The organism is Paenibacillus tritici, from assembly GCF_018207515.1.
GTDB lineage: Bacteria > Bacillota > Bacilli > Paenibacillales > Paenibacillaceae > Paenibacillus_AQ > Paenibacillus_AQ tritici.
Genome location: NZ_CP073365.1, coordinates 6568077 through 6683419 on the forward strand (window position 1 = coordinate 6568077; position 115343 = coordinate 6683419).

The 115343-nt window shown below is 52.3% G+C and carries 96 protein-coding genes, 16 tRNA genes and 2 rRNA genes (2 of these 114 cut by a window edge); 21 read left to right on the forward strand and 93 right to left on the reverse strand.

What is annotated here, in order from left to right; translation table 11 throughout:
• The 4 genes from KDC22_RS28165 to KDC22_RS28180 all read left to right on the forward strand — a co-directional run.
• Window positions 1-562 carry the 3' portion of a carbohydrate ABC transporter permease gene (locus tag KDC22_RS28165; RefSeq protein ID WP_211724218.1) on the forward strand. It extends 275 nt beyond the left edge of the window, so the window shows 562 of its 837 coding nt (coding positions 276-837); its start codon lies off the left edge, out of view; its stop codon occupies window positions 560-562.
• Between the two features lie 31 nt (window positions 563-593).
• Complete coding sequence (locus tag KDC22_RS28170; protein ID WP_211724219.1) at window positions 594-1940, forward strand: ABC transporter substrate-binding protein; 1347 nt, start codon at window positions 594-596, stop codon at window positions 1938-1940.
• A 35-nt stretch (window positions 1941-1975) separates the two neighbouring features.
• Window positions 1976-2836 carry an HAD family hydrolase gene (locus KDC22_RS28175; RefSeq protein ID WP_211721112.1) on the forward strand — a complete coding sequence of 287 codons (861 nt, stop codon included), beginning with the start codon at window positions 1976-1978 and terminating at the stop codon, window positions 2834-2836.
• 81 nt (window positions 2837-2917) lie between these two features.
• Window positions 2918-3844, forward strand: a complete 927-nt coding sequence (locus KDC22_RS28180; protein WP_211721113.1) for a metallophosphoesterase family protein — start codon at window positions 2918-2920, stop codon at window positions 3842-3844.
• A 114-nt stretch (window positions 3845-3958) separates the two neighbouring features.
• Here the strand turns inward: KDC22_RS28180 and KDC22_RS28185 are convergent, their stop codons facing one another.
• The 16 genes from KDC22_RS28185 to KDC22_RS28260 form a co-directional block, all read right to left on the reverse strand.
• Window positions 3959-4786: a MetQ/NlpA family ABC transporter substrate-binding protein gene (locus tag KDC22_RS28185; protein ID WP_173140660.1), complete on the reverse strand. Its 828-nt coding sequence runs from the start codon at window positions 4784-4786 to the stop codon at window positions 3959-3961.
• A gap of 89 nt (window positions 4787-4875) precedes the next feature.
• Window positions 4876-5538 (reverse strand): methionine ABC transporter permease, encoded by a 663-nt coding sequence (locus KDC22_RS28190; protein ID WP_173140600.1) that lies wholly within the window; start codon window positions 5536-5538, stop codon window positions 4876-4878.
• Complete coding sequence (locus KDC22_RS28195; RefSeq protein WP_211724220.1) at window positions 5531-6292, reverse strand: methionine ABC transporter ATP-binding protein; 762 nt, start codon at window positions 6290-6292, stop codon at window positions 5531-5533. The genes KDC22_RS28190 and KDC22_RS28195 overlap by 8 nt, the downstream gene beginning before the upstream one ends.
• A 350-nt stretch (window positions 6293-6642) precedes the next feature.
• Window positions 6643-7605 (reverse strand): carbohydrate ABC transporter permease, encoded by a 963-nt coding sequence (locus KDC22_RS28200; protein ID WP_173140598.1) that lies wholly within the window; start codon window positions 7603-7605, stop codon window positions 6643-6645.
• On the reverse strand, window positions 7605-8582 hold the full coding sequence (locus tag KDC22_RS28205; protein ID WP_173140595.1) for an ABC transporter permease: 978 nt from the start codon (window positions 8580-8582) through the stop codon (window positions 7605-7607). Before KDC22_RS28205 ends, KDC22_RS28200 begins: the two co-directional genes overlap by 1 nt.
• Before the next feature lie 84 nt (window positions 8583-8666).
• Window positions 8667-10358: a type 2 periplasmic-binding domain-containing protein gene (locus KDC22_RS28210; protein ID WP_211721114.1), complete on the reverse strand. Its 1692-nt coding sequence runs from the start codon at window positions 10356-10358 to the stop codon at window positions 8667-8669.
• Window positions 10359-10470: 112 nt separating this feature from the next.
• A complete protein-coding gene (locus KDC22_RS28215; protein ID WP_211721115.1) occupies window positions 10471-12018 on the reverse strand; it encodes a response regulator in 1548 nt (515 codons plus the stop codon).
• Window positions 12019-12021: 3 nt separating this feature from the next.
• On the reverse strand, window positions 12022-13845 hold the full coding sequence (locus KDC22_RS28220; RefSeq protein WP_211721116.1) for a sensor histidine kinase: 1824 nt from the start codon (window positions 13843-13845) through the stop codon (window positions 12022-12024).
• 79 nt (window positions 13846-13924) lie between these two features.
• Window positions 13925-15466 carry a response regulator transcription factor gene (locus KDC22_RS28225; protein ID WP_211721117.1) on the reverse strand — a complete coding sequence of 514 codons (1542 nt, stop codon included), beginning with the start codon at window positions 15464-15466 and terminating at the stop codon, window positions 13925-13927.
• A gap of 432 nt (window positions 15467-15898) precedes the next feature.
• On the reverse strand, window positions 15899-17131 hold the full coding sequence (locus KDC22_RS28230) for an IS110 family RNA-guided transposase (protein ID WP_211721118.1): 1233 nt from the start codon (window positions 17129-17131) through the stop codon (window positions 15899-15901).
• Window positions 17132-17949: 818 nt separating this feature from the next.
• A complete protein-coding gene (locus KDC22_RS28235) occupies window positions 17950-19353 on the reverse strand; it encodes an ADP-ribosylglycohydrolase family protein (RefSeq protein ID WP_211721119.1) in 1404 nt (467 codons plus the stop codon).
• 3 nt (window positions 19354-19356) lie between these two features.
• Window positions 19357-20313, reverse strand: a complete 957-nt coding sequence (locus tag KDC22_RS28240) for a nucleoside hydrolase (RefSeq protein WP_211721120.1) — start codon at window positions 20311-20313, stop codon at window positions 19357-19359.
• A 118-nt stretch (window positions 20314-20431) separates the two neighbouring features.
• Window positions 20432-21367 (reverse strand): ABC transporter permease, encoded by a 936-nt coding sequence (locus tag KDC22_RS28245; protein WP_173140582.1) that lies wholly within the window; start codon window positions 21365-21367, stop codon window positions 20432-20434.
• Window positions 21364-22410, reverse strand: coding sequence for an ABC transporter permease (locus tag KDC22_RS28250; RefSeq protein ID WP_173140580.1), 1047 nt, complete (start codon window positions 22408-22410; stop codon window positions 21364-21366). The genes KDC22_RS28245 and KDC22_RS28250 overlap by 4 nt, the downstream gene beginning before the upstream one ends.
• Window positions 22403-23965: an ABC transporter ATP-binding protein gene (locus KDC22_RS28255; protein ID WP_211721121.1), complete on the reverse strand. Its 1563-nt coding sequence runs from the start codon at window positions 23963-23965 to the stop codon at window positions 22403-22405. The genes KDC22_RS28250 and KDC22_RS28255 overlap by 8 nt, the downstream gene beginning before the upstream one ends.
• A 123-nt stretch (window positions 23966-24088) precedes the next feature.
• Window positions 24089-25225, reverse strand: coding sequence for a BMP family ABC transporter substrate-binding protein (locus KDC22_RS28260; protein ID WP_211721122.1), 1137 nt, complete (start codon window positions 25223-25225; stop codon window positions 24089-24091).
• A 326-nt stretch (window positions 25226-25551) separates the two neighbouring features.
• On the opposite strand from KDC22_RS28260, the gene KDC22_RS28265 reads away from it, so the two are divergent.
• Window positions 25552-26307 (forward strand): AraC family transcriptional regulator, encoded by a 756-nt coding sequence (locus KDC22_RS28265; protein WP_173140574.1) that lies wholly within the window; start codon window positions 25552-25554, stop codon window positions 26305-26307.
• 201 nt (window positions 26308-26508) lie between these two features.
• The gene (locus tag KDC22_RS28270) at window positions 26509-28749 is read left to right on the forward strand and encodes an AraC family transcriptional regulator (protein WP_211721123.1); all 2241 of its coding nucleotides are present in this window, start codon (window positions 26509-26511) and stop codon (window positions 28747-28749) included.
• 470 nt (window positions 28750-29219) lie between these two features.
• Here KDC22_RS28270 and KDC22_RS28275 read toward each other — a convergent pair whose 3' ends face one another.
• The 3 genes from KDC22_RS28275 to KDC22_RS28285 form a co-directional block, all read right to left on the reverse strand.
• A complete protein-coding gene (locus tag KDC22_RS28275; RefSeq protein ID WP_211721124.1) occupies window positions 29220-30818 on the reverse strand; it encodes an extracellular solute-binding protein in 1599 nt (532 codons plus the stop codon).
• Between the two features lie 179 nt (window positions 30819-30997).
• Complete coding sequence (locus tag KDC22_RS28280; protein WP_211721125.1) at window positions 30998-31891, reverse strand: carbohydrate ABC transporter permease; 894 nt, start codon at window positions 31889-31891, stop codon at window positions 30998-31000.
• 36 nt (window positions 31892-31927) lie between these two features.
• Window positions 31928-32794: an ABC transporter permease gene (locus tag KDC22_RS28285; RefSeq protein WP_246553795.1), complete on the reverse strand. Its 867-nt coding sequence runs from the start codon at window positions 32792-32794 to the stop codon at window positions 31928-31930.
• A gap of 559 nt (window positions 32795-33353) precedes the next feature.
• Between KDC22_RS28285 and KDC22_RS28290 the strand changes: the two genes are divergently transcribed.
• A complete protein-coding gene (locus tag KDC22_RS28290; RefSeq protein WP_211721127.1) occupies window positions 33354-34235 on the forward strand; it encodes an AraC family transcriptional regulator in 882 nt (293 codons plus the stop codon).
• 13 nt (window positions 34236-34248) lie between these two features.
• On the opposite strand, the gene KDC22_RS28295 is transcribed toward KDC22_RS28290, so the two are convergent.
• On the reverse strand, window positions 34249-34629 hold the full coding sequence (locus tag KDC22_RS28295; protein ID WP_216857504.1) for a MerR family transcriptional regulator: 381 nt from the start codon (window positions 34627-34629) through the stop codon (window positions 34249-34251).
• 156 nt (window positions 34630-34785) lie between these two features.
• On the opposite strand from KDC22_RS28295, the gene KDC22_RS28300 reads away from it, so the two are divergent.
• A complete protein-coding gene (locus tag KDC22_RS28300; protein WP_173140563.1) occupies window positions 34786-35706 on the forward strand; it encodes an aldo/keto reductase in 921 nt (306 codons plus the stop codon).
• Window positions 35707-35814: 108 nt separating this feature from the next.
• On the opposite strand, the gene KDC22_RS28305 is transcribed toward KDC22_RS28300, so the two are convergent.
• Window positions 35815-36774, reverse strand: coding sequence for a carotenoid biosynthesis protein (locus KDC22_RS28305; RefSeq protein ID WP_211721128.1), 960 nt, complete (start codon window positions 36772-36774; stop codon window positions 35815-35817).
• A gap of 164 nt (window positions 36775-36938) precedes the next feature.
• Here KDC22_RS28305 and KDC22_RS28310 point away from each other — a divergent pair, with 164 nt between their 5' ends.
• Together KDC22_RS28310 and KDC22_RS28315 are read left to right on the forward strand one after the other, a co-directional pair.
• Complete coding sequence (locus tag KDC22_RS28310) at window positions 36939-37508, forward strand: TetR/AcrR family transcriptional regulator (RefSeq protein WP_211721129.1); 570 nt, start codon at window positions 36939-36941, stop codon at window positions 37506-37508.
• Between the two features lie 218 nt (window positions 37509-37726).
• On the forward strand, window positions 37727-38704 hold the full coding sequence (locus KDC22_RS28315; RefSeq protein WP_246553060.1) for a serine hydrolase domain-containing protein: 978 nt from the start codon (window positions 37727-37729) through the stop codon (window positions 38702-38704).
• 94 nt (window positions 38705-38798) lie between these two features.
• Here KDC22_RS28315 and KDC22_RS28320 read toward each other — a convergent pair whose 3' ends face one another.
• The 23 genes from KDC22_RS28320 to KDC22_RS28430 all read right to left on the reverse strand — a co-directional run bounded on the left by KDC22_RS28320 (window position 38799) and on the right by KDC22_RS28430 (window position 51694).
• Window positions 38799-39593 carry an ABC transporter ATP-binding protein gene (locus KDC22_RS28320; protein WP_211721130.1) on the reverse strand — a complete coding sequence of 265 codons (795 nt, stop codon included), beginning with the start codon at window positions 39591-39593 and terminating at the stop codon, window positions 38799-38801.
• 9 nt (window positions 39594-39602) lie between these two features.
• Window positions 39603-40616: a FecCD family ABC transporter permease gene (locus KDC22_RS28325; protein ID WP_211721131.1), complete on the reverse strand. Its 1014-nt coding sequence runs from the start codon at window positions 40614-40616 to the stop codon at window positions 39603-39605.
• Window positions 40613-41638, reverse strand: coding sequence for a FecCD family ABC transporter permease (locus KDC22_RS28330; protein ID WP_211721132.1), 1026 nt, complete (start codon window positions 41636-41638; stop codon window positions 40613-40615). The genes KDC22_RS28325 and KDC22_RS28330 overlap by 4 nt, the downstream gene beginning before the upstream one ends.
• 17 nt (window positions 41639-41655) lie before the next feature.
• Complete coding sequence (locus tag KDC22_RS28335; RefSeq protein WP_211721133.1) at window positions 41656-43623, reverse strand: AraC family transcriptional regulator; 1968 nt, start codon at window positions 43621-43623, stop codon at window positions 41656-41658.
• Between the two features lie 258 nt (window positions 43624-43881).
• Window positions 43882-43960: transfer RNA gene (locus KDC22_RS28340), tRNA-Leu, on the reverse strand.
• A 29-nt stretch (window positions 43961-43989) separates the two neighbouring features.
• Window positions 43990-44063: transfer RNA gene (locus KDC22_RS28345), tRNA-Cys, on the reverse strand.
• A 7-nt stretch (window positions 44064-44070) separates the two neighbouring features.
• Window positions 44071-44145 (reverse strand) — tRNA-Gly (locus tag KDC22_RS28350).
• 6 nt (window positions 44146-44151) lie between these two features.
• Window positions 44152-44226 (reverse strand) — tRNA-Gln (locus KDC22_RS28355).
• Between the two features lie 19 nt (window positions 44227-44245).
• A tRNA-His gene (locus KDC22_RS28360) sits at window positions 44246-44321 on the reverse strand.
• Window positions 44322-44369: 48 nt separating this feature from the next.
• Window positions 44370-44445, reverse strand: a tRNA-His gene (locus tag KDC22_RS28365).
• Window positions 44446-44472: 27 nt separating this feature from the next.
• A tRNA-Trp gene (locus tag KDC22_RS28370) sits at window positions 44473-44546 on the reverse strand.
• Between the two features lie 5 nt (window positions 44547-44551).
• A tRNA-Tyr gene (locus tag KDC22_RS28375) sits at window positions 44552-44637 on the reverse strand.
• Window positions 44638-44643: 6 nt separating this feature from the next.
• Window positions 44644-44719 (reverse strand) — tRNA-Thr (locus KDC22_RS28380).
• 15 nt (window positions 44720-44734) lie between these two features.
• Window positions 44735-44810, reverse strand: a tRNA-Phe gene (locus KDC22_RS28385).
• A gap of 137 nt (window positions 44811-44947) precedes the next feature.
• Window positions 44948-45025, reverse strand: a tRNA-Asp gene (locus KDC22_RS28390).
• A gap of 7 nt (window positions 45026-45032) precedes the next feature.
• Window positions 45033-45106 (reverse strand) — tRNA-Met (locus KDC22_RS28395).
• Window positions 45107-45140: 34 nt separating this feature from the next.
• Window positions 45141-45216: transfer RNA gene (locus KDC22_RS28400), tRNA-Val, on the reverse strand.
• Window positions 45217-45236: 20 nt separating this feature from the next.
• Window positions 45237-45311 (reverse strand) — tRNA-Glu (locus tag KDC22_RS28405).
• 23 nt (window positions 45312-45334) lie between these two features.
• Window positions 45335-45424, reverse strand: a tRNA-Ser gene (locus tag KDC22_RS28410).
• Window positions 45425-45427: 3 nt separating this feature from the next.
• Window positions 45428-45503 (reverse strand) — tRNA-Asn (locus KDC22_RS28415).
• 63 nt (window positions 45504-45566) lie between these two features.
• Window positions 45567-48496: ribosomal RNA gene (locus tag KDC22_RS28420) — 23S ribosomal RNA — on the reverse strand.
• Between the two features lie 334 nt (window positions 48497-48830).
• A 16S ribosomal RNA gene (locus KDC22_RS28425) occupies window positions 48831-50386 on the reverse strand.
• Together the 16S and 23S rRNA genes with 16 tRNA genes alongside form the textbook arrangement of a ribosomal RNA operon.
• Before the next feature lie 432 nt (window positions 50387-50818).
• Entirely contained in the window at window positions 50819-51694 is an 876-nt protein-coding gene (locus KDC22_RS28430) for a nucleotidyltransferase-like protein (RefSeq protein ID WP_211721134.1), read from the reverse strand.
• 129 nt (window positions 51695-51823) lie between these two features.
• On the opposite strand from KDC22_RS28430, the gene KDC22_RS28435 reads away from it, so the two are divergent.
• Complete coding sequence (locus KDC22_RS28435) at window positions 51824-52189, forward strand: DUF2614 family zinc ribbon-containing protein (protein WP_173141367.1); 366 nt, start codon at window positions 51824-51826, stop codon at window positions 52187-52189.
• A 108-nt stretch (window positions 52190-52297) separates the two neighbouring features.
• On the opposite strand, the gene KDC22_RS28440 is transcribed toward KDC22_RS28435, so the two are convergent.
• The 21 genes from KDC22_RS28440 to KDC22_RS28540 form a co-directional block, all read right to left on the reverse strand.
• A complete protein-coding gene (locus tag KDC22_RS28440; RefSeq protein WP_211721135.1) occupies window positions 52298-54019 on the reverse strand; it encodes a glycosyl hydrolase family 18 protein in 1722 nt (573 codons plus the stop codon).
• Window positions 54020-54194: 175 nt separating this feature from the next.
• Window positions 54195-54626, reverse strand: a complete 432-nt coding sequence (locus KDC22_RS28445; protein ID WP_173139638.1) for a Fur family transcriptional regulator — start codon at window positions 54624-54626, stop codon at window positions 54195-54197.
• Between the two features lie 125 nt (window positions 54627-54751).
• Complete coding sequence (locus tag KDC22_RS28450; protein WP_246553063.1) at window positions 54752-56674, reverse strand: DUF4097 family beta strand repeat-containing protein; 1923 nt, start codon at window positions 56672-56674, stop codon at window positions 54752-54754.
• A gap of 36 nt (window positions 56675-56710) precedes the next feature.
• A complete protein-coding gene (locus KDC22_RS28455) occupies window positions 56711-57184 on the reverse strand; it encodes a GNAT family N-acetyltransferase (protein ID WP_173139640.1) in 474 nt (157 codons plus the stop codon).
• An 84-nt stretch (window positions 57185-57268) separates the two neighbouring features.
• Window positions 57269-58714, reverse strand: a complete 1446-nt coding sequence (gene gatB, locus KDC22_RS28460; protein ID WP_173139642.1) for an Asp-tRNA(Asn)/Glu-tRNA(Gln) amidotransferase subunit GatB — start codon at window positions 58712-58714, stop codon at window positions 57269-57271.
• Between the two features lie 252 nt (window positions 58715-58966).
• On the reverse strand, window positions 58967-60424 hold the full coding sequence (gene gatA, locus KDC22_RS28465; protein ID WP_211721136.1) for an Asp-tRNA(Asn)/Glu-tRNA(Gln) amidotransferase subunit GatA: 1458 nt from the start codon (window positions 60422-60424) through the stop codon (window positions 58967-58969).
• Between the two features lie 25 nt (window positions 60425-60449).
• Window positions 60450-60737: an Asp-tRNA(Asn)/Glu-tRNA(Gln) amidotransferase subunit GatC gene (gene gatC, locus KDC22_RS28470; RefSeq protein ID WP_036726209.1), complete on the reverse strand. Its 288-nt coding sequence runs from the start codon at window positions 60735-60737 to the stop codon at window positions 60450-60452.
• A gap of 174 nt (window positions 60738-60911) precedes the next feature.
• Window positions 60912-62405 (reverse strand): L-arabinose isomerase, encoded by a 1494-nt coding sequence (araA, locus tag KDC22_RS28475; RefSeq protein ID WP_211721137.1) that lies wholly within the window; start codon window positions 62403-62405, stop codon window positions 60912-60914.
• A 19-nt stretch (window positions 62406-62424) separates the two neighbouring features.
• Window positions 62425-63474: an aldose 1-epimerase family protein gene (locus KDC22_RS28480; protein ID WP_211721138.1), complete on the reverse strand. Its 1050-nt coding sequence runs from the start codon at window positions 63472-63474 to the stop codon at window positions 62425-62427.
• 34 nt (window positions 63475-63508) lie between these two features.
• Window positions 63509-64387: a class II fructose-bisphosphate aldolase gene (locus tag KDC22_RS28485; RefSeq protein ID WP_211721139.1), complete on the reverse strand. Its 879-nt coding sequence runs from the start codon at window positions 64385-64387 to the stop codon at window positions 63509-63511.
• 13 nt (window positions 64388-64400) lie between these two features.
• Entirely contained in the window at window positions 64401-65918 is a 1518-nt protein-coding gene (locus KDC22_RS28490; RefSeq protein ID WP_211721140.1) for an FGGY-family carbohydrate kinase, read from the reverse strand.
• Window positions 65919-65927: 9 nt separating this feature from the next.
• Window positions 65928-67997 carry a TIM-barrel domain-containing protein gene (locus tag KDC22_RS28495; protein ID WP_211721141.1) on the reverse strand — a complete coding sequence of 690 codons (2070 nt, stop codon included), beginning with the start codon at window positions 67995-67997 and terminating at the stop codon, window positions 65928-65930.
• Between the two features lie 34 nt (window positions 67998-68031).
• A complete protein-coding gene (locus KDC22_RS28500; protein WP_042139988.1) occupies window positions 68032-68913 on the reverse strand; it encodes a carbohydrate ABC transporter permease in 882 nt (293 codons plus the stop codon).
• 14 nt (window positions 68914-68927) lie between these two features.
• Window positions 68928-69836, reverse strand: a complete 909-nt coding sequence (locus tag KDC22_RS28505; RefSeq protein ID WP_246553069.1) for an ABC transporter permease — start codon at window positions 69834-69836, stop codon at window positions 68928-68930.
• 18 nt (window positions 69837-69854) lie between these two features.
• The gene (locus KDC22_RS28510) at window positions 69855-71477 is read right to left on the reverse strand and encodes an extracellular solute-binding protein (RefSeq protein WP_042139989.1); all 1623 of its coding nucleotides are present in this window, start codon (window positions 71475-71477) and stop codon (window positions 69855-69857) included.
• Between the two features lie 41 nt (window positions 71478-71518).
• A complete protein-coding gene (locus tag KDC22_RS28515; RefSeq protein ID WP_211721142.1) occupies window positions 71519-74761 on the reverse strand; it encodes a DUF6259 domain-containing protein in 3243 nt (1080 codons plus the stop codon).
• Window positions 74762-74797: 36 nt separating this feature from the next.
• Window positions 74798-76216 (reverse strand): family 43 glycosylhydrolase, encoded by a 1419-nt coding sequence (locus KDC22_RS28520; protein WP_211721143.1) that lies wholly within the window; start codon window positions 76214-76216, stop codon window positions 74798-74800.
• Window positions 76217-76225: 9 nt separating this feature from the next.
• Window positions 76226-77869, reverse strand: coding sequence for an extracellular solute-binding protein (locus KDC22_RS28525; protein ID WP_211721144.1), 1644 nt, complete (start codon window positions 77867-77869; stop codon window positions 76226-76228).
• Between the two features lie 98 nt (window positions 77870-77967).
• Window positions 77968-79638, reverse strand: coding sequence for a response regulator (locus KDC22_RS28530; protein ID WP_211721145.1), 1671 nt, complete (start codon window positions 79636-79638; stop codon window positions 77968-77970).
• Complete coding sequence (locus KDC22_RS28535; protein WP_211721146.1) at window positions 79635-81344, reverse strand: sensor histidine kinase; 1710 nt, start codon at window positions 81342-81344, stop codon at window positions 79635-79637. Before KDC22_RS28535 ends, KDC22_RS28530 begins: the two co-directional genes overlap by 4 nt.
• Before the next feature lie 138 nt (window positions 81345-81482).
• Entirely contained in the window at window positions 81483-82442 is a 960-nt protein-coding gene (locus KDC22_RS28540) for an acetylxylan esterase (protein WP_211721147.1), read from the reverse strand.
• A 103-nt stretch (window positions 82443-82545) separates the two neighbouring features.
• Between KDC22_RS28540 and KDC22_RS28545 the strand changes: the two genes are divergently transcribed.
• Window positions 82546-83409, forward strand: coding sequence for a PocR ligand-binding domain-containing protein (locus KDC22_RS28545; RefSeq protein WP_211721148.1), 864 nt, complete (start codon window positions 82546-82548; stop codon window positions 83407-83409).
• Window positions 83410-83649: 240 nt separating this feature from the next.
• Here KDC22_RS28545 and KDC22_RS28550 read toward each other — a convergent pair whose 3' ends face one another.
• The 8 genes from KDC22_RS28550 to uptA form a co-directional block, all read right to left on the reverse strand.
• On the reverse strand, window positions 83650-84033 hold the full coding sequence (locus KDC22_RS28550; RefSeq protein WP_211721149.1) for an ATPase: 384 nt from the start codon (window positions 84031-84033) through the stop codon (window positions 83650-83652).
• Window positions 84034-84207: 174 nt separating this feature from the next.
• Window positions 84208-84447 carry a hypothetical protein gene (locus KDC22_RS28555; RefSeq protein ID WP_281424943.1) on the reverse strand — a complete coding sequence of 80 codons (240 nt, stop codon included), beginning with the start codon at window positions 84445-84447 and terminating at the stop codon, window positions 84208-84210.
• Window positions 84448-84449: 2 nt separating this feature from the next.
• Complete coding sequence (locus KDC22_RS28560; protein WP_211721150.1) at window positions 84450-84764, reverse strand: DUF5345 family protein; 315 nt, start codon at window positions 84762-84764, stop codon at window positions 84450-84452.
• Entirely contained in the window at window positions 84754-85296 is a 543-nt protein-coding gene (sigY, locus tag KDC22_RS28565; protein WP_211721151.1) for an RNA polymerase sigma factor SigY, read from the reverse strand. Before sigY ends, KDC22_RS28560 begins: the two co-directional genes overlap by 11 nt.
• A 58-nt stretch (window positions 85297-85354) precedes the next feature.
• A complete protein-coding gene (locus KDC22_RS28570) occupies window positions 85355-85561 on the reverse strand; it encodes a hypothetical protein (protein ID WP_211721152.1) in 207 nt (68 codons plus the stop codon).
• 454 nt (window positions 85562-86015) lie between these two features.
• Window positions 86016-86645, reverse strand: coding sequence for an MBL fold metallo-hydrolase (locus KDC22_RS28575; protein WP_211721153.1), 630 nt, complete (start codon window positions 86643-86645; stop codon window positions 86016-86018).
• Between the two features lie 5 nt (window positions 86646-86650).
• Window positions 86651-87217, reverse strand: a complete 567-nt coding sequence (locus KDC22_RS28580) for a thioredoxin family protein (protein ID WP_211721154.1) — start codon at window positions 87215-87217, stop codon at window positions 86651-86653.
• On the reverse strand, window positions 87214-87828 hold the full coding sequence (gene uptA / locus KDC22_RS28585; protein ID WP_211721155.1) for an undecaprenyl phosphate transporter UptA: 615 nt from the start codon (window positions 87826-87828) through the stop codon (window positions 87214-87216). The genes KDC22_RS28580 and uptA overlap by 4 nt, the downstream gene beginning before the upstream one ends.
• Window positions 87829-88066: 238 nt before the next feature.
• Here uptA and KDC22_RS28590 point away from each other — a divergent pair, with 238 nt between their 5' ends.
• A complete protein-coding gene (locus KDC22_RS28590) occupies window positions 88067-88213 on the forward strand; it encodes a hypothetical protein (protein WP_173139691.1) in 147 nt (48 codons plus the stop codon).
• A gap of 8 nt (window positions 88214-88221) precedes the next feature.
• Here the strand turns inward: KDC22_RS28590 and KDC22_RS28595 are convergent, their stop codons facing one another.
• The 4 genes from KDC22_RS28595 to KDC22_RS28610 form a co-directional block, all read right to left on the reverse strand.
• Window positions 88222-90843 carry an O-antigen ligase family protein gene (locus tag KDC22_RS28595; RefSeq protein ID WP_246553073.1) on the reverse strand — a complete coding sequence of 874 codons (2622 nt, stop codon included), beginning with the start codon at window positions 90841-90843 and terminating at the stop codon, window positions 88222-88224.
• Window positions 90844-91132: 289 nt separating this feature from the next.
• Window positions 91133-91318: a hypothetical protein gene (locus tag KDC22_RS28600; protein WP_211721156.1), complete on the reverse strand. Its 186-nt coding sequence runs from the start codon at window positions 91316-91318 to the stop codon at window positions 91133-91135.
• Window positions 91319-91385: 67 nt separating this feature from the next.
• Window positions 91386-92579 (reverse strand): class I SAM-dependent methyltransferase, encoded by a 1194-nt coding sequence (locus tag KDC22_RS28605; RefSeq protein WP_211721157.1) that lies wholly within the window; start codon window positions 92577-92579, stop codon window positions 91386-91388.
• 47 nt (window positions 92580-92626) lie between these two features.
• Window positions 92627-93289 carry a DUF6483 family protein gene (locus KDC22_RS28610; RefSeq protein WP_211721158.1) on the reverse strand — a complete coding sequence of 221 codons (663 nt, stop codon included), beginning with the start codon at window positions 93287-93289 and terminating at the stop codon, window positions 92627-92629.
• Between the two features lie 207 nt (window positions 93290-93496).
• Between KDC22_RS28610 and KDC22_RS28615 the strand changes: the two genes are divergently transcribed.
• Together KDC22_RS28615 and KDC22_RS28620 are read left to right on the forward strand one after the other, a co-directional pair.
• The gene (locus KDC22_RS28615) at window positions 93497-94063 is read left to right on the forward strand and encodes a winged helix-turn-helix domain-containing protein (protein ID WP_211721159.1); all 567 of its coding nucleotides are present in this window, start codon (window positions 93497-93499) and stop codon (window positions 94061-94063) included.
• Window positions 94064-95371 (forward strand): MFS transporter, encoded by a 1308-nt coding sequence (locus KDC22_RS28620; protein WP_211721160.1) that lies wholly within the window; start codon window positions 94064-94066, stop codon window positions 95369-95371.
• A gap of 83 nt (window positions 95372-95454) precedes the next feature.
• On the opposite strand, the gene KDC22_RS28625 is transcribed toward KDC22_RS28620, so the two are convergent.
• Window positions 95455-96240 carry an alpha/beta fold hydrolase gene (locus tag KDC22_RS28625; protein ID WP_211721161.1) on the reverse strand — a complete coding sequence of 262 codons (786 nt, stop codon included), beginning with the start codon at window positions 96238-96240 and terminating at the stop codon, window positions 95455-95457.
• Window positions 96241-96310: 70 nt separating this feature from the next.
• Window positions 96311-96838, reverse strand: coding sequence for a spore protease YyaC (yyaC, locus tag KDC22_RS28630; protein WP_246553075.1), 528 nt, complete (start codon window positions 96836-96838; stop codon window positions 96311-96313).
• Window positions 96839-96979: 141 nt separating this feature from the next.
• On the opposite strand from yyaC, the gene KDC22_RS28635 reads away from it, so the two are divergent.
• Window positions 96980-97204, forward strand: coding sequence for a DUF1128 domain-containing protein (locus KDC22_RS28635; RefSeq protein ID WP_173139705.1), 225 nt, complete (start codon window positions 96980-96982; stop codon window positions 97202-97204).
• Between the two features lie 189 nt (window positions 97205-97393).
• Here KDC22_RS28635 and KDC22_RS28640 read toward each other — a convergent pair whose 3' ends face one another.
• A complete protein-coding gene (locus KDC22_RS28640) occupies window positions 97394-98113 on the reverse strand; it encodes a pirin family protein (protein ID WP_173139707.1) in 720 nt (239 codons plus the stop codon).
• A 322-nt stretch (window positions 98114-98435) separates the two neighbouring features.
• On the opposite strand from KDC22_RS28640, the gene KDC22_RS28645 reads away from it, so the two are divergent.
• Window positions 98436-98972 carry a YtxH domain-containing protein gene (locus tag KDC22_RS28645; protein ID WP_173139709.1) on the forward strand — a complete coding sequence of 179 codons (537 nt, stop codon included), beginning with the start codon at window positions 98436-98438 and terminating at the stop codon, window positions 98970-98972.
• Between the two features lie 144 nt (window positions 98973-99116).
• Complete coding sequence (locus KDC22_RS28650; protein ID WP_173139711.1) at window positions 99117-99449, forward strand: DUF5665 domain-containing protein; 333 nt, start codon at window positions 99117-99119, stop codon at window positions 99447-99449.
• A gap of 151 nt (window positions 99450-99600) precedes the next feature.
• Here KDC22_RS28650 and KDC22_RS28655 read toward each other — a convergent pair whose 3' ends face one another.
• The 10 genes from KDC22_RS28655 to KDC22_RS28700 all read right to left on the reverse strand — a co-directional run bounded on the left by KDC22_RS28655 (window position 99601) and on the right by KDC22_RS28700 (window position 110491).
• Window positions 99601-100371, reverse strand: a complete 771-nt coding sequence (locus tag KDC22_RS28655; RefSeq protein ID WP_173139713.1) for a sigma-70 family RNA polymerase sigma factor — start codon at window positions 100369-100371, stop codon at window positions 99601-99603.
• Window positions 100368-100820 (reverse strand): anti-sigma B factor RsbW, encoded by a 453-nt coding sequence (rsbW, locus tag KDC22_RS28660; protein ID WP_173139715.1) that lies wholly within the window; start codon window positions 100818-100820, stop codon window positions 100368-100370. Before rsbW ends, KDC22_RS28655 begins: the two co-directional genes overlap by 4 nt.
• 18 nt (window positions 100821-100838) lie before the next feature.
• Entirely contained in the window at window positions 100839-101177 is a 339-nt protein-coding gene (locus KDC22_RS28665) for an STAS domain-containing protein (protein ID WP_173139717.1), read from the reverse strand.
• A 96-nt stretch (window positions 101178-101273) separates the two neighbouring features.
• Window positions 101274-102944, reverse strand: a complete 1671-nt coding sequence (locus tag KDC22_RS28670) for a response regulator (RefSeq protein ID WP_211721162.1) — start codon at window positions 102942-102944, stop codon at window positions 101274-101276.
• Between the two features lie 17 nt (window positions 102945-102961).
• On the reverse strand, window positions 102962-103831 hold the full coding sequence (locus KDC22_RS28675; RefSeq protein WP_173139721.1) for a CheR family methyltransferase: 870 nt from the start codon (window positions 103829-103831) through the stop codon (window positions 102962-102964).
• 82 nt (window positions 103832-103913) lie between these two features.
• Window positions 103914-107582, reverse strand: coding sequence for a response regulator (locus KDC22_RS28680; protein WP_211721163.1), 3669 nt, complete (start codon window positions 107580-107582; stop codon window positions 103914-103916).
• Entirely contained in the window at window positions 107579-108751 is a 1173-nt protein-coding gene (locus KDC22_RS28685) for a SpoIIE family protein phosphatase (RefSeq protein ID WP_211721164.1), read from the reverse strand. The genes KDC22_RS28680 and KDC22_RS28685 overlap by 4 nt, the downstream gene beginning before the upstream one ends.
• 185 nt (window positions 108752-108936) lie before the next feature.
• On the reverse strand, window positions 108937-109284 hold the full coding sequence (locus tag KDC22_RS28690) for a YflT domain-containing protein (RefSeq protein WP_211721165.1): 348 nt from the start codon (window positions 109282-109284) through the stop codon (window positions 108937-108939).
• Between the two features lie 94 nt (window positions 109285-109378).
• Window positions 109379-109915 (reverse strand): hypothetical protein, encoded by a 537-nt coding sequence (locus tag KDC22_RS28695; RefSeq protein WP_211721166.1) that lies wholly within the window; start codon window positions 109913-109915, stop codon window positions 109379-109381.
• A gap of 69 nt (window positions 109916-109984) precedes the next feature.
• Window positions 109985-110491, reverse strand: a complete 507-nt coding sequence (locus tag KDC22_RS28700; protein ID WP_173139731.1) for a DUF948 domain-containing protein — start codon at window positions 110489-110491, stop codon at window positions 109985-109987.
• A gap of 188 nt (window positions 110492-110679) precedes the next feature.
• Between KDC22_RS28700 and KDC22_RS28705 the strand changes: the two genes are divergently transcribed.
• Both KDC22_RS28705 and KDC22_RS28710 read left to right on the forward strand, forming a co-directional pair.
• A complete protein-coding gene (locus tag KDC22_RS28705; RefSeq protein WP_036694965.1) occupies window positions 110680-110847 on the forward strand; it encodes a DUF1328 domain-containing protein in 168 nt (55 codons plus the stop codon).
• 274 nt (window positions 110848-111121) lie between these two features.
• A complete protein-coding gene (locus KDC22_RS28710; RefSeq protein WP_211721167.1) occupies window positions 111122-111529 on the forward strand; it encodes a hypothetical protein in 408 nt (135 codons plus the stop codon).
• A gap of 243 nt (window positions 111530-111772) precedes the next feature.
• Here the strand turns inward: KDC22_RS28710 and KDC22_RS28715 are convergent, their stop codons facing one another.
• A complete protein-coding gene (locus KDC22_RS28715) occupies window positions 111773-112873 on the reverse strand; it encodes a C40 family peptidase (RefSeq protein ID WP_211721168.1) in 1101 nt (366 codons plus the stop codon).
• A 214-nt stretch (window positions 112874-113087) separates the two neighbouring features.
• Entirely contained in the window at window positions 113088-113957 is an 870-nt protein-coding gene (locus KDC22_RS28720) for a cation diffusion facilitator family transporter (RefSeq protein WP_173139737.1), read from the reverse strand.
• Window positions 113958-114092: 135 nt separating this feature from the next.
• Here KDC22_RS28720 and KDC22_RS28725 point away from each other — a divergent pair, with 135 nt between their 5' ends.
• The gene (locus KDC22_RS28725; protein ID WP_036694961.1) at window positions 114093-114278 is read left to right on the forward strand and encodes a hypothetical protein; all 186 of its coding nucleotides are present in this window, start codon (window positions 114093-114095) and stop codon (window positions 114276-114278) included.
• 101 nt (window positions 114279-114379) lie between these two features.
• On the opposite strand, the gene KDC22_RS28730 is transcribed toward KDC22_RS28725, so the two are convergent.
• Window positions 114380-115343 carry the 3' portion of an ABC-F family ATP-binding cassette domain-containing protein gene (locus KDC22_RS28730; protein WP_211721169.1) on the reverse strand. 662 nt of this gene lie beyond the right edge of the window, so the window shows 964 of its 1626 coding nt (coding positions 663-1626); the start codon falls outside the window, past its right edge; its stop codon occupies window positions 114380-114382.

The following is a 115343-nucleotide window of genomic DNA, read 5'->3' on the forward strand; positions in this document are numbered from 1 at the left end:
TGCGCTGACGCATATGAAATTCCGCCTGAAGGGCGTTTTTGCCGGAGTGATTCTGTTCGGTTATATGGTTCCCGCTACGGCAGTCTACCTGCCGGGCTACCTGATCCTGTCCGAGCTTCATCTGCTGAACTCTTATGCAGGCCTGATTCTCTCCAACTCTGTGAGTATCTTCGCCATCTTTCTGATCCGGCAAGCCTTCCTCCAGGTCTCGCATGAGCTGGTGGAGGCCGGTGAAGTGGACGGTGCCTCGCATATGCGGATTCTATGGACCGTACTGGTGCCCGTCACCAGATCATCGTTCGCCGTGCTGGCGCTGATTACCTTCATTGACCAGTACAATAATTATTTCTGGCCGATGCTCATTACGAAGGACCCCAGCCTGCAGCTGGTCTCGGCCGGTCTGCGCAGCTTCTTCGTGGAAGGAGGTGCATACGGACTGAAATGGCCGCTCATCATGGCCGCCAGCGCCTTCACCATCGCCCCGTTGCTCCTGGTCTTCCTGCTGGCCCAAAGGACGATTATGCAAAGTGTCAACATGACCGCAGGCTCAAGCAAAGGCTGAAACCTAACTTAAACCCCAGAGGAGAATGATGATGAACGTATTCAAAAGGTTGTCTGCAGTATCCATGATCGCCGGTCTCTCCGTACTCACCGCTTGCGGCGGGAATGCTGCTTCGGGTGAGGTTACAGCAGCAGACGGCGCAGCAGCAGTCCCTGCTGCCAATGCCGCTCCGGCAGGAGGCGCACCGGTCACGATTGAATTCTGGTATGGGCTCGGCGGCAAGCTGGGTGAAAATATGGAAACGCTCATTCAGAAATTCAACGCCTCCCAGCAGGAGGTTATTGTCAAGGGGATCGTGCAGGGGGATTATACAGAGACCGAACAGAAGCTTCAGGCAGCGATTGCTGCCGGGCAGGTCCCGGCGGTGGTCCTCTCCTCCAATATCGCTTGGGCGCGTAAGGGTTATTACGCCCCGATGGATGAGCTGATTGCCGGGCAGCCGGACTTCAATAAAGAGGATTTCGTCCAGACCTTCCTGAACCAGGGCAAGGTGGACGGCAAGCAGTATTTCCTCCCGATGTATGGATCGACCCAGGTGATGTACTACCGTAAGGATGCTTTTGCGAAAAGCGGTATAGACGCCAGCCAGATTAAGACCTGGGAAGACCTCGCTGCGGCCGCGAAAAAGATGACCGTCTCCGAAGGCGGCAAAACCAGCTTCTACGGCTGGGAACCGATGTGGGGCCCCGGCAATATGACTGATGCCGCTCTCAGCAAAGGAGGCAGTATTCTTAGTGAGGACGGCACCAAGGTCACGATTGATTCCCCGGAGTGGATCGACACCTGGGAGTTCTTCCGCAAGTCGATTCATGACGACAAGATCATGCGTATCCACTCCGGCGGGCAAGGCTGGGAGTACTGGTACAAGACGATTGACGATGTGATGAAAGGCCAGGCGGCCGGATACACCGGCTCCAGCGGCGACCAGGGCGACCTTGATTTCAGCGTCGTCTCCGCTATGGAGCAACCGGGCTGGGCCGGAGCCGGCGAAGCCAAACCTGTCGCCGGGGCGAGTATGGCCGGTATTCCTGCCCAAGCCGGAGACGCCGAGAAGCAGGCAGCGATGAAATGGCTGGCCTACTTCACAAGCTCCGAGAATACCGCGTTCTGGTCCATCCACACCGGATATATTAGCGTCCGCCAGTCTGCGCTGGAAGATCCGGCATTCGTCACCTTCAGTGAGAGCAATCCGCAGATCAAAATTCCGCTGCAGCAGGCAGCTCACGCCTCGGCCCCCTTCCAGGACCCGACCGGCGGCAAAATTAATGATGCCCTGACCATCGCAGCGGATAAGGTGCAGATCGAGAATATCCCGGCAGCCGAGGCGCTGAAGGAAGCGCAGCAAACGGCGCAGGCGGCTCTGGATAAGCTGAAATAAACGAAAAAATCGTGAAAGGTAAAGGGGAATGCAGCATGACTGAGCTTATCACTCCGCAAGGGAACTATCCCGTATCCGCCATTCTGTTCGACAAGGACGGAACGCTGCTGCAGTTCATCTCCCTCTGGGGAAGCTGGGGCGAATGCTTCCTCACCCAGTTCAACCGTCAGCTTGAGCAGCGCGGCCTGAGGTTCCCCATGCAGCATCTGGCCTCCCTGCTGGGAACGGTTCATGATGCTGAGGGGAGGATTACAGATTATGACCGTAACGGCCCCCTCGCTATGGGTACGATGAGCGATCTGTATGCCATTCTGTCCTGGCAGGGTTATCTGCTCGGCCTATCCTGGGCGGAAGCGGTGGTGCTGGTGGATTCCTGCCGCCAGGCGGCAGATGCCATGCTGGAGCGGAGCCGTCCGGTCCGCCCTCTTTCCGGTCTGGTGCCTTTTCTGGAAGAGTGCGCTGCGCAGGGTATTCCGCTGGCTGTAGTGACTGCCGATGAAACGGCTGCGGCCGAGAGTCACCTCCGCTGGATGGGCATCCGTCAGTATTTCACCGCCGTGATCGGCACGGATCAGGTGGAGCGGGGCAAGCCCTTCCCCGACATGGCGCTGCTGGCCTGCCAGCGGCTCGGGGCATCTCCGGCTGAAGCCGCCGTCATCGGCGATACGAACGGAGATATGCGGATGGCTAAAGCGGCTGGTGCTGCTGTAGCCATTGGAATTGCCGGCGGGATGACCGCCGGACAGGCGGCTGGCGAAAACGGGCTGACTGATGCCGGTGGACCTGCTGACACTGCAGGAAACGTGCAGACGGCTAATGCACAGTCTGTCCGCAGTCTTTTGCCGGATGCAGATTGTGTGGTGTCGTCTTATGCGGAGCTTGGCGTTATGATTTGAAGAGCGGCTGACTCTCTTCCCTCTCCTATGGGGACCATCATTGTGGCCGGAATCATTACATTAAGGAGGAGTTTCTTACAGATGAAGACATCAGGCACACTAGGCGGACAAGATCCGCTGCTGACGTTCCAGATTATCACCGATACCCATGTCACCGCCGATCCGGAACACGAGTACAACCAGAACTTCGGGCAGGCATTGCAGGATTTGGCCTTACACGCACAGGGCAGCAGCGGCATCATGCATATTGGAGATATTACGAACAATGGCTTCCCGGAGGAGTATGAGGAGGTCCAGCGTATTCTTGAACAGCATCAGGCCTCACTGCCGCAGATTCGTTACACCCTGGGCAACCATGACGTCGGCCTCGGCCATTGGGATTCCCGTCTTGCGATGTATACTTCCCGCATGGGGATGCCAGGTCCTTATCATGATCACTGGATCTCAGGGTATCATTTCATCTTCCTGGGTACTGAGGAAGGGCTGCAGACGTTCTGCCATTTATCCGGCGGGCAGCTCCAGTGGCTGGACCGGAAGCTTGGGGAGAGCGCCCCGGACAACCCGGAGCTTGGCGGGCCAATGGAGCTGGATCTTGGTACAGTACCACTGCAGGATCGGCCTGTCTTCGTCTTCCTGCACCAGCCGCTGAAGGATACCGTAGCCGGTTCGCTGGAGTCTCAGGAGTGGTACGGAGTGACTCAGGATCAGGAACTGCGCTCTATTCTGTCGCGTTACCCGCAGGCCATGCTGTTCACCGGGCATACCCACTGGGAGCTAGAAGTCAGCAATACCATGTATCCCGGCAACGGACAGACAGCCACGATGTTCAATGCTGCTTCTGTAGCTTACCTCTGGACGGATAAGGATGAACATAAGAGCGGCAGCCAGGGCTTCTATGTAGAAGTTTATACCGATAAGGTGCTTGTCCGGGGACGGGATTTCACTACGGGCACCTGGATCGAATCCGCCCAGTATGAGGTGGCCTATCCCGTCAGCGCTTTCCTGTAATTTATGGCATCGCTGATCTGTCAGGCACTTCCTCCGCACCGAAAAGACGGCCTCTCTCATAGGAGAAGGCCGTCTTTCGGTTTACTTTTGTATAAGATTTAATTCGTGTATCTACTATTTAAAAGCAGGCAGCGCTATGTCCGCATAATTGTCCTCAAGGAACTTCTTCACTTCCGGGCCGCTGATCGCCTTGGCCAGCTTCTGGATCACTTCGGAATCCTTGTTGTCCTCACGGGCAACGAGTGTAATGGTGAATGCCGAATCCTCACGCTCGGTGATCAGCGCATCCTTCTTGGGAGTCAGACCCAGCGGACTGGCATAGGCCGGAGTCATGGCGACCAGATCGGCATCATCCAGCATCCGGGCCAGCATCAGCAGATCGACTTCCTCGAACTTATAGTTCTTGGGATTGCCGGTAATATCGGCCTGGGTAGCCTGAATCCCTACCCCTTCCTTCAGCGTAATCAAGCCGGCATCTGCGAACATTTGCAGGGAGCGCCCAATGTTGGAGGGATCATTCGCCATCACGAGGGTAGCCCCCTCAGGCAGATCAGCGATGGCCTTGAACTTTTTGGAGTATCCACCGTAGATGGCATCGTATACAGGCTGAACAGGCACCAGCTTTGCCCCTTTGCTGGCATTGAATTGCTCCATGTACGGGACATGCTGGAAGAAGTTCGCGTCCACCTCTTTGTTCGCCAGCGCCTCGTTCGGCTGCACATTATCGGACAGCACCACGATCTCCATATCCACGCCTTCTTCCTTCAGAACCGGCTTCACAAGTTCGAGGATATCCGTCATTGGCGGAATCAGCGAGGCTACTTTGATCTTCACAGGTCCGGTGCTGGTAGCTGCAGGTGTCTCCTCAGCTTCTTTGCTGTTACCGCAGCCCGCAAGCGCCAGTGTTAATACAAGCAGTGTTAGCGCAAAGGTGGTTACCATACTTTTTCCTGTTCTCTTCCCCGTTGCGGTCCTTACAGTCATCGCCTTCTTCATGATTTATCCCAAGCCCCCATTATTATATAGTTTGTTTAGCGCTTATCCAGCAGTCTGGCCACCGTGCTTCCTGTGAATTGGATGAGCTGCACCAGCACAATCATCACGAGTATGGCGTAGACCATCACTTCTGTCTCGAAGCGCTGGTATCCGTAACGGATGGCGAAATCGCCAACCCCGCCGCCGCCGACAACCCCCATGACGGTTGAAAAAGAAATGAAGCTGATCGTAGACGCAGTCAATCCCAGCACCAGTCCCGACCGGGCTTCTACATACAGAAACTTGAAGATAATCCCCGGCTTCGAGGCGCCCATCGACAATGCCGCCTCAATCGTTCCTCTGGGCACCTCCAGCAGAGACTGCTCCACCAGCCGTGAATAATAGGCAATGGCGACGATCGACAGCGGCACGGTTGCCGCCAGGGTGCCAATCGCAGTACCCACCACCAGCCGGGTGAACGGAATCAGTGCAACCACCAGCAGCAGGAACGGAAATGAACGGATTACATTGACCATGCTGTTCAGCACGAGAGACAGATTTCTGTTCTCATATAACTGGCCTTTGCGGCAAAAATACAGCAGGGTCCCCAGTGGAAGCCCCAGCAGCAGCGCAGCACCTATGGAGATTCCGACCATGACAAAGGTCTCTCCGATCGACTGCCACATCTGATCCTGGTATTTCAGCATGCTCTCAAACATAGGGTTCCCCCGTTCTGCCCGTAATCCGCTCCCGGAAGGAACCTGAATGCGTTCCAGGCGGAAGAAATCCGCCCTCCTCCCGGGAAAAGGAATCCACGATCCGTCCGCCCTCCATGACAGATACCTCTGAGCAGATGCTCCGCACTACGTCCAGCTCATGGGTAACGATGACTATGGTTACACCGAGCGAAGCATTGATATGGCGGAGCACGCCCAGAATATCCGCCGTGGTCCCCGGATCAAGCGCAGAGGTCGGCTCGTCGCACAGCAGCAGCTTCGGACTGTTCGCCAGCGCCCGGGCAATAGCCACCCGCTGGCGTTGCCCGCCGCTGAGCTGGGCCGGATATTGCCCGGCTTTGTCCGCAAGCCCGACAAATTGCAGACACTCCATAACCCGCTTCATCCGCCCGGCACGCGGCACTCCGGCAAGCTCCAGCGGAATGGCTACATTCCGGCTGACGGTGGCATTGCCTACCAGATTGAAATGCTGGAAGATCATGCCGATTCTCTGCCGCTGCTCGCGCAGCGTCTTGTCCGGCAGCTCCGTAAGCCGCTTGCCGTCTACAGTAACAGTCCCGGTGTCGGGCCGCTCCAGCAGATTTATCAGGCGCAGGAGCGTGGACTTGCCCGCGCCGCTTGCCCCGATAATACCGTGGATGGCACCGGCCTTCACTGCAAGCGATACCTGATCGACAGCCGTATAAGGACCGTCCTTCAGCATGAAGCTTTTACTAACCTGACTCAGCGAAAGAATACGAAGCCCTCCTCTACCCACTGCCAGACTTCCCGCTTATCCTCGGGGCCTATTGTACTATAATTATTTAAAATCTGTTTCATTAAAAATCTCTTTAAATAATAAGGTATTTCTTGTGCTGTGTCATTACTTTTTTCAAAAAGTTCTATAAAGACTGTTAAAAGCAGAAGGCATTATAAGGATGCTCGGAGCCGATTGGGATTATTCTACAGTCCAGGAGGAAACCAAACAGCGTTGTGCCTATGAAGCTTTCATCCAACCAAAAAGGGCGCCGCCCCTGATAGGACAGCACCCTTTTTAGTTAAAATATAAGCAATTCCCGGCCAAAACCCGGCTATAAGGCAAGCGTCTTATTCTTTGACACTGCCGACATTCAGGCCCACTACAAAGTACTTCTGCATGAACGGGTACACCAGCAGTATAGGTACGGAAGCCACAACCGTAATCGCTGCGCGGATCGACAGCGGCGTCACCATCGCCCTGGCTGAATCCTGATCCATCCCCACCCCGTTGGACACGTTAGGGTTACCGTTGGAGTTCATCGTTGAAGACAGCAGCTTCATCAGCTCATACTGCAGAGTACTCAGATGCTGCTTGGAAGAGGTGTAGATAAAAGCGTCAAACCAGGCATTCCAGGCTCCGACAGCCACGAACAGTGCAATGGTCGCCAGCACCGGCTTACAGAGCGGGAAGACTACCCGCATGAATATTTTGAAATCCCCGGCGCCGTCAATTCTGGCTGATTCCATCAGGCTCTCCGGTATAGTCCCGATATAAGTGCGGATAACGATCATATTGAAGGCGCTGATCATCGAAGGAATGATATAGACCCAGAAGCTGTTCAACAGATTAAGGTCCTTAATCAGGAAATAGTTCGGGATCAGACCGGCGCTGAAATACATCGTAAGCACGAAGACTACAGTAATAAACTTACGGAATACATACTCCCTGCGGCTTAAGGTATACGCCAGCATGGTGGTCAGAAAAATATTAAGTAACGTAGAAATCACTGTACGGGCTACTGAAACCAGGAATGCATCAAATATGGTTCCGGTAGCAAAGATCGCTTTGTAATTCTGAACGGTCCATTGTCTCGGCCATAAGTAGATGCCGCCGCGGATCGTATCATTTCCTTCGTTGAAAGATACAGCTATCGTATTGATGAATGGATATAAAGTCACAATCACCAGACAGACCATGAAGACCGTATTGAAGGAAGTGAACAGGAACGGTTCAAGTCTGCCGGTGCCCAGGTTCTTTTTCGCTGTAAAGCCTGCTCTATGCCCGGGGCTAATCTGCCGGTTATCCGCCATTATAACAACCTCTCTTCCCCAAGCCGCTTGGAAATCCCGTTAGCCATAAGCAGCAATGTTACGCTGACAACCGTTTTGAATATACCTCCAGCTGTTGCGAGTGAATAATTCCCTTGGGCAAGCCCGTATTTAAGCACGAAAATATCTATCGTTTCGGCCCAGTCTACTACAAGTCCGTTGCCAAGCAGGTACTGCACTTCAAAGCCTGCTTCCAGGACATGTCCTATGGACATAATCATCAGAATTACAATGGTTGCCTTGATGCCGGGCAGGGTTACATACATCATCTTCTTGTAACGGTTCGCACCGTCAATCTCAGCAGCTTCATACAGGGCAGGATCAATGGAAGCGATGGCCGCCAGATAAATAATGGTGTTCCAGCCCACTTCCTTCCACACATGCGAAGCCCCTACGATTCCCCAGAAATACTTGCCTTCACTGAGCCAAAGAATCGGCTCTTTAATCAGATGCAGCTTCATCAGTACGATATTTACAATCCCGTCATTGATGGACAGCGAAGTGGCCACGATGCCAGTAACAATAATCCACGATAAGAAATGGGGCAGATAGGAGATCGTCTGCACGGTTCTTTTCCAGAATACTTTCTTGATTTCATTGAGCAGCAGCGCCAGCACGATGGCGGTAACAAAGCCGAGAATCAGATTGATAACCCCCATGGCCAGCGTGTTGCGCAGTACACGAATGAAGTTATCATCGGTGAACAAAAACTTGAACTGCTTCAGTCCTACCCATTCCTGCTCGCCGAAGGACTTGGCCGGCTTGTAGTTCTGGAACGCCATGGTCCAGCCCCAAACGGGAACATAGGCAAAGAGAATAATGTAGAGCATCAAAGGCACAGACATCCAGATAAGCTGCCTCTGATTCTTAATCAAGCGCCAGGTAATCGGCTGCTTTTTTTTCTTCCTGTTCTTCTTCGGACGCCGGACGACAGTATCTATTTCTAGGGTCTCATCCATATTCGTTGTCTCCTACTCCATCATATTAAGGTAAGTGGAAGGCCAGTCTGGCCCTCCACCTTATGCCCTGTACCAGACCTTCCGTTATTTACTCCAGTTCTCAATTCTCCACTTAATCTGCTCATTGATCTTGTCTTCGTAAGCCTTCACATTGGCCTTCTCGATCTGTCCGGTATAATCGGCCCAGACGGAATCGAATTCAGCCGGCTTGGCAAGGATGGCTTTTGGCAGGAACTTGGTCTGGAGCTCATTCAGCTTGGTGCTGGCGATTTTGGCATCCGAGCCTTCAATCAGGTCGATGGACCAGGCAGGATAATAGACCGGGTTAGCAGGCGGTTCGCTGAAGAAGTCTACATAGGAGTTGAAGCCATAGGCATCAAGGACTTCCTTATCGAACGGCTTCAGACCCGCTTTGTATTCTTCAGGCTGTGCAGCAGCATCCGTTGAGTTGCCGTCGCTATAGCTTCCTTCTGTTTTGGGCAGATATTCAAACAGCGATTTGGCTTTATTGCCAAGCTGCCATGTAGCATCGGCTGCATTGTCACGCTGTTCCTGGGTTCTCATGAATCTGCCGTTCTCAACGATATAATCCTCGCCTTCCACACCCCATGAGAACAGCTTCTGCCAGTCTTCCTGGATCAGCGTGTCCAGCAGCTTGATAATCTTCACCGGATCTTTGGCATTAATGCTGATACCGAAGCCGTTGTTAAGGTTAAGCACCGCAAGATCACGGTAGTGGTCCTTGGTCGACTCTTCGTATACAAGCGGAAGACCTACATAAGTGCGTTCAATTTTATTTTGGGTCGTCAGTGAATCTTCAGCCGCGTTGAAGTTCCAGTGCTGGTCGAACATCCCCAGGACAGTGCCGCTGGACAGCTTTGCCATATACTGGTCGTAATTCTGTACGAAGGTTTCTTTGTCGATAATCCCTTTTTCATTCATCTCATTCAGCTTCTGATAGTACTTCTTGGCATAATCCTTGTTCGCAAAAACCTCTGCCACGCCGTCCTTCACGACTACGCCGCCATCATTCGGATGTCCGATCAGATGCTGCGGAGCGTTGAACAGACCCCAGTTCTTCCAGTCATAGTTCAGAATTTCAAACCCGATGGTCGGGCTGCCGTCAATTTTCGGATATTTGGCTTTATATTGCTCGATCAGGTCAAAGTATTGATCCAGAGTCTTCACCTTCGGATAATTGAATTCCTTAAGGACTGCTTTTTGAATCCAGAAGGCAGGTCCTGAATACCATGAACTGTTGACCTTACCGTTGTATACGCCGTAGTTAGGCAGGATATAGATATGCCCGTCGTTCGGGTCCTTCATCATGTTCCAGTAGTCTGCATAATGCGCTTTCAAATTCGGCGCATGCTCTTCAATCAGGTCTTCGAGCGGGATATAAGCTCCTGCTGCGGTAAGTTTGGTGCTCCCGGTCATAAGATCCGGATAATCCTGGCCGGCAATCATGACGCCCAGCTTCTGGTTAATGTCACCTGCTAAGAATTCCATATCGAAGCTGGCTCCGGTTTCTTCCTTGATCTTCTTGTAAATCTTGTTATCCGGTGTCGGCTGTTGCCCGGCTACACCGATAAATGCACTTACTTTAAATGGTTCAATCTTTCCTCCCGTGTTAGCTGAAGCAGATTCTGTGGATGCTGGCTCCTTAGCTTTGCCTGTAGTAGCAGCATTGTTGCCCCCGCAGCCTGACAGTGTGAAGCTAAGAGATAACAGAGCAATCAGGGAATACTTGTACGTAACTTTCAACTTGCCCCCCATAAAGCACCTCCATAGTGTATTTTCTTTAATTTGTAAGCACTTACACAAATGAATTATAGAGGTGAACCGTCTCTTAAAATACGACCGAACTAAAGGTATACCCCCGAAAAGTTTAGAACTTGGCATGGCGGTACTCATTCGGACCCATGTGCATCTCCTTCTCAAAGCGTTTCAGAAATTGCCCGTAGTTGGCATAACCCACACGTTCGGCAATCTCTGAGAGCTTCAGCTTGCTCTCGCGCAGCAGCACGGCCGCAGCCTGAATCCGCAGATGATGCAGCTGCTCATTGAAGGTCATCCCGTTCTTCTTAATCAGTAATTGCCCCAGGTATACCGGATGCAGGAAGAAGATCTCGGCCAGCTTCTGGATGCTCAGGCTCTCCTGGTAATGCTCCCCGATGTACTGGTTAATCTCCCGGACAATCCCATGCGACTTATAATTCTGCTCGCGCACCAACAGATCTATCGCCTTCTCCCCGCAGGACAATAAGCGGCTGAGCAGCCCGCTCAGCGGGGTCATCGTCTGCTGAATCTCTGAGACTTCAAGGCTGGAGGCTGGCCCGTGTCCTTCGCCTGCGGATTCCGCTCCGGGCGCGACTCCGAGTATCCGGTACATGAGATGGATAACGAATTTGCGCACCACCTCCGGCGCCACCAGCTGTTCCCGGAAGCTTCGCGCCGCCGCTTCGAGTGCCTTGCGGTAGCCGTCCGCGTCCAGGAGATTCACGCAATCCAGCAGGGCATCCATCAGTCCGATATGGTCATAATTATAGCTGAAGGAATTGCCCTGCACCCCGTTGTAAGCCAGAATACCCGCCCCTTCCGGTTCATAGAAGAAATGCAGCAAGGTCTCTTTGGCTCTATGATAGCTGTCCTCTATGCACAGCAAGGAGTTCTCTTGTGTTCCCACGGCGATATGAATGTTCGCTCTGCCATATTCCTGCAGCAGGATATCCAGCGCCTCCGTGATTCCGCCGTCCTCCCCCCTGCCTGTAGTCATTCCGTATACGATTCCGAGCAGCCCCGCCTCCAGATCCATGGTCACTGCTGCCTTACATCCGGCCAGCAGAGAGACTGCCTTGCAGCGCACCTCTGGATACAGCTCCGGGACCGTCTGGATCAGGCAGATATTCCAGGCCTCGCTCTCCCGGAAGCCGGGCAGCGTCTCCAGCAGATCCATAAGCTCCGGGTCTCCCTTCCTCCCGTACAATAGCCCTTTGATTAAGGCGGCCGCCTCTTCCCCGGAGGCTGTCTCATGAATCCTTCTGCGGTTCGCCTCCTGCTCCAGCTCCAGGCGGATCTCCCGCAGCTCCTCGGTCGCTTCCTCCGGGAAGACCGGCTTCAGAAGGTAGTGGTTAATCCCGTAGCTGATTGCTGTGCGGGCATATTCAAATTCACTGTAGCCGCTCAGAATGACGAACTTAATGGAATCCGTCTCCTCCTGACGCCATTCCCCAATCATCTCCAGGCCATTCATCAGCGGCATATGGATATCGGTAATGACCAGATCCGGCTGCAGCTGCTTCATCAGTTGCAGCCCCTCCCGGCCATTGCCGCAGGTTCCGCACAGCTCGAAGCCCAGCTCCTGCCAGTCAATCCACATCTCCATACCTTCAAGAGCGCTCGGCTCGTCATCAATCAATAATACTTTGTATTTCATGGTCTATACCTCTCTTTCCGGGGAATGAGTCGTCTCAAGCAGCCTCAGGGGAATGCCGAAGGTCACCACCGTTCCCTGACCCGGCGTGCTAGAGATCTCGAAGCGCACCTGATCCGCGTAATTCAGCTCCAGTCTGCGGTATACATTGCGTATACCGATGTTCGCTCCGGAGTAATCCTCCTTGCGCACGGCAAACATTAATTCCTTCAGCTTCTCGGGTTCCATGCCTTTACCGTTGTCAGATACCGTAATCTGCAGCCGATTGTCCAGAACGGCTGCAGCAACCTTGATTACCCCCAGCCCCTCAATGGTCTGCAGGCCGTGCTTGCAAGAATTCTCAACCAGCGGCTGCATACTCAGCTTCGGGATTTTATAATTCAGGGATTGCTCATCAATCTCGAACGTATAATCGAATTTATCCCGGAACCTGAATTTCTCAATCTTGAGATACATGTCGATGAATGCGATCTCCTCGCGCACCGACACCAGGTCTTCCTTCCAGCTCAGCAGTCTGCGCAGCAGCCTCGACAGGCTTTTCACAATATCGGTGACATCGTTATATTTGTTCTTGGTGCATACCACCAGAATCGCATTCAGCGTATTGAACAGAAAATGAGGGTTCATCTGGCTCTGCAGGAAGTTCAGCTCCGCCCTGACACGCTCCATCTCCAGGTTCTTGCTCTGGATCTCCAGCTTGTACACATCGTTGATCAGCGAATGGATTCTGGAGGTCATCCGGTTGAAGTTGCGGATCAGCCCGCCGATCTCATCCCGGCCCTCATCAATGGCGATCAGCTCGAACTTCTCATTCGTCACCTTCTGCATATGCCGGGACAGGCGCTTCACCCGGTAGTTGTAGGAGCGCAGCATCATGTATATGAATCCGCTGGTCAGCAGGGTAAGCGTTGTAGCCAGTCCCGCCGCATACAGCCGGATATCCAGGATCGCCTGGGAGATCCGCTCCCCCTGCGTAATCCCGACGATCCGCCAGCCCTTGAGATAGTTCGCCGTGCCTACGGCCATTACCCGCACATTCTCGCTATCATCCCGGCTGTCGCCCCATTGATCGAATACAGGATAGGGATCATTAGTAATATGCTGATAGCCACTGTCCGCTGACATCACAATCTTGTCCTCCCCATTGATCAGATAGAGGCTTAAGTAATCTCTTTCCCGGACAATAATGTCATAGATTTCGTTAAGGTCCAGATCAATCCGCAGCACCTTCTCATAGGTATTCAGACTTCGGTAATTATCCATCGTCTCGATCACACTCAGCGTAGGGGTGGAGGAGGCCAGATTCTTATTCTCCGTGGTGCGGTAAGCGGTAACATAGACCTGGGTGCTGGCCTTCTTCGCCTGCCGGTACCAGTCACTGAACCATACCTTATCGTTCATAACCTGATAATTCCCTCCAGACACAACCGTCTGGTTATTGGTGTATATGCTGATCCGTTCGAGCTGGTTGTTCACCGGCATATAACTGTTCATCCGGTCTCTCAGCTGTTCGTTGAACATGCTATAGAATTCGATAGAGTCCGTATACGTCCGGTCCAGCATCTCGTACAGGTTCTTATCCGCAGCCAGCGTGTAGCCGACAGACACCCCGCCTTCAATAAAATCATGAATATCCTTGCGCGCCCGCTCCATGGAGATCTCCAGATTCTGCTGCTCTCTCGATTTGATGAGATCCGTGATCCGGTCCAGGAACACCAGATTCAGCACCATGATCGGCAGGAGCACTCCCACAATGTAGATGAGATAGAACTTGTAGCTAAGCGGAATATCATTGATGATGGTGCCGAATTTCACCCTTCTTGTAGCCATCCCTCACACCCGGCTTTCTTAAGATTTCGGGGTCCCCGCACAGTATCTGAGTAACCTTCGACGGCAAAGCCGTTTCCACTTAGAGCTGCTTATTCTTATGGGCATTCTTGTACACCGAAGGGGATGAGCCCACTTTACCCTTGAACTTGTCGATGAAATAATCCGTATTGGAAAAGCCCACCTGCACCGCAATATCCGATATTTTGAGCTGGGTGCGCTTCAGCAGGCCCTTCGCCGCTTCGATCCGCTTCTCATTCAGATAATCGCTGAAGCTGCGCCCGGTCTCCTTGCGGAACAGCTGGCCCAGGTAAGCCGAATTCATATGAAACTGTCTGGCGAGATCCTGAAGCTGCAGCTTGCTGCGGAATTCAAGGTCCACATACTGGATCACGTTATAGATGGTGTTCCCTTCGTTGCCTGCCCGCAGCTCAGCCAGATAGAGCGCTGTCTCCTGGCAGAGCTTATCCACATACAGGCTTAGCTTGTAATAATCCGCAAGGCTGCCCAGATTGCCGTATTCCAGACGCATGGCGCTCATAATCGTATCGGGATCTCCCTGCATTTCAGCGATGCTCCGGCACAAGGTAATCTCCATATGGGCGACCTCTGCCCGGGCGGCGTCTATAGTCACCCGCTTCGCAGTCATGGCAGCAAAAGCATCCCTGACAGCAGCCCGGATCTGCTCAGGCCCCCCCTCCTTCACCTCATCCAGCACACGCGTAAAGTGTCCGCCTGCGAATTCGGGAGACAGGCGGGCGGTTCTCAAATCGTTGTAATAGAAAATCCCGCCCTGCTCCTTCCGGTATTTGAGGCCCCAGACCTCCAGGGTCTGGGCGTACAGCTCCTGGATGGAGCGCAGACCTGTCCTTCGGCCGCTGATCATTACAGCTACCGGCACCCCCAGCTTCTCCGACTGCACCCTCTGCACTTGGACGGCTGCCGCCTCAAGCGCCTCAGAGGATAGTCCGTCAGACCTTACAAGGAGTCCGGCCCTTCCCGCCGGGTCTTGAAATACATACCCGAGATCCTCAGGGAATCCTTCGGTATCTCCTTCGTTCAGGCCCACCGTGCCTGAAATGGCAGCAGCAAGAATGCACTGCAGCTCCGTATCAGGCTGAAGCCCAAGCAGACTGTAGGCGGCGCGCTCCAGTTCCTCATTCCATTCCCCCTGGAGGCAGCGGCTGATCAGATTATGCACCAGGAGGTTATGCTTCTTGCGCCCCTCTAATCTGGAAGCGGTTTCATTTTGAATAATAGCTCTGATCTTCCCCAGGAGCTCCTCAATCTCCTCCTCATCGACCGGCTTCAGCAGGTAGCCGTCCACCTTATGGCGCAGCGCAGTCCGGGCATAGTTGAAATCATCATACCCGCTCAGAATAACGAACCGGGGCGGCGGGTCCAGCACTTCCTTCACCGCTGCGATCAGCTCCAGGCCGCTCATCACCGGAAGATTAATATCCGTAAGCAGCATATCCGGCCTGTGCTCCCGGATCAGCCGGAGAGCATCCCCGGCGTTAAGCGCTTCGGCACATACCTCGAACCCGGATTTCTCCCAGTCCACCATCGTTCTAAGTCCTTCCAGAACCCAGGGTTCATCATCCACAATCATGACTTTTAGCATGAGCTCCGCTCCTATCTCCATAATCAAAATTTGGTAAGTTAATAATTACAAGTAATGCTAACATACAAGTTCAATCATGTGAATGTTAACTTAAAACTCAAGCTTGGTCGTCACTGCGGCGAACACTTGGACTTCCGGCCGCTGTTATATTTGGATTTCATGATGGGAACCACTCCTCCCGGGAGAAATCCAAATATACAGGCGGCCGCTACCGCTCCTACAATTCCAAATCTCCCCTCCGCTTCTTTTTGCTTTTTGACATTTCTAGTTGTGACATTGGTCTATATACAACCCACTTACCTTAACAACAGCACATTGTGTTCGGTTTAATACGAAAATAAAAGTATCGGAAAATGCGCCGCAGACTGGATTTTGACAAAAAAAGACCCACCGCCCCAAAATTACGTTTCGTTTTTTTTGAAAAAGGGGAGACTATTGGATAGGATTTAATTGCACGCTATATCCTAACTGCTGGATATATTGCACGTACCGATCCAACGGGTTTTTCTTGGACGTCTCATCGCCTAGTGAGACGTCTATTTCTTGGTATAACCTTTTCTCCCGCATCAGGGCATGGAGGATTCGAATCAACAAATGTGCGGTGGCGACGTTTGCTTTTTTATCTCCTCGTCTCTTACGTATTCGTCGAAAGAATTGGCCGATCCGGTTCGAGGAGCGAGAGTTCGCCCAAGCCGCCTGACACAAGGCCCCTTTCAGATGCTTGTTCCCTTGCATCGTTTTTGACTTTTTTCGCTTTCCAGCGCTTTCGTTGTTCCCTGGACACACCCCCGCCCATGATGCAAACTGCGCATCACTCGGGAACATTTCCGCGACATGCGGCCCCACTTCTGCAAAGATGGTCACGGCAGATGTCCGCTCAATTCCTGGAATGGAGTCAATTTGTTCAATCCTCTCCAGGTAGGGTTCTGCCTTCGCCTCGATTCGAGCTTCCAGTTCCGTGATCCGTTTCTCCAAATAGACCAAGTGGTCCCAGTGGTCTCGAATCATCTCCCGATGATGACGGCGCAACTTGCCATTGAGCGCGTCTAGCAACTGCGGAACTTTCTTTTTTAAACGGGTTTTGACCAGGTTTTTAACGGTCACTTCGTCTACGACCTCGCCGTCCATGATCTTCTGGAGCAGGCCCCGTCCTGAAACCCCATATAGATCGGACATAAAGGTGGTTAGCTTGATGTTGGCATCCTGCAGGATTTTGTGGATGCGGTTCTTCTCCGCCGTCACCGCCTGCACCATCTTACTCCGGTAACGGGTCAAATCTCGCAAATCCCGGATGTCCTGTTCTGGCACCATACTGCCTTCAATGAGCCCGCAACGGTGCAATTGCGCTAACCAGCGCGCATCTTGCATGTCACTTTTTCGACCCGGCATATTCTTTACCCGCTGGGCGTTGGCCAAGACAAGATCACAACTGCCCTCTAAGATGTTCCATACCGGTTTCCAAAACACGCCGGTACTCTCCATCACCACCTCAAGGCAGCCGTGTTCATTCAGCCAATCTTGCAGTCCTAACAATTCTCTGGTTGTCGTCCCAAAGGTTTTCATGTGACATTGCGGTTTTTGTTCGATCGGTCCTTTTAACACGCAGGCCACAACGGTTTCCTGGTGCACGTCCAGACCGGCGCAACACATACGTACAGCATCCATTCCAATCATCCTCCATCGTCAGCTTACAAATCATGCGCTCGAGTGAGTGTAATTTAATACACGTACTTTTTGGGGGTTACAATAGGCGATGCTCGAAAAGCGCAATAGAACGGTTTTTCGCACGGGGTGTATCCCAGTAACCGCGTCCGCCCTTTGATTTGTATATGTAGTGTTGACGACTACAGCATCTTTTAGAATGGATGCGACGGATGCCACCCACTTATTTTCATTCCTGGGGGTGACAAGGCCTCTGTCTTGTCATGCCTGTTTTTCGATTACATTTGGCTTACGTGGCGTACCCAGTCAATTGTGTTCGGTTTTTCGATTACATTTGGCTTACGCGGTGCACCCAGTCCAATTGTGTTCGGTTTTCGATTGCATTTGGCTTACGTGGCGTACCCAGTCCCATTGTGTTCGGTTTTCGATTACATTTGGCTTACGCGGTGCACCCAGTCCAATTGTGTTGGGTTTTTCGATTACATTTGGCTTACGTGGCGTACCCAGTCCAATTGTGTTCGGTTTTTCGATTACATTTGGCTTACGTGGCGTACCCCGTCCAATTGTGTTCGGTTTTTCGATTACATTTGGCTTACGTGGCGTACCCAATCCAATTGTGTTCGGTTTTTCGCATACCTTTTAGGCTCCTCACTCTAAATGCGTCTGAGCACTTATCCCCCAACTGTATATCATCCAGAACAAGTGAAGGTAATAACTTCCCAGACGACAAAAAAGCCGCCCAATCGCACCAGATGTTTTCTCCTGAAAACATCTGGTGCGAGGCGACTTAAAAAAGCGCTCAAATATAATTAATATCTGTATTAACCCTGTTGCTCTTTCCCATGCTCGGCCCGCAGCTTCAGGAACACCTGATAGCTCCGCTCCGCGACCTCAGAGATGGGAATCGGGTGGAAGCCCGGCAGATCCGCATACAGCAGGTCGTTCAGCGGTGCGGTCCAGCTGGCGGGAAGCCGGGCAGCGCCCAGCTTCGCTCCCATGATGGAGCCGACCGTGGCCCCGTTGCAGTCGGTATCCATCCCGGCTGATACCGAGGTGACCACCGCTTTCTCGAAGTCTTCGCCGCCGTATATCAGTGAAGCTGCCACGATCGCTGCGTTGTTGTTCGTATGCACCGGGTCATAATGGCTGAACTCGTTCCATAGTGTGCTGACCAGCTCCCGTTCACTGCGAGCCTGCTGTGCGATCTCCATGCCCCGCCGCACATCCCGGGTCAGCCTGCTGGTCTGCGGGATCTCGCTCAGCCCGATCTCCACAATCTCCTCATTGCCGAGGCCCGCGAACGCAGCAGAGATCATCGCGGCATTGAACATTTCGCCGTAGATTCCGTTCTTCACATGCGAGAAGGACGCATCCCGCCAGCCTAGCTCTGCCGCAAGCTCGGGGTGGCCGGCCACACCATAAGCCAGGCCGTCCGCACGGATGGCCGCACCGATCCATTCCCGGTACGGATTCAGATGCATCCGCACCCGCTCCTGCCGCAACGGCCAATCCTCCGGCTTCTCCCCATGCAGATGGGAGGTCTCCTGAGCAAAGTTCATATAAGCCTGGGTCTCCGCCGTACAGACCTGGGCGTAGGTCAGATGACCGTGCCACAGCTTGCCGATATCCCAGGAATCCCAGTCCAGCCCTTTTTGCTCCAGCAGCATCAGGCCAAGAACCGTATAACGGATATCGTCGTCACTCTCCATGTAGCTGATCTTCTCGCGTGTACTGGTGAAGGACCAGTCGCTTAAGCCCAGACCGTATTCCTCCCGGGCGGTGGAGAACTCGGGTGTATACCCTGTAATCGGCCAGGCATCCGCACCGCGGAACCACAGCTCGATGTTCTCCCAGCCGGTCCGGCCGTCCTTCCCGTACAGGTAGTCCCAATATTCCAGCGGCTTGCCCAGCGCACAGCCGACACTCCGGCCAAGCCAGGCTCCATAGAACCTGTCTCTCCACTGGTCCGGCGTCCAGTCCACCGCAAGCTTACGCGGACCTCCGGGGCGCAGCCGTCTGATCGACGCCAGATCTGAAGGCTCCTCGTAGGGAAAGTCCTCCGCCACGGGAAGGGCCATCAGCTCCCGGTAGACCTCCATCAGCTTCTGCTCATCATCGCCGGCAGCGGCCAGCTTCTCAACCAGATTGCCAGGCTGGCAGCCTTCCTCTATCCGCTGCTGCAGCTCGAACCGTACCGTCTCCTGCAGACGTTCCCAGCCTGCCATCTCCTACAATGCTCCCGCTGAAGATTCAAGCTCCCGGTCTAACCGGTCAAGTGAATCATACAGCAGCTTGATGAAGGCTTCACGGTCTACGCCGAGCAGCACCTCCGTATTGGCAGGCTGCTCAGGCTTCTTGCGCCGGTCGGCAACGGTCATTCCCCGGGTCAGCTTGCCCTCGGTCTCCACGGTAACATGCAGGTGCTCGGATTCAAACAGCTCCGGATGCAGCAGCCAGGCAATCGCGCACGGGTCATGCAGCGCATTGCCGACAAAGCCCATCTTTTTGCCATAGATCGAATAGAAATCCAGCAGCTCTCCGACCATTACGGATACGGGTCCACGCGTCTTCAGCTCCTGGATCTCCTCTTCGAATATAGCCGCTTTATCCGTCACATCCAGTCCGCTCATCACAATGGGAATCCCCGATTCAAAAACAATCCGCGCCGCCTCCGGGTCCACATAAATGTTGAATTCCGCCGTCCGGGTCACATTGCCGTAAGCCAGCCCGCCGCCCATCAGGGAGATCTTCTCGATTCTGTCCTTCACCTCAGGATAAGCGGTGATCAAGAGGGCGATATTTGTCAGCGGAGCTGTAGGCACCAGGGTAATCTTCTCTTCAGAAGACCGGATAATATCCAGCATGAATTCCACCGCTCCCTGTTCCACCGGCTTGAACTTGCTCGCCGGAAGCGCCGGGCCGTCCATGCCGGACTCCCCGTGGGCTTCCTCTCCAGTAACCAGCTTGCCGAGCAGCGGCTCTGCCGCTCCCTTGGCCACGGGAATATCAGCATTTACAAAGCTGAGGATCTTCAGTGCATTATCGGTGATTTTGTCCAGAATCTGGTTGCCGCCAACCGTGGTAATGCCCCGGATCTCCAGCTCTTCTGGATGGGCCAGCGCAAGCAGAATGGCAATCGCGTCATCATGCCCCGGATCGCAGTCAATTATGATAGGTGTTGGCATCGTCGTCGCTCCCTTAGATTAGTCATGTGAAAAGCTATATATAAGACGCACTTAAGTGTTGAACTTGAAGCTTCATCGTCACTGCGGTGAACATTTGGACTTCCTTAAAATATTTCGTTTATTTAGCCGTCGTCTTCAGCTTCCTGTTCTTCTTCCGCGTCTCTGAGACCGCGTAGATGATCAGACCGATCACCGTTGCCACATAAGGAAGCGTAGCAATCAGCTCAGCCGGAATCTTCAGCACCTGCAGAGCATTGGAGAGCGCATCAGCTGCCCCGAACAGCAAGGAGGTCAGCGCTGTACCTACAGTTGTACTCCGGCCCATGGACTCTGCAGCAATCGCGATCCAGCCCCGGCCGGCAATCATATCACGGGTGAACAGTGACAAATACCCCATCGACATATAAGCTCCGCCCAGACTGGCAAAGAAGCCGCTGAGCAGCAGCGCACTGTACTGGATACGCACCACACTGACTCCGACGGACTGGGCCGCATGGGGATTCTCACCCACCGAGCGGATACGCAGCCCCAGCGGCGTACGGTTCAGCAGATAATAGACCACAAGTACAGACAGGATAGAGAAATACGTCAGAATATGGTGTCCCGACAGAATCGGCCCCAGCACCGGAATATCCCTCAGGAGCGGAATCTCTATACTCGGCAGCACTTTACTCGCCAGGGAGGTGGATGAACCCTTGTCCCCGCTGAGCAGATACAGAATAAACACCGTTCCCCCTGAAGCGAACATATTGATCGCCACACCGCCGAGAATGATGTGGGTCTTGAATTTCAAGGTAAAGAAAGCCAGAATCCCGGCAATAAGCGTCCCCGATAATACTGCGCCCAGCAGCCCGACCCAGGCACTTTGCGTATACGCGCTCACAATGACCCCGGCCAGCGCCGAGACCAGCATAATCCCTTCCATCCCGATATTGATGATTCCTGCACGGTTCGAGATGAGCGCCCCCAGCGCTGCGAACAGAATCGGCGTAGTCACACGCAGTACAGAGAAGGCAAAATCCGTCGTCAGAATGACATTCAGCAGACTGTTCATGCTTCCTTCGCCTCCTTCAGCAGCATGCGGTTCTTCCAGAACTTAAGGAACTGCTCCGCAGAGATCAGCAGGATAATTACAGCCTGAATGATCGAGATCATCTCGGACGGCACATCGGACAGGCGCGCCATCATGTCGGCGCCTATACGGATATAGGCCAGGAAGAGCGCCGAGACAATGACAGAGAGCGGATTATTCTTGGCCAGCATGGCCACCAGCGCACCATCCATACCGTAGCCCGGCAAGGAGGTCCATTGAAACCGGCTGTACATCCCAAGCACTTCCACCGAGCCGCCCATACCGGCAATGAACCCGGCAATCAGATGGACCATAATGATGACCTTGGCGGTCTTCATGCCTGAATAACGGGCGAATTCCCGGTTGACCCCGGTCATACGCAGCTCATACCCCCACTTGGTCCGGTAGAGGAACAGGTGGGCTAGCACAATAAGCACCAGTACGATAATAAGTCCGGTATGAATCCGTGTACCTGTGAACAGTTTGCTCAGCTGTGCCGTCTTTTCGAATTTAAAAGATACATTGGCGAAGGCCTTGGCATCCCGCAGATGATAGTTCAGCAGGTACAGCCCCACCCCAAACAGAATATTATTGAACATCAGCGAAGTCACCAGTTCGTTGGCATTCCACTTCGCCTTGAGAATGCCGGGAATGGCTGAGAGCAGCGCTCCCACAATCGAGCCGGCGAGGATCGCCACCAGCGGATGCAGCCAGCTGTTCAGGCTAAGATGAATCGCCAGTACCGTGGTTACAACACCGGAGAAGTAGAAGATCCCTTCCGCCCCCAGGTTGAACATATTGGCCCGGAACAGCAGGGAGACGGCAAGACCGGTGAACATCAGCGGAATAGCCATCTCAATGACATTCCCGATATGCCCCTTCGTGGACAACGGCTCCCAGAGGAAGATGCCTATCGTCTTCACCGGGTGGTCACTGACCAGCGAGATGACCAGGAACGCGATAACCAGTGCAATGATAATGACTGCTGCCGTCCGGATTGCCTCGAAATATTTTACTCTAAACATGATTTACGGCCCTCCCGGTCTGCTCTTTGTCCTGCCGGTTGATCCCCAGCATATAGAGCCCCAGCTCTTCCTCACTGACAGCCGAAGGATGATCGAAATATGCCACGATCTGACCCTCATACATGACAAGAAGACTGTCGCTCAGCTCCAGAATTTCATTCAAATCCGCCGATACCAGCAGGGTGGCACAATTCCCCGAACGCAGCTCCAGCAGCTTCTGATGGATGAACTGGGCAGCCCCGATATCGACGCCCCGGGTCGGCTGCTCCGCGATCAGCAGCTGCGGATTCGTTGAGCATTCCCTGGCCACGACCACCTTCTGCATGTTGCCGCCGGACAGCATCCCAATCGGCTGCTGCGGGCCGGAGCAGCGCACTTTGAATTCCTCCACCAGGGCTGAGGCCAGCGCGGCGATTTTGGACCCGTGCAGAAAAGGCCCCTTATTCATATCCTTCCGGCGGTACCGCGTAGAGATCAGGTTATCAGCAATGCTGGCCTCTCCGGCCGAGCCTTGACGCATCCGGTCCTCAGGGATATAAGAGACTCCCAGGTTACGGATATCCAGAATATCCAGCTCGCGGATCTCCTCCCCCTTCACCCGTACCGATCCGCTGCCGGTAACACCGCGGAGACCGCCGGTCAGCGCTTCAATAAGCTGAGTCTGTCCGTTCCCCTCCACGCCGGCAATGCCGACGATCTGTCCTTCGCGGACCGAGAAGCTGATCTCCGAGAGCAGCGCTTTGCCCTGACTGTCGGATACATTCAGCCTGTCTACCGTAAGCACCGGCTTGCCATGAGGTATAGTGCTCTTGTCGTACTTCAGCACAACATCCCGGCCGACCATCAGCCGTGAGATTTCCTGCTCGGTCACTTCACGGGTCTCGAAGACCCCTTCGCTTCTGCCGCCGCGCATGATGGTGATCCGGTCACAGATCGCCTTGACCTCCTTCAGCTTGTGCGAGATGAACACAATCGTGTGCCCTTGCTCCTTCAGCTGCTGAAGCTCGCGGAACAGCTCCTCCGTCTCCTGCGGAGTCAGCACGGCTGTAGGCTCGTCAAGAATGAGGATTTTAGCCCCGCGCACCAGTGCCTTCAGAATCTCCACCTTCTGCTTCATGCCGACGCTTAAGTCCTCCACCTTGGCCTTGGCATTCACCGCGAGGTTATATTTACGCGCCGTGGCCTCCGTCAGACGTACAGCTTCACCAACATTGAAGCCCACCCCTTTGCGCGGCTCCATGCCCAGCACCATATTCTCGGCCACTGTAAAAGAAGGCACCAGCATGAAATGCTGATGGACCATACCGATGCCGCGGTCAATCGCGTCCTGCGGGGACTGCAGCTTCACCTGTTCCCCCCGGATGTAGAGCTCGCCTTCACTGGGCGACTCCATGCCGAACATAATCTTCATCAGAGTCGATTTACCGGCTCCGTTCTCACCCGCAATCGCATGGATCTCACCCTCACGCAGGGAGAATTCAACGTCCTTGTTGGCTACTACGCCGTTCGGATATACTTTGGTGATTCCCCGCATTTCCAGCAGAGCATTTGCCATGGGTCATCATCGCCTTTCAACTTGGGTGATCTGCAAAAATAGGCAGCGGAAGCCCTTCCTAAGAGAAGAGCCTCCATCTGCAGACTGCCTGTTTCCATTCAAGCCAAAATTCTATTCATGTCCTTAAGGTTTAACAGCATTACGGATCGCTTCGACTTCAGAGGTTTCCATGCCCATCGCATTATCCACCTTAATCTCCTTATTGATCAGCTTCTGCTTCACTTCTTCAATCTTGGTCTGCAGCTCTGCCGGGAACGCTTCCTTATAGATCTCATTCTCGGCAATGCCCACGCCGTCTTCGACGAAGCCAAGCACATCACGTTTGCCCATCTCCAGGGTCCCGTCCTGCAGCTTCTTCACTGCGCCAAGGATGGCGGAGTCGATTTTTTTGATCGCAGAGGTAACGATCAGGTTTGCTTTCACACTATCTGTATCCTTCAGCAGCATGGCCTGGTCAGAATCGACGCCAATCGCATATTTACTTTTTTCCTTCGCAGCATCGAAGATGCCCAGTCCCGTACCCCCGGCTACGTTGAAAATAATATCCACCCCGGAGTTGTACTGGATCAGCGACAATTCCTTGCCCTTGGCCGGGTTCACGAAATCTCCGGCATAGGATACCGCTACCTTCACCTCAGGATCAACATATTGTGCTCCCTGGATGTACCCCACCAGGAAAGCATTGATGCCGGGGATGTCCATTCCGCCCAGGAATCCGATTACGTTGTCCTTGTTGGCATTAGCCATATCGGACTGGGTAGCCAATGCCGCTGCCGCTCCGGCCAGGAACGATACCTCATTGGTCGAATAGGACATGTTGTACATATTTTCAGGTGCTTCTTCAATGTCAGTGTCGTAGTTGATGAATTTTTTATCCGGATTGGCTTCTGCGGTCGCATTGAACATTTCCGTAATTTCCGAGCCGCCCGAGATGACAACATCCCAATCCTCGGCAGCGATATCATTGAACGTCGGCTCCCATTTCGTCTTGTCCGCGCCCATTTCCACCACTTTGGTTTCCGCGCCAAGCTCGCTTTTCACTTTTTGCAGACCATTGTTCGCCGCATCAAAAAACGACTTGTCCCCCAGAGTCCCCGGAATCAGCAGCACAACCTTAAGCTTGTCCCCCGCAGCCGCGCCTCCGCCTTCCGCATTCGTACCTGGAGTGGCTGTATTTCCATTACCGGACTTGCTGTTTCCGCATGCAGTGACCAGTACCATAACCGCCAGCAGCAATAAAGTGAGCATTTTCTTGTTCATCTCTTAAGTTCACACCCCTGTTTGTAATGGATCAACCCTGTGAAGTAGCATAAAATCCCAGTTACACGTTTTGTTGGTCCCATCCAATCGGACACCATGAATAACTGAATGTTGAAATTCTGAAAATTAGCATTTTACTCTGAAAACCAAACATTTCATGTTACATTTCGTCAAAAAACCGTGAAATATCCGAACAAGATGGCCAGTCCAGTTGAGAATCTTCGGTTTTATTGATAAGATCATATCAAATGAAAACATAAATATTTATATATTTTCGGTCAACTTTTTGTACGATTCGGCTAAATGACCAGGAATGGAGGCTCATCATGGATCGTGTCCTATATATTGTAAATGCAGAGCACGAGGCAGGTACGTATATCCCCCCGCATCAGCATGAATGCTTTGAGCTTGTGTATTACATTCAGGGTCAGGGAACCTGCAGCATCGGTCAGCGCAGCTATCATTTCCGGCCCTCTACCTTTGCCCTGATTCCGGCGGGCTTCAAGCATGACGAGAATCACCAGCCCAGCCCGGAGGTGCTGTTCGTCGGTTTTCACTGCGGGAATCCGGTGATCAACTCGCTGTCCGGTGTTTTTGACGATGATAAGGAGCATACCGTCCTTCAGACCCTGCAGCGGATGAATGCAGAATTCAAGCGCAAGCGCGACGGGTTCACCGAGCTGCTGAATCTGCAGATGAGCGAAATTACCGTCTATCTGCAGCGGCTGCTGAGCGCCTCGGACTTCCATTCCCCGGCAGAGGATCAGATGCAGTATGTGCTGAATTATATGAACGAGCATTACCGTCACAAGCTTTCGGTAGCCTCCCTGGCAGAGATGTCCGGTTACAGCTACGATCGCTTCAGGCATCTGTTCAAGGAGAGATTTCAGCATTCGCCACACCGTTATCTTTTACTAAAACGCCTGGATTATGCCAAGTCCCTCCTGCTCCACAGCCAAATGCACATATCCGAGGTCTCTGCGGCGGCCGGATTCGTCAATGATGCCCAGTTCTGCAATATGTTCAAAAGAGAGATCGGCCTCTCCCCGCGCACCTTCCGTATTCAAAGCAGAGTCATGTAGCATAGATAGAGCCATCCCCCGCTCTGGTAGCTTTTGTACACCAATCTTGCATTTGTTCACTGCCCGGATGCCCGGTCTGTTCACTGATGTTATCTTGTTCCACTGTCCTGTTCATAGCTTGAAGCTTATAATCGTACTATGAACAATTCGGACGAAGACGGTACCTGCATGAACAGACAGTAAGTCAGGGGGCTACTTGAGATGAGACTGAACAAGATCGGCAACCAACGGGCACTATACAGCAGATTATTAATTAGCATTACGCTTTGCGTCTCCTTAACCTTCCTTGTCTCCACCATCATCTATTACAACTACTATATCGGCGTCGAGAAGAAGCAGACCTTCCAGTCGGATCTTGGCAACCTCACACAGACCAGCAGGGAAGTCGTCAACATGACCGATGCTGCGCAATCGCTTTCTTTTCAAATTTACCGTAACAGCACCATCTCCAAAATTGTGTTCTATGACAAGCCCGATATCTATGATGTCACAGCGGCCATGTCCGAGCTGGGCAACTACCTGAGCTCCATGCCATATATCGAATCTATTTATGTATATAATCCCAAGGGCGGGCAGCTGTATATCGCTTCCTCCCATGGCCAGAACGGTGTATTTACCGAGCAGGAGCTGGTGGACACCTCCATTCTGGATATCCTGAGCCATTATCAGAACTACAGAGCGTTCACTCCGATTCCCAGAGTATATTCCAATGGGGCACAGGAGAATGACCAGGTGCGTGCTTACACCTTCCTGTGTCTGGATGCCATCGGCTGGGACCGGGCCATTAATTCGGCGGTTATCGTCAATATTTCCGCCCCATGGATCAACAAAGAAATCGCCAGTCCCGCAGATTCAACCAGCTCCACTTACATTTTGGACGATCAGGGCGCCTTCCTGTCCAGCAACAGCCTGAAGCAGCAGGAACTCACTCCAGAAGAGGCCGGATTCATTGAACAGCGGATCAAAGGCAAAGAAGCCGGTTATTTCATCGCTCCCTTCGGAGGCGTGAACTCGCTGATCTCGTATACGGCACCGGATGACCTAAGCTGGCAATATGTACGGATTACACCCTATGAGATCATTACGCAGCAGACCAACACTATACGCAACACCACCCTGCTCATTGCAGCCCTTGTTCTGGTGGCCGGTATCGGTCTCTCCTGGATTATGTCCAGAAGCCTCTATCTGCCGATTGACCGGATTGTCAGCGAGATGAATATTCTCGAAACAGAGAAACGCGACAGCATGTTCATGATCCGGCAAAATACGCTGCGCGACCTGATTCTTGGCCTGAAGCCCCTGCAGTCCATGCAGCAGGTGGAGAAGCTGCGCCAGCTCGGGATTCACTTCACCTTCAATAATGATTACCGCCTGATTCTGCTCCGGATTGATCATTACCAGGCGTTCAGGGAAGCCCGTTCCTCCTATCTGCTGGCCTCGAAGTTTGCCATTATGAACATCGCTTCGGAGATTTGCGGCCAGACCTACCGCGTCGAGACTGTGGATATGAACGATGACGGCATCCTGGTGCTGCTGAATATAGTCGATCCCGTGGAATACACAGATACCGGCCTGATTGAGGCGCTGCTCCGGCAGATTCAGCAGGCCTGCTCCGATTATCTGAAGCTGAGCCTTACACTAACCTACAGTCATATTGAACGTAACGCCGCTCAGCTTCACCAGCTCTATAAGCAGGTCCGGGAAGCATCGAATCACCGCCTGTTCTATGGACATGGCTGTATTATTAAGGCCCAGGACATCTGTGCGCTGGAGTCCAGCACTTATCATTATCCCGCCGATAAAGAAAAGAAGCTGGCCGACGCGCTGCTGAGCGGTAAGCTGGATGACGCCGCCGAGCAGTTCAGCAGCATCATCCGGGAGACGGAAGCCTTCCCCTTCCAGACCGTACAGTTAACCGTATCCAGACTCAGCGTGACCGTCCGGGAGCTTGTGAATACCGTACAGACACGTAACCGCTTACAATACAATGGACTTCACGAGCTGCCCTGTTTGGAATCCGTTGAGACCCTTGCCGAGCTGGAGGAGGCCTTCTCTGCCCTCTTCCATACCTTGCAGGAGCAGCTCGCCGGTAAAAAAAACGCCAAGCAGCATGATCTGATCTGCCAGATTAACGCCAAGATCAACGAGGATTACATGAAGCCTCACCTTAGTCTCAACCAGATCGCCGATGAGCTGAATATGTCTCCCATATACGTCAGCCGCCTCTACAAGCAGCAGACCCTGAACAGCATCGTCGATGTCATTCTGGAGGTGCGGATGCGGGAGGTCTGCGTCCTGCTGGAGAACACCGACCTGCCCGTAACCGCGATTGCCGAGCGCTGCGGCTTCACCAGCAGCTCTTACCTGTACCGGATGTTCAAGCGCAGCTTCGGCACGACGCCTACGGATTACCGGCGGTTAAAGAGTGCGCGGATGAACTAAGGTTGCTTTGGTGGAACACCAAGCCACGCTTTTCCGCTTTGCCTTGCAGTTTGCGCTTTGGTGGAACACCAAGCCTGCTCTTCGCTTTGCCTTGCAGTTGCTGTGTGTGGAACACTAGCCCGTCTCCAGATACATGGAGACGGGCTTCTGCTCTCCCCTCCTGCCCCGGAGGCCTTAGGGCTGACGCGGCCTCCGCGGCTGTGGTCTCGTTGCGCCGAGCGCTTAAACAGCGGAGAAAACGGAATGAATGTGGAGAAGCGGAGCGTTCGCCTTTGTGTCCGGATTTTCACCGCTAAGGTAAAAATAATAAAAATCTGGACACAACAGCGATTGGAACATCATTCCGTTTTCGGAGCGTCCCCCCAAGCGCCAGCGCCAGCTCCCGCTCCAGCGCCACCACCTCCACCGCCCCCCAGCCAACCGCGCACACCAAAAAGCCCCGTAAGCTATTAGGCCTCCGGGGCACTCCTCTACTTGATATCCTTCTCCGCAACATAAGCTTCCCACTGCTTCGTCCACTCCGTCTGGATCTTCTCCAGGCCAGCCTGCTTGGCCTTCTGCATGAAGGTCTCCAGGCCCTTATCCACATCATCCACGAGTCCGGCCTCCAGAGGGAACAGGTACTGCTTCTCAACCTGCTCCAGCGCGGCCTTCTCCGCCTGATAGGAGGTGTAGTCTTCGGCGAAGCCCAGGAACAAATCCGGCTTCTGGATTTTGTCCAGCTCGTCGAAGATGGCCTTCACCCCGTCGAAGCCCTTATCGAACAGCATGAATTCCGGGTTTCTCCACGCCCAGCCGTTCATGCCCTCACGAGTGAAGCCATTCGATGTACTGGTGCCGACCAGCTTGTAATACCCATCCTCTACAGTGTAGTTCTTGCCTTCAATGCCGTATTGCGTCAGCTGGTTATACCGTTTGTCCAGAACCATCTTCTGATAGAAGGCCAGCGCTCTTTCCGGGTTTTTGCTGCTCTTGGGAATAGCGAACCCGTTATGAATCGGATGTACAGGTGTAGCATAACCGGTCGTTAAGCCGAAGGGAGAGTACGCCAGCTCCCAATCCGGATGGGTGGTGCTGATCTTCATCTTCATATCATTGAAGCGGTTAGGGTTATCGCCGAACATACTTGCCGCTTTACCTGAAGTAACAGGGTCCTGCATCGTATCCTTGATGTTCAGCACGTTCTTCGGAATGAAGCCTTTGTCTGCCCAGCGCTTCATCATTTTGAGCTCTTCTTTTTGCTCATCAGAACCCCAGTAGGAATATACCGTAGTTGGCGAATCATACTTCACACCCATGCCGTATGGCAGAGCGCCGACCATTTTATGCAGCTCCGTATAGATATAGTGCAGGTTATTGCCCACATCACTGTTCAGGGACATCGTCATCATATCCGGCTCATTTTTGGCGATGCCGTCCATATAGGCCTCATAGCTGGCCAAGTCCTTGGGCTCCGGAAGATTATATTTTTTGCGCAGATCTTCGCGGTAGACGAAGCCGTTCGTTACATATTCTTTGAAGGTGGCAGGAACCGTGTAGATTTTACCGTCCACCTTGACATCCTCCCACATCGGCGCAGGAACGAATTGTTGCAGCTCGGGAGCCGCCTTAGGGAGCAAATCATCCAGTGCCAGGAAGGCACCGCGCTTCGCATAGGATTGATATTGAGTCCAGTCCGCGGTAAAAATCAGATCAATCGCCTGACCGGAGGACAGCAGCAGCTTATATTTCTGATCCCAATCTGTCCAGCTGGTGTAGTTGAACTTCACGGTAGCATTCAGCTCTTCCTGGGCCATCTTGTTGATCTCAGCCTGAATCGCCGGAAGATCCTTAGGAGCATCGCCGAGCATGTAGAATTGCAGCTCCACCTTCTTCGAGGTGTCGATACCGGTATCCGCTCCTGTGGCTTCAGCCCCCTGTGTTACGGCCGCAGTGCCGGGGTTGCCGTCCGTCCCGGCGCTGCCGGTGCTTCCATTACTGTTGCCCCCGCCGCATCCCGCCAGAAGCGATAGAGCGAGCACGCCTGTTGTAAGCGTTACCATTGTTTTTCTGCCTGCTTTCCTTCTCATGAATGAACCCTCCTAAAAGTTTTGTGAGCCTATGCTTCCCCTGGAATTCTCTCCGTGCAAAACTCTCTTCGGAAGCATCCGCTTTTGTTTTGTGAGCCTATACTTCCCCGCCCTGGCATGTAACTCTATGTTAGCCGAAATAACAGATATACGGTAAGGGTACATTCTGTCAGACGGTTCTAACCTTTTACAGCTCCGATCGTCAGCCCCTTCACGAAATAACGCTGTATGAACGGATACAGGAACAGAATCGGACCCGTAACTACAATAGCCATCGCCATCTTGGTAGATTCCGTAGGCAGATCACTGCCCAGGCTGACCCCGGTACCCGCGCCCATATTGGCGATGAAGGATGCCGAGTTAATTACATTGTACAAGTGGAATTGCAGCTGATACTTATGCGGATCATTGATGAACAGTGAGGAGGAGAACCAGTCATTCCAGTAAGCCAGAGCCAGGAACAGACCAACAGTAGCGATGCCGGGCATCGAGAGCTGCAGCACAATGCGCCAGTATATTTTGAAATCCCCCGCCCCGTCCATCTTGGCCGATTCGAACAGTTCCTCCGGAACAGCCGAACGGATGAAATTCTTCATCAGAATAATGAGGAACGGCGTCATCAGCCCCGGAAAGATCAGCGCCCCGTAAGAGTCCGTCAGATGCAGGTATTTGGTGATCATAATATACCAGGGCACCAGCCCCCCACCGAACAGGGTCGTGAAGTAAATATAGAAGGAGAAGGTATTGCGGTATTTGAAATCCTTACGGGCCAGCACATAACCAGCCATAGTCATAAAAAACAGCCCCAGCGTCGTCCCTATCACCGTAGTAAACAGCGTCACCCCATACGCCCGCAGAACTTCGTCGGGGAATGTGAATACCGTCTTGTAGCCCTCCAGCGAGAACTGCGCCGGTATGAAATGATAACCGTCCTTGATAATGGAATCATTGGCCGTCAGGGAGGCGGAAATAATCAGCAGGAACGGAATCAGACAGGCCAGCGAGCCCAGGATAATAACCGTGTAGGCCACTCCCTGCAACAGCCGGGTATAAAGATCGTCTTTGATAGTCATGCTCTTCTTCTCCTTCCGCGTCAGGTTCAGCACCTTCTAGAACAACGCGTAATCGTCATTTATTTTACGGATAATATAGTTGACCGTCATGATCAGGAAGAAGCCGAACAGCGATTGATACAGACCGGCCGCAGTAGCCATCCCGACATCGAAGGTCACCTTCAGCGAGCGAAACACATACGTATCCAGAATATCTGTTGTATTGTACAGCACCCCGTTATTGCCGATCAGCTGGTAAAAGAGGTCAAATTGACCCTTCATAATACTTCCCAGCGAGAACAGCAGCAGCATAACAAAGGTCGATTTCAGCATCGGCACCGTGATATACCAGATCCGCTGAAAGATATGCGCTCCGTCGATTTTGGCCGCTTCATAATATTCCTCGCTGATGCCCGTGATGGATGCCAGGTAGATCACCATGCTGTAGCCGAGATTTTTCCACAGATAAAAGAGAATAATCAGCAAAATCCAGATGACCGGATTATTGTATACATCTACAGGATTCGCCCCGAATTGCGACAGCAGCGTATTCAAGAAACCGTTATCATAATTGAACACGTTGTAGACAATAACACTCAGTATAACGAACGAAACGAAATACGGCAGGAACATCACCGATTGGGTCAGCTTCTTGAACCATTTCACCCGCAGTTCACTGAGCAGAATAGCACAGACAATCGCCAGCACGTTCCCCAGCAGGATGAAGGCCAGGTTGTAGCCGATCGTATTGAGCGTCAGCTTCACCAGCGTCCCGGATCTCCAGAGAAATTCAAAGTTCTTCAGCCCCACAAAGGGAGCGTTGAACAGCCCGGAATTGAAGTCAAATTGCGTGAACGCATAATACACCCCGACCATCGGAAAATACGAATTAACCAGGAAAAACAGCAGTGTGGGCAGCAGCATCAGGAACAGCACCCGGTTATGGACCAATTCATGCCAAAAGCCCTTCTTCCTTCCCTTACGGGTGCCGGACCCGATCTGCGGTGATAGCCCGCCCGTTCCCTTCAATGGAAGCTGGGTGACAAGCAGTATACCGGTCTTGCGTTTGCGGTGTCTCAAAGCCTTCACTCTCCTCCTATGCCTATATAAGTTGCCGCGGTACCGGTCCGAAGCCTCCGCCCTTGATGGCCCTTATGGCTTCGTCCAATGGATGACCCCAGTATAGAAGCTGCGGCCTGCGGCTGAATAGTGAAGCTTCCGGCTATTCCTGTATTTTATTGCCAACCGGGCTGTGCACATATCATACTTTTGTGCAGTAACTGCAGCTGAACGCAAATAAGCCCCGGAATGCGCTCTTGATCAGAGCAGCATCCGGGGGTAAAGATCTGTATAGGCCACAGAGAGGGCAGATTTGCGATTTAAACTTGCTTGAATTAAATTATAGGTGATATACTCGGGAAAATGTACTAATTCTCCAACCTAAACTTTCATTATCTAAACCATGCTTCAGGAGGCCATCCTAATGAATCCGCTTCTATTCCGTATCCCTCCCCTGCCGCATTACATTGCCAGCGGCTTCAATCACTGCCAGCCCGGCTATCAGCACCGGAGCCGCCAGCATATCAAGGTATTTGATCTGCTGGTAGTCCGGCAAGGCAGCTTATATATCGGCGAAGAGGATCAGCGGTTCGTCGTGAAGGAAGGCGATGCCTTAATTCTGCGCCCGGACTGCCACCACTTTGGAACCGGAGGCTGCAAGGAGGAGACCTCCTACTATTGGCTTCACTTCCAGACCTTCCATGACTCACCTCCATTATCCGTAGCCGGACCGGATTCCGGTAATCCCAACGAATCTGCAGGAGAGCTTCCTGCCTCATTCTTCAATATCAGCTCATTTCATCTGCTGTTATCGCAGTTTGTCACCCTGCTTCAGCCGGACAAGGTATATGAGGTATTGACCCGGCTGGAGCAACTGCAGGACACCGCTCACCTCGAAGCCGTCCGTTTCAGCCAGCAGATTCTCTTCCAGGATATTCTGCAGCACCTGGCCGCCTCTGTGAACCCGGAGCACCGCAGCTCCCAGTCTACTGTATGTGCCGAGCAGGCTGCTTCTTATCTCCGTGCCCACTACCGTGAAGAGATCACTACAGCCATGCTGGGAGACAGCCTTAACTTTCATCCGGTCTATATCGCCCGCTGTATGAACAAGGAATATGGCTGTTCGCCCATGGAGTATCTGCTCCGCTACCGGATCGGCCAGAGCAAGCTGCTGCTTATGCAGACCAGCTTCCCTATCGCCGGGATTGCCGAGGAGGTCGGCTTCAACCAGGCCTCTTATTTCAGCTCCAGCTTCATGAAGCTGGAAGGGTTATCGCCGCGGGAATACCGCCAGCGTTTCTCATGAGACAGGCCAGGAATCAGGAATTTGCTGCTTTTGCCTCATTCGCCAAGGAGGAGAAATAAGCGATTTTATGATCTATTTTCTGGGCAAAGCTCTGAAAGAACTGAATCTTCTCCTCTATATGCTGTTTATGCTCCTGCAGTAACCTGCATTGGTCGGACAACGCATCGCTGCCTTCCTTCGAAAGAGCAATGAATTGCTTAATATCGGCAATCGCCATTCCGGTATCCTTGAGACAGCAAATTAACGAAATCAGCTCCAGATCCTCATCATCGAAACACCGGTTGCCGTTAACATCCCTTGCCACAACCGGCAATACGCCCTCCCGTTCGTAGTAACGCAGCGTATATTGGCTCAGTCCACTTTTTTGTGCTATGGTTTTGATGCTGTATCCCATCAGTATAACTCCTTTCCGGGTAAAGCTTTGCTGGCTTCACTTATAAAATACCACTGATCCGTTTCTATGAAAAGGCTCTCTATAATTCTATTGACTTACACCTAACTCTAAGGTCTAAGCTGAAGACAGTACTTTCATTGAAGGAGTGAATAATTAATGGTAAAAAGAATTAACGTGGCTAATGGTGCACTTGAAGTGGCTGAGATTTCACTAGGCTGTATGCGGATTGCAGATTTATCGCCAAAAGAGGCCGAAGTACACATTCATAGCGCTCTTGAAGTTGGCATAGACTTTTTTGACCATGCTGACATTTATGCCGGCGGTAAAGCTGAAGAAGTGTTCGGCAACGTTCTGGCTGCCAATCCCGGCATGCGGGACCGGATGATGATTCAGGCCAAATGCGGTATCCGCAACGGCTTTTTCGACTTCTCCAAAGAGCATATTGTAACTTCGGTTGAGAACAGCCTGAAGCGGTTACAGACCGATTATGTCGATGTACTTCTCCTTCACCGCCCTGACACGCTGATGGAGCCGGAGGAAGTAGCGGAAGCCTTCGATGATCTGGAGCGCAGAGGTCTGGTCAAGCACTTTGGGGTGAGCAACCAGAACCCGCTGCAGATTGAATTGCTGAAGAAGAACGTTAAGCAGCCCCTGCTCTTCAATCAGCTTCAGCTCAGCATTATGGTTACCGGCATGATTGACTCCGGCTTCAATGTCAATATGACCAACGCCGGTTCTGTAGTCCATGACGGAGGCATCCTGGAATACAGCCGTCTGCATGACATGACCATCCAGCCTTGGTCCCCGTTCCAGCATGGATTCTTTGAAGGTGTATTCCTCGGCAACGAGAGATTCCCCAAGGTCAATGAAGTAATTGACCGTCTCGCTGCGGACAAGGGTGTAGCCGATACGGCTATCGCCATCGCCTGGCTGCTTCGTCATCCGGCCCGTATGCAGCCGATTGTCGGCACTACCAACACGGCCCGTCTGCTCGATATCGCCAAAGCCTCTGACATTACCCTCAGCCGCCAGGAATGGTACGAGATTTACCGCGCTGCCGGAAATGTGCTGCCATAACGAAGAAGCAAGGTTAGATTGGTTATACGCATTTAGGACTGGAGCTTCCAAGAAAACACCGCTGGCTTTAGACGAAAGAGGTCTAAAGTCTGGCGGTGTTTTCTTTAACTACTTCGCGATCGGACTTGCTTTTTTACCCATCTTATAAATTCCAATCCAGGCTAACATTAATAAGATCTGAGCCAGAACGACCAGCCACAATACTTCCGTGAAACCTCCTATCAGGCAAAATATTGTATTAACCAGTGGGAACCCCAAGAAAGTAAACATGATCGGAAAATCTTTTTTGGGAGTGATTGAATAAATAACCTTCCGGTCCCAGAACTTTAGGAAAGCTAATGCTAAAACTCCGATTGTAATTACAGAAAGTGCAATCAAATTCACCCATTGCATATTAGAGGTTCTTTCGAAGAACGGCCCCATATAGTTAAAAAAGTTAGATAAAGGTGAGAACATACAAGCCAATGACGCAATGGCCGCCAGAAACGGATAGATGTAACCAACGGATTTACTGTAGCCTTTCTTTTTATGCCACCATTCCCCAATTAGAATAAAGACTGTCCAATACCCCGCTATATAAATCCATCCTGTAAAATTCATCACAGGTTCCCCATAGATTTGAGGTTCACCGGCCAGCGGATAATAAGTCCATCTTGCAATGCTTCCTTCCATGGTCTGAAATACCTGTTTAACGGCCACCGGGTCCAATGAAAAGTCAAAGACCATAGCGCTTAATCCCGTAATAAATGGTTTCGTCCATGATGGTATATTTATAGACTTTAGAACACGCAAAGTGGAATAAATGATCAGGAACTCAATAATAGGGACAGTAATCGGTATATTAAATAACATTAAAATACTCCGCCCATATGCATAGAAACCTTCCCCAAGCGATGACGCAGTAATTTCAAAAACGGCTGCGTAAAAAAACACAAAACCTATAAATTGCAGTAGAACCGTTTTGGGATGGGTTTCCTTATCAAGGATATAGAAAACCATTAGAACAGCAGCAATTAAGACGATAATATCTTGAATAATCCATACAGGCACTACAGTTATATCACCCATTTTTTTCCTCCATTTAGTTTAATTTGAATCGAATGTTCAAATAAATTATAATATCACTGTGTTAGTAAAACAACAGGCTGTTCGTTTGACTTCTGTTCGTTATCATACAAATCACATTAGATTTGTTCATTTACTATTTAATTATTTTAAATTAGGAGGATAATATGTCAGACAAAAAAACAGATCACAGAGTGAGATATACAAAAATGGTTATAAAAGAAAGCTTGTTGAAGCTTTTGACAGAACAGTCTATCAATAAAATTACAGTAACCGACATTTGCAGAGAAGCAAATATTAATCGCAACACCTTTTATTCACACTATGCGAATCAGTTTGAGCTTCTTGCAATGATCGAAAATGATCTTTACGAAGAAATTAAGCAGCTTGGGATTAGTTCTTCAAACCCTCAAAAGCTATCTTATGAATTATGTAAATATATAAAAGCGAATAAAACGATATGTGAGGTTCTGTTCTCAGAGCATGGCGATAAAGAATTATTAGAAAGAATCCTTTATATCAGTCACGATTTAACCATTGAGCGATGGAAGCAGGAATTAAAATATTATGATCCACAATTGTTTGAGTCTTGGTACACGTTTGCCGCTCATGGCAGTATAGCCATTATAAAAAAGTGGGTGAGCAGCGGTCTGAAGGAAAGCCCCGGTAAAGTCGCAGCTTTTATTGATAAAGCCACAGAGGCAGTCTCCAAAGCATTTTATGCCGAAGAAATATAAATCATTTCATTCTATTCTTCAGCCGCCAGGAATGGTACGAGATTTACCGTGCTGCCGGAAACCTGCTGCCATAAGGCAAAGCATCTGTATGACAAAACCCGCACACCTCCTCTTTAGTATAGGGGGTGTGCGGGTTTTTTTATCGCTTGCAAAAAATTTTATATCATCATACGCTTTTCACAGACATCGATGTACTTATATTTCGAAGGAGAACAAGTGTGAATAACAGAATTGAAAATTTCGAGAATCTGATTAAAACAGACTATGGCAATATTGCTGGTATTGTAGTACTGATCGGCAGCGAAAAGGTATATGAAAGCTATTTTGACGGCTACACCGCTTACGATACAATCCATGTTGCATCCGTGACCAAGAGCATTGTTTCTGCACTTATCGGCATTGCCATAGATCAAGGCTTTATTAAAAGCATAGATCAGAATGTATTGGAATTTTTTCCGGATTACACGATCAAGCGCGGCGAAAAAACGATACAGGATATCACAATTAAAAATATGCTGACAATGACCGCACCGTATAAATACAAATCGGAGCCCTATACAAAGGTCTATACCAGCGGGGATTGGACCAAAGCTGCGATGGACTTGTTGGGTGGCAAAGACAATCCTGGAGAATTCAAGTATTCCACAATCGGCATACAGGTCCTGTCGGGAATCCTCACCCATGCAACAGGCCAATCTGTACTTCATTTTGCCACCGATCATCTGTTTGAACCGCTTGGCATTGAAGCACCCGCCAGTGCAATGATCCATTGCAAAGAAGATTATTTGGCTTTCCTCAAAAATAAACATGTAAGCGGTTGGATGATGGACCCTATAGGCACCCATACTGCCGGTTGGGGGCTTGCCTTAACCGCCATGGATATGGCAAAAATCGGCCAAATGTACTTAAATCAAGGATGCTGGAACGGCAGACAAATTCTATCCTCAACATGGATCAAAGACAGCACCCAAGAAAGCAGCCGATGGGGAGATTTACCGTACGGATATTTATGGTGGATTGTTAGCAATGAGGGACTAGGTTGTTATGCGGCTTTGGGCGACGGCGGAAATGTGATTTTCGTAAATCCCGCGAAGAAAATGGTAGTTGCGATTGCTTCCCGTTTCATGCCGCGTGCGAAGGACAGAATCGAATTAATTAGAACGTATATTTCACCGTTGTTTGAAAAGAATCAGTGAGGCAAAGCCTCGCAAGTTTTTTCGCAGAAGAGGAGTCAAAAACCCGCGAAAAGCCTTGTGAAATAAAGGTTTTTCGCGGGTTTTCATGTTTTTATCAACGATGATCACGCAACAGCTCGTACGTCACATACACCGGTCGTCCTGTTCGTGGTTCAAGCATAATTTCGGCATCAATGGCAAACACCTCACGCAGCGTCTGTACCGTCATTACGCGCTCTGGCGAGCCATGCTCCACCACTTGGCCCTCACGGATTGCCACCATGTAGTCGGAGAAGCGTGCTGCCAGATTCAGGTCATGCAGCACCATCACAATCGTCACCTGCTGACTTCGATTCAGTTCCAATAGCAGCTCCAGCACTTCAAGCTGATGCGCCAGGTCCAGATAGGTGGTCGGTTCATCCAGCAGGATCAGATCAGTCTGCTGGGCGAGCGCCATCGCAATCCATACGCGCTGACGCTGACCGCCAGATAGTGTATCCACCTCACGATGCTCAAACGCAGTAAGCTGTGTAACCGATAAGGCCCAGGTGACGACATGCTTATCCTCTTTGGAGAGCTTGCCGAAGCCCCGTTGATGAGGGAAACGCCCATAGGCGACTAATTGGCCAACCGTCAATCCGCTCGGTGCAGTCGGTGTCTGGGGCAGAATCGCCATCTGCTTGGCCACTTCCTTGGTGGTCAGCGTACCGATATCAGCTCCATTCAGATAGACCGCACCATTTTCCGTCTTGAGCAACCGGCCTACTGCCTTAAGTATGGTTGATTTACCGCATCCATTGGGACCAATAATCGAGGTAATCTGTCCGCGCGGAATCTGTAAATCCAGTTCTTGTACAATAAGCGTGTCATTATAGGCAATATCGAGTTGTTGCGCTGTAATACTATCCATGATGTCCTCCTAGTTAGCCTTCGCCAGCAGATACAGAAAGTACGGAACACTGATGACCGTAATGATGATTCCCGTCGGCACATCTCCTCCAAGGCTAACCGTGCGCGTAATCGTATCCGCAAGCACCACGATTAATCCCCCGGTCAGGCTGGCAGCCGGAACGAGCATTTTGTGATCGGGTCCGACCAGTTTTCTTGCCATGTGAGGAGCGATCAAGCCCACGAAGAAGAAGCTTCCGCCCACAGCCACACTGCCAGAGGATAAAGCAACAGCAGCGATCGACAACCCCAAGAACTGCCGCTTCACGGCAAGACCCAGCCCTTCTGCTGTCTGATTGCCCAGATGGAGAACATTCAGCATGCGAGACTTGTAGAAAATATAACCGAGCAAAATCAAAACCCATGGTGCCAGTATGGAAATATAACGCCAATCATCGCCCCATAAGCTCCCCGCCAGCCAGTTCAGCATAAAGTTCATCTGCGATTCTTGTAGCTTGAGGGTCAGGAAAGTAGTCAACGCCCCATAGCCGCTTCCGAGCGCAACCCCGGTTAAGATCAAGCCGATGGGCGAGATGTCCCGGCCACGGCGATACGACAATAAGAAGATCAAGCCCGCCGCGAGCAGTCCGCCAACAAAAGCCAGCAGTGGCAGAGCAACAAAGGAACTCCTTCCTGTCGATGCTATGAATACGACGAACAACAGGACAAACAAGCCCGATCCCGAACTAATCCCCAGTGTTCCCGGACTAGCCATATCATTGCGCAGTAAACTCTGCATCACGACCCCTGCCGCTCCCATTCCCAGACCTACCAAGATCGACAGTACAATTCGTGGCATTCGAAAATCAAACACAATCAGATTTTGCTTGTCGGTACCTTTTCCCAGGAGGACATTCAGCACTTCCAGCGGTGAAAGATTCATCTTGCCTGAATTCATGCTAATGACCGCAAACATAAAGATGAGCACCAGTAGCACTACATTGACGATGATTCCCCGTTGCACCGTATAACGCTGCCTGATCATTCCAATTCCCTCCTTTGCCTGCGAGCCAGGAAGAGGAAGTACGGCACCCCAATGATAGAAAATATAATACCAATCGGTGTTTCGAATGGCTTATTGATCAAGCGGCCAGCCAGATCGGCCGATACCGTCAACAACGCACCATATATCGCAGCTGCCGGAATAATGTACCGGTAGTCGACACCCACCATATATCGCACCATATGCGGTGTAATCAGACCCACAAAACCAATCGGGCCAACCACAACAACAGCCAGTCCGGTCAGCACGAGCACAACAATCGTCGATAACCCTTTGACCAGTCCACTGCGGATACCAAGTCCACTTGCCACCTCATCCCCCAAACTGAGCAGGGTAACAGAAGGAGATAACGCCAGAGCCAACATAACACCACCAACAAACAGCGGAGAGATGATCAGTAATTCCTCCCACTTGGCCCCCGCTGTACTTCCTGATGTCCAGAACGCCAATGCTCTCCCCAGATTGTAATTGATCGCTAAATACTGACTGAGCGCGCCAAACAGCATGGAAATGGACAAACCTGCCAGTACCAGCCGCTGGGGCGTCATCCCTCGCTTGCCTAGTGACGCAACGAAGTAAGTGATCCCGGTGGCGAGCGCCGCCCCCAGACAAGCCAACAGCATCATCTGCCCATAAGAATAACCCGGCATGAAGGCCAGGCAGCATGCAATTGCGAAGGCTGCCCCAGAGCTGATCCCCATCAGTCCGGAGTCGGCCAGCGGATTGCGTGTCGTTCCCTGCATGATCGCACCACAAACCGCAAGGCTGCATCCGACAATCAGATCGGCTACGGTACGCGGAAGACGCAGGGTCTGAATAATTTGATGCTCAGTGAGTGTTGGATCAAATCGGAAAATAGCCTCCCATGCAGTCGCTAACCTCATATCGGCGGCGCCGAAGCTAATCGACGCCGCCGATATGAGAACCGTTAACCCAAGCCCTATCACCATGTACATGGTGAATTTCATCGCCCCGCGGCGTTTTTGTTGAGGCTTGTTTGTCATTATATTTCCCAATCCCCTTATTTCGCTAATGCCAGCAATTGATTCACAATATGATCTATCAATGCACTGGAAGTCATTATATCCGTGGACCAGGATAGCGATGAACCCACCATTACGATCCGATTTTGTTGCACAGCCGGTAGCAATTTCCAGATTGCCTGATCAGCAGGAACTTCCGTATCTCCTAAAGCGATCAAGTAATCCCCCATGTAAGCAGGCAGAGCCTCCATAGAGACTTCTCCCCAATATTTATCTGCAGCAATGATATCAGATTGGACTTTGGGCGGTGCCTTCATTTGAAGTTCATTATAGATAAGCACACCCACTGCATGTTTGGCTCCAGCGACGGAGCTACTTTTATCACTGAATTCTCCTAGAGTCACTGTCTTGTCTGAAAGGCCTGCATTTGTAAAAGCCAGCTTCGCTTCTTCAATTTTGCTCGCATAAGCATTCAACACAGCCTCAGCCTCAGCCGGCTTATTCAAAATATCGCCCATAAAACGGATCCGCTCTTCTGTAGTCATATCACCATAAGGGACATAAATGGTTGGAGCAATTTTGGATAGATCATCATAATTCTCTTCGCCCCAGGCTAAGATGATCAAATCAGGCTCAAGACTCATCACATCTTCCGGCTCCATCTTTATTTTAATAGAATCTTTAATCTGATTAGAATATACAGCCTCTGTCTCCCCCCTTGTCGCTCTCGCAACACCTAGTGGAGTTACACCTAAAGCCACCACATCACCAACCAGATAATCGACTACAACACGCTGAGGGTTGCTAGGTACCTCAATATCACCTTTTACTGTGGATATCGTTCTGGTCTGCGAGGCTGCTTCGGAAGCTTTCGTCTCCGGTACTTCCGTTTGCTTCGTCTGTTGTGTCTCCGCGGGCGGATTCACCGTTCCCCTGTTATTCGCTGGCGTCCCCGACGTACATGCCGTCAACAACAGCATCAAGCTCATCGCCGCCGCAAAAAGCATTTCTTTACTTCTAACTTGTCCAAACATGCTTGATTCCCCATCTCTATAAGACTTGACCAGATTCGCCAGTTCCCTCTCATTGTAATGAAGATGAGAATCATTATCAATACCATCAACCTGCATAGATAGTGCGTTTATTTTCCGGTAATCACTCGGCGTCATTTTGTAATACTTCTTAAACATCCGAAACAGGTTCTTCTCATCCACAAAGCCGGTTCCTGCTGCGATTTCTTTAATGGTTGCTTCTGTATTCTTTAAGCCATGGCAGGCAGCTTCTATCCTCCGCTGAATGAGGTACTCCTGTAAGCTCATCCCTTCCTTCTTTTTGAAGAGCCGCGTCAATTGCCCGCCGCTAATTCCAAACATATCGGCAATTTCTTTAAACATAATCGGCTCTCTGTAATGTTTATCAAGATACACTTTCGTAGAACAAGATGGATCTGGCTGGAGATACCGGGTCTCACCCTCCTCAAAATCTCTGTACACCCCATGAATCAATTGATAGAGAAAACTTTTGGCCTGCAACTGATTCATCGCCTTGCCACCGTTCCAGGCATTCATCATCTGTTGGAACAAATCGAGGACTAAGATGGGGTTACTTGGCGTATAACCATACTGTTGAACAAATGGATTCACCTGATCCAGTAATTGCTGCAGATACCTTTTGAGAAAAAGAGGTGATTCTGCTTTATAAAACACCATAAAAGTCCTCACACTCTCTCCTGTAGGCGAAATGCTAAGCAGGCTCCCCTTCCCGCCGTGAACCAAACCGAAACGTTCTATACCAAATGCGGTTTCATTCAGTTGAATTTGCGCTTCTCCTCCACATGCATAGATAAACATGCTACTAGGCATTTTGTAATGTTCCAAGGGGTATTGGGATACTATATTCTGAACACGCACATCTATTAAAGTAATGATCGAACGTGCCCATATACGGGCCATCGTATCAATGGTCTCTGGTGTAACCATCTGGCTTACCTCTGCTTTTTCCTGCACCAACCCGCACTCCCTCATCTCACTTATTTCTAATTTATAAATCTAAATTATTTATTACTCTAATATATATCATCCCAATATTTTGATTTTGATTATCATTATCATTTATAATAGATCAAGTATATCATCATTTAGTGATCTTTGAATCCAAATTCCAAATTGATAATTCGGTGGCTCCTTGGCCGCCAGCTATATGGGCAAGAACGCAAAAAAAGTCCACCAGATAATGTATCTGATGGACTCTTAGCTTTAATATAATACCGGCGAGAGGACTCGAACCTCCACGGTTTCCCACTCGATTTTGAGTCGAGCGCGTCTGCCATTCCGCCACGCCGGCGTATTCATTGATTAGTTCAAAAAGAAAAATGGAGGTGCCACCCAGATTTGAACTGGGGATAAAGCTTTTGCAGAGCTTTGCCTTACCACTTGGCTATGGCACCAAAATAATGGAGCGGACGACGGGAATCGAACCCGCGACCCTCGCCTTGGCAAGGCGATGCTCTACCGCTGAGCCACGTCCGCATATAATGGCTGGGGATATAGGAATCGAACCTATGAATGACGGAGTCAAAGTCCGTTGCCTTACCGCTTGGCTAATCCCCAATAAGTTGTTGAATAAAAATGGGGCGACTGATGGGTCTCGAACCCACGAATGCCGGAACCACAATCCGGTGCGTTAACCCCTTCGCCACAGTCGCCATATTAAGCTTTTTGAATGATATACCTTATAATTCTTATAAAAGAAATGGGGCGACCGATGGGTCTCGAACCCACGAATGCCGGAACCACAATCCGGTGCGTTAACCCCTTCGCCACGGTCGCCATATTAAACTTTTATAGAAAATTACTTGGCAGGGGCAGCAGGAATTGAACCCACACCAACGGTTTTGGAGACCGTTGTTCTACCTTTAAACTATGCCCCTAAAAATGGTGGAGGCTGATGGATTCGAACCACCGAACACGTACGTGAGCAGATTTACAGTCTGATGCGTTTGGCCACTTCGCTAAGCCTCCACGGGATGGTGCCGGCGAGAGGACTTGAACCCCCAACCTACTGATTACAAGTCAGTTGCTCTACCAATTGAGCTACACCGGCATATTAAGTTGTGTATGGTGGCGCGGGAGGGAATCGAACCCCCGACACAAGGATTTTCAGTCCTTTGCTCTACCGACTGAGCTACCGAGCCATATAAGTTATTTCATAAAGATAAAGATGGCGGAACCGACGGGATACTCTTCACTTCGTTACGAGATTGCGAAGTATTCCTTACGAAGCCTATGCTTCAACGAACCCAGGGAATTCTCATCCCTTAAGCCATTAAAATGGCGGAACCGACGGGATTCGAACCCGCGATCTCCTGCGTGACAGGCAGGCATGTTAGGCCAACTACACCACGGTTCCAAAACAATTGCGGGGGCAGGATTTGAACCTGCGGCCTTCGGGTTATGAGCCCGACGAGCTACCGGGCTGCTCCACCCCGCGTCATTGGTAAAAATCTATTCAGTTAAATCATAGATGGTGGAGGCTGAGGGGTTCGAACCCCCGACCCTCTGCTTGTAAGGCAGATGCTCTCCCAGCTGAGCTAAGCCTCCATGTATCAGTTCCAAAAAAATGGTGACTCGTATGGGATTCGAACCCATGTTACCTCCGTGAAAGGGAGGTGTCTTAACCCCTTGACCAACGAGCCATGCTGTGTAAAAAGTATTGCTACGGAGAGAGAGGGATTCGAACCCTCGAGACGCTTGTGGCGCCTACACGATTTCCAATCGTGCTCCTTCGGCCAAACTCGGACACCTCTCCATATGGCTCCCCGAACAGGACTCGAACCTGTGACAACTCGATTAACAGTCGAGTGCTCTACCAACTGAGCTATCAGGGAATATACATATCAGGCTTGATCGCCTGAAAACTGAATCCGAAACGAATTTGTGTATTAGTGTATTTGGATAAGCCCTCGACCGATTAGTATTGGTCAGCTCCATGCATTGCTGCACTTCCACCTCCAACCTATCTACCTCGTCGTCTTCAAGGGGTCTTACATACTGGGAAATCTCATCTTGAGGGGGGCTTCACGCTTAGATGCTTTCAGCGCTTATCCCGTCCGTACGTAGCTACTCAGCCATGCTCCTGGCGGAACAACTGATGCACCAGCGGTACGTCCATCCCGGTCCTCTCGTACTAAGGACAGCTCCTCTCAAATTTCCTGCGCCCACGACAGATAGGGACCGAACTGTCTCACGACGTTCTGAACCCAGCTCGCGTACCGCTTTAATGGGCGAACAGCCCAACCCTTGGGACCTACTTCAGCCCCAGGATGCGATGAGCCGACATCGAGGTGCCAAACCTCCCCGTCGATGTGGACTCTTGGGGGAGATAAGCCTGTTATCCCCAGGGTAGCTTTTATCCGTTGAGCGATGGCCCTTCCATGCGGTACCACCGGATCACTAAGTCCGACTTTCGTCCCTGCTCGACTTGTAGGTCTCGCAGTCAAGCTCCCTTATGCCTTTGCACTCTGCGAATGATTTCCAACCATTCTGAGGGAACCTTTGAACGCCTCCGTTACTCTTTAGGAGGCGACCGCCCCAGTCAAACTGCCCGCCTGACACGGTCCCCGTACCCGATAAGGGCACTAGGTTAGAACCTAGATACGATCAGGGTGGTATCCCAACGGCGCCTCCGCAGAAGCTTGCGCTCCTGCCTCAACGGCTCCCACCTATCCTGTACAGATCGTACCCAAATTCAATATCAAGCTGCAGTAAAGCTCCATGGGGTCTTTCCGTCTTGTCGCGGGTAACCTGCATCTTCACAGGTATTAAAATTTCACCGGATCTCTCGTTGAGACAGCGCCCAAGTCGTTACGCCATTCGTGCGGGTCAGAATTTACCTGACAAGGAATTTCGCTACCTTAGGACCGTTATAGTTACGGCCGCCGTTTACTGGGGCTTCGGTTCACAGCTTCGGGTTGCCCCTAACCACTCCCCTTAACCTTCCAGCACCGGGCAGGCGTCAGCCCGTATACTTCGCCTTACGGCTTCGCACAGACCTGTGTTTTTGCTAAACAGTCGCTTGGGCCTTTTCACTGCGGCCCCCTCGGGCTATTCACCCTACCGAGGCACCTCTTCTCCCGAAGTTACGAGGTCATTTTGCCGAGTTCCTTAACGAGAGTTCTTCCGCGCGCCTTAGAATTCTCTTCTCGCCTACCTGTGTCGGTTTGCGGTACGGGCACCTTCTCCTGACTAGAGGCTTTTCTTGGCAGTGTGAGATCATGACCTTCGCTACTATAATTTTCGCTCCCCATCACAGCCCAGCCTTCACGATGTGCGGATTTGCCTACACATCAGCCTCACTGCTTAGACGGACACATCCATCAGTCCGCGTCACTACCCTCCTGCGTCACCCCATCGCTCATAGCGGATTACGGTGGTACAGTAATTTCAAACTGTTGTCCTTCGACTACGCCTGTCGGCCTCGCCTTAGGTCCCGACTTACCCTGAGCGGACGAGCCTTCCTCAGGAAACCTTGGGCTTTCGGCGGATCAGATTCTCACTGATCTTTTCGTTACTCATACCGGCATTCTCACTTGTATGCGGTCCAGCGCTCCTTACGGTACACCTTCAACCCACATACAACGCTCCCCTACCCCAGATGCTAGTGCATCTAGCCATAGCTTCGGTGGTGTGTTTAGCCCCGTTACATTTTCGGCGCAGAGTCACTCGACCAGTGAGCTATTACGCACTCTTTCAATGGTGGCTGCTTCTAAGCCAACATCCTGGTTGTCTGTGCAACTCCACATCCTTTCCCACTTAACACACACTTGGGGACCTTAGCTGATGGTCTGGGCTGTTTCCCTTTTGACAATGGATCTTAGCACTCACTGTCTGACTCCCGGCAAGAAGTAAATGGCATTCGGAGTTTGACTGAGCTTGGTAACCCTTGCGGGCCCCGCACCCAATCAGTGCTCTACCTCCACCACTCCATTCACCGAGGCTAGCCCTAAAGCTATTTCGGGGAGAACCAGCTATCTCCGAGTTCGATTGGAATTTCTCCGCTACCCCCACCTCATCCCCGCATTTTTCAACATGCGTGGGTTCGGGCCTCCAGTGCGTGTTACCGCACCTTCACCCTGGACAGGGGTAGATCACACGGTTTCGGGTCTACGTCCACATACTCAATCGCCCTATTCAGACTCGCTTTCGCTGCGGCTCCGGCTTCTCACCTTAACCTTGCATGTTAAACGTAACTCGCCGGTTCATTCTACAAAAGGCACGCCATCACCCATAGAAAGGGCTCTGACTTTTTGTAAGCACACGGTTTCAGGTTCTATTTCACTCCCCTTCCGGGGTGCTTTTCACCTTTCCCTCACGGTACTGTTTCACTATCGGTCGCCAGGTAGTATTTAGCCTTAGCAGATGGTCCTGCTGGATTCATACGGGGTTTCACGTGCCCCGCACTACTCGGGATCCGTCTCGGAGAGAATATAGTTTAGGCTACAGGGCTTTTACCTCTATCGCGGGTCTTTCCAGACCTCTTCGCCTACCATATTCCTTTGTAACTCCATGTGAGACGTCCCACAACCCCAAGGGGCAAGCCCCTTGGTTTAGGCTGTTCCGCGTTCGCTCGCCGCTACTGACGGAATCACTATTGTTTTCTCTTCCTCAGGGTACTTAGATGTTTCAGTTCCCCTGGTCTGCCTCTACATTTCCTATGTATTCAGAAATGAGTAACTGCGAATTACCACAGCTGGGTTTCCCCATTCGGACACCCCCGGATCAAAGCTTGCTTACAGCTCCCCGAGGCAGTTTCGTTGTTCGCCACGTCCTTCGTCGGCTCCTGGCGCCTAGGCATCCTCCGTGTGCTCTTATTAGCTTAACCAACGCTCCGATGTTTGGCTGATTCGCTCATCTTGTTTTGAATGTTGTTCATGGATTGCTCCATTCACCAACACATTCAAAGCCAAAGGTCGCTTCATCATCCAAAATCTTCGCTTAGCATCACTATAATATTGAAACTTGTTTACACAAGTTCAGCTTAAAGGAATGTTCTAAAACGCAAATTCGTTTCGGTATCCAGTTTTCAAGGATCAAGGTAAAGATGAGAGCTTCAACTCTCAAAACTGACCAACGAGTGAGTAACAGGCCTAAACCTGAGTTGTGGAAGCTAAGCTTCCGATTTGAATGTTTCCATTGCAGGAAACGATTCTCCATAGAAAGGAGGTGATCCAGCCGCACCTTCCGATACGGCTACCTTGTTACGACTTCACCCCAATCATCTACCCCACCTTCGGCGGCTGGCTCCCTTGCGGGTTACCCCACCGACTTCGGGTGTTGTAAACTCTCGTGGTGTGACGGGCGGTGTGTACAAGACCCGGGAACGTATTCACCGCGGCATGCTGATCCGCGATTACTAGCAATTCCGACTTCATGCAGGCGAGTTGCAGCCTGCAATCCGAACTGAGACCGGCTTTGCTGGGATTGGCTCCACCTCGCGGTTTCGCTTCCCGTTGTACCGGCCATTGTAGTACGTGTGTAGCCCAGGTCATAAGGGGCATGATGATTTGACGTCATCCCCACCTTCCTCCGGTTTGTCACCGGCAGTCACTCTAGAGTGCCCAGCTCAACCTGCTGGCAACTAAAGTCAAGGGTTGCGCTCGTTGCGGGACTTAACCCAACATCTCACGACACGAGCTGACGACAACCATGCACCACCTGTCTCCGATGCTCCGAAGAGGGGCACTATCTCTAATGCTTTCATCGGGATGTCAAGACCTGGTAAGGTTCTTCGCGTTGCTTCGAATTAAACCACATACTCCACTGCTTGTGCGGGTCCCCGTCAATTCCTTTGAGTTTCAGTCTTGCGACCGTACTCCCCAGGCGGAGTGCTTACTGTGTTAACTTCGGCACCAAGGGTATCGAAACCCCTAACACCTAGCACTCATCGTTTACGGCGTGGACTACCAGGGTATCTAATCCTGTTTGCTCCCCACGCTTTCGCGCCTCAGCGTCAGTTACAGCCCAGAAAGTCGCCTTCGCCACTGGTGTTCCTCCACATATCTACGCATTTCACCGCTACACGTGGAATTCCACTTTCCTCTTCTGTACTCAAGTTACCCAGTTTCCAGTGCGACCTCAGGTTGAGCCCAAGGTTTAAACACCAGACTTAAATAACCGCCTGCGCGCGCTTTACGCCCAATAATTCCGGACAACGCTTGCCCCCTACGTATTACCGCGGCTGCTGGCACGTAGTTAGCCGGGGCTTTCTTCTCAGGTACCGTCACTCCGATAGCAGTTACTCTACCGGACGTTCTTCCCTGGCAACAGAGCTTTACGATCCGAAAACCTTCATCACTCACGCGGCATTGCTCCGTCAGGCTTGCGCCCATTGCGGAAGATTCCCTACTGCTGCCTCCCGTAGGAGTCTGGGCCGTGTCTCAGTCCCAGTGTGGCCGTTCACCCTCTCAGGTCGGCTACGCATCGTCGCCTTGGTGGGCCATTACCCCACCAACTAGCTAATGCGCCGCAGGCCCATCCCCAAGTGGCAGATTGCTCCGCCTTTCATTCTCTCTTCAGGAGAGGAAAGAAATTATCCGGTATTAGCTACCGTTTCCGGTAGTTATCCCAGTCTTGAGGGCAGGTTGCCTACGTGTTACTCACCCGTCCGCCGCTAAGTTAATCCGGAGCAAGCTCCTTCATAACTCCGCTCGACTTGCATGTATTAGGCATGCCGCCAGCGTTCGTCCTGAGCCAGGATCAAACTCTCCAAATTGGTATTTAGAAAGAGCGATTGCTCATTTTGAAACATCTGACGAGAATTTACATTCTCATTTTGGAAGTCACTTTCGTGATTTCCGATACTCACTCGTTGTTCAGTTTTCAAAGATCAAGCTCATCTCTCGTCGCCGTTTTTTGTCTCAGCAGCGACCTTTATAATATATCACAGCGCCCTCGTTTTAGTCAACCTTTTTTTTCGATTACTTTTTCCGGCTGATTTCCGACTGCATTGCTGCACATCGTTATGTCGGAGGGACGAGTTATAATTTAACATACGAACTACAACCTAGTCAACCCTAAATATTCCCTCCCCTTTTAACTCTCATGCAGAGCTGGACAAATAAAAAAAGAGAGTACATTCACTCTCTCCATTCTCCTGTTAATGCTCTCTGTGTAAAGGTGCTTCCACCAGTAGCTTCCCGTGTAATTAAAGGGTATACCGGATGGTATGTCCATCCCCTGCTTCAACTGCCCATGAGGCAATCTCACGAATCAAGGATCGGGATACAAGCTTGCGCAGCACAAGCGGCAGCTCTGCCTGAAGGGGACTGAGTCCTGAATGCTGCAGAAGTTCTTTAATACTCCATGCCTCCTTACGGCTGCCCAGAATATGAAGCAGCATGGCACAACAGTCAGCCATCTTGGACATGAGCGCAAATTCACAGGCAAGCAGTATCAGCTCAATTCTCTGGTCCAGGGTCTCTGTGCTGATTGTCAGTTCCTCGTATAGCTTATGGACTGGTGAGTTCATGCTTTTGACTTGTCCCCACACTGCCGGTTCCGGAAAATATCCTGCTTCACTCACTTCGATCCGTGCCCAATGATACAATGCCATAAGTACGCAATTATAAGCATCCATGGTACATCCCGCTTCAATGTAACGTTTAGACTTGATATACATATGTAAAAAACGGGAGAATTCCATAAATAACACCCGTTCTTTGAGCGGACCTTCAAACTGAATCAGCTGCTTCCGCATCTCTGCCAAAATCCCCTTAGGGTCCCAGATCACCTCTCCGGATATCAAGCTGGCAAGAAGCTCGTTATTATCCCCGGCCATCACAGCACGTTCAAGTGCAGACAGACCCACATGCACCGATTGCGTCCGCTTATCCCCAGCAATGGTATGGGTTATGACGCGTTCCGTCTCCTGTTCCTCATGCAGCATGAGAACCACCATATCAAAATCGTGCAGCAGTGCACTCTGAAACGTGGCATCCCCTCTTTGCCGCCAAGCAACGGCTCCCAGAACATTCTCCTCAAATGTCTCCCCACTTAATAGGGTCAAATTGGACAGTTCCATACTTCCCTCCATTAAATTTGGCGATTTAGCACCCAGTCAGTTATAATCTCTATAAATAATATTATTCTACATATTCATGCCAGTTCCTCCTGTACAACCGAACTATATTTCAGTTAGGAGATCATGCTCATGAAATTTAAATCGGCTAAAATCAATGCCTTTCGCACCTGGGGACTGCTGCTAACCATGCTGGGTATGGGACTTATGATCATGGGAACCGCAGGTATTGTATTCTGGGGCTCTGCCGGCAAGGTAGTCGCTGCCATCGGCCTTGTTATCGGACTAATCTCCATGATGGCCAGTCTGGCTATCTATTTCTGGGCCGGCATGCTCTCAACCAGTGCAGTTCAGGTGGAATGTCCGGAATGCCATAAGCAGACCAAAATGCTGGGCAAAACGGACCGCTGCATGTTCTGCCACACGATCCTCACCATGGACCCGGCACAAGCAACCATTACTGCCGAAGAACTGGAACTCCAGCAGCTCAAGCATTGAACCTATTCAAGCAGAGGTTACTGAAATCATGTGAATCTAATACATTCTTGTACTGCGCAAAAAGGTGCTGTCCACTTGGGACAGCACCTTTTTTAGAATAGAGTAACTTTATTTAATGATTGCCTTCAATGCTTCCCAAGCCTCCGGACTGGCGAAGCTCCGGTTCCAGGCAGCAACGCCGCCAAGCTTCAAGGATCTGGCAAGCTCAACCCTTGCTGTGAGTGAGGTTTTGTCCTCGATCCAGATTTTGCGGACAACCCCTTCTTCCTTATACTCCACGTAATTCTGTCCCGCTTCCTTATCGAATACCGGTGTCAGCTTCTTCTCGGCAAGGATTTCCTTGACGGCATTCATGCTAACAGCCTTGGAGCTAACCTTGGTCTTCCCCTTCACGGTGGCTTCGGTCCAGATACGCGTATAGAGCGGCACTCCCAGAATCAGCTTCTCTGCCGGCACTTCATCTTCTTCAATAATCCGGCTCATAGAACTCTTAACCCAGGGGAGCGAGGCAACAGAACCTGCGACCGGGCTGGCTGCCCAGTGTTCATCATAAGCCATTACGACCAGGAAGTCCGATACGGCACCAAGCGCCCGGCGGTCAAGGAACAGGGACCACATCTCGCTTTTGGATTTTGGCGTTACATCAATAGAAACAATCAGATTCCGGCTCTGGGCCATCGGCTTCAGTTCCCGCATGAACTGGGTAACATTCGGTCCATCCTTGGTGTACACATTCTCAAAATCAATATTAATACCATCCAGATTGTACAGGTCCGCATACTTTAGCATCTGCACAATAGTATTCATCCGTTTGTCATAAGTGGATAAGGCTTCAGTAGTCAAGTCGGGTTCAAAGCTGTTGCTCAGCAGTCCCCATACCTCCATCCCCTGATTATGCGCCCAATCCACATAGGAACGGTCAGCCTGGCTGCGCACATTACCGTTCACATCAATAATGCTGAACCAGGTAGGGCTAACTACGTTAACTCCCGGCAAATCAGCAAATTTGGCCGGATTCGGTTTGCGTTCGTACACGGCTTCCCAGAACATGTTAACAGGCTTGCCCTTCCAGCTGCGCTCAGCGCGTGTCGGCGCTGCGGGCTGTTTCTCTACTGTTGTGGTTCCGTCTGCGGTAATATCATCCGCTTGGACATAGCCTGCATAACCGTTGTCAAGCTGAGCATATACCCAGTCCTTAGTGTCTGTATTCCAGATCCTTACGACGGCTCCAGGAGCCATGTCCGCAAGAATGGGTGCATGTACGGAGGCTTCAGTGCGCAGAGCTTTGGTCTTCCCGCCTTCCTCACCTTTCACTTTGCCAAGCGGCACCGATTCCCCCGCAGTCATCAGCAGTACCGCACCGGTAGCCGTATCCTCGTTGATCTCGAAGCCGTACAAATTCTCCAGCGTGTCTACCGGAAGGTAGGTCACTTTATCCTTAACCTCAGGAGCAAGGCGAAGCTGCAGTGGTTCATTGTTCAGACTTGCTGCTGTTGATTCCTCCTGCATATACAGGAGACTGCTGTCCGTCGAGAGAATTACAGATTTGCTCTTGTCTTCATAACGGATAGAAGGGTCTACGTATTCCTGTAAAAAAGGCAGAGGTAACAGCATACTGTCCCCGGTACCTGAAGCGGAGTAACCCGTAAGCTGTCCTTTCACAAAAATCGGCTTGTCCAGCCCCTTCCAGTCAGGGTCCAGATGCTGGCGGTTCGGCAGTACATAATAAACAACCCAAAAGGCTGCAGCGGCTATAATGACAAGTCCCAGTAAGCGGCGAAAAAGACTTCCACGCTTTTTGACGCGTCCTTGTCTCTGTCTTCTGTCCAAAATAGGTCCTCCAAACAATATATTGAATTTTTAAATGCAGGCAACGCTTCTGTTAAGTATACGCCATGCGGGTCTTATTGGTTGCGCCAATCTCTTGGAAGGTTTGTCTTAATGTAACAAAAAAACGTGTAAAATCCGCATTCGGACTCTACACGCTTATAGATAAACTTGCCTTTCAGTGCCGCTTCTCGCCGCAGCATTTACACACACCATACAGTTCCATACGTAATCCATGAATCTTGAAGCCTGTGGCCAACTCGGCCTGATGCTCTACTTCATGGAGAGAGGAATAACTGAAATCCTCAATCTTGCCGCAATCCTGGCAGATGACATGATAATGATCAGACACATTGGCATCGAAACGGCTGGAATTGTCACCGTAGGTCAGCTCGCGGACCATACCCGCTTCCATGAACATCTTAAGATTGTTATACACAGTTGCCACACTCATACTTGGAAACTGAGGCTCAAGTGCTCGGTAAATATCGTCTGCCGTAGGATGATTCATCGCTTCCATCAGATACGTTAGAATCGCATGACGCTGAGGCGTAATACGGACACCGGTTGTCTTCAATTGCTCCAATGCATGCTGTACGCCACTACCCATCCGTGCCACCGCCTTTAATTAAACAACTTAATAATAATTCTAATGTAATTGTAAGACTGTGCTTTCAACGTTGTCAATGAGGTGATTACATTATATTTATTATTATATAATAAAAATTCCTTAATTCAATATTTGCTCACATTTAAATTGCTGTTTCCGTCCACCCGCAGCTTATATTCGCCGGTGCCAATTTGGCCGGAGAGGACTTTTTTGTCAATTACGAGCCCTGGCAGATCTGTAACGATATCACCGTAGCCGCTGGAGCCCTCCACCGTATAATTACCCGTAAGCGGCAGGAACAGCTCAATATCCCCCACGGCACTGTAAATATCCCAGTCCCCCCCGAAATCTCCGGAACGGATATTGATCCGGCCGTTCATTGATTCGGCATGCAGCTTGGCTCTCGCCCCTGACACCTCCACATTGCCGTTCTTCGTGGACACCTCCACCGTATCTCCGCTGTCATATGCCGTGATGTTGCCGACCGCCGTTGACAGCTTCAGAGCGCCTCTAACGTCCCAGGCCCCCATATCGCCGCCGCTTGTCCCCAGTTCAACATTGCCGAGGACGTCTCTGGCGCGTACGGCACCGTTCAGGGTTTTGCCTTTGACATTGCCGTAAATACGGTGCAGGATCAGTTCCCCGTTCCCGGTCTCCAGTGAAATGTCTGCAATGGCTTCAACATTCTGCAGTGTAATACCGCCGTTCATTGTTCGGACACTCAGGTCAAACCGGCGGTCTTCCGGCAGAGAAATATCGAGGTTGATTCGCGGCTGGCGTTTGCCGGATTCACCGTAGGCCTTGCTCTGGGGAGTGATCTTGATGGTGGTCCCCTCTGTCACTTCGACAAAGGACTGGTCCGCTATAGACTCGGCCAGGACCCCGTCCAGCTGGTCTACCCATACTGTCGCAGTAATCTCGATATCCTCGACAGCCGCCCGGTGAATGAGAATATCTCCGTTAATCGCATCTATACTGACTTTGGAAGTATTCAGCTCAACCGGGACGATCAGGGGGGCCTTCTCGTAGCTGCTTCCTTGCGCTTCTCCGTAATCGACTGCCGCCGCAGTCAGATTAAGACTCACCTTGTTCCACAGGTGCAGATAGTGCTCCTGCTCGGTCACGATGAATACACAGGCAGCCAGTATTACAGCAGAGAACAATCCCCGCACATCCATCCGGGCTCTGCCGGCCGTGACGCTCTGTTGCCGGCGGGAGAACACGTAGATCAGCAGATACTCTACTCCCCATAATACGGGTACAAGGGGCCACCATTTCAGCAACAGCATCATATGGTCTGTCCCGTTAAGCCAGTCAAGGAGGAGGAGAACTCCGACAGCAACCAGCGTGACTGATGCAGTATATCTGCCAATCCGCCGTTTCCTCCGTTCCTTGCTTAGACGCGCGGTAGAGTTCTTGGCGATCTCTCTTATGCCCATAAGCAGCCCCAGGACGATTAGCAGAGTTGCCACAGCAGCACCCGCAGAATTCTCAATGAATAATTGAAGCCAGGGCGGCCTCTGCTGGAAGAGAAACAGCAGCGCCCCGCCGACAAGCAGCATGAGCCCAAAGGAAATTCCCGGCTCGCTGATCCTCACCCGGCGCCTGGCTGTTGCCGCAGCATTCATAGCGTCCGGTTCTTCAAGGTCTTGCTCTTCAGGAAACCGCAGAATACGGTCTGCTGCCTGTAGCGCATCAAACACATTATAGAAGTACATTGCCGGGATCAGCAGCGCCAGCAGAATCAGCAGCGGTACATTGATTTGCATGCCTATAGACGAGAAATACAGCAGCGCCACAATATCCAGCAGCAGCAGAAAAATGAAAGAAATCCCCTTGCGGAGCAGCCCGAGATAGAGATGTCCCGTGCCGGGAAGTACAGCAGCCAGCAGGCCGGTTATAAATTTCCGTTTGCGGGGACGGCGCTTGGGACGGGGCGGTATATAAGGAGCTTTCCATTCTTCGTCAGCTTCAGCCTGCGGTAAGCCAGTCTCTCTCTCTTCATCCTGCACGGGACAATCCTCATGTTCCTGATAACCGGAATTCATCCTCGGTACTCCTCCTTTCTGAACGGTTCGTACTTGTCATTTCAGCCTGCCTGCCCGGTGGAATTCCACCAGCTCTACTCCCGGAGCCACCTCTTCAATTCCAACAGGAATGAACCCATGCTTGGTATAGAGCGTTACTGCCGGAAGATTCAGCTTCCCCGTAGACACAATAAACTGCTCTATCTCTGCGTAACGGGCGAAGATGAATTCCAGCAGCCTGCCCGCCACACCTTGGCGGAAATGATCAGGGCTAACCATCATCCGGGTAACCGTGAGCTTGCCGGGAGACTCTTCAATTACTGCAATAGCGCCCAGCAGCTCCTCCGTATCATCAAGGCAGCCATAGAAATCCTCTGTAACCCGGCTGAGCATGTCTCTGGTCTCCAGCAGCGGCGGAATGTCACGGAACCCGATCATCTCCGCCTCCAGGCGGTATGCCTTATGCTGAAGGCTCCATAGCTCATCCAGCGTGATCTCATCCTGCAGATTCAACTTCACTATTGTATCCATCCGTACAATCCCCTTATATACTGCACAGGGGCCTGCCGTTGCCGACAAGCCCTGTGCCCAAGATTCTATAATCTATTACCCAATCTAGCTGTTCAGCACTTCTGCAAGCAGTGTGTTCACAAGACCCGGGTTCGCTTTCCCTTTGCTTGCCTTCATAACCTGTCCTACCAGGAAGCCGATCGCTTGTTTCTTGCCGGCCTTGTAATCTTCGACAGATTGCGGATTAGCAGCGACTACTTCCTGTACGATTGTCTTAATCGCACCTTCATCACTGATCTGCACTAGACCCTTTTCTTCAACGATAACTGCAGGCAGCTTGCCGCTCTCCAGCATTTCTTTGAACACGGTTTTGGCAATTTTGCTGCTGATGGTTCCGCCTGCGATCAGGCCGATCATCTCGCCCAGTCCCTGCGGCGTAATCTTCACCTGGGATAATTCCAGATTATTGCTGTTCAAATATCCCAGCAGGTCTCCCATCATCCAGTTGGCGACAGCCTTGGCATCCTGTGTGTAAGCCAGACTGCCTTCAAAGAAGTCGGCAAGCGGCTTGGATGAGGTAAGCACTCCCGCATCATAGGCAGTCAGGCCAAATTCTTCGCTGTAACGGGCCTGCCGGGCATCTGGAAGCTCCGGAATGGTCGCACGGATCTGTTCCTTCCAGGAATCACTGATATGCAGCACGATAAGATCCGGGTCCGGGAAATAACGGTAGTCATGCGCTTCTTCCTTACCGCGCATAGACAAGGTCTTGCCCCCAGCTTCATCCCAGCGGCGGGTCTCCTGCACAACGATCCCGCCGTCATCCAGAATCTCTCCCTGACGGAACTGTTCGTACTCCAGCCCGCGGAGTACCCCGCGGAAGGAGTTCATATTCTTCAGCTCCGCCCGGATCCCGAATTCCTCCTGCCCTTCCGGCCGCAGGCTGATATTGGCGTCACAGCGCATCGAGCCTTCTTCCATCTTCACATCGGATACATCGCAATACTGCATGATGGCGCGGATCTTCTCCAGATAAGCACGCGCCTCCTCAGGCGAACGCAGATCAGGCTCAGAGACAATCTCAATAAGTGGGGTCCCCACCCGGTTGAAGTCAACCAGTGAAGCAAATCCTCCATCCACATGAGTCAGCTTGCCCGCATCTTCCTCCAGATGAAGACGGGTGATGCCGATCCGTTTGGTCTCTCCATTCACTTCAATATCAATCCAGCCGTTCAGGCCGATAGGCTGATCAAATTGCGAAATCTGGTAGGCCTTCGGGGAATCGGGGTAGAAATAGTTTTTGCGGTCGAATTTGCTGACATCGCCAATCGTACAGTTCAGAGCCATTGCGGCTTTCATGGCGTACTCTACAGCCTGCCGATTAAGAACCGGCAATACGCCGGGGTGGCCCAGACAGACCGGACAGGTATGGGTATTAGGCGGAGCGCCGAATTCTGTGGAGCAGCCGCAGAAGATTTTGGACTTGGTATGAAGCTCCACATGAACTTCAAGCCCGATGACCGTTTCATATTTAGACATAGATAATCTCATCCCTTAAAAGTTTTGTGGGCATATACTCAAATTATATAAGAAGCACTAAAGAAATAAACAAAAAGCAAAAGAAACGGAGGGGAAATTTGGAACTGTAGGAGCGGTAGCGACCGCCTTTGTCACCGGATTTCACCCGCGAACAGCGGTTCAAAATCAAGAAATCTGGGGACAACAGCGGCCGGAAGTCCAAATGTTCACCGCAGTGACGATGTAGCTTCAAGTTCAAATCTTAAGTGCATCTTAATATAAAAGCTACATTTGCGGACGGGCCTTGTGATGCTCTGTATGCTGTTCAAAGGCATGCGCAACGCGCAGTACCGTACTCTCGTCAAACTCCTTGCCGATAATCTGCAGGCCGACAGGCAGGCCTTCAGCGAAGCCGCAAGGGATGCTGATGGCAGGAATACCAGCCAGACTGACAGGAATGGTCAGAATATCATTCAGATACATGGTCAGCGGATCTTCGGTCTGTGAGCCCAGCTTAAAGGCTGTCGTAGGCGCAGTCGGGCCGATCACGACATCATATTTCTTGAACACTTCATCAAAATCCTGCTTAATCAAGGTGCGTACCTTCTGCGCCTTCAAATAATAAGCATCATAATATCCGGAGCTGAGCGCATAGGTGCCGAGCATAATCCGGCGTTTGACTTCAGGACCGAAGCCTTGACTGCGGGAGTTATGGTACAGATCCAGCAAACCTCCTCCGTCATCCACACGCGTCCCGTAACGGACACCGTCAAAACGGGCAAGGTTGGATGAAGCCTCGGAAGACGACAGGAGATAATAAGCGGCTACGGCATATTCTGTATGCGGAAGCGAAACCTCTTCCCACACGGCGCCGAGACTCTCCAGCACTTTAAGCGCTGACAGCACGGATTCACGGACCGATGCGTCTACGCCTTCGCCGATGTATTCCTTCGGCACAGCTATACGCAGACCGGAAATATCACCGGTGAGCGAACTCAGATAATCAGGTATGCTGACCTTGGCCGAGGTGGAATCCTGGGCATCATAACCTGCAATCGCCTGCAGTACATACGCTGAATCCTCAACGCTGCGGGTAATCGGACCGATCTGATCCAGGGAGGAGGCAAAAGCTACCAGACCGTAACGGGAGACCAGGCCATAGGTAGGTTTAAGACCGACCACTCCGCAGTAGGAAGCCGGCTGGCGGATCGAACCGCCGGTGTCGGAGCCGAGGGTGAAGAACACTTCTCCGGCCGCAACCGCCGCTGCCGAACCACCGCTCGACCCGCCGGGAACACGTTCCAGATCCCACGGATTACGCACCGCCCCGAAGCTGGAATTCTCATTGGACCCGCCCATGGCGAACTCGTCCATGTTCAGCTTACCCATGGTTACGGCATCGGCCTGGCGCAGCTTGGAGACTACGGTCGCATCATAAATCGGCTGGAAGTTATTAAGGAACTGGCTGGCACAGGTAGTGCGCAGACCTTTGGTCACAATATTATCCTTGATGCCGGCAGGCAATCCGAATAACAGACCACGCGCAGCTCCGGACGCCAGCTTGTCATCAAGCGCACGTGCCTGATCGCGGGCACCCTCTTCATTCAGTGTCAAAAAAGCATGAACCCTGCTGTCACGTTCCGCAATGACGGACAGGGATTCTTCAGTCAGTTCACGGACCGAGACCTCTTTACTGTGCAGCATGTTATGTACTTCAGGTAGTCGATATTGAAACAGGCTCAACTTGCTTCCTCCTCTCAGGGTATGGTTATTCCAGAACAGCGGGAACCTTGAAGTGTCCGTCTTCATGTTCCGGTGCGTTAAGCAGCGCTTCCTCTTGGGTCAGGCTCTCCTTCACCACATCGTCACGCATCACATTGCTGACTTGCAGCACATGGGTGGTCGGCTCTACATTCTCGGTATCCAGCTCATTCAATTTCTCGGCATATTGTAAAATAGCATTCATTTGTTCGGTGAAGGTAGCCTCTTCTTCCGGGCTTAATTGCAGTCGGGCCAGCTTGGCCACATGCTGCACATCTTTGACGGTGATGCTCATAATGAATATCCCTCCTGTTTAAAGGGCTAAAGCGCCCGGATAACGTTTTTAATTATAGGGTAGACGGCCTTACAATTCAATGCGCTTGTCGATGGAGGGAGATATATACAGCAAAAGACCCGCACCTGCTGATTGTGGCAGGAAGCGGGTCTTGAGTGCTTAAGCTTAATCCGGCTAATGATTCATCCGGTAATACAGGTCATTCCAGCGCAGCTCATTCTCAAGTGAAATCATGGTGCTGGAGGTGTCGATGACAAGGCACTCGACCCCTGCCATACGCGCCCAATCCCGGAGCTGTTCACTTGTTGTATGGAAGGAAAAGGCGAAGTGATGTGCACCCCCGGCCAGAATCCACGCTTCCGATGCACGGGTCAAGGACGGCTCCGGCTGCCAGAGGAGCCGCGCTACCGGCAGATGAGGCATTCTATGTTCATTCTGTACGGCATTCACTTCATTGACGATCAGGCGGAACCGGTCGCCCATATCCACCAGGGTAGCATTGATTCCCGTGCCGCTTGCGCCGTTAAATATTAGACGCGCCGGAGCTTCCTTGCCGCCGACAAACAAGGGATGCACTTCAATCCTTGGTCTGTCCGCAGCCAGGGAAGGGCAGATCTCCAGCATATGGGAACCCAGCACCATTTCATTGCCCTTTTGCAGATGATACGTATAATCCTCCATGAAAGAGGTCCCTTGATTACCGGCCATAATCTTCATCATCCGTACCAGCGCGGCCGTCTTCCAGTCTCCCTCACCGCCAAAGCCGTAGCCTGCCGCCATCAGCCGCTGAGCCGCCAGCCCCGGCAATTGCTTCAGTCCATGCAGGTCCTGGAAGCTGGTCACGAACGCTGTATATCCGCCCTCCTCCAAAAATTCGCTCAGCGCAATCTCCATCCGCGCCTGTTCACGAATGGCTTCCCGTTCAGCGCCATCGGTACGTCCCTGATCCGTAAAGTCGTATAATTCGGCGTATTCATCCATCAGCGCATACAGCTTGGCTTCGCTGACACTCCGAACCCGTTCAGCCAGATCGCCGGCCGGATAACCGTTGACCGTCCACCCCAGCTTGATTTGCGCCTCCACCTTATCGCCTTCCGTCACCGCGACATCACGCATATTATCGCCGAACCTGGCGATTCTCATCGTCTGGCTCCCGGTATAGCCCGCCGCCGTCTTCATCCACCCTCCGATTCTTGCCCGCACCTCTTCATCCTTCCAGTGGCCTGCAATAATCTTACGGGCCATGCGCAGGCGGGCGCCGATGAACCCGAACTCACGGTCGCCGTGCGCCGCCTGGTTCAAGTTCATAAACTCCATGTCGATACTGTCCCAGGGAATCTCGACATTGTATTGGGTATGGAGATGGAGCAGCGGCTTGCGCAGCTGGGTTAGCCCCGAGATCCACATTTTGGCCGGAGAGAAGGTGTGCATCCATGTGATCACCCCCGCGCAGGTCCCGCTGGAATTGGCTTCAAGGCACACTCGCAGAATCGCTTCCGGAGCCGTGACCGTTTCGCGGAACTCAATCGGATACGGAAGGCCTCCTTCACGGTTTAGCTCCTCGACCATTCTCCTGGAATTCTCCTCCACCTGCTCACGGACATCCTCTCCGTACAAACCTTGGCTCCCTGTGACAAACCAGAATACATAAGGCTTAGCCTGCAGCATATCAAATTCCTCCGTTTGTTCAACTCGTTTTGAATTTCAATTCAATTTCGTAATGAACGGCTTCTCCAGGCTCCAGCAGCTTCAAAGAATGCGCTCCGCGCTCTTCCGCTCTCCCCCGGGTCCAGCAATTGGACGGCTCGAGTCCCAGCACATGTTCGCCTGCTCCGGGCATTCTCCACTGCACCAGTCTGGGCAGCGTCCGCTGATCCCACTTCAGCTCTGCCGTCAGGCCTCCCGATGAAGAGGATAAGCCGGGTACAGGAAAAGAAGGGCTGCTGATTTGAGCGCAGATGTACGTTTGCCGTTCCAATGGCTCATGGTAGTACACTTGTTCCTTAAAACGAGGATCCGGCGCCTGCCATTCATGTATCCGTGATATCTCCATATCATCATCACGCGGAGCACAGCTGCTCTCCGGCAATACGATCCGGGTATCCTCCGCAAGCAGCGGAAACCCAAAGTTGAAATGATACAGCATCAGATGCGGGGCCGGTGTAAAGCCTGCATTCTCCACGCAATCGTTAAGCAGCAGACTGTTCTCTCCAAGCCTGCTTGTAATGGTGCGGGTCAAACGCAGCTTATGTCCAAAAATGGACGTCTCCTCTATGACTCCCCGCAGGCGTATCTCATATTCATTGCCTTGCCATTCCGCCTGATACGAAGCTTGGCGTGCAGGCGTATGATGGATCTGCCCATGCAATCCATATGCTCCGTATTCGTCCCGGCCGGCCGCACCTGCCTGTGACAATCCGCAAGTCATCAGCAACCCGCCGGAAGCCGTGTGCAGCCAGTGATTCCCCTCATCCCTGAAATAAGCGGCATGGGGATCGCCATTGGCGGCAGACCAGCTAACCGGAATGCCGCAAAATTCAGCCAAAGAGATATCCATTCCCTTGCCGGGATGCACCCAATAGGAGAGGCCAGAGCCGGTCCGCACACGGAACACTTCCTGACCGGCCTCCGGCCCTTCTCTCATTACAAAGGGCTGCACTCCCGCAAGCTGCTCTATTCTCCCAACTCTGGCTTCCAGCTCACGACGGGTCCATTCTCTGCCATAAAGTCTTGCCATACCACCATTCCTCCTGCACCCGGGAAGGAAAGCCTCAGGCTTGTCCGGCACTCCCGAAAATTCTCATCGTACGAACAATATCCTGCTGCACTGCTTCCATAGCCCATCTGGAAAGGTCATGATAATAGCTTTTGTGCTGCTGCGCGCTGTTGGCCGCCAATTTAGCCTGGAGGGTATTGGCCACTTCATGCGCCATATTGGAATAATAGTTAAGCTTGCGGATGCCGCACTGTATGGAGGTGATATAGGCAGCTTCATCCAGTCCAGACCCGCCATGCATCACCAGCGGCAGGCCGGTAAGCTCTTTGATGAGCTTCAACCGCTCAAAATCCAGAACCGGTTCTGTCAGATAGACACCGTGCGCGGTCCCGTAAGCAACGGCGAGCGCATCGACATCGGTATGTGCAATAAAGGTCTGTGCCTCTTGGGGATTGGTGTATACATCGTCCGGATCATATTCTTCGATCTCTTCCTCCGCTCCGCCGCCCTCCGGACGCAGAATCTTGCCAAGCTCGGCTTCTACGGAAACTCCGAGCGCCTTGGCGATTTTGCTGATCTCATTGGTCTGGCGGATATTCTCCTCCAACGGCAGATGCGCACCGTCGAACATCACCGACGAGAAGCCGAGTTGCATCGCCCGGATCAGAATTTCGTGATCCTGGCCGTGGTCCAGGTGTACTGCAACGGGAATCCGCGCTTGCCTCGCAGCCGCCAGTATAATGGGAGCGATCACCTCCAGCGGAACCAGCGGAATATGCACTTCCGCAAAGGACAGAATGACCGGTGAGCGCGCCTCCTCGGCCCCGGCAATGATTCCCCGGATCATCTCCAAATTAATCACATTGTACGCGCCGACGGCATAACGCTTGGCTTCGGCATCCTTCATTAACTCTTTCAGGGTCACTAATGGCATTCTTCAGCATCTCCTATGGGTTCGACATGACGTTATTCACTGCTCGATACAGCCGTTTATATTTGGCGTAATTCTCATCATAGTGCCTGCGGTTCTCCGGGCGGGGATAGAAGGTAGTGCCCACCTTCACCAAACGGCGGGCAGCTTCTGCATAGGAAGGGAACACTCCCAGCGCCACCCCGGCCAGAATAACCGCTCCTAGAATACCCGCCTCTTCGATATCAAGGGCGATGACGGCCCTGTTCATGATGTCCGCCTTGATTTGCAGCCATAAGGCGGACTTGGAACCGCCGCCGCAGGCTTTTAGTTCCCTGATACGCATACCCGCTTGCTCCAGACAATCCAGATTGAGCCTCATCTCATAGGTGACGCCCTCCATCAAGGCTCTGTACAGTTCACCCTTCGTGGTGTTGAAATTCAAGCCCGCGATGACCCCAACCGCAGCCGGATTCATGTAAGGTGTGCCTGAGCCGGCAAAATGCGGCAGTACCAAAATGTCTGTAGGACCTTCTCCGGCGCTCTCGCCCATAATCTCATAGACACTCCGGCCGGACTCATCTGCCGCACATTTCTCTTCATAACCGAACTGGTCCCTATACCACTTCAGCAGGGAGCCGCCGGTGAAATTAAACGCATAGGTGGTATAACTCCCCTGGATATAAGGAACCAGCGCCAGCTTGCTGAGCGCAAGTGCTTGGTCATCGACCTGCATGGTATGGAAGACCGGCGTGATGCACTCTACGGTGCCGATGCCATCTACGGCCGAGCCTTCTTCCGTGACTCCCGCGCCAATAGCAGCGCATACCTGGTCATGTCCGCCGAGCACCAGCTGTAGGTGGGCAGGCAGCCCCAGCGCCTCAGCCGCTGCGGGTGAAATCCGGCCGAGCCGTGATCCAAGCTCCAGCGCCTGGGGAAAGATCCCGCTCCTTAAGCCTGACGCCCGGATAATCTCCTCATCCCACTCAAGCCGGTGAACGTCAAAGGCCATCGTTCTGGATGCCAGCGAATAGTCGATCACGGGTCCTGCACCCAGCTTGTAGAGAATAAATGATCCAAACGGCAGAAAGGTATGAAGCCGCTCATAAATGTCAGGCCGCTCTTCCCGGTACCACATCAATTTGGAGAGGGTGTACATCGGATGGGGATGAAGACCCGTCTTGCCAATGATGTTCTCTTCTCCGATATGCTCCACCAAAACCTCCAGTTGCTCACTTCCCCGCTTGTCAATATACAGCAGGCTGTTTCCAAGCACGCCGCCCCCGCTGTCGAGCAGAACGGCAGCCTCCCCAAAGGAAGAAACGGACAGTCCGGCAAGCATGGCAGGCGGTCGGTCATACTTAATCATTGCGGAACTGATCACAGCTTGAACCGCTTCCCACACCCGCTGCGGACTCAGCTCATAACAGCCGCTTTCCGGCGATTCCATGGGATATTCCCTGTATGCCTGGGCCAGCACCTCACCCGTTGGAGCCATGATCAGACATTTCGTTCCTGTTGACCCGATATCTAGGCCTATGAGATCGACGGCCATGTCCCCGATTCAGCCCCTCTCCCCATCCGGGACGTATTTCATACCGGCTAACCTATAGCGCTCAGAGATTATGTCTTGTTGCTCTATGCTCAGACCGCCTTCTTGGGTCACCTTAATTGTGGCAAAAGGCAGGCTCTCAGAAATCATGGAATAGCTGACTGCATCATCGCATAAAAGCGAGCATCCCCCTGCTTCCGCACCGTACAGAACAGGCTCTATATTAAAAACGGTGTCGTCCCGGACACATAGAACGGGCTCTGCCCAAGGAATTAGCGCGCCCTGTTTGATATACAGAGGAACTTCATCCTCAGCAACCTGGCGGGTGATCCATTGTCCGCCGTTCAGCCACTCTCCGCTCAATCGTTCGTACCAGCGGCCTTGAGGCAGGTAGAGCTTACGTGTGTCACCGTTACCATAGACAACAGGAGCAGCCATAAGATCCTCTCCAACCATGAACTGGTCGAAGCAATCCAGCACCTCAGAGTCACCCGGGTAATCCATCACTAAGGGACGTATAGGCGGTACCCCCTGCTGGCGATATCTGCCAAATGCGGCATACAGGTAAGGAATCAGACTCATTCGGATTTGCAGAAGATTTCTGCATTGCTGCGCCAGTTGCGGCCAATCCTCCAGCCATTCACCGGCATGGTTCTTGTCATGATCGAATTGCTTCCATGGCGGCGAAGGAATCATATAACAGTTAAGCACCGCCAGAGGCGAGAAAATCACAGCGCCAATCCGGCGCAGCAGCTCTTCCCTCGTTGCTGTCTGGCGGACCTCCGGCGACCAGAGCAGACCTGAGAAGGACGCTGTGGCCAGCCCCCGTACGAAGTCTTCATGGTCGTAGAGGTCGCTGTACAGTACATAGGGATAGGGCGCCGCGAGCGCATGGGAAGCGCGCACCTGTCCATAGGTCCGGCGATCCGCTGCCTTGAACGGGGCGAGCATCGTTTGCTGATAGAGCTGGCCGAACAAGCTGTGCATCTGCTCCCCGTCCGCCCCTCCCGGAAAACGGGCGAAATCGGGAAAACCCCAGTTGCCGATATAATCGCCGTTATCGCATTCATCCAGCTTGAAGCCTGACAACCCCGCCTCAATGAAGGGCTGATGGATGTCCGTGAAGGCTTTCCGGGCCTCAGCTTGGGTGAAATCCGGCACCAGACCGTCCCATACATAGCTGTCGGCCGAATAAGGCTTCAGCTCCGGGAAGACAGGACTATCAGGATGCACATAAGCATGTTCCCACAGATTTAGCCGGTACCCCATATCATTCAGATCCTGGATCAGCCTTGTTTCATCCGGAAATCTGTTGCTGTCCCACACATAAGTACAGGAGTAGGCGTTCGTCTGCCAGCCGGGCTCCAGACCAAACATGTCGCAGGGCATCTCATCTTCCCTGATTTGCCGGGCTAACTGCAGGACATCTTCCTGATCCGCATGCCAGTCGGCGCGGTACATCACACCCAATCCCCACATCGGAGGTAACGCCCCGCCGCCGCTGAACAGATTATAGCGGCTGACCGCGTCCTTCATATCCCCGCCGCAAAACACATAAATATCTACTCCTTGCGCCGCAGGGATATCCACCAGCATATTGCCGCTTCCCTTTTTCACTTCCCAGTGCCCCTTCTCGGTGCCTGCCGATTCGAAGCCTTCCAGATCCTGCCTGCTGCCAACTCTCTTGCACCCTCCGCTGAAAAAGGTCGCGTACCGGGCCGTATCCACCAGAATGGCATAACCGGCAGTACTTACATAAAAGGGAACCGGTGCATGGGAGTCACCCAGATCCGCCGACGGGTCGGAATTCGTACGTAGCTTCTTCTTGCTGCCGCTCTGTCTGAACGATTTAAGCTGTAAGCCCAAACCGTATACTTCCTCTTCCGGCTCCAAGGGAATCTCCAGCAATACGGAGCCCTGGCGCGGTTGAAAATGAATGTCCTCCCTTAGAAAGGGAAGCGGATGATCTTCAAGCGCATTCAGCGCTTCGAGACATGTGACAGGCTTCAATACCGATACCGGTGTAAATTCTTCGGGTGTTCCGAAGGTCAGCTTAAAGATTCCACTGGCAATTTTCTGCATAATCCATTTCTCCTACTGTAAATAGTTTTTGGAACTATCCCTTCACGCTTCCCAGGACGAGACCAGACACGAAATAACGCTGTAAAAAAGGGTAGACGCACAAGATGGGCAACGTGGCCAGAATGATCTGCGCGCTCTTGGTCGTGCGCGGTGAGATGCTGGCCAGGAGTGCGGCGTCCTCAGACCTCACATTGCTGAAATCGAAGCTGACAATAATAGAGCGTAAATAGGTGGCGAGCGGATAGTTCTCGGTCTGGTTCATGAAGATCATTCCGTCAAACCAGCTATTCCAATGCCCTACCATAGCCAGCAGCAGGATGGTCGCAAAAGCAGGCAACGACAGCGGGAAATATAACCGCCACAGGATGGTCCAGTGTCCGGCTCCATCTATGCGGAAGGACTCATCCAGTTCCCGGGGCAGTCCTCTGAAGAAATTGATCATCAGAACGATGTTGAAGACCGCCAGGGCTGTCGGCAGAACCAGTACCATCATGGTATCCAGCATGTGGAGGGATTTCACCTGCATGTACAGGGGGACGATGCCTCCACTGAACAGGATGGTGAACATGAAAAACCATACATAAAACGTCCGCATGCTGAAATCCCTGTTCTCCCTGGAAAGGGGATAAGCTGAAATGAAGGTAACCAGCATCTGCAGGGCGCTGCCCACAAGCACACGGATCACAGCCACGCCCAAGGATCTTAGAAATTCCGGACGGGTAGCGATAAATTTATAAGCGTCCAGTGAAAAGTCCGACGGAAAAAACCGCACCTTCCCCATCGCCACCGCCGAGGCGGAGCTGAAGGAAATGGCTAACGTATTGACAATCGGCGCAATGCAGAGGATTCCCAAGAGAATGAGAAACACTTTGTTGAATACTGCGAACACGGTGCTGCCGTTCAAACGGTATTTCACCCTTGCTCCCCCTTTCAAAAAATGCGGTAATCGGCAAACTTATAGGCCATATAATAGGAGACTGAAATAAGTACTCCGGATACCAGCGATTTAAACAGTCCTACAGCTGTTGCTACGCTGTACTGCGCCTGATTAAAGGCCAGCCGGTAGACCAGCGTATCCAGGATATCGCCGGAATCGACCACCAGCGGATTGAGCAGCATGAATACCTGTTCGAACCCGGCATTCAGCACATTGCCCAGACTGAGAGTAGCCAGAAGAATGATCGTAGGACGAATGCCGGGCAGCGTAACATGCCAGATCTGCCGCCAGCGGCTGGCTCCGTCAATCATGGCTGCCTCATATAAATCCGGATTGATGGAGGTTAGCGCAGCCATATAGATAATCGTATTGAAGCCAAAGTTCTTCCACACTTCAGTAGTGACCAGTACACCGGGGAACAGACGGTTGCTGGACAGGAAGCCCACCGGCTCTCCGCCAAAGGCCTGGATGAGGCTGTTAATCACCCCCTCCAGACTGAGGACATCCAGAATGATGCCGCCGAGCACCACCCAGGACAGGAAATAAGGCAGGTACATCGCAGTTTGCAGCACCCGTTTCAGCTTCTGGCCGTGCATTTCGTTCAGCAGCAGCGCAACAACGATAGGTACAATCAATGAAAATACAATTTTCAAAATCGAGATATAGATCGTGTTATACATGACTTGCCCGAAGCGGGGCATGGAAATAATATATTGGAAATTGTCCATCCCGACCCATGGACCCGCAAGCCAGCCCTTGAACACGCTAAAGTTCTGGAAGGCCATCACAATCCCCATCATCGGGATATAGCAGAATAGAACAGCCAGTATAATTCCCGGTATCAAAAACAAATGGTACGGTAATTCATGTCTGAAGCGGCTCTTCAGGTGCAAAGCTCTCACAATAGGCTACCCCTTTCATCACAAGCTGGCGTTGATCTCGTCCAGAATCTGCTGGCCGCCCAGCTTGTGCCACTCGGATACGAAGGTATCGAAGGCGTCAATAGGCTCCGCACCCATGATGATCTTCGTGAAAATTTCACGTTCATAATCGCCCAGGATGCCCATTTTGTTCAGCATCGTTTCCGTGGTGCCTCCATAAGCCTGGGGAATCAGATGATCCGTGCCATAGCCCTCCACAATCGCTTTGAAGGCTTTGACCTGGTGATATTCCATATAGCCGGTCCCCTTGCCGTCCAGATAAGCTACGCTCGGTTCGTATTTCCCCGTCTCGGTCAGAGCCTGATCCAGCTTGCTGGGATCGCGCTTCTCGATGGCTTCGATCAGGTATTCCAAAGATTTCACGGTAGCATCATCGGTCGTAAGGGTCCGGGCCAGGGACAAGTGCCCCTGTTCCACAATGGTCTGCCCTTTTTCGAAAGCAAAGAATTTCTTGACCTCGGGATCATTCCGGTTCGGACCGTAAGCCATCTCGTTGTAATCATTCAATAATTGGACGAGAATTTCGGGATGCTTATAGTCTTTGTTCACCGCATAGTAACTCACCACGGTTGTGCCTACATTGGCAAATACATCCTCGCCGTCGGCGCTTGGAGCCGCCAGTGGAGTCCAGACCATATCCGGCTGGCCCTCCAGGCCCGTACCGTACATGTATACGTTCCAGCAGCGTCCATAGCTGATGCCGTATTTGCCGCCGCTGACCTCCTCCGTTACCTTCGTCGTATCCTTCATGCCAAACTCAGGATCAATCAGGCCGGCCTGATACATTTCTCTGAGCTTAGCCAAGGCATTCTTCATTTCAGGCTGCACGCTGCCGTAGGTGATCTTGCCGTCATCTCCTTTGAGCCAGCTCTGCGGATAGGCATGGTAGCCGTTGAAGAATCCGGTGGTGGAGGTAATCCCGTCGAATAGCCAGTTGCTGAATGCCAGCCCGCCGGTGTCGTCGATGCCGTTGCCGTCCGGGTCCTTTTCTTTGAAGGCCTTGGCCACCGCTATCACATCGTCGATGGTCTTCGGCACAGGCAGGTTCAGCTTATCCAGCCAGTCCTGACGCACCCACAGCAGACTAGGTTCATAGATGACCGAGGTCGTGTAAGGCAAAGCCATGAGCTTGCCGTCAAAGGTAGCCGAATCCATCGCAAGGCCGCCGTCACCGGTGAGAATCTCCTTCGTCAAATCAGAAGCATGCTCTTCGAAAACATCGGTGAGATCCGCTGTCATACCGGCCTTCACCATGGTCTCCAGCTGATTGGTGGAGGCTTCGATGACGATATCCGGAATTGATCCCGAGGCAATGACGATGTTCAGCTTCTCATTGTATTCATTCTGCAGAGCTGTCCATTCGTGTATGACGTTCAGATTGAACTTGTCAGCATAATGCCGGTACCAGATGTTGTTCGCAAAATCATCCCCTGCGGGATATCCCCAGGTGGGCAGGGAATAACGGCCTACCCGCAGGTCAATGGGTTGCTTCGGATCGGCACTGGAGCTGGCAGTGTCTTTGGTATTGGTATTGGATGGTGAGCTGCAGGCTGTCAGGGCCAAAAGAACGGTACTAATAGATAAAGCGGCAATTTTTCTCATGATTTTGCTTCCCCCTCATATTCGGTTTCTGCATGATCTCTTTATTGCACAATCAGAGCCGGCTGGCCCCAGAAGGCCCTGTCATATCCGTAGTCGCCCAACGAATCAGTGATCAGGGTGATGATGACCGAAGTTCCGGCATATTCGGCCAGCGGGATACTGAACGGCGTCCAGGCCCCACCCGGCATGATATCCTGCGACCACTTTACCGTTCCGTTCACCGCTATGCGGAAGCCGGCGCCCTGGGAGTCCTCCGATCCGTCCTTAATGCCGGCGAATCCCTGCAGGACAGCCTGCGTGTCAGCGGGCAAATTCAAGGCATATTCAATATGCGTCTGCCCGTGCTGCGGCGGGTGGGCATCCAGCCCCTGCTTCTCAACGCCGAGTACAGAGCCGCTTCCCGGGAATCCGCCGAACGGAGACTGGGCTTGCCCTTCGCTTCCGTCCTCGAACACCAGGCTCGAATGATATGGAGCTCCGGGTAACGATAACGGCAGCTGCACAGGAGCAGACACGTTGTGAATCAGATACACCGTACCCGAGGCAGGTGCTGTAATTTCGTAGTGATTGTTACCTAGACTTACAGACGAGGCTGCTCCGTAGCTGGATTGCACCACAGTTAAGGGCAGCGGGCTGTTCACCTTGAAGTTTACACTGCGGTTGCCGCCGTAAGTTGCGACGGCTACTGTGGGCGCCACCCATACGGCAGAATCATTGTCCACCGTCACACCGGGATGCGTCTCCAGCCGGAGGGTCACTTCTTTGCCTGCTAATTCCGACAAATCCAGCTCCATGGCTGTGGGTGAGGCGCTTCTGCTGAACTGCTCTTCACTCAGCACCGTACGGTCCCCAGGCGCTTCTGCCTTATCCCAAGCGGATACCTTGAAGGTGACACCGTCACTGCTCGCAACATTCTGCTCGGAGCCCAGCTGCACACCGGCTTGAAAGCTCGCTGCCGCTGCTGCGGGCAGACTGATATCAAATTCCAGCCAGGTATGCCCGCCCTGCCACTGTCCTGCGTAAGGCGGATGGGCCAGGATCCGGTCGCCCCAGTGCTGCACAGTTCCTCCTCCGGGGAAGGAGTAGGAGAATCCGCCCGTGGTAGGGAACGGGGCAGCGGTTGTATGGACGGTACCGTCTCCCAGAACCTCTCCTGCTCTAACCGGTCCCTCGTAATTCAGCAGATCTATATCCCCGGACTGAAGCTTGTCGTCCATAACGATGGTGGTGTGGGTGGACCGGCTGGACAGCCGTTTTAGCGCCACATCCTCCGGCCACTCATAGACATGGAATCCCTCGGGATCTCGGACCTGGTTCAAATACAGATACGTTTTGTCCGGGTCCAGCCCGAACAGCTTCTGTTCGTCATAGAGCAGCCACCCCGGAATGCTTCCCGGCAACGGATAGGTCTCTGCCCCGTACAAATAACGCATGATGTCGGTGCCCCCGCCGGAAGGGTTCCCGTCGTAGGCGGTCAGCTTCTCGCCATAGGAATCGCGTACATATTTGGCACTGCCGCCGTTTGCTGTCCTGAAAGCAAACAGAGTGGGATCTGACATATTGCTGAAATCGGCTGTAGGCTGTGCGCTCTGGTACCAGCCCGCTTCATCCAGCAATTGTTCCATCAGCGGGGTAGGATTGGCGATCTGGCCCAGATTAGGTCTTGTGAGCATGGGAATGGCCCCGAGCCGGTTCTGAACGACCTTATGCCAGGCCATGAAATAATCCTCCGTGATCGGGTTCGCATGATCTGGATGACCGTAAATAGTCGTATACGGGGCAAAAATCGCTGAGCTGGCCGGAACCACCTGATTGATTTTGCTGTCATCCCATGTTCCGCTCGCGGAGAAGATGCCATAGGCATGGCGCTGCGCAAAGGACTCATACCGTGTCGTGATTTCGTTCAGGCTCTCCCCGCCCAAGGCGATATCCGGCAGCGCTTCTCTAAGCTCGCGGTGCAGGGCGATATTGCCTTGCATCATGTTGTTGCCGTCAATCAGGCCGTTGGCATCGTTATACATGAGCAGCGACTGGTCCAGGTGCAGCGCGTCCGGTCCGACCTCATTCACCAGAGCAGTCATCTTGTTAACGAAGAGTTCCCGCCATGCCTCCGCCGCCGGATTAATAACGGCAAATGAAATCTGTTCCGATCCTGCTGTATACTCCCAGCGCTTCCGCTCCAGCGTGAACGGATCCTTCACCTGATAGGGCTGCATCTGTGTATAATTCTCGTTGTTAAATGATGTTCCGAATATATTGACATACAGCATCACGCGGAATCCCAGCGCCTGGGCAGCGTCGATCCTGGCTGCGATATCCGGCTTAGGCTCATAATTGGGAAAATTCACATCATAGGGGTCCGCTCTCCAGCCGGGAACAACCAGCAGCGTCCGCTCCGCATCTACCCGCTGTGCAAGCTCCTCCAGCATCGGCTGGTCTTCCAGATCGGTCAGTACCGTGAATCCGATATCCTTGGCCCAATCCGGTGCCTTCGCGGAAGATTCAGCTAACCCGAAGGCGCCATCTGCCCACTCCCGGTACATCGCCGATCCTTTTGCCCAGTCACCGGCGTAGGCTTTAAGCCGCCAATCCGTGGAGACCGACTTGGTCGTTTGCTGAAACGGAGCGGGCGATTGCGTCTCTATTCCAACATAGAAGCTGCCGTTTTCATGCTTCACATGTAATGTTTTGAAGAAATCGGCATTGTCATCCGCATGAACCAGCAATCCGCCCTCTGCCCCCTGCACAAGAAACATCTGCGCCTCCCAGACATCGGGATAGGTGAACTGGGAGAAGCCATAGGCGGCGTCCGGTGATTCGGCAGTAAGCCGGATCCCGCCCAGTGCAGGAATAATCAGATCATACGTATCGGGGATAATGAATCCCCATTGCACGCCTGATATGCCTGGCTGCTCTGTCTGCGCATGCTGGCTGACGGTCAAGGAACCGTCATATTTACGGGCCACCGTCGTCTCCAGCTCAGCCAGCGAAGTGCCCGACCCCCAGGTATGTTCATAGGTGACATGCCCTCTCTTCGCTGAAACGGTGGAAGCTGCCGTATCATTCCACAGATTGTTCTGCGCCAGATGGCGGATACCGGTCAGCTTGCCTTCGTTGCCGCGGGCCAGATTTATCGTTCCATAGGTGAAGTCGATGGCGGCCGTGCCGGAATCAATCGTCACCTTCACATTAGCTGTATCTGCAAAACTAAGACCCGGCAGACTGCCACACCAAAGGATACACACCACACATACCATCACTGTTCTTCTGACAACATTGATCATTACCTATCCCCTCTCTTCATCCGGAATGGAATGGACCTACATTGCAAACTGCCTGAACATGAATTCCGCACTACCCTCACTCACGAATAGCCCCGTCCCTCCCTGCTGGAAATCATACAGCCGTGTGCTTAACGCAAGCTCCTCGTTCACATAGACTACGCATACCCGATCTTCCAGATATATGCTTAACGAGCAGGCGGTTCCGGGCAGCAATTGCAGCGGCCGCTCCATGCCGACGGCGTAGGGGACATCTCCCTTCCTCGGCCACTGGTCAACAACAATCCGGTTACGGCCCGGCTCCAGCCGGATCATATACCCCTGCCCGAAGTCCTGATCGGTCCGCAGTACAATGCCGCAGCCCCGGGTACCGGGAGCGAACGTTATCGTCGCCTCCAGCTTGCAGGCGCCGTCCGGTAATGGCCCCGCATAGGCACCGGCGAAGGAATCGGTTGCCGTAACAGCGGCCGTGCTGCCGCTGAACTTCCAGCGTCCGAGCACTTCGGTGAAGGATAAAGCGCTTTCCTGATTAAACGCAGCATTCAGGGTATCCGGCACTTTTACAAGCAGCGCACCATCCGTGCCCTGTACGACTTCATGCACAACCAGATGTCCGCCCCATTGCCAGGTGCCCCCGTCATGCTCGCCTTCCCGCGTCGGATTCCATCCGAATGCATAACGCCGCTCACCGTCAGTCCAGGTCTTGGCGGCATAAAATGCCCGGGTATCAAGTGCATCGTTCTCGGGCGCCAGCCAAGGCCCCTGCAGCGAGCGGCTCATCCGGTAATGCGTGACCGTACGGTCCGAGAATGTCGAGTACAGAAGGTACCACCAGTCCCCCATCCGGAACAGGTCCGGGCATTCGTGAGTCGTATACAAGTAGGGAGCCCAGAACGGATCGCGTACCTCCCAGCTGGTCAAATCCTTGGAGGCGCATAGGGCAACGCAGCCGCGGCGACCGGCGGGGCCCTTCTTCAACCGGGCGGCAAGGAGCATCCAATATTCCCCCGCCTCCTCGTTCCAGAACACAAACGGATCACGCCAGTCATGCTCCTCGTAGGCGTCCGTTGGTGCGTAGAAGGCATCCTCCGGCCGTTTTTCCCAATGTACAAAATCGCTGCTGACCGCATGCATCACTGCCTGCTGCGCCTTGCCCTCTGCCGGATAATGAAAATTGTTGCCGGTATAGAAAATATGATACAGTCCGTCTTTCTTCAGCACGCATCCCGTATAGATATACAGATCCTGCTCGGATACCTCGCCCCTCGGCAGAACCTCTCCGTATTCCTTGTAGTGAATGAAATCCCGGGTCCCCAGCAGAAACCAGGGCGTGCCTTCACCGTGTCCTTCCCTGTCGCGCCAATCTTTCAGATACAGCAGCTTGAACTCGCCGTCTTCATAGAACGGGATAACGTCGGCCAGCCAGCCGTCTTCAGGCTTGTAGAATAATTTGCTCATGCTGCTCGTTCACTCTCCTCCATACGGTTCATTAATTTCTTCCAGGATCGCTTTACCGCCAAGCCGGTTCCAATCCGTTACGAATCTATCGAATTCATCAATGGAAACCGCCCCCATAATAATTTTGGTGAAGGTTTCTTTCTCGAGTCTGTCCAGCATGGCCCACTTCTCGGTCATCGTAGGGGTCTGTCCGCCGAAGGCAGTCATCAGCAGCCGGTCGCCGCTATAGTGGTCCATGGTCGTCTCGAACCCGAAGTATTGATGGGCAACGGCCCAATTGTCCATATTCCCGGTTGTCAGGTAATCAAGGGTCGGCCCGTATTTGTCGGTTTCGGTGAGCGCATCCTTCAGCAGGCTTCCATCCTCGTTCCTGATGGCCTCGCGCAGTAACGACAACGACTCTGCCACATCCTCATTGGATACACCGGATTGGACAAAGGACAGCCTGGAGGTGTTGATCCGTCCGCCGGCTTCTTCCACAGTAATGAATTCGCCTTCGCCGCGTCTGGAGCCGTGAACTACCTCTTCGTGCAGGTTCAGCATTTTCACTACAGCCTCCGGGTGCTGATAGCCTTTGCGCACTACGACATATCCGCTGGCCGAGAAGCCTACGCTGGCCTTGGCCGGCACGCCATCCACTGAAGGTACTGCATACGGCTTCCACTCCATTCCGGGGTTTTGCCGTACCGCATCCAGGAATACATAGGGATTCCAGTTAGCGCCGAACGTCATGCCGAGCTTGTTCGCGGCGATATCCTCCACCACCTGGTCGCTGTCCTTGACACCGAATTCCCGGTCCAGCTGTCCGCTCCTGTACATCTCCTGAAGCTTGCCCAGCGCACGCTTCATCTCCGGCTGAATGGAACCGTACATTACTTGACCGTTCCCGTCCTTGATCCAGGTCTGCGGATAAGCGTGATACGCATTGAAGAATCCGGTAACCGAAGCAATGCCGCCATACAGGTAATTATTGATGGCCAGGCCAAAGGTATCCTGCCGGTTGTTGCCGTCGGGATCTTGCCCCGTAAATGCATCAGCAATCGCAAACACCTCCTCCAGCGTTTTGGGCTCAGGCAGACCCAATTTGTCCAGCCAGTCCGTACGCACCCACAGCAGATTGGCTTCGTAGATCGGAGCATTGACGATGGGAATGGCCAGCAGTTTGCCGTTGAACGTGGCGGAAGCCAAGGCCGCACCGCCGTCTCCCATCTGCAGTTTTTTGGTGCGGCCAGAAGCGTAACGCTCATAGACCGCCGTCAGATCTTCCAATTGATCCGCATCCGCCAGCTGTTTGAGCTGGCCTGCTGAGACGGAGAACATCTCCGGCAGACTGCCCAATGCGATCAGGACATTCAGCTTGCGGCTGTACTCGCCCGGCAGGGCGGTCCAATCGTGTTCAATTTCGATGCCCAGCAGGCTGCGGTATTCCCGGTACCAGATATTATCTTCAATGCTGTCACCGCCGGGATACGTCCAGGTCTGATCGACCGGACGAGCGATATGAAGCTGAATCGGCGGATCGTATTTTCCAAACGGGTAGACTTCATGTTCCGCAGAGTTCAGAATTCTGCCCGTTCCGGGACTGCTCGCGCTCAGCAGCAGCGACAGAACGATTCCGTAAGACGTCAAGACTGCCAATCTCTTTCCCTTCACTTCTTATCCCCCTTCAATCTTGGAGGAGCTTCGTGAAAGTTCGCCTTATTTAGCATTATTATAGGCTCGCTTCCCCTGGCCCCTCTACTCGCCGATTTTCACTTTTGATTATCCGATTTGGATAAGGTATGCCGCTCTCTGTATTCCTGGGGAGTAACGCCGGTCTCCTTCTTGAAAAAGCGGTAGAACGATTGCTCCGTCATAAAGCCGACCGCTTTCGAAATGTCCTGCACAATCAGACTGCCGCCCTCCAGCAGCTTCTGGGCTTCAGCCAACCGGGAGGAAGCCACGTAATCCGGCAACGACTGCCCCGTTAAACGCTTATACAACCGGGTCAAGTAATACGGATTGTAGCCGACGACATCACCGATCCGGGTCAGTGACAGATCGCCGGCCAAATGGTGCTCCACGTACAACCGGACGCGGGTAATCAAATCATGCTCGCGGTAGACCTGGTCATCCTGCTTTTGTTCAAACAGCTGCATGGCCAGCGCCGACAAATAATCTTCCGCGCTCTCCCAGGAAGGGTGGGCCTCATATCTTGTAAGCTTGTCCAAATCCATGGACTCTCCGATGACCTCATGCAGTTCCCAGCGGTTCATATAAGACAGCAACAAACACATGAGCGAATAGTAGATCTCCAGCTTCAGCCGGTTGTCGGTGCCGTGCGCAGGGGAGGCCAACGCTGCCAGCTTGCCGAATTCGAGAAAAAAATGCTCCTGCTGTCCGTTGTCCAAATAAGCTGCCATGGCTCCCAGCTTCCCCAATTGGCTGCTAATTTCATGATTGTGCAGCTCTGCCTGCTGCGCCTCCTCTCCGGCTTCCTTGCGCTGTTCGATCAGGACAAGCTCCTTGCCCATGCCGAGTCCCCGTCCCAGCAGCGCCTTCAGGGTGCTGAACTGCCGGGGCGCCTCCTCCCAGGGGCGAAATGCTGCACCCGCCGAGAACGACAGCCGCAGCTTCAGCAGCCGCTTGCAGCTCATGGCGATCGTCTCAAGCGTTCCATGGATGAACCGGAGCGCCCGCTCTCTGTCCTCCGGAGCATCTGCCATAGGCTGCAGCAGCCACAGCAGCTTGTTCTTCTCATAACGCAGACTGAGACAGCGCACGGAGGGGAGCCAATATTCTTCGGCAATATTCCGGATAGCGTACAGCATCAGCTCCCTGTCTGCTACACTAAGCTCGTCCCGCCAATCGTCCACACGCCCGATGGTGAGCAGCACGCCGCGGGCAGCATCCAGCGGGCATTCCAGCTCCTGGAATTTATGTGCAAGCTGGCTTACGCCCGGGCTATCCCCCTGCATCAGCTCCAGCAAATAATCGCCCAGCAGCAGCGGACGGACAAGCTGCAGCTGCCGGTGCGCGCGCTCGATCAGCTCCTCTGCTTCCACCGCCGCATATAGCTGCGCAGCGGCCTGCTCCACAGCGCGAAGAATCGCTTCCTCGCCTTCTGTCTTTAACAGATAGTCCACCCCGCCGCCGCGCATGACTTGCTGTATATAATCAAATTCGTTATATCCGCTCAAAAAAATAATTTTGCACCACGGCCAGTAACGTCTGATTTCCTGCTGCAGCTCCAGGCCGTCCATTCCCGGCATGCGGATATCGGACAATACAATATCGAACTTCATCTTCCCCAGCTGCTCCAGTGCCTCCGCAGCGGAATACGCACCGTATACCTCCAGCTCCAGCTTGTCCCAGTGCCCGAACAGATCAAGCAGGTTCCGTACAATCCACCGTTCATTATCGACAATCAGCAGTCTGATCATGGCTGTCTCCCTTCTTCCCGTCTTATCATCAGCAGCACCTTCAATCCGCCCAGTTCACTGCGTGATACTTCAATTCCGAACGCCGGACCATAGTTCAACTGGAGCCGGCGGTGCACATTGAGGATTCCTGTCGTCTCCATCGCTTCTTCAGCAAGAGCCAGCGTTCTGCGCAGCGCATTCAGCTGTTCTTCGTCCAGCGATTCTCCGTTGTCTTCCACCCCGATGACCAGCCGGTCCTCCCCTTCCTCCCGGAAGCTTACCCGCAGCATCCCTTCTGCCAGCTTGTTCTCCAGCCCGTGGGCATAAGCGTTCTCAATTAATGGCTGGACAATGAGCCTAGGCACCATGGAAGCCTCCCACCCCTGCGGTATGGGCTCCAGCTCGGCTGTGACCGTACCGGCGAAACGTATATTCTGAATCTCCACATAAGACCATGCGTGCTTCATCTCTGCAAGCAGACTGACCTGCTCCGCTCCACTACGTGTAATAAACTGAAAATAGCCGCTGAGGTGGTGAAGCATCCGCTCGGCTACTTCATGTTCCCTCATACGAACGAGACCCTGCAGAATGAAGAAGGTGTTGTAGAAAAAATGGGGGTTAATCTGCGATTGCAATTGCTTAAGCTCGGATTGCTGGGATCTGATCTGCTGCTCATACACCTCATGAATCAACTCCTGAATCCGCTCCAGCATATGGTTGAAGTGGTTATATACATAATTGAATTCATCCTGATTGCCGTGATAGAGCCTGACACTCAGATCACCCATCTCCACTCTCCGGAAGGAAGTAATCAGCCGCCTCATCGGCTTATGAATAAACCGGTATATCCAGTAAGAGAACACTACGGCGAGCAGCAAAGCAACCAGCGACTCTCCCCAAATCCAGTTGCGATGCTTGTTCAGCGGCTCCAGCACCGTCTCCGCAGGGACAAACACGGCCAAAGTTGTCCCCAGCAGCGGTGAATATTCACTGGCTCCAAAATAGTCAACGCCTGCCGACTCCAGCCGGTATTGGCCGGACTCGCCGCTGTCGTTGAGCAGCTCCCCGCGGAGAGCTTCCCCGAACGCAGCCAGCAGCGAGTCCTCCACACCGGAGGCAATCTGCCACTGGCCGCCGGTGTCCATCCATAGAGCTCCGCCGCCCTCCCCCTCGGCCATGCTGGAGAGTGAGCGGAGAATCTCCGGGCGTGACAGCTGAATTTCGATGGCCAGCACAGGCGGCCGGCCGGCGTACACCGCATCGGGGTAGACGCCGCTCATCAGCAGCTTCTCGCCCATGCCGAAGATCGGTGATTTCATGTGGGCTGGGTTCAGAATGCCCTCCAGTTCTTCAGGCGGCATCGCACTGTCGAAATTGTTGGCATTGATGCTTCGGTCCAGGGAAGGAATATACAGCTTAACGTTCTCCACGAACGGGCTGGAGCTTTTGAGCAAATATAATTTGCTCTTGGCGGATAACAAGGCGCGGGTCCGTTCATAATCGTTCAACTGGTTCGGAACCGTCGCCAGCAAGAGCAAATCATCGTCATTGACATACTCCAGCTTCAGCCGCGTCAGCCGGGTCAGCTCTGTCTCCAGCGAAGTCAGATAGAAGTGGACACGGCTGGCCATGGATTCCGAGATTTGCTTCTGGACAACCTCCTGTCCGGATTGATTCATGACCAGCCCCCACAGGTAGAGCGGAATAATGACAAGCAAGAAAGCCATAACAAGTTTGGGATAAATTGAAAGCGTTCTCATAAATCTGATCAACAGCATCTCTCTCCTTCCACAAGCCTCCCCTGTAGTCCCATCATACCTCTGCAGCAGGCCCTTAAACAATAATAAAGAGAGGCGGTTAGCCTCTCACATTTCAAGCAGAAATTGTATGGTTTTGTCCTCGAAGCCCGGCAGCCGTTCATGGATGAAATCGGGATAGATCTCCAGTTTCTTCTCGCAGCGGATTCGGTTGTAGGCGGCGAATTGTGTCGAAGGGGGACACACCGTATCCAGCAATCCCACACCCATCATCACCTTCCCGCTGATCCGGTCCGCCAGGTGTTGAACATCAATATAGCCGAGCCGTTCAAAAATCTCATCCTCCCGCAGGTGCTGGGGATCGCGGTGACGGAAAAACGTCCGCAGTTCCTCGTAGGCATCTCGGGCCAGGTCCATTTCCCATACCCGTTTATAATCACACAGGAACGGAACACTGGGTGCAGCCCGGTTGATCCGCGGCTCAAGCGCCGCACAAGCCAGCGCCAGCCCCCCTCCCTGCGATCCGCCGATTGCACCGACGCGGGCCGCATCCACTTCCGGCATGTCCATTACAATTCCGGCGAGCTGTGCCGCATCAAGATAGATCTGCCGGAACAGCAGCCGTTCGGGCGCATCATCCAGTCCGCGGATCAGGTGCCCTTTATGTGTGGTTCCTTTGACCCCGCCAACATCTTCGGACAGTCCTCCCTGGCCTCTGCAATCCAATGTGGCTATAGTAAAGCCCAAGGAAGCATAGATTAGCTTGTCGGCCCAGTCATCCGAGTGGTGGGCGTACCCATGGAACTGCACTACCGCCGGGTGCGGACCTGCAACATGCTTCGGCTTGACCAGCTTCGCATGGATACGCGCTCCGCCTGTCCCCGTGAAATACAAATGGAAGCATTCGGCGAACGGAACCTGAAATTCGCTTCTCACCAGTTCCACACGGGCATCCGTATTTCTCATCTCTTGCAGTGCTTGTTCCCAATAAGCCTCGAAGTTGGCCGGACGGGGATTACGTCCCTCATACGTTAATAATTGTTCTAACGGCATATCGACTAGCGGCATTAATAAGCACCTCCGTCTCTCTTGGTTTGTGTGTCCCATATCAAATACAGTACAATGTTGCCAGCAACGAAAGAAACAACCCGGAAGAAGAGGAGGCCGCACCATGAGCTTGTTGTTCAACCTGCCCGAAGTCAAGGAATTGCTGCGCAATTTCTATACATTGACCGGTATCCGCACCGTGATTTTCGACAATTCCTTCACTGAGCTGGCTGCCTATCCTACCCGTCATTCGACATATTGCCATATCATCCGCAGTGATCCGCGCGCGGAGGCCCAGTGCATCCTCTGTGACCAGGCAGCCTGCACCCAAGTGAAAAAGGAGAAAACCCTTTACACCTATCAGTGTCATGCCGGACTTACCGAAACGGTGGTTCCAATTCAAACGGACAATCAGGTCATCGGATATATTATGTTCGGCCAATTGCTGCAGACCGGGTCCCGTGATGAGTTATGGGAGAAGGTCTGTGAGAATATAAGCCCCTATAATGTGGATATGAATAAACTGTACAGCGCCTTCCAGCGCAAAAAATACATCTCCAAGGAAGTCATTGATGCTTACGCCAAAACCATGGAGATGAGCGCCAGCTACCTGTATCTATCCCGGATGCTGGTGCTGAAGGAGGATACGCTGGCACAAAAGATCGACGGTTATATTACAGAGCATATCCAGGAACCGCTGTCCGTTCCCGTTCTGTGCAAAGCATTCAGCATCAGCAAATCCCATCTCTACAAGCTCTCGGAGCAGAACTTTGGCATGGGCATCGCGGAATATATCCGTAGCCTCCGTATCCAAATGGCCAAAAGGCTGCTGGGTGACACCGACAGTCCGATTTACGAAATTGCGGAGCAGGTCGGCATTCCCGATTATAATTACTTTACCAAAGCCTTCAAAAAGGTCACCGGCACATTGCCCAGCGTCTACCGCAAAGAAAACACTTTACAAGGACGCACTCTGGGCCGATTCTGACGGCACCTGGTTGAAAGCGTATACAGCAGAGATGGCAGCTTCCGGCACCAGCCTCTTGTTATCACCCCCGGCCTCTAGCAGTTCTGCCTTGCTCTGTGCTGATCTTATCATCCCGTCCCTGGACCAAAATAGTAATAATCGTTTGAATTAATAGTCATTTTGTTCTCAAAGGTGTGTACTATAGACAGCGCGCTTGGCTTGTCAGGAAACAAAAAAAAGCCGGCATTCGCCGGCTCTTACTTAAATCCAGGCGCGAAGGTTCACCTGCTTGATGAAATCCGCCTGGGACAAACTCTCTTGGGATGCAGCCTCTATCTCTTCAACCTCAACTTCCTCGCCGTTCATCAGATGATGGAACAGCTTCTCATTGTACGTTGACAATGCATAATCTATCAGCGCTTCGTGCGTGGCTCTTTCAGCTTCTAGTACCAGCAATTGTTCTTCGGCCTCAATATCCTCTGCTGTAACATAGAAATTTCTATTGGCCTCGGGAACACGAATGACATAATCAAACGCATTATCCGGATTGCGGTCGTAAGCTATAAGGTAACCATAGTCTCCGATAGGAAGACTCTGCTCAAAAGCGTCCGCGACAATGACAATCTTCTCTCCTAAACGCAGCATCGTCCTACCTCCTGACTAAAATCTATAATTGGATTTTGCTTGTTTCCACAGTCTACTAAAAAAAGATAGAGCTGTCCAGCCGCAGGAGGTCAGGATAATGGATTGTTCACAGAAAACACTCTGAAAATTGTTGAAAATCCGCTATTCTCTTACAAAGTCTTCTAAACTGGAAATTCATTCCTTCCGGGAGCGGTTCGCCGCTGCCTTCTGCTTCCTTCGGTCTGGGCGGACCACAAACAGCAGGTAACAAACGGTGGGAGCCGGTGCGCCTGTAAGCCCCCATATTCCCCAGAGCCAGGCGGCCTTCCCCTTGCCTCTGTCCTGAGCATCGCGGAACAGCCAGGTTCCCTGCAGCAGCAGTACAGCCGCTAACAGCATCCAGAGCCAGACAGGTATTTCCTGTAATTCCTTCACGCTTAGGACTCCTTCCGCCGCCGCCGCCTTGCTCCCAGGCTGCCAAGCGCTGTCAGGAGAAAGAGCGCCTGCAGACTCCAATACAGCACCGGGGCTGAGCTTAGCGTAGCTATCACGATACCAAGCAGAACAAGAGCAAGCAGAAGGAACAGCAGCAGTTCCTTACGGCGGCGCCGGCGGCGCTCGACAGCTTCAGCGGCAATAAGCTGCTCCAGCTCCGGCAAAGACGGAATGGAGACATCGGCATATTGCATATCCAGATTCTCCAGCTCCGCTGACAGCTTATTCAGCAGTTCTTCATCACTGTTAAATCTCATCCTCATTCAGCTCCTTCCGCAGGTGGCCAAGTCCGGCTGCTACCCGTGATTTGACCGTTCCTGAAGGGATCTCCAGCATCTCTCCGATCTCATCATAACCATACCCGTAATAATGCTTCAGCAGTACAGCCATTCTCTGGGCAGAGGACAGACGCGACAAGGCGTCAAGCACATCACTCCATTCCAGATTGCGGCTCTCAAATCTCCAGCGGACTCTGCGGATGCCCTGTTCCTGTGCCTGCTCCTGCTGCCACTTCGCCTCACGCTTCCAGCGCCGCTTGCGGTCGATATACAGCCGGCTCGCAATCGTAATCAGCCATGAAGAAAAAGCAGACGAACCATTGTAAGTCCTGATCTTCTCCATACATCTGACCATCGTATCCTGGGCGATCTCTTCCGCAAGCAAAGGGTCCAAGGTCGCCTTAATCAGATACTTGTACAGGAAGGGATAGTGCTCCCGCAGCAGCACGGCCAGCGCAGCAGCATCCCCCTGCTGCGCCTGGCTGATCTTCTCCAGCATCCCGTCGCCCATAGCCCCTCCCCTGATTTCTTCTATCACAGCTGTAATACGTTTATGTAGTCGTTATCGTTCATTCACGGTCAGACTGATTCTGCAGCTCCCATAGCTTGCGTCTCCACGGCTGAATCTTGCCCTTGCCCCGGGGGAAATTCCAGAACAGGGTGTACTTATTATCACTCTTCCCTGCCGTATCATACACTTCATTCCGCTCCGCTACACACGGGTCCGCCGCTTCCCATTCTCCATAGTCCAGCTGGCAATGCATATCTTCCTTCATGATGTTTCCCCCTAATTTAATTAAAATATCTGTATAAGACGCACTAAGGTTCGAACTCGAAGCTTGGTCGTCGCTGCGGTGAACATTTGGACTTCCGGCCGCTGTTGTCCCCAGATTTCTTGATCTAACCCGCTTTTCGCGGTGGAAATCCGGTGACAAAGGCGGTCGCTACCGCTCCTACAGTTCCAAATTTCCCCTCCGCTTCTTTTTGCTTTTCGTTAATTTCTTTAGTGCTTCTTATAAACACAAAAAAGAACGCAAACCGGGATTAGTCCACAGCCTGCGTGCTTCGCGAGGTAAATGTTACATTTAATTAACCATATTGTAGCAACTCTGTATCCGCTTGTCCATCTCTATTTTATCGGTTTATGTCAAGATAAGCCTGAAGATGTCGTTACATAGCAAGTGCAAACTGTACGCTCCTCTCAAGGACGGTACAGTTTCAGAGAAATTCTTATACTTGGACGTAAGGGTTATGGAGCTTCTCATATCCGATAGAGGTGCGCGGGCCGTGTCCGGGATAGACTTTCACTTCTTCATCCAGCCGGTACAGCTTGCCGCGGATCGAATCGAACAGATCACGCTCTCTGCCACCGGGCAGATCGGTACGTCCGACTCCCATTTTGAACAATACATCGCCGGAAAATAAATCATTGCCGCACAGAAAGCTGACGCTTCCCGGAGAATGCCCGGGCGTATGCAGCACCCGGAAAGTCAGTCCGAGCAGCTTCAGCACCTGGCCTTCCGCCAGATCGTATTCTGCCGGATCTGTGCTGACAGGCGGGGTAGTATCAGGCCACATCAGCGAGCCGTTCAGCTTCGGGCTGCCCAGCCACTCGCTCTCCAGAGGATGTAGATATACCGGGCATTTCTTGATTTTGCGGACCTCATCCAGCCCGGCAATATGGTCGAAATGGGCATGGGTCAGCAGAATCGCCTCTATCTCCATACCTTCAGCAGCACGGAGAATTGCGGCCGGGTTCGCGCCCGGATCAATAATCACACCCTTAGCCGGATCTGCCCCTGTTAGAAGATAAGCGTTGGTCTGGAGTGCCCCCAGATTATAAGAACGAATATTCAGCATCGGCATTAGAATCCGGAGATCAGGCTGCGCAGCTCTTTGACAATAACTGCGTGTGATTCCGTTCCTTCTCCGTAGGCTTGCCCCATAGCTTTGCGCACTTCGGTAATTTTGCTGTCATAATCCGCGGCTTCACGATCCGGGTTCTCCCGTTTGAATTCTCTCATCAGTGACTGCACATGCTCGGGACGCGGTCCCCAATGGCCCAGCACATAGCCGCCGGTATCGGCAAAGATCACAACAGGCACGGAACGTCCGCCCATGGTCAGGAAGTTGTCCATCAGGTCCAGGTTCTCTTCCAGAATCAATACTTCAGTCTTCATGCCAGCCGTCTCCAAAATCCGGAATACAACAGGGACATTACGGACGACATCTCCGCACCAGTCGGCAGCCAGAATCAGCACACGCAGATCATCCCGGTGATTCAGGCTCTCGAAATATTCGCGGTCACTCTCGTCTTCCCAGTTGAACTTCTCATACCAGGATTCAAAGGCCTGCTGGTTCTTCGTCATGCCTTCCACGAACTGGCGCGGAGTCAGGCCTTGGCCAAATTTAGAGGCTACATTCTGCTTCATACTGCACTACCCTTCTTCTTGGATTTGTACCACTTGAACAGGAAATACAGAACAATGACCGCAATAGCGCCAAGAATAATCTCATGGGTATACTTGGCTGCGACCTCATCAATGGTCTCCCACTTGTCTCCGAGCGTGTACCCCAGATATACAAACAATGCGCTCCATGGAATCACTGCAAGTGTAGTCAAAAAAGTGAATTTACCCAGCGGCATGCGGGAGATCCCGGCTGGAACGGATATCGCATGGCGGACAACGGGAATAAAGCGGGCCGTAAAGATTACACCGGTCCCGTACTTTTGAAACCATTCTTCGGAGTGATCAATGTGTTTTTTGGAGATGAAAATATACTTCCCGTATTTCTCCAGCACAGGCCTGCCGCCATAACGGCCGATCCAATAGACAAAGATCTGGGCAATGACTCCCCCCACTGTACCAAATAGAACAGCGCCGAAATAATTAATATCGCCTTGGGAGACCAAATAACCGCCAAAAGCCAGCACAATCTCACTTGGAATGACTTCGATCATCAGGCCGATCATAATCCCAAAGTAACCCAGGGACTGAATCCATTCAAACAACTGCGAAATGATATCAGATATAAAATGCAACTGCAGCTCTCCTCCCGTGTATTGCGTAATCAGCCCGGTACTCTGCTGGCAGAATCCAAAGCCTCGTCCGCTCTATGTATCCAGCTTCTCCTAGCCTATTCTAGCATATGCAGGCTTACGACTTCTACTTATGGGAAATAGCATTAGAGCTTCACGGTACTTGAAGAGTGCTCGGCTGGTTTCTGGAATTGACGGGTACGGGCAAACGGGAACCCCACTCTGACACGGAGGGTGAATCATGATGAAGGATTTCAAATGGAAATGGCAGGACACGCTGATTGTAATCTTGCTGTCCGTGATCGGAAAGTTCATGCCGAAGATCAGGGACAACTACTTCACGGGTGTCCGTTACTCTTGGCTGATCTCACGGAGAATTAAGGCCTGAGGCCCTGCTCATAACTTCATCTCTAGTGAGTGCTGCAGGCTCCTTAACCGAAGGGATACTGCTTCGGCTTGCGGATAGATTACGAAGCTCCGGTCATTATGCTGCTGCCCTCTGCTGTACTCCTGGCTGGCAAGCAGCCTGTATTGCCGCAGCAGCTCCAGCCCGGCGGTTGCGCTGTCTGCCGCCCTGTGTCTGTCCCCTTCCGCGAAGCTCCGCTCGCCCAGATTAAGCATGCCCTTCAATGCCGCCAGACGTTTGGCGGCATTGAACTTATCCGCCTGCAAACTGCGGCGGACCCAGTACAGCGCCTCGCCCGGATCGCTGCCCTGCAAATACCGTGCGGCAAGCTCCCAGTGAAGGGCTGCATCTCCCGGGGAGAACTGCAAACTGTGCAGCAGCAGGTCAATCCCCTGCTCCTGGCCGAGCAGCCGTGATAAAGTGACAGCCGTCATCGGCTCTCTGGGATTCCACTTCAGCGATTGCTGTAACAGCGCTAGTTGTGACGCGGGATCATGTGCGCGGACAGCCTGCTTGTACAAAGCTTCTCCTCTTAGCGCTTGATAAGAAAAGCTGCTGAACATGAAGGCCAGACCGCAAAGAACTGTCATTCCTGCATAGGTCCATGACCGCTGCGGCAGCATTCGTTGCCGGGCAAGGGGTGTGCAGAGGTTATATGCATTCCGGTTGAGGGAACGGCCCTGGAATGAAACAGAAGCATCTGGAACTCCCGGTTCCATAACAGGCCGTTCAGCAGCAAACGTATCTGCGGGGTGGACGGGCTTACCTGTTGCTGTTGCTTCTGCAAGTGCCCGTGCAGGCAGCAGGAACAGCAGCAGCCAGAGCAGGCCATAACTCCAGTCGAAATCGACTGCGCTATGCAGGATTAGAACCAGCAGAGGCGGCAACAGGCGCGGGGATGCCTTGACTACCAGCCAGCCTGCCGCCAGCAGCAGCAGGAGGACAGCCGCAAGACCGGCGATCCCCAGATTCAGCAGGATATCGAGATAGCCGCTGTGCACCTGGCTGCCCACATAGGGGCGGGACTGGGCGGCGAGGTACGAATGCCGCCAGGTCTCACCCCCGCGCCCCAGCCAGGGCGCCTCCGCCGCGAGCTTCCAGGCATCGCGGTAGAACAGTGCGCGCGCGTCAGCCGTCGGTGACGAACCGGTAATCCGCGCGCGTACCAGCAGAAGGACGGCGCTGCCCGCCGCCGTCCAGGCCCCCGCCGCCAGCGCCAGCAGGGCGGCGCGGTGCTTGCCCGCCGCGCGGCTGACGCGGCGGTGCAGCCATAGGCCGGCCAGCCACGCGCCGGCCCAGAGCCCGGCCAGCAGCAGCAGGCCGGGCATTGGCTCTGCCGCCAGCCCGGAGCGGGCCAGCTGGCGGTAGAGCAGCGCCGCCGCTGCCGCGGGCGCGGCGCCGGTGATGAGAAGCGGCACGAATAGTTGCCGCTTCCAGAGAAGGGCTGCGGCACCGGCGGCAGCCGCAGCCAGCCATGCGCCGCGCGACTCGCTGAGCAGCAGCGCGGCGGCGTACGGGAACAGCGGCAGCAGGCGCGCCGCTGTCCGCATTAGCTCTGCGGACCGGCGCCGCGCGCGGTCCGCTCTGCCAGCTATAGCACTCTCACCCGCTCCCCTTACCGTTCCCCCCTTCGCTCCACCGCTGCCTATGTTCTCCTGCTCCACTCTGCTTACCGCTCCACGGGATGCTCCGTCCTCCCCCTCTGTGCCCTCTTCTCTGCGTACGGTTCCCGAAGGGCCCGTCAGCCTGAAGCCATACGCTGCAGCGAATAACCTTTCCAGCAGATACACAGCCATCACCGCGCCAAAGGCATTCGGATACTGGAGCAGCCCGGCCAGCCGGGCACCGGTAGCACTGACCTCCGGCGACTGGCTGTAGGCTACCGCATAGGGAATCGGCAGTCCTCCACATACCGCCAATAAGGCAGACAGGCTGATCACGAGGCCCAGCAGATGCCAGACCGCAGCAAGAAGAGCTCCTCCCCGGCGCGTTCCCGCCGCAAGTACAGCGAATAGAGCAAAGCTGGCGTAGAATCCCCAGCGCAGCAATTCATTCCATGTTCCCTGCGAGGATAGGGGGCCACGGAGAGCATGAACTGCATATAGAATACAGATGACCATGCAGCAGCCCGGCAACAACCATACAATCGCTTTTAACCTCCTAACTCTGCTCACGCTGCTACCCAACACTCGCCCGCTCCCGGACACTGCCTCAACTGCTGCCCGCGTCGTCGCGGCCCTCCCGGCACGATCTGTCACCAACCGCTCACTCCCGGCTAACCTCTCAGCTTCAGCTATTTCCCTCTTTACGGGACCTCCAGTATCTCCCTTCACGATCCCACCGGCCAGTGCCCGTACGGTCTCCCCCTTCCCTGCCAGCTTCCCCTTCAGCTTCAGCTTCCGCATTTCCCAGCTAGAGGCAGCATAGAGGACAAGCCCACCTAAGGTTAGAACTCCGCACAGCGCATACCATCCAGTCAGGAAGAGATACATTTCCCCTACAAAAAAGAATCCCCGCAGCATACAGGCCGCAGCCCCCGCTGCTATCAGCGCCAAACCGCAACCCAGCGTGACCGCCATTCCCCCGTATTGCCGAAACCGATTGATCTGCATTCCTAAATCTCCTATTCCTCTTGTTGCCTACAGTCTTCCCATATCTATCGCAATGCAAAAGAAAATGGCTACATAAAACACACTTAAGTCTATGATTGGGGAAATAAACGCTTAGGGGGAGATAAACGCATAAGGGAGAGATAACGCTTAAGAGAAGGGCTGGTAGTCAGGCGGGATTAGTCAATGGGACTAATTCAAAATGTTGCAAGTATTGCAGCTTTGATTCAGATATACCCGGGTGTCCAGATGGATTGTTGCACAAAATACAAGAATAGTTCCATAAACCGGCTTAGGAGAGTGGAAATGCTGCATTTTGTGCAACAACCCCAACCAGAGGACAGCGTAGTGAAGGAACTGCTGCATTTTGTGCAACAATCCCGATCAGGGGGCAGCGTAATGACGGAGATGCTGCATTTGAGGCTGATTTCAAATAAAATTTTAAATAGGATTTCAATTTGAGCATCACATTGAGCATTCACACAAAAAAACAGCCGCCCCCATAGGAAGCAGCCGTTCTGTCACACACTGAACTATTAAGCTGGTTAATTAAGCTCCGTCTTCCCCTCGGGCAGCAGATCAGAGCAGACGCGCTCCAGATAAGGCTTGGCACCAAGAAAATCGCGGAAAGCGGTATACTCGCGCCATTTGGCGGCGTTGTCGCCGCTATCGCTCCGCACGGCGCGAATCAGTATGTTCTTCGGCGTATGCTCCATGTCGATGAATTCCAGCAGCTGGCTGCGGTAGCCCATCAGGTCCAGCAGCTTGGCCCGAATTGCATCCGTAGCCAGGGCCGAGAACCGTTCCTTCAGGATGCCGTGTGACAGCAGAGGACTTAGTACATCACTCTGCACCTGCGCGAACAGCTCATGCTGGCAGCAGGGCACCGAGAGGATGACCGATGCGCCCCAGCGTACCGCTTTCTCCAGAGCGGCATCAGTTGCTGTATCACAGGCATGCAGAGTTACGACCATGTCGACCTGATCGAGTTCATTGTAGTCGGCGATGTCACCGACCAGGAACCGCAGACGGTCATAGCCCAGCTTGGCAGCGAGCGCACCGCAATGCTCAATGACGTCCGCCTTCAGGTCAAGACCGACAATATTCAGCTCCCGCTGCTCACGGACGGCCAGATAATGATACAGGGCAAAGGTCAAATAGGATTTGCCGCAGCCAAAATCAACAATCGTCAGCGGACGTCCTGTCGGCAGATCGCCGAGCACATCCTGGACCATCTCCAGGAACCGGTTGATCTGGCGGAACTTGTCATACTTCTTGGCCAGCACCTTGCCTTCGCTGTTCATAATGCCAAGCTCCACCAGAAACGGCACCGGCTCGCCCTCGTCCAGCACATACTGCTTCCGGCGGTTATGGGCCAGATCCGGAGCTTCCTGTTTGCTGGCTGATTTGGTCAGAATGGACACCTTGTATTTTTTGCTGATCAGCACCTGGTAGTCGGCACTGGCGGTACACAGCAGGCCTTGGCGGAAGGTCTCCCGCAGCAAAGACAGCATTTCTTCTGCGGCATTCTCTGCGGGAATGTTGCGGTGTTCCACCTTGGGGCCGATATAGTAGGCAAACTGATAATGCAGCTTCCCTTTTAACTCAACAGGTTTGATCTGTACTTTACTGTAGGCGGTCTCGCCCTTGCTGCGCAGCTGGCTTAAAGTAGCTGTAATCAGCGTACGGCCGGTAATCACTTGCTCGATCAATTCTTTCAAAGCTTCCACTGGGTACATCCCACTTTCGGGTTTATAAAATAGAGCACGGTGTCTCCTGAATATCGTTATATTATAGCACTAACCGTCAGCTTGCTCCATTCCTCCCCGCCCTGCTGCACTTCCTCCAGAGGAAGACCGCCCTCGGCTAACCGCTCCGGACTCAACAGCAGCAGCCGTCCGTACAGCTCCCTGCCCTCCTCTGCAACATTCTCCCCATGCTCCCAGAGCCGGTACAGACTGTTCTCTGCTTTGGCATACCGTCCCATGGATTCCTGGTAGGCCATCAGCAGCCGCTCTGTTTTGGCCGGCAGGCGGTACGGCTCCACTTCCTCCAGCAGCTCATTGATCTCTTCCGTCATATTTAGCAGCTCCCGGTCGGCACCATGCAGATCCGCATACAAAAACAGGTGGAGCGAGCGAATCGCCCTGAACAAGGCCTGATCCTGCTCCCCTTTGGCCGTGTAGATTCCGCCTTCCTCCTTCAGCAGCCGGGCTACCCCTTGCAGCTTATCCGCTTCCAGCACTCCGCCGAGACGAAACATATCAATAATATCCTCTACGGACAGCGAATTAAGCAGACGCGAATTCAGGCGAAAATGCCGCATCAGCAGCTCATCCACTTCCCACAGGGCTTCAGTAGTTTTTTTATCCTGCTTCAAGGTCAGCACCTTGGCTACCATTGCCGTCATATCCTCGATCATGCGCACGATATAATCTCTCCGGAACATGTTTGCTCACCCTTTCGCCTTTGAAATCATCTTAAACCATTCCACCTGCCTGCGCCACCTGTGCACAACCCCGTTTCTCAGCAGACACCTCTGTTCACTGCTGCTGATTGTTCTTGACATAAAATAGCAGCCTCAAATACAATACACATATCCGATCTGGAATACAGATCGTACTGTAAGACAGATCGAACTATAGGAGGAAACGTGATGCCACAACCTGCTGACCCCGGGCAAAGCCCTCCGGAAGCTGCTGCTTCAAGCAAGTCTCAACTGGAAGAAAACGTCCAGCCTTTGAAGGTAACCCCGGAACAGGATAAACTGCTGGAAAGTGCCTTGCGGATTAAGATCATGCATACGCTGTCGGGGGAACCCCTCACATCCAAACAGGTTGCCGGGAAGCTGAACAAGACACCGGGGAACATCCACTACCACATCATCAAGCTCTATGAAGGCGGGCTTCTGGAGCTTGTCCGCACCGAAACGGCGGGGGGCATCATTCAGAAATTCTACCGCTCTAAGGGAACTATGTTCCGCTCGGAGCAGCTTACCGGCTTTCACTTCAGCCAAGAAGACCAGGTGGAGCATTTCATCACCAGACTCACCCTTTCCCCCCGGGAGCTTGCGAAATTCCATCAGGAGATGATGGAGCTGATCACCGCCTGGGAATTTAAAGTTACTGCCGGCGACGAATATGGCGTGGAAATCGTGATGGGCCGTCTGCAGTCTGCAGAGCCTGCTACTGAGCCGGATACAGATTCGGAGGTACAGAAGTAGATGAATACCGCCGCCCCTTCCGGGCAGGAAAAGCACAATCCGCTGCAGGGTTTCGCTGCTCCTTTTGTCCGCTCGCGCGCCTTCCCTTATCTGTGGCTGGGACATTTAATTTCATTCCTCGGCAGCTCAGTGACGATGGTCATTCTGCCCGTTCTCGTCTATTCCCTGACCGGATCAACTACCACGATGGGTCTGGTCATGGCCGCTTACATGCTGCCGAATGTGATCATGCTTCCGGTATCCGGACATATCGTGGACCGTTACGACCGTGTGCGGATTATGATGCTGGCGGATATTGCCCGTTTTGCCGTAATGATGATAACAGCAGTCTTAGCCCTGACCGGAATACTCAGCATTCCGCTGCTCTGTATCCTGGTAGCCTTCTACGGTCTGCTCGATGGTCTATTCCAGCCTGCCTATGCTGCAGTCCGGGCCACAGTATTCACTCCCGACATCCGCGTGGCTGCGAATTCGCTGACCCAAATCACTACCCAGTCCGTACGCCTGATCGGCCCCGCCCTGGGCGGTCTGCTGATCACTCACCTGTCCGCAGGTGTCGGGTTCGGCCTGGATGCCTTCACTTATCTGATCTCCCTGATCTGCCTTGTCTACCTGCGCAAAGTGCTGATCGCCCAATTACAGACCAGACCCGCCGCAGATGCCGCGGCCTCTGTTCTGCCGGATACTGAAGCCCAGGATACTCCTAACTGGAAAGAGGATTTCATCGAGGGAATCTCTGTTCTGCGCAGCCACCCCTGGCTGTGGATTACGATTCTGGCCTTCTGCTTCATCAACATCTGCTACGCGGGAATCAGCACCGTCCTGCTTCCCTGGCTCTTCAAGGTCCATCACGGCTGGCCTCCTTATGTCTACGGGCTTGCCGTTACTTTCTCCGGGGTAGGCGCAATTATTGCAGGCTTGCTGTTCGGACTGCGGCCCAAATGGAACAACCGCGGCATTATGGCATACAGCGGTGCTATGCTGGGTGGTGTGGCTCTGCTGCTCATGCCGTTCGCGGGTACTCCTGCTGCAGCCATCGGTTTCTTTGCCCTTGAAGGCTTCGGGCTGATGATCTTCGGCCTGATCTGGGAGATCAGCCTGCAGGAGCTGGTCCCGAAGGAAGCCTTCGGACGGGTAGCCAGCCTGGATCTATTCGGCTCCTTCGCCCTGCTGCCGGCCGGTTACATCTTTGTCGGCTGGCTGGCCGACCTGATTGGCGGGGTTCCGACGATCCTTATTTTCTCCACTCTGGGACTGACCTGTGTCGCTCTCGTGCTCTGTGTTCCGGCTATACGTAAATTTCAATAAAACCGCCATGCGGCCGTGCGGTCAACACAAAGAGACAGCACCCGCCCGATGGCGGAAGTGCTGCCTCTTTCTGCTTATATGAATTACTTCTGCACAGGGGCGTGCACGAAATCCTTAATAATCTGTGCCAGTTGCTCCGGCGCTTCATACATACTCATATGGCCTACACCCGGCAGTGTCGCCTTGGTGATATTCCGGTTATCCGAGGTGAAGGTCCGCTCTGGCGTTACCTTGGAATCCTCTGCTCCGGCTACCAGCAGCACAGGCAGCGCTGTTGCCGAGATCACATCACGCCGGTCCGGGCGCTCGCGCATAGCCATGGCGGCGCCTGCCGCGCCCTGCGGCGGGGTCTTATAGCCGATCTCCTTGGCCCGTTCCAGCAGCTGCGGCGCTGCTCCGGAAGCGAAGAGTCCGGGCACCAGCTGATCTACAAAAGCAAAGATCCCTTCGTTCTGGATCATGCTGACACTCTTCAGCCGGTTCTCCTTGGCTTCCTCACTGTCCGGATAGCCGGAGGAATGAATCAGCCCGAAGCCCTTCAGTCTGGAAGCATGACGCTGGGCAAACGACAGGGTAATATAGCCTCCCAGAGAATGCCCTAACAGATAGCATTCAGGAATCTCCAAGGCGTTCAGCAGCGACAGCACATCATCGGCCATCTGCTCGATGGTATAGGCCCCGAGCGGAGCATCCGAGGCCCCATGCCCTCGCAGATCAGGGGCAATGACCCGGTAATTGGCGGTTAAGCCTGGAATAACCTTCTCCCAGTATTCAGCACTCCCGCAGAATCCGTGCAGCAGCACTATTACTTCACCCTTGCCTTGATCACTGTAGCAAATGTTGCTTCCTTCGCATCGAACATTTTCCATGGCTGCTTCCCCCTCTTTTCTTATGTAGTCGTCTATATTAATAAGCTAGAACAGCACATTTGAAACGCTCTCAATCCGTAAGTCCGAAACCCTGGGCTGCAGCTTGGGCAATCTGGTCAGCCATAAGTATCACCCGGTAGAGCGGAGTGGTCTGCAGGGTCCTGTATGGACGGGGACTGTTCACATCAACGATGGCTGCCAGGCTGTAATTCCCTACTGCCGGCAACAGCAACCCGACAGATTGTGCCGGACGCAGCGGCTGAGCTGCCGCAAAATAACAGCCCAGTGCCGCAGGCGGTCCCAGACACGCATCTACAGCGATAATAATCTGCCCTTCCGGGATTTCCGTTATCCGCTGTACCAGATTATCCGCATCACAGGGCGATGGCAGCGTTCCGGTTACATTCGGAAATCCGTATTCCAGCAGACGGCTTCCCGTCAAGGGTCCCAGAGCATCCCCTGTAGAGCGGTCCGTTCCGATACAGAGAAAGGTCAACTGCTCTGCGGAATACAATTCTGCGATCTCCCGAAAGAAGGAAGCCAGCCCAACGGCATCCATTTTACGTCTTTTTCTGCTCTCCTCTTCCCTAATGGCCAAGACCTTCTCCCCTCCTTAACCTGCCTGGATTGTTTCCCTATAATTTAACATGTTTGCGGGATGCGGACAAAAAAATGGTCTTTTGCGGGTCAACCATGTTAAAATACTGGAACTATGACTAAGGGAGGACGGTGATACCCAATGGATTTGTCGAAACCAAGCCAAGAGAACGTGGAATATATGATCGAAGGCATTAAAAACAAGCTAAAAATGGCCAGTGCCGCTGCGATGCAGGCCTCAGCTTTTTCGGTGGAGCAATACGAGGATATTCAGGATGTGTATGAGGTTGCCATGGGCAGCGACAGGCTCAGTATCTCACAGGTGGAGGCACTGGTCTCGGAGCTCGGACGTTTACGTAAAAAATAGAATAGAGCTGCCCGTACAAGTAGAACCGGCTACGGCATCTTTCACAAGAACGGTATCCGCTTCTGCAAGAAATGAATCCTTATCTTTTAAAAAAGCCCTTCTCTCCACCTGTCCGCAAGCGGACGGTGAAGAAGAAGGGCTTTTGTGTGCTGTACCTGCTCTGCTTCAGGACTGCTCTGCTCCCGGTATTTACGGAAGATCAATCAGGATGAATTCCGCATCGCCTTCGCTGCTTATGCCTTTAAGGGTCAGCTCACAGCTCTTGCGGATCCGCGCCGCATCCCCTTGCTGAAGCTGGAATACACCATCCGAGCACGCGATCTCCAGGTTCCCGGAGATCACATACAGGTGGGTGCGCCGCTCCTCCTGCTGCGGATAACGCAGCTCCCGGTTCTTCTGCAAAAGGGACAAATAGATGTTAACATCCTCGCCCAATTGAAGCGCACCTTGCGTTCCTTCCCCCGAGGCGACAGGCAGCAGGTGGTTGAGCTTAAGCTCTGGCGGGAAGAAGCGGGCATCCCACTTCGGCGTCTTTCCGGGACGGTCGGGCAGGAGCCAGATCTGCAGGAACCGGGCATTCGTGTGGGCCGACGGATTCGTCTCTGAATGGTTAATCCCTGTTCCTGCACTCATCATCTGTACACTGCCCGCCTGCAGATCTGCATGATTCCCCAGATCATCCTGATGCTTCAACACACCGGAAATCACATAGGTGATAATCTCCAGATCATGATGCGGGTGCTCATGCATTCCTTGCTCCGGCTTCAATTCATTGTCGTTATGAGCCAGCAGTGCGCCGAAATGGGCATTGCTGGGATCATCGTAATCGGCGAAGGAGAAGCTGAATTCACTGTGTATCCATTCTCTATTCGAAGTATGACGCTCGGCTGCTGTAACTACTTTAATCATGATTTTGCACCTCCATAGATGTTGGAAACCTATCCATATCCTTAATGTGGAATGAGTGCTCGTTAATATGAGATGTGTGTAGACGCTTTAATTAACTATCTCTTACCCCCTTCTTTTCTTCATCAATCAACTTTGTAAAGTCTCGAATTCTCTTAAATATGTATAGAAAAGACCCGTTTTGACCTGGATGCTCCCATATCCTCCGGCAATCTTTCCCAAGCTACTCCACTGTTTCAGCTCATAGCCCAACGTTTATATACGAAGTAAGATACTTCAGGCCAACCTGAATGTGAATGACAATTCTAATGAGGAGTGATTGATAATGAATACAGCAGAGAAAGAATATCCGGTTGAGAGCGGCGGCACATTTCTTAAAGGGATTTTCATCGGGGGGCTGCTTGGAGCAGCGGCTGCATTGTTATTCGCACCGAAGCCTGGACGGGAAATGCGCAGTGATCTGTCCGATAAGCTGACCGTTGCCACGGATAAGACCAGAGAAGTGGCCGGAGCTGTAACTGACAAGACTAAGAGTTTGGCTACAACCGTCAGTGAAAAAGCTACCGATCTGGCTGGCACTGTCTCCGCCAAGGCCTCCGACATCTTCACTACAGTAAGTGACAGCAAACAACAAATTGCAGCCACTCTGTCGGAAACAGGCAAAAAGATCGGCGAAACCGTAAGCGACGCTTCAAAGGATATATCAGGTCATGTCAAAGATGCTTCTGAAGATGTGTCTGTTGAAGCTAAGGATGCCTCCAAAGAGGTAGCCGACAAGGCGAAGGATGCTTCCAAAGAAGTAGCTGATGAGGCTAAGGACGCTAAAGAGGACGTTAAGTCAGCTTACAAAACCTCCTATTAAGCTCTGGGGTATCCGGCTGAATAGATAGCAAGAGAGCGGCCAGATCTTCCATAGCTGGCTGCTCTCTATTTATGTATGCCACCGTTGATGCAGTCTTATATTCTAATACAGCCTGTCTCAGGCTACAGAAAGCAGGTACGCCTTATGGGAGAAGCGGACAACAGAACCAAAGCTTATGAAGTTGATGAGCATCCCTTCGAGCTGCGGCATGAGGTCAAACGCTTGAATGCGAGGCTCGACAAGATCGCGGATTCGCTTGAGAAATCCGAATTCAAGGACATCCTTGAGAATTATACGGACCCCAAGAAGCGGATCATTACCAATCTGATGGCCGGGATCTCCAGAGGCCTCGGGCTGTCCCTGGGTACGTTTGTGATCCTCGGTCTGCTTGGCTATATTCTCAGTTTGTTTCTCGATGTGCCGGTTATCGGGGAATATCTTGCAGAAATCAAAAAGTATATTGATACCAACAGCTGATGCCATTTCCCGCGCATCCCTCCTGCAGCCTACTCCTACCGAATAGACTGTAGGAGGGATGTTGCTGTTTGTGCTGCCTTGGAACCAAAATAGGGCAAGCTCACTCCCGGTAGGGAATGAGCTTGCCCTGATTATATAATGGCATTGAACCTTAATAGGATGAATTAGCCATGATCTGCTTCAGCTTCTCGGTGGCGCGCTTCTGAATGCGCGAGACACTCATCTGCGAGACACCAAGCTTCTGGGCGATCGCCCGCTGGGATTGCCCGTCTTGGAAGGCCAGCAGCAGCACCTGCTGCTCCTGCTCCTTCAGCTGTCCCAGAGCCTGCTGGAGATCCATACGCTTCTCCACAGTCTCATAGTCATTGGCGTCTGAGCTGATCAATTCACCGAGCGTAGCTCCGCTCTCTTCCTGGGAGAGCGGTGAATCCAAGGAGACATAATGATAACATTCTCGGCCTGCCAGTACTTCCACCGTTTCTTCCACGGTCAGATCCAAGTAATGGGCGATCTCTTCAACCGCCGGAGAACGTTCGAGCCGAATGGTCAGTTCGTCAATGGCCTGCTGAACGAGTGCACCTTTTTCCTTAATCCGCCGCGGAACCTGTATGTACCAGGACTTATCACGCAGGAAGTTTTTCATATGTCCAATCATGCTTTTCATCGCGTAAGGCTCGAAGGGAATTCCTAAGCTGATGTCGTATTGCTGCAGCAGTCGGATCAGCGCCATTTGGCCCACCTGATACAGATCTTCATAGAGATCCGGACGGTTACGGGCAATTTTGCCGGCAGCCATCTTCACCATGGGTTCATATTTGCGGATGAGCACTGTTGCAATTTCGTTGTCTTTCGTCTGCTGGTATTCCCAGATCAGGCTTACTGCTTCATTCATGGACTCTGGGGGAGTCACTTTGTCACTCATACTTTCTCCTCGCTGAAATTGAGCCGTTTAGTCAGGGTAACGACCGTTCCTTTCCCTGCTTCACTAACGACGCTAACGTCATCCATCAGCGCCTGCATTAGATAGAATCCGAGTCCGCCTACCTGAACATCATTCAGCTCCTTGTCATGAAGCGTCAGACGTTCCCCGGACGCATCCAAACCGTCAAAGCTCTCCCCCTCATCTTTGACAGTAATGGATAAGACACTTGATCCTACCTCAAAGATTACATCAACCACACCGTCTGCCTGCCCGTAAGCATACAGCACGGAGTTATTACAGGCTTCCGAGACCGCTACCTTCATATCTTCAATGTCCTCATAAGTGAAACCCATCTTGGAGGCAATGCCATATAAATTAAGTCTGACGATATCGACATATTCTGCACTGGCGGGTAACTGAAGAACTACTCTTTGTACGTCATCACTCATTCTTAGTTCGATCCTTTCCTAGTGGGAATTCTCTTGGGGGGCAAAAAATTTGGAAATACCGGTCATATCAAACAGCTTCTGTATTTGCGGAGGAACTTCATCCACGGTAAATTTAACGTCCATTCCGTGTCTAGCTTTGAGGATCGACAACAAAATCCCGATACCAGTGCTGTCAATGTATCTCAGATCCTTAAGATTGATTACAAGGTCAAGCCCCGTATCGCCCACCAGAGGTTCCATGACCAAACGGAAATCAGGAGCCACAGATAAATCAAGCTCACCAATCAGATAAACGGTGCATACGGTGCCTACTGTTTCGGTTTTTGCGTGGAACTTTTCACTTTTATGTGTATTCATAGACAACTCTCCTGATAAATGTTTTCTTTACCAATAACCCTAATAGTATACTGTTGAAACAAGAAAAGGACTTCTCCGGCCATGGGAATTACTGGGTCAGGCATTAAAAAGCGAGGTATTCCGCTGGGTAGCAGGGTTATCCTGGCCTGAATATCTTGAGATAATTTGTTTGATGCTGCTCAGCTTGAGCGGCTTGCTGATATAGCCGTCCATCCCGGCAGCGCTGCAGCGGTTCTGGATGCCTTCCATGACATTGGCGGTCATCGCTATAATCACCGTCTTGTCAGGCGAGCCGCCAGTGTTCTCCCGGATTAGGGAAGTGGCTTCAAGCCCATCCATCACCGGCATCTGCAAATCCATGAAGATGAAATCATACGGTGATTGACGGGCCAGCTCTACGGCCTGGCGCCCATCCTCGGCAACATCGGCATGATACCCGAGCTTATCCAGCATACTTACCATCAGCCGCTGGTTAATCGGATGGTCATCCACCACAAGCACTCTGCTCCGGCATTCCTCATCCGGCTCCTTCGCTGTACTGTTCTCTTCCCGGCAGCTGCTCTCCAATTCATCCTCAGGCATAGTGGCCTGTATGGTGAATACAAAGGTAGCCCCCTTCTCTTCCATCGACTCCACACGGATATCTCCGCCCATCATGCCAACCAGAGATTTGCAGATGGCGAGACCCAGTCCCGTTCCCCCGTATTTGCGGGTCATGGATGAATCAAGCTGGGAGAAGGGCTGGAACAGCCGGTCACATTTCTCCGGTGAGATTCCAATGCCTGTATCCTTCACGGTAAATTCTACTACCAGTTTATTATCAGCGGTAGGCAGACTGGACGCAACTAAATATACGCCGCCATGGTTGGTAAATTTCACCGCATTGGCTACCAGATTGATTAATACCTGACGCAGACGGGCCATATCTCCATAGATAAGACGGGGCAGCTTCTGGTCGATGAAATAAGCCAGCTCCAGATTTTTTTTGCCGGCTTCGGCGGAAAACAGGCTGAATACCTCCTGAATGGTGGTGTGCAGCTCGAATAACTGTTCTTCCATTTCCATTTTGCCCGATTCCATCTTGGTGAAATCAAGGATATCATTAATCACCGTAATCAGGGTGTCCGCACTTTTACGGATAATTTCCGTATATTCCTTTTGCTCAGGAGCAAGCTCCGTCTCCATCAGAAGATCAATCATGCCCACTACCCCGTTCATCGGTGTACGGATCTCATGACTCATCATGGCAAGGAATTCGGTTTTGGCGTTGGCGGCAATCTCCGCCTCTTCCTTAGCCTTGACCAGCTCCCCGTTGATTCGTTCAAGCTCCTGTGTCTTTTGCTGGAGGAGCATCGCTTGAAGCTGCTGCTTCTTGCTGGTCAGATACAAATTAACAAAGCCTTCGATCTTGGACTTCAGAATCTGCGGGATAAAGGGTTTGACCATATAATCAATGGCACCGGCAGAATAACCTGCGAACAGATGCTCCGCCTCCTTGCTGTTGGCAGAGATAAAAATGATCGGAATATCCTTGGTTTTCTCTCTGGCTTTGATTAATTTGGCGGTTTCGATACCGTCCATACCCGGCATCTGAACGTCCAGAACGATCACGGCGAACTCATATTTCAATAAGCACCGCAGTGCTTCTTCACCAGAATTGGCTTTGACAAGCTTATAATGCTGACTCTCCAGCACTGCTTCCAGTGCCAGCAAATTCTCGGGACGGTCATCAACCAGCAGTATATGAATCGGTTCCTGAACCCCCATAGGCCCCTCCTTACCCGCTACTTATTCTTGCGGTATATTTTTTCTACCCTGTCCAGAGGCTCATAGCTGTCACTGTACCGTGTGAAATGAATGGATTCCTTGGAACCCAGGACCAGCACTCCGAACCGGCTGAGGCTCTCATGGAACAACCCATGCACATGATCGCGGAGCTCATCGTTGAAGTAGATCATTACATTGCGGCAAAAAATAACGTTAAATTCATTAAATGAAGTGTCTGTAGCCAGGTTATGCTCGGCAAATATAATGTTCTTGCGCAAGTATGGCTGCAGAATCACTGAATTATACTTCGCTGTATAATATTCCGAGAAAGCACGCGTGCCGCCTGCCTCAAGGTAATTCTTCGTGTATTGCTTCATCTTGCCGATCTCGTACACGCCTTCTTTGGCCTGCTGCAGAGAACGGGCGTTCATATCCGTCGCATAGATCCTCGCCTTGTCGTACAGACCTTCCTCATGCAGCATGATAGCCATGGAGTATACCTCTTCGCCTGTGGAACAGCCCGCATGCCAGATCCTGATATACGGATAGGTCCGCAAGAGCGGGATCACCTTCTGGCGGAACGTCAGGAACAGTCCGGGATCACGGAACATTTCCGTCACCGGAATCGAGAGGCTATACACAAACCGTTCGAAGCAGGCGCGGTCATGCAGCACTTTCTCCTGCAGCGCGGATATGGTGGGCACATTCTCAGCATGAACATGATGCCAGATACGCCGTTTCAGGGAAGGCAGCGCATAATTTCTGAAGTCATACCCATATAGACGGTGCACTCCGTCAAGAAGCAGTTCCATTTCAATCTGCTCAAGCTCCTGTTTGCTTCCCGGCGGAGTACTCTGCTCCTCATATCCGTGTTCCATAGCTGTCATGGTTATCAATGCTCCCTTGCCTGATGCTTTTTTGAGGACTAGGTCTTAATGGTACTGTATAGCTATTACCCCGAAATCACACTTACGAATACAACCAGACCCGCATTAACGAAAGAAGCTGATCCGTACTGATCGGTTTCTTCATATAATCGGAGGCTCCGGCCTCAATACACTTCGCCCGGTCCTCCTTCATCGCCTTGGCCGTAAGGGCTATAATCGGCAATTTCTGGTACTGCGGCATCTGCCGGATACGGCGCATGGCTTCATACCCGTCCATCTCCGGCATCATCATATCCATCAGCACCAGATCGAAATCATTCCGCTCGACAAGCATATCAATGGCCTCCCGGCCATTCTCGGCAAACTTCACTTCCATCTGGTATCCCTCAAGCACACTGGAGAGGGCAAAGACATTGCGGATATCGTCATCGACCAGCAGAATCTTCTTGCCGTCGAACAGTTCCTCTTTATTGTGCAGCTTTTGCAGAATTTTACGCTTATCTTCCGGTAAATTAGCCTCAACCCGGTGCAGGAACAGCGTGGTCTCATCCAGCAGGCGCTCCGGCGAGCGGACATCCTTAATAATAATCGACTCTGCATATTTGCGGAGTTGTGTTTCTTCTTTGCTGTCCAGATCCTTACCGGTATAAATAATAATCGGCAGATCATTCAGCTCTTCATCATCACGGATCTGATCCAGCAGCTCGAAGCCGGTCATATCGCCCAGCATGAGGTCAAGGACCATACAGTCATACCTTTGCTTCCGCAGCTCGCTTAGAGCCTCATGGCCCGTTGAAACGGCGGTAATGGCAACATCATCATGTCCGATAAGCTCCATAATGGAACGGCGCTGAATGTCGTCGTCCTCTACGATCAGCAGATGCTTCAAGGTGCTTGCCGTATAATTCTCAATCTGCGAGAATGCCCGGTCCAGCGCTTCGCGGGAAGAAGGCTTTCTTAGATAGGCCATCGCCCCCATCATCAGCCCCTGCTTGATCTCGTCATTCACAGAAATCACATGCACAGGGATATGGCGGGTGTGGGAAGCGCTCTTCAGTTCTCTGAGGATCGACCAGCCGTCGATGACCGGCAGCTGAATGTCGAGAATAATCGCGTCCGGGAGATAGGTCTTGGCCATTTGCAGGCCTATATCTCCCTGCAGGGCCACCAGTGCTTTGAAGCCGCGCCCGCGGGCCATACCCAGCAGTATTTTGGCAAAGCTCTCATCATCTTCGATAATTAGCAGCACCTTATCGCCGCTCTCCAGTGACTCACGGTCATCTTCAACAATCACAGGGACCGGAGGTGTTGGTGCGATATCTCCGGACACCTCCCATGGCAACGCCTCCCTGTACTGCTCAAGCGCCGCTGCCTCTCCGGCAGGCGCAGCTTCTATGGCTCCCGGCAGCAGGCTGAAGTTCCCCTTGATTGGCAGGTACAAGGTGAATTGGCTGCCTTGCCCTTCCCTAGACTCCAGTCCGATAGCCCCGCCCATCAGACGGGCTAATTCGCGGCTGATCGACAACCCAAGCCCGGTGCCGCCATATTTGCGGCTGGTCGTTCCGTCAACCTGCTGGAAGGCCTCGAAGACAATATCGGTCTTGTCGGACGGAATACCAATTCCGCTGTCTTTGACTGATATCGCAATATAATCATATTCATGAGGCAGGTAAGAGGGCAGATATTTGCCCTCCGCACGGCTGACAGAGAATTCCACATAACCTTCGCTGGTGAACTTGAAGGCGTTGGACAACAGATTGCGCAGGATCTGCTTCAGCCTGTGTGCGTCGGTATACACACTGTCCGGCAGCGGCTCTTCGAACGAGAGGCGCAGAGACAGTCCCTTTTGGCTGGCCAGCGGAGCGAAATTCTGCTTCACGAAGGTTTTCAGCTCTGTCAGCGGAATTTCCTCTTGATTCAGCTCCATCTTGCCGGCATCCACCTTGGACAGATCGAGGATCTCATCAATCATCTTGAGCAGATCCGCACCCGACATGTAGATGGTATGGGCGAACTCCACCTGCTTGTCACTGAGGTTGCCTTCTTTATTCTCCGTGAGGAGCTGTGAAAGAATCAACAGGCTGTTAAGCGGGGTCCGCAGCTCATGGGACATGTTGGCGAGGAACTCGGATTTGTATTTGCTGGTCACCGCAAGCTGCATCGCCTGCTTCTCAAGCTGGACGCGGGCATGTTCAATCTCATCCTTCTTCTCTTCAACCTCCTGCACCTGGTCCTGCAGGGCACGGGTCTTGGAGACCAGCTCTGTGTTGTAGTGCTCGAGTTCTCCCTGCTGCCGCTGCAGCAGCTCCTCGGAACGCTTCAGGGCATCTGTCTGCTCCTCCAGATTCTCATTGGAACGGCGCAGTTCCTCCTGCTGGGTCTGCAGCTCCTCCGACTGGCACTGTAATTCTTCGGTGAGGGCCTGCGATTCCCGCAGCAATTCTTCAACCACAAGCCTGCGGCTGATATTGTTCAGAATGATCCCCAGATTATTCGACAGCTGATTCAGCAGTTCATTCTGCAGCACCGAGAACGGGGTGAAGGAAGCGAATTCGACCACACCCAGCAGCTCATCCTCGAATAACAGCGGATGGATGGAAATATAGCCCGGATGCGATTCCCCGAACCCCGAGGACACGGAAATGTAGTTATCCGGCGCCTCGGTCAGCTTAATCGGCAGCTTATCCAAAGCGGCCTGGCCGACCAGCCCCTGCCCGATCTCGAAGCTCTCCTTCGGATGAACGCCTTCCTCACCGGCATAGAATGCACTGCTGACCAGCAGGTTCGGGTTGTCCTGACTCTTCAGATAAAGGGCACCATACTGGGCTCCCAGCACAGGAGTGAATTCACTGATAAAGGTCTGGGAGACCTGATCCAGCGAGCTGACACCGCGCAGCAGCTCCGTGACCCGGGCTATATTGGCATTCAGCCAGGCCTGATCGCTCTGGGCCTGGGCGTAGGACCGCTCGAGCTGCTGCTTCTGCTCGATATCTTCGGCCATCCGCTGGAACACCCGGGCTACGTCACCAATCTCATCCTTGGACTTCACCTTGATCCGGCGGATGGCCCGCATTTTGCCGTTGCCGAAGCTCGTAATCATCATGGAGACAACGCTAAGGCCGCGCGTGATACTTGGGATTACCCACAGAATCACACCCAGCCCGAGCAGCAGTCCCAGCACCATAATGAGGGTTACCATTTGAATCGATCTTTCGGAAGCACTCTGGGCATTGGCAGTCTCTTCTGTCATGCGGAAGGCATTGTAATCTGACAGGACATTCAGGCTGTTCAGCACCTCGTCCTGAATATCCTGTCCTTCTGTGTTGCGGTAGGAATTAGCATTCTGAAAGAACCCGGCGCTCAGCAGCTCCAGGACCTTATCCTGATATTTCAGATAAGCGGAATAGGAGTTCTCGATGCGTGATAACATCTGCAGCTCCTCCGCAGTCTTCAATGAGCTCTTAATGTTCGCCAGATGCTCATCAGCCTTGAGAACCTTACTCTCAATTTGGTCCTTCTGGGATTCCACCGACACCGTGTCTGCGTTAAGCATCGAGGTCGTCAAGATCCGGGCCATATCATTCACTTCGCCGCGAAGCCCCGAGGAGGCGCGTCCCTTGGTATATCTCTCCTGGTAGCTGTCAAGCTGGCCGCTCATATAATGCAGCCTGTCATAGCCGATCATGGTAAGGGCCAGCATAATGGCCAGCATCGCACTGAACCCGATTAGCAGTTTCGCCTTAATCTTCATTGCCTATCTGTTCCTTTCTTCATAGAGATCCATACCAGACATTTATCATCATCACGGTCCGAATTGACAGGTTCGCTCAGGAAGGCAGCGCGCATAACCTCTTCCTGCCAGTCATGAGTGGCATTCAGATGCCCGATCATGAACTTCAGCTGGTCCTCCTGCTCTCCCTCCACCATCTCCAGGAGACCATCCGTAAACAGCACCAAATGGCCTTCCTCTTCATAGCTCAGGCTCTGCTGCTGGATATCAATCCGGTCAAACAGCCCAACAGGGTGGCAGTTGCTCTCCAGCAGAACGGGCGTCTTAGCCTCTCCTTCAAAGAACAGTGCCGGCGGATGCCCGGCATTCACATAGTTAATCCGCTTCATCCGGGTATCAATCACCAGATAGATGGCCGTGAAATAATACTGGACCAGCTGCTTCTCAATATATAGCTGGTTAAAGCGCCTGTTGAGCTCCTGAATTACCTTCTCGGGTTCAACATAGGTAGTCACGGTATCCTTCAGGACGGAGGCCAGGAACATGCAAAATAAAGAGGAAGAAATGCCGTGCCCCATCATATCCAGCAGAATAACAGCATAACGCCCTTCCCCGAGCGGATACCAGGCATACAGATCCCCGGCCAGCTCGAAGGAAGGCTGATAAATGGCATGTACCTCCAGGGTGTCCTCGGTAAGCGGCAGACTAAGCACTGCATTCTGTACCAGGGCTGCCAGCTTCAATTCATCCTGGATACGCTGATCCCGCTCCTTATGCCAATCCTTCTCGCGCTTGAGCCGCAGCGCCAGGCGGATACGGGCCATCAGCTCGACCTTGTTAATCGGTTTGGTAACATAATCGACCGCTCCGGCATCCAGCGCCTCTGCAAGCTTCTTCGAGTCTCCTACGGCAGTAACCATAATGATAGGAATATCCTTGAGATGCTCGTATTGCTGCACCACACGGCAGGCTTCAATTCCATCCATCTCGGGCATCATCATATCAAGCAGAATCAGATCCACATCGGACGGCCTTGGCGGCTCTGCCCCAGCCTCTGTACTGACACCCAGCAGTTTTAACATATCTTTAGCGGACGAAGCCGTTATAAAGTTTCGGTAATCTTCTTTTTTGAGGATTTCACGGATAATGATTACATTGGTAGGATTGTCATCTACGATTAGAATTCTCAAGTCTTCCTCACCTCACCTAATTAATATATCTATCATACGATATTTAAACGGCCTGTTACCAACTCACTAGATATTGGAACAAATCAGGTCCCGTCTTCAACAAAGTAACCTCCAGCCCCACTATCATCTAGTGGGACTGGAGGTTACGCTATTGGACTATAGAGCTCACACAAGCTGAGCGGAAATTACTGCGGGTTTCTTTTGGCAATAACCAGAACCTTGCCTGAATCAAGCTCTTTCTCATAAAATGCCGCCTCTGCACTGCTGAAGCCCAGCGACGTAATCTTGGAACGCAGCGCATCGCCGCGGGAACGGAAGAGGTTCGCGATCGCGCCAAATAACCCTTCTTCAGTTAACCCGACCTCATTGACATCAGCAGCATCCACGATACGGCCTTCGCGGTCTTCATCGTGACTGATCACATAAAGATCATCTTTGGTGTAGCCGCTGCTCTGCAGCCGTTTCACTTCTTCTATGGCCTGAACACCATTCTCCAGCAGCTTGGCATAGGCCTGTGTACCGGTTGAATCCATGAAATCACTCTCCTTGATCTTATAATTAAGAGGGCAAAGCAGTTGAAAGATGACTGAGCATTCATTAACCGGATCTGCCCTTCTTGAAACAGCCTTAGAAGGAATTCCCGTCAAACAAATCAAGCCCGTTCCATTCCCCACTATCCATATTGCGGTAGATTTTGAGCGCGGCTGTTCCTCTTATATAAACATCGCCGTCCTCGGCTTCAAAATCGGGAGCCCCCAGTATGTCCTGCACATTCATCGTCTGCGGGTTCAACTGCCGGTCATTGAGCTTCAGACCATATTGCTCAGCCTGGGAGGGTGAAGCATGTACATAGAGGACAACGCCGCCGCAGACTCCCGCTGAGACGTCGGCATATTGATACTCCAGGCAATCGGCCCAGGGATCGGGAGCAATCTGCAGCGGAGTACCTTTGGTCCGCAGCAGCGAATCTTCCGGCATATATAAGCTGATGCCGGACAAGGAATCGAAGCTGCTTATGTAGGAATCGGTACTGAGGTTATGCCCGAAGGCAAATGTGACCGGGAGCTGTACGGAAGTATAAGGTTCGGCAGGGATAGTCTCATCTTGCGGCGGTGCAGATATGAAGGGAGACAGCAGACTTAGCAAGAGAATAACCATTTTCATGTGTGTTCCCGCCTTTCATAAGCTGAAGTTGCCCTCGGCATGAGCCCTGCCGTATCTCATTACAATAGATTAAGGACGGAATTTCTGCCAGATTGCTGCTGCAGCATCCACGCTTTTGAGCGCTGTTGCTATTTTGCCCTTGGACTTGCTTGCGTTCACTGCCTCATAGGATTGAACGGTTCTCTCTTCGGCTGGCGTTAGCGGCGCTTCGGCAATGGATACCGATTTCGCCTTGTCCTTCAGCTCACGCGATTTACGGAATTTCTCAATGACAGTTACAGATACCTGCTTCACGGTCAATGTCAGCTCATTCATCACATCGCCCAGATTCTTCACAGAATCAACGATCGGGTCAATCTTCTGAATTTTGCTCTGGACATCGGCCGTGATGTCATTGGCGTGTCTGACGGTTGTTTTCACTTCATACGTCAGCTCATCAATAGTCTTCTGAACTTCCTGCAGAGTCTGACTGACCTTGTCGAGGGATTCCTTCGCTGACTTCAAGGTTTTGATTAAGAAGAATACGAGTACTGCGAATGCTACAGCAACAAGTGCTACGCTAAGTTCAATGATCATTTCCATAACCCCTTCCAAAATGTCTAAATTGTCGGTGTGCTCTGCCTGATACTGCATAGTTACCCTTACCGAATTCGGCCGAAACAAAGGGTCAAGCCCCTGGAATCCTCCTTTCGCTCTGCCTGTTTCAAATGGATAAGCATCGTTTAAACAATGACTACATCAACACACAGAAAGGATGACATCTCATGCTAAGATGGTCAATAATTCTGCTGGTAGTTGCGCTGATTGCCGGTATCTTCGGATTCTTCAATATTGTGGCGGCGGCTGTCGGGATCGCCAAGGTATTGTTCTACATCTTCCTGATCCTCTTTGTGGTTTCGCTCTTCATGGGGCGCAGGGGACGTTCAATGTAAACAACCTTCTTAATGAAAAGAACCCTACCGTTTGCTGACTGTAACCAGGTAGTATCGTCAGGCCCGGAGGCTTCCGCCTGGAAGCCTCCGGGCCTGCTGCTGTTCAAATCTGTTGTTATAGCGCTGTTAGAAGCTGTTCATCCCGGCAGAACACAAAGAAAAAATAAATTTATTTCTAACAATGGTTCATTCGATGCAATTTATGTTTACATCCTTATTAGCACAGTGCAAACATAGAAAATCACACCAACAACAATACCAGGAGGAATCATCAATGAAAAAATTAGCCAGTTTAACAGTAGCAATGGGTCTTATGGCTTCCATAGCAGCTACAGCTTCCGCCGCCGAGGTGACAACAGGTACAACAGACACTACTAAAACCACTTCTTCTGATGCAGTAACTACTGTAACAGGAGCCACTTACCTGAACCCGGCTGACCCGGTAATTACACCAGCAGATGTCAAACCTGCGACTCCTCAGATCATTCTAACAAAAATCACAGCATTCCACCTTACTATGGGAAGCATGGCAACTCCTGCTGGCTGGCTGAGTGCACAGACAGTCGATACTACAGGTGTGATTATGAAAGACGCTATGGGTAACGAATGGAGAGAAGTATATACTTGGCTGGGCAAAGCTTGGATCAAGGTTCCTTCCTCCGCTTATATCATCACTCCATAAGCTACTTACACATATGAGTCATAGCTGCTCATTCGCTGCAGCTATGACTCAACGGATATATCATACCATAAGGCCCGTGGACGTTAGTCCAAACGGCCTTTTTTTTGTGTTCATATTCATAGAAAAAGGGTTATCCCTTCAGTAGAATCTTCTACTGAAGGGATAACCCCGCAAAACACCCGCACTCGTTCACCCGTCACAAACTTGTACTGCCTGTCGCTTCTTCCTGCCCTAGCTATATAATTAGCGGATGACCGAGCCTCCGTAAAGGAAACGATTCATCCATGAAGCGCTTAATTTGTCTACCCTTACGCCGCCGGAGCTTACAGAGTAGGTGTGTAACAGCTGTCCGTCACCCAAATACATGGCTACATGCGTAATTCTTGCCGCAGACTTGTCAATCCCCGTGTATGCAGAGGACGAACTCCCTTTATAATCCATGAAGAACATTAAATCGCCGCGCTTCAGGCCTGCAATATCCGTTACGGCTGTGTTATTCTGCTTCACCCAATCCCCCTGCTGCCGGGAATCGGCAGGCAGCTTCAAATTCGCTGCATCCATAAAGATCTGGCGGATGAAATCAGAGCAGTCGAAGGTCCTGGTATCATTCCGGCTGGAGCCGAATTCATACGGTGTCCCCAAGTAACCCATACCCGCTGAGATTACACGCTCAATTGCAGCAGTCTGGTCCCCCCCGGCCGTTGGTACAGGCACAGGCGCAAGCGTAGGTACCGGCGTCGGTGTTGGCACTGGTGCCGGTGTTGGAACCGGCACAGGTGCAGGAGCAGGCGTTGAGATACCCGCCGCAGCAATGTACTGCTTGTCCGAGCTCGTATAACCGACCAGACCCGCGGCGGTTCTTATTTTGTACCAATAGCTGTTCGTAGCTTCAAGGATGGTAACCTGGTCATTCTTATATAAGTATCCCATAATCGTGCCGCTTGAGGAAGGGGTCTCCCGAAGACGGACTGTGGCCTGGATAACTGCGGTCTGAGATGCAGGGGCGGAAGCCGTAACCACACGGATGTAGGAATCTCCCGAGCTGGTATAACCGGTGGTCCCCTCTGCTGTTCTTACTTTGTACCAATAGCTGCCTGCGGCCTCCAGAATAACAACCTGGTCACCTTTACTCAGATATTTCAGGACCTTGCCATCGGTAGAAGGATCTGTACGCAGCCGGACGGAGGTTTGAATGATGCCTGTCTGTCCGGCAGACGCCGCCAAAGACGTAATAGAAGAATCCGATGCAGCCAAAGCCTGCTCCGGACTGAACACTCCCAAGGATAATGCCAGTGATGCAGAAACCCATAATGATGCTGTAAATTTCTTAGGTGATACGATCATAGCGTTCCCCCGCTTAGCGTATTAAGAAATTCAACAACGGCGCGCGCTACGTTTGTTGCTTTCTGCCCTCATTATAGGCTTACCCGGGATTTGGAACATGCTCCAAATTTCACAAAAAACCTTTCCATCTTATGGTAACATGCAGGTCTATAGTCTCGATTTCTCCTTGGATTTGGTGGAAATTACAGCTAACTAGGAGAAATTAAGGAATGGCTTAGTCCTTGGGTTCGACATGAACCTGCACATGCATGATGTTATGCAGCTTGCTCATCCGCTCTTCAATGGAGTCACTAATCTCATGTCCCTCCATAACTGTCATCCGGGCATCCACCTCCACCACCACATCCACCAGCACATGATTGCCGTGTACCCGGGCTTTCAGATCCTTGATGCCCTCCACTCCCGGTGTCCGGGCAATCGTACTTCTCAGATCCAGCAGCTTATCTTCATCGAATCCGTCGGTCAGGCGGTACGTGGAATCACGGAAAATATCCCAGGCCGTCTTGGAGATCAGCAATCCGACCCCGATCGCAGCAACCGAATCAATCCACGGCAGTCCAAATTGCGCACCTGCAATCCCTATCGCCGCCCCCACACTAACAATGGCATCCGAGAAATTATCCTTGGCTGCAGCCATCAGCGCATGATTATTGATCCGCTTCGCCAGACGCTTGTTATATATATATACCCCCATCATCGCCACGGCACACACCAGCGCAACTCCAGCCGACCAGAGCTGGGGTACAGCCTTGCTGCCTTCAAACAAAGAGCGCACCGCTTCCACGATAACCTGGATGCCGACCAGCGCCATAATAAAAGAAGCCATCAGCGCGGCAACCGTCTCGGCCCGGAAATGCCCGTAGGTATGATCGGAATCCGGCGGCTTCCGCGAGATGCGCAGACCGATCAGCACGGCAAGCGAGGCCACGATATCGGTTAAATTGTTGAAGCCGTCTGCCAGGAGTGCACTGGAAGCGAATAAGTAGCCGCAGACCAGCTTGAAGGCAGACAGAACCAGATAAGCAGCAATACTGACCATCGCACCCTTTTCACCCTTGCGTATATCCTCATAAATATCGGTCATTTTCTGCCGTCCCCTCCCCATCCTTTGCCGCATAAGTTACAGGAAAACTTTCTTTGAGTTATTCTTGCCCTTGTAGCAGCATTTAAAAACAATTAGAATAAGGAATAAGGACTTGCTGCCTAAGGGGGTAACATAATGAGCGAGAACAATGAGAAACCAAAAATTAATTTGGCCGATGCGATCCGCCAGAAGCTGGAGCAGAAGAAACAACATGCTTCGGGTAAACCGGGGTCAACATTCCAGGCCGGCTCCGCGAAACCGTTGAAAAGCCAGAACAACAAGAAGCCTAATAATCAGCGGCGCAGGACTGGCGGTTCCTAAAACCTGTATATTTGAACATAAACGGCTGCGTTATCCCTTCGGGGACGACGCAGCCGTTTGCTTATGCCTTCATTGCCGTTCATTCTATCTATCTCTGGTTCTTATACCTCTACCGGATACATCCGGGTACGCATTTCCTTGATCTCCGGGTTCTCCAGATACTCGTCATAACTCATCGTACGGTCAATGATTCCAGCCGGTGTAATCTCGATGATACGGTTGGCAATCGTCTGAATGAACTGATGGTCATGGGAGGTGAACAGAATGGTGCCGTCAAAGTCGATCAAACCGTTATTGAGCGCGGTGATCGACTCCAGATCCAAGTGGTTGGTCGGCTCGTCGAAGACAAGCACGTTCGCCCCGTTCAGCATCATCTTGGCCAGCATACAACGGACCTTCTCGCCCCCGGACAATACACTCGCCTTCTTCAGTGCTTCTTCACCGGCAAACAGCATCCGGCCCAGGAATCCGCGCAGGAAGGTTTCGTCCTGATCCTTGGAATACTGGCGCAGCCATTCGACCAGGTTCATATTCACACCATCGAAGTAGCGGGAGTTATCCTTAGGGAAATAAGCCTGGGTGGTTGTAACTCCCCAGGTATACTCACCGGCATCGGCTTCCTGCTCTCCCATAATCACATCGAACAGCAGAGATTTGGGCTGGGAATACGGGCCGACAAAAGCGATCTTATCGCCTTTGTTCACTACAAAGCTGACTTCATCCAGTACCTTCTCGCCGTCCACCGACTTGGTCAGACTGCTGATCGTAAGCAGCTGCTTGCCGGCTTCACGCTCAGGCTTGAAGTTCAGGAACGGATATTTACGGTTGGATGGACGGATATCGTCCAGAGTAATCTTCTCAAGCTGCTTCTTACGGGAAGTGGCCTGCTTCGATTTGGAAGCATTGGCGGAGAAGCGCTGAATGAAGGCTTGCAGCTCCTTCATCTTCTCTTCCTTCTTCTTGTTCGAGTCGCGCTGCAGAGCCTGGGCCAGCTGGCTGGACTCATACCAGAAGTCGTAGTTGCCGACGTACATCTGGATTTTGCCGAAATCAATATCCGCAATA

Bases quoted from the DNA above. Each gene is read 5' to 3' on its own strand.
- KDC22_RS28170 (WP_211724219.1), top strand. From the start codon at position 594: ATGAACGTATTCAAAAGGTTGTCTGCAGTATCCATGATCGCCGGTCTC.
- KDC22_RS28175 (WP_211721112.1), top strand. From the start codon at position 1,976: ATGACTGAGCTTATCACTCCGCAAGGGAACTATCCCGTATCCGCCATT.
- KDC22_RS28180 (WP_211721113.1), top strand. From the start codon at position 2,918: ATGAAGACATCAGGCACACTAGGCGGACAAGATCCGCTGCTGACGTTC.
- KDC22_RS28185 (WP_173140660.1), bottom strand. From the start codon at position 4,786: ATGGTAACCACCTTTGCGCTAACACTGCTTGTATTAACACTGGCGCTT.
- KDC22_RS28190 (WP_173140600.1), bottom strand. From the start codon at position 5,538: ATGTTTGAGAGCATGCTGAAATACCAGGATCAGATGTGGCAGTCGATC.
- KDC22_RS28200 (WP_173140598.1), bottom strand. From the start codon at position 7,605: ATGGCGGATAACCGGCAGATTAGCCCCGGGCATAGAGCAGGCTTTACA.
- KDC22_RS28205 (WP_173140595.1), bottom strand. From the start codon at position 8,582: ATGGATGAGACCCTAGAAATAGATACTGTCGTCCGGCGTCCGAAGAAG.
- KDC22_RS28210 (WP_211721114.1), bottom strand. From the start codon at position 10,358: ATGGGGGGCAAGTTGAAAGTTACGTACAAGTATTCCCTGATTGCTCTG.
- KDC22_RS28215 (WP_211721115.1), bottom strand. From the start codon at position 12,018: ATGAAATACAAAGTATTATTGATTGATGACGAGCCGAGCGCTCTTGAA.
- KDC22_RS28220 (WP_211721116.1), bottom strand. From the start codon at position 13,845: ATGGCTACAAGAAGGGTGAAATTCGGCACCATCATCAATGATATTCCG.
- KDC22_RS28225 (WP_211721117.1), bottom strand. From the start codon at position 15,466: ATGCTAAAAGTCATGATTGTGGATGATGAACCCTGGGTTCTGGAAGGA.
- KDC22_RS28230 (WP_211721118.1), bottom strand. From the start codon at position 17,131: ATGGATGCTGTACGTATGTGTTGCGCCGGTCTGGACGTGCACCAGGAA.
- KDC22_RS28235 (WP_211721119.1), bottom strand. From the start codon at position 19,353: ATGGCAGGCTGGGAACGTCTGCAGGAGACGGTACGGTTCGAGCTGCAG.
- KDC22_RS28240 (WP_211721120.1), bottom strand. From the start codon at position 20,313: ATGCCAACACCTATCATAATTGACTGCGATCCGGGGCATGATGACGCG.
- KDC22_RS28245 (WP_173140582.1), bottom strand. From the start codon at position 21,367: ATGAACAGTCTGCTGAATGTCATTCTGACGACGGATTTTGCCTTCTCT.
- KDC22_RS28250 (WP_173140580.1), bottom strand. From the start codon at position 22,410: ATGTTTAGAGTAAAATATTTCGAGGCAATCCGGACGGCAGCAGTCATT.
- KDC22_RS28255 (WP_211721121.1), bottom strand. From the start codon at position 23,965: ATGGCAAATGCTCTGCTGGAAATGCGGGGAATCACCAAAGTATATCCG.
- KDC22_RS28260 (WP_211721122.1), bottom strand. From the start codon at position 25,225: ATGAACAAGAAAATGCTCACTTTATTGCTGCTGGCGGTTATGGTACTG.
- KDC22_RS28265 (WP_173140574.1), top strand. From the start codon at position 25,552: ATGGATCGTGTCCTATATATTGTAAATGCAGAGCACGAGGCAGGTACG.
- KDC22_RS28270 (WP_211721123.1), top strand. From the start codon at position 26,509: ATGAGACTGAACAAGATCGGCAACCAACGGGCACTATACAGCAGATTA.
- KDC22_RS28275 (WP_211721124.1), bottom strand. From the start codon at position 30,818: ATGAGAAGGAAAGCAGGCAGAAAAACAATGGTAACGCTTACAACAGGC.
- KDC22_RS28280 (WP_211721125.1), bottom strand. From the start codon at position 31,891: ATGACTATCAAAGACGATCTTTATACCCGGCTGTTGCAGGGAGTGGCC.
- KDC22_RS28285 (WP_246553795.1), bottom strand. From the start codon at position 32,794: ATGCTGCTGCCCACACTGCTGTTTTTCCTGGTTAATTCGTATTTTCCG.
- KDC22_RS28290 (WP_211721127.1), top strand. From the start codon at position 33,354: ATGAATCCGCTTCTATTCCGTATCCCTCCCCTGCCGCATTACATTGCC.
- KDC22_RS28295 (WP_216857504.1), bottom strand. From the start codon at position 34,629: ATGGGATACAGCATCAAAACCATAGCACAAAAAAGTGGACTGAGCCAA.
- KDC22_RS28300 (WP_173140563.1), top strand. From the start codon at position 34,786: ATGGTAAAAAGAATTAACGTGGCTAATGGTGCACTTGAAGTGGCTGAG.
- KDC22_RS28305 (WP_211721128.1), bottom strand. From the start codon at position 36,774: ATGGGTGATATAACTGTAGTGCCTGTATGGATTATTCAAGATATTATC.
- KDC22_RS28310 (WP_211721129.1), top strand. From the start codon at position 36,939: ATGTCAGACAAAAAAACAGATCACAGAGTGAGATATACAAAAATGGTT.
- KDC22_RS28320 (WP_211721130.1), bottom strand. From the start codon at position 39,593: ATGGATAGTATTACAGCGCAACAACTCGATATTGCCTATAATGACACG.
- KDC22_RS28325 (WP_211721131.1), bottom strand. From the start codon at position 40,616: ATGATCAGGCAGCGTTATACGGTGCAACGGGGAATCATCGTCAATGTA.
- KDC22_RS28330 (WP_211721132.1), bottom strand. From the start codon at position 41,638: ATGACAAACAAGCCTCAACAAAAACGCCGCGGGGCGATGAAATTCACC.
- KDC22_RS28430 (WP_211721134.1), bottom strand. From the start codon at position 51,694: ATGGAACTGTCCAATTTGACCCTATTAAGTGGGGAGACATTTGAGGAG.
- KDC22_RS28435 (WP_173141367.1), top strand. From the start codon at position 51,824: ATGAAATTTAAATCGGCTAAAATCAATGCCTTTCGCACCTGGGGACTG.
- KDC22_RS28445 (WP_173139638.1), bottom strand. From the start codon at position 54,626: ATGGGTAGTGGCGTACAGCATGCATTGGAGCAATTGAAGACAACCGGT.
- KDC22_RS28450 (WP_246553063.1), bottom strand. From the start codon at position 56,674: ATGAATTCCGGTTATCAGGAACATGAGGATTGTCCCGTGCAGGATGAA.
- KDC22_RS28455 (WP_173139640.1), bottom strand. From the start codon at position 57,184: ATGGATACAATAGTGAAGTTGAATCTGCAGGATGAGATCACGCTGGAT.
- gatB (WP_173139642.1), bottom strand. From the start codon at position 58,714: ATGAGATTATCTATGTCTAAATATGAAACGGTCATCGGGCTTGAAGTT.
- gatC (WP_036726209.1), bottom strand. From the start codon at position 60,737: ATGAGCATCACCGTCAAAGATGTGCAGCATGTGGCCAAGCTGGCCCGA.
- araA (WP_211721137.1), bottom strand. From the start codon at position 62,405: ATGCTGCAGGCTAAGCCTTATGTATTCTGGTTTGTCACAGGGAGCCAA.
- KDC22_RS28480 (WP_211721138.1), bottom strand. From the start codon at position 63,474: ATGGCAAGACTTTATGGCAGAGAATGGACCCGTCGTGAGCTGGAAGCC.
- KDC22_RS28485 (WP_211721139.1), bottom strand. From the start codon at position 64,387: ATGCCATTAGTGACCCTGAAAGAGTTAATGAAGGATGCCGAAGCCAAG.
- KDC22_RS28490 (WP_211721140.1), bottom strand. From the start codon at position 65,918: ATGGCCGTCGATCTCATAGGCCTAGATATCGGGTCAACAGGAACGAAA.
- KDC22_RS28495 (WP_211721141.1), bottom strand. From the start codon at position 67,997: ATGCAGAAAATTGCCAGTGGAATCTTTAAGCTGACCTTCGGAACACCC.
- KDC22_RS28510 (WP_042139989.1), bottom strand. From the start codon at position 71,477: ATGAGAAAAATTGCCGCTTTATCTATTAGTACCGTTCTTTTGGCCCTG.
- KDC22_RS28515 (WP_211721142.1), bottom strand. From the start codon at position 74,761: ATGATCAATGTTGTCAGAAGAACAGTGATGGTATGTGTGGTGTGTATC.
- KDC22_RS28520 (WP_211721143.1), bottom strand. From the start codon at position 76,216: ATGAGCAAATTATTCTACAAGCCTGAAGACGGCTGGCTGGCCGACGTT.
- KDC22_RS28530 (WP_211721145.1), bottom strand. From the start codon at position 79,638: ATGATCAGACTGCTGATTGTCGATAATGAACGGTGGATTGTACGGAAC.
- KDC22_RS28535 (WP_211721146.1), bottom strand. From the start codon at position 81,344: ATGGCTTTCTTGCTTGTCATTATTCCGCTCTACCTGTGGGGGCTGGTC.
- KDC22_RS28540 (WP_211721147.1), bottom strand. From the start codon at position 82,442: ATGCCGCTAGTCGATATGCCGTTAGAACAATTATTAACGTATGAGGGA.
- KDC22_RS28545 (WP_211721148.1), top strand. From the start codon at position 82,546: ATGAGCTTGTTGTTCAACCTGCCCGAAGTCAAGGAATTGCTGCGCAAT.
- KDC22_RS28550 (WP_211721149.1), bottom strand. From the start codon at position 84,033: ATGCTGCGTTTAGGAGAGAAGATTGTCATTGTCGCGGACGCTTTTGAG.
- KDC22_RS28560 (WP_211721150.1), bottom strand. From the start codon at position 84,764: ATGAGATTTAACAGTGATGAAGAACTGCTGAATAAGCTGTCAGCGGAG.
- sigY (WP_211721151.1), bottom strand. From the start codon at position 85,296: ATGGGCGACGGGATGCTGGAGAAGATCAGCCAGGCGCAGCAGGGGGAT.
- KDC22_RS28570 (WP_211721152.1), bottom strand. From the start codon at position 85,561: ATGAAGGAAGATATGCATTGCCAGCTGGACTATGGAGAATGGGAAGCG.
- KDC22_RS28575 (WP_211721153.1), bottom strand. From the start codon at position 86,645: ATGCTGAATATTCGTTCTTATAATCTGGGGGCACTCCAGACCAACGCT.
- KDC22_RS28580 (WP_211721154.1), bottom strand. From the start codon at position 87,217: ATGAAGCAGAATGTAGCCTCTAAATTTGGCCAAGGCCTGACTCCGCGC.
- KDC22_RS28590 (WP_173139691.1), top strand. From the start codon at position 88,067: ATGATGAAGGATTTCAAATGGAAATGGCAGGACACGCTGATTGTAATC.
- KDC22_RS28595 (WP_246553073.1), bottom strand. From the start codon at position 90,843: ATGCAGATCAATCGGTTTCGGCAATACGGGGGAATGGCGGTCACGCTG.
- KDC22_RS28600 (WP_211721156.1), bottom strand. From the start codon at position 91,318: ATGCTCAATGTGATGCTCAAATTGAAATCCTATTTAAAATTTTATTTG.
- KDC22_RS28605 (WP_211721157.1), bottom strand. From the start codon at position 92,579: ATGTACCCAGTGGAAGCTTTGAAAGAATTGATCGAGCAAGTGATTACC.
- KDC22_RS28610 (WP_211721158.1), bottom strand. From the start codon at position 93,289: ATGTTCCGGAGAGATTATATCGTGCGCATGATCGAGGATATGACGGCA.
- KDC22_RS28615 (WP_211721159.1), top strand. From the start codon at position 93,497: ATGCCACAACCTGCTGACCCCGGGCAAAGCCCTCCGGAAGCTGCTGCT.
- KDC22_RS28620 (WP_211721160.1), top strand. From the start codon at position 94,064: ATGAATACCGCCGCCCCTTCCGGGCAGGAAAAGCACAATCCGCTGCAG.
- KDC22_RS28625 (WP_211721161.1), bottom strand. From the start codon at position 96,240: ATGGAAAATGTTCGATGCGAAGGAAGCAACATTTGCTACAGTGATCAA.
- KDC22_RS28635 (WP_173139705.1), top strand. From the start codon at position 96,980: ATGGATTTGTCGAAACCAAGCCAAGAGAACGTGGAATATATGATCGAA.
- KDC22_RS28640 (WP_173139707.1), bottom strand. From the start codon at position 98,113: ATGATTAAAGTAGTTACAGCAGCCGAGCGTCATACTTCGAATAGAGAA.
- KDC22_RS28645 (WP_173139709.1), top strand. From the start codon at position 98,436: ATGAATACAGCAGAGAAAGAATATCCGGTTGAGAGCGGCGGCACATTT.
- KDC22_RS28650 (WP_173139711.1), top strand. From the start codon at position 99,117: ATGGGAGAAGCGGACAACAGAACCAAAGCTTATGAAGTTGATGAGCAT.
- KDC22_RS28655 (WP_173139713.1), bottom strand. From the start codon at position 100,371: ATGAGTGACAAAGTGACTCCCCCAGAGTCCATGAATGAAGCAGTAAGC.
- rsbW (WP_173139715.1), bottom strand. From the start codon at position 100,820: ATGAGTGATGACGTACAAAGAGTAGTTCTTCAGTTACCCGCCAGTGCA.
- KDC22_RS28665 (WP_173139717.1), bottom strand. From the start codon at position 101,177: ATGAATACACATAAAAGTGAAAAGTTCCACGCAAAAACCGAAACAGTA.
- KDC22_RS28670 (WP_211721162.1), bottom strand. From the start codon at position 102,944: ATGGGGGTTCAGGAACCGATTCATATACTGCTGGTTGATGACCGTCCC.
- KDC22_RS28675 (WP_173139721.1), bottom strand. From the start codon at position 103,831: ATGACAGCTATGGAACACGGATATGAGGAGCAGAGTACTCCGCCGGGA.
- KDC22_RS28680 (WP_211721163.1), bottom strand. From the start codon at position 107,582: ATGAAGATTAAGGCGAAACTGCTAATCGGGTTCAGTGCGATGCTGGCC.
- KDC22_RS28690 (WP_211721165.1), bottom strand. From the start codon at position 109,284: ATGGATTCAACCGGTACACAGGCCTATGCCAAGCTGCTGGAGAATGGT.
- KDC22_RS28695 (WP_211721166.1), bottom strand. From the start codon at position 109,915: ATGAAAATGGTTATTCTCTTGCTAAGTCTGCTGTCTCCCTTCATATCT.
- KDC22_RS28700 (WP_173139731.1), bottom strand. From the start codon at position 110,491: ATGATCATTGAACTTAGCGTAGCACTTGTTGCTGTAGCATTCGCAGTA.
- KDC22_RS28705 (WP_036694965.1), top strand. From the start codon at position 110,680: ATGCTAAGATGGTCAATAATTCTGCTGGTAGTTGCGCTGATTGCCGGT.
- KDC22_RS28710 (WP_211721167.1), top strand. From the start codon at position 111,122: ATGAAAAAATTAGCCAGTTTAACAGTAGCAATGGGTCTTATGGCTTCC.
- KDC22_RS28715 (WP_211721168.1), bottom strand. From the start codon at position 112,873: ATGATCGTATCACCTAAGAAATTTACAGCATCATTATGGGTTTCTGCA.
- KDC22_RS28720 (WP_173139737.1), bottom strand. From the start codon at position 113,957: ATGACCGATATTTATGAGGATATACGCAAGGGTGAAAAGGGTGCGATG.
- KDC22_RS28725 (WP_036694961.1), top strand. From the start codon at position 114,093: ATGAGCGAGAACAATGAGAAACCAAAAATTAATTTGGCCGATGCGATC.